The sequence below is a fragment of the Prochlorococcus sp. G5PB11 genome, assembly GCF_059772425.1.
Genome location: NZ_CM186287.1, coordinates 709,912 through 825,254 on the forward strand (window position 1 = coordinate 709,912; position 115,343 = coordinate 825,254).

Sequence of the window (115,343 nt, forward strand, 5' to 3'; positions counted from 1 at the left end):
AAGTTGCCAGTCTTTTTAACTATTAAAAACGAAGATAAATAGCCATTGATTAATAATCAAACATCATTTTATACAAATCAATAAGATAATCTTAACAATGAAAGAAAAGTACTTGTTATTACAGAGCAAGAAAAATATTAAAAGAAATGTTCTACGTTAACAGTTAGATAAACTTTTCTTAACTGTTAATTTTTTCTTATATTTAACAGGAAGAGTGCAAGCACTCTTCCTGTGCTGATAGAGAAAGAACTTCGACTTCAATTCCCTACAACATAGAAGTCATAACAAAAAACATCTAAGAGCGTGGGTAACTTACAAATCATTTTTTACATCCAAAACAAAATGAAAAGACAGCACTTTTAAAAAGCCAGAACAAATAACCCCTTACAGGGATAAGCGAATTTTATTAGTATGTTATGAATTATCTTAAAGCGCCATAGACAAACATATCGATCAAATTGATCTTGAACGAATTATTGAAATGGCTTGGGAAGATAGAACACCTTTCGAGGCGATCAATTTTCAATTTAATTTAAAAGAAAAGGATGTAATTCAACTAATGAGATCCAATTTAAAAAGATCTTCATTCAACAACTGGAGGAAGAGAGTCTCAGGAAGGAAATTAAAACACGGATTCCCTGAGTTCAAGACAAAATTCAAATCGCCTAATCAAAAGTGAAAATAAAATTGACGAAAAATTGTCCAAAGTGTAAAAAGGATTTCGAATGGAGAAAAAAATGGTCCAAAGACTGGGAGAACGTTGTCTATTGTTCTGAAAGATGCAGACGAAGAAAAAATCAAGTAGGGGATACTTATAAATTCACGTTTAATAAAGAATATAGTTAATGTTTTTTTATAACTATTACAAAAATGAAAAAAATATTTTTAATTTTTCCAAATCAATTATTCAAAATAGAAAATCAATTTTCTGAGATAAGAAATATTGCTCTCATAGAAGATTCTTTATTTTTTGGTTGCGATTCGGAGTGGAATCAAAAGTTTCATAAACAAAAAATTATATTTCACAAAGCCGCAATTCAAGCTTATCAAGAAAATCTTGAAGATAAAGGTTTTAGTGTATTAAAAATAGATCACAAAAGAAATATTAGAACAGAAGATATCCTTAACTATATAGTTAGAAAAGGCTTTAATCATTTCATCACGTATGAAGTATTTGATTGGTCACTAAACAAAAGAATAAAAGATTTCTGTAAAAAGAATAAAATCATAATAGAAATTAAAAAAGATAGTATGTTTTTAACTAAAGAGAGCTTGGTAGATGAATTAATAAAACAAAAAAAAATTTACGGCATGCAAACATTCTATAAAAAGCAAAGAGCAAGCCTGAAACTTTTAATTGAAAAAGATGGTTCTCCAACAGGGGGAGATTGGAGTTTTGACAAACTTAATAGGAAAAAAATTCCAAAAATAATTAACATACCAAATATACCTGCTTTAACAACAAATAAATTTATAGAGCAAGCAAAAAGTGATGTTTCTAAGAATTATGAAGACTATTTTGGTAATACTAAAAACTTTAATTACCCAGTTACGCATAAAGATGCAGAAGAATGGCTAGATGTATTTCTGGTTGAAAGATTCAATCTATTTGGAGACTATGAAGATGCAATTAGTTCAGAGCACAGAGTTCTTTGGCATAGTGTCCTCTCTCCATTGTTAAATACTGGATTACTTACTCCTAAACAAATAATTGATAAAGCCAATAATTATTTTAGATCAAATGAAATAGCACTCAATTCATACGAAGGTTTCATCAGACAAATTATTGGATGGAGAGAGTTTATGTTAATAATCTACAAGCGTAACAGTTTAGAACTCAGAAATGGAAACTTCTGGGGCTTTGAGGATAAATCAATACCATCATGTTTCTACACCGGACAAACAGGTATTAAGCCAATTGATGATTCAATAAATAACATTTTAGAAACAGGTTATGCTCACCACATTGAAAGGTTAATGATCATTGGAAATTTTATGCTTTTATGTAGATTTCATCCAAATCAGGTTTATAAATGGTTTATGGAGCTATTTGTTGATGCTTATGATTGGGTTATGGTCCCAAATGTATATGGAATGAGTCAATTTTCAAATGGGGGATTATTTACTACTAAACCATATATATCCGGATCCAATTACATAAGAAAAATGTCTAATTATAAACCAGGTAAATGGTCTGAAATCTGGGATGGTCTTTTTTGGACATTCATAAATGATTATGAAGACGTGTTTAAAAGTCAATTTAGGTTTTCAATGATTGTAAAAAATCTTGAAAGAATGGATATTAATAAAAAAAACTTTCATCGAGAGATAGCACAAAATTTCATATCAAATCTTATTTAAAATAAGGTCTTGTGCTTACTCCATTCTGAAACTCTCGGAAAACACAAAAATACCTATAATTGAATTTTACCTATTAAAGTGAATTTGAAAGTTGGTGATAAAATTCCATCATTCTCTCTGAAAGATCAATATGGCAATATAAGGTCTCCAGCGCAAATACAAAAACCGTTAGTTTTATTTTTCTATCCTAAAGACGACACTCCTGGTTGCACAATTGAAGCTTGTGGATTTCGAGACAAATACGACCTCTTCAAAATTCTCGGAGCCGAAGTTTGGGGGATAAGCAATGGCAACAGCACAAGTCATCTTATTTTTGCTAATAAAAATAATCTTCAATACCCATTACTCTGCGATATAAATAACAATCTTAGGAAAAAATTTGGTGTTCCAAAAGCACTTGGGTTTATTCATGGAAGGGTAACTTACATAATAAATTCAGAAAGAATAATTACTCACATATACGAAGACCTTTTAAATGGGCCAGCCCATATAAAAGAGGCAATTCGTGCATTGAAAGAACTTCAAGTGTAAAAAATAATATTTAAAATGAATATTTTTGAAGAAGCTAATAATTGTCTAGAATACTTCATTAAAAATAACCTTAATAGATACCATGAGTTAAGGAATTATGATTACGGAATTGGCAACCACTCTAAAGTATCACAAATTTCTAAATATATATCTCATAGGATTCTTTACGAATATGATATCCTTGAAAAATTAAAAACAGTTGACAAGAAAAGAAAATTTACTGATGAACTTTTATGGAGATTGTATTGGAAAGGTTACCTAGAAAATCACCACTCAATTTGGATAAAGTACAAAAATTTGAACGGGGTATCATACGACTCAAATCTTCTTAAGATCGCACAAAATGGAAATACAGGTATAGATTTTTTTGATAGCTGGGTAGAAGAACTTAGAGACAACAACTATTTGCATAATCACTCAAGAATGTGGTTTGCAAGTATATGGACATTCACATTAAAACTACCATGGGAATTAGGTTCTAGGTTTTTCATGAAACATCTTCTAGATGGTGATGCCGCATCAAATACTCTTAGTTGGAGATGGGTGGCGGGACTACATACAAATAAAAAACCCTATTTAGCATCGAAAGAAAATATAAACAAATTCACCAATAATAGGTTTAATAATATTTATATTAAACTCGCTAACAGAGTAAGTCCAATCAATGAAGGTGTGCACCTATCAAATAAACTACCAATTAGGAAAATATCCAATAATAATCATCTAGTTATGTTTGATAACGATTTAAATATTAATAACAGATCTAGCTTATTTAACTCATATTCAAAAGTTTACATATTGCAAAATGATTTGATAGAAGATAATTCACGACAAAGTAATAAAGTATGCTACTTTAAACAAACCCTACTTGAAAAAGTTAACAAACTAATCCCAAACTCAGAGATATCAAATTCAAATGATGTTGCTTTAATCCTGAAAGATTTAAAATCTATCGATATTGTCTATCCTGGGGTAGGAAATAATCTAGATTTAATAAATCATTACTCAAAAATAAATGGAATCAATATCAATTACATATATAGAGATAAAGATCTGCTCAATTGGAAATTTGCAAAATCTGGTTTTTATAAATTTAAAAAATCATTTATTAATACCAATAATTATTAAAACTTTGATTTTTAGTTAAGCAAAAACAAAAAATCTAAAACTCACATTCATAGAATTTTTAACTATGATTGTTAAAAACTTTAGATCAATGAAAGTTAAATTAAGCAAAATAACATCGCAAAAGAAAAAAATATTCTTAATAACTGGAGCCAATAGTGGACTTGGCTATGAGACATCTAAATTCCTCCTGGAGAAGGGTGCGACTATAATCATGTGTTGTAGAGACTTAATCAAAGGTGAAAAAGCTAAGCAAGAACTTTCAAAGTATAATTACACTGGTGACATTGAACTTGTTAAATTAGATTTATCTGATCTAATTAATGTAAAAAATGCATCAAATAAGATTAAAAATAAATTTAATCACATAGATGTAATTATAAATAATGCCGGTATAATGGCTCCGCCTTTTACTCTTAGCAAGCAAGGATTAGAAATACAATTCGCCGTTAATCACCTTGCTCACATGTCATTAACACTTGAATTATTACCTTTACTGAAACATGCCAGGGATGCCAGAGTTGTAACCGTCACCTCAGGGGTTCAATATTTGGGAGATATTTATTGGGATGACTTGCAAGGAAAACTTAAATATGATCGTTGGTCTTCATATGCACAAAGTAAACTTGCCAACGTAATGTTTGGTCTGGAACTTAATTTAAAACTTGAGATGAGCGACTCAAAAGTTCTTTCTTTATTGGCTCATCCTGGAATAGCTCGTACAAACTTACAGCTAAAATCTATTGAAGCGAATCAATCATGGCAAGAAAAAACTGCGTATAAATTAATGGATCCAATATTTCAAAGCGCCAAAATGGGCGCACTTCCTCAAATAGCGGCAGCGACCTTGCCTGGGGTGAGGGGAGGCCAACAGTATGGTCCAAGATTTAACTTCAGAGGTGCCCCAAAGGTATGTAGAAATGCCCCAAAAGCTCTAAATCATCTTTCAAGAAAAAGATTATGGGATGTCAGTAAAGATCTAATTAACGATACTTAACTACTATTAGATGGATGCAAGTAGTTTTTCTCCTTTTTCACATATTTCCTGCTGCGAAGGACAATTAAATTTTCCAGTCCAATCAATTAAACCTTTTCTAATTGGACAATTACATTTGTTGTCACTAGCTAAATCATTAAGTTCTTTACCTGTCCAAGGATCAGGTTGTTCATTAAGCATCACTTCCCTCAATCGTTCAGTCGGGAAATAATCTACTTGAACATAATTTACTAGATGATTGAAAAAGTCATCAAAGGCTTGATTTTTATCAACAAAGTTTCTTTTTTTAACTTCTTTATCAAATAGACCTTTCATGAACTTTGTACAGTTAGCTGCCTCTGGGTTGGTAAATGGCTTGAGTTTTTGACTTAAGTATTCACGATTACTAACTATTGATTCAATGCTCAACAACCTTTGTTCTAAAGCTTTAATCCTTTTATTGTAAAAATCTTCTGATTTTGGAAAATCATTTTCTGATAACGATTTAGTTACTAAATCAGTAATATGTTCGGTTAAGCTTTTTCCAGACATCATTGCCTGTTTCTTGATTCTGCTTAACAAGTCTTTTGAGATCTTTATATTAAACTGACTTTTGTCCATTTAATCTCAACTTTATTGGCCAATTATAGTCATTTCTTATCTGTCTACAAGCATCATTATACAAAAAATTTAAGACCTAAAAAAAAAATACTCTATTTTTAATCTATAAATACTAGATAATATAGTAATTTTAACGCTAAGCTATTAGCCCTAGGGCGGGCAAGTGCCCCTAGTAATAATAGAAACAATAGTTATTTGTCCGCGTAGTTTTTCAGTAGCTTAAGATCAAAAAATTGAGAAATAATGATTTGCTTTAATAAATATCAAAATAAAACATTAATGAAAGATATAATTCCAATCAAAACTTTATATCTAGGTGAAAACTTTTTGACATGCGTAGCTAGATGAAATCTGACTAAATTCCAATTCAGTTTCTGAAAATCTTTAGCATAGCCCACCTACTATATTTTGAAGACAACTACTTAGTATCAATTCATATCATCTACAACCGAAAATCAAAATTAGATAAAATAAAGTTTGTTCATCAGAGAAAAATCTTGGAATCCGACTAAGACCTAATAATGGAGATAATATCTAAATTAAAGTTTTTAACCATAGGAGAAATTACAAATTAGTCTATGAAATGCTTAATATTTGTTGCCCATAAGACAAAGATCAGCTAGAAAAAGTATCAACAACTACTATTATGGCTTCGACCCATGATCAACGAAAACCTTGTAGAGATCCTTCTCGCTGCAATTCTTGTTTCAAATACCTATGACAAGGGTCAGCCTGTAATCAAATGGGGAGGAATAGTAATAGCCGTAGCTGGCGTAGCCTCAGCTTTATTTGGTTAAAAATAAAAACCATTTAATTCCAGAGTCATTAACATTAATCAAAACTAGTACTCAAAGCTGCAAATAATTTGCAGCTTTTTTATGTTTGCAACAAAAAATAGGCTTAGACCAAAACGCTAAAAAGCTAGACTAGATTAAAATTAACGATTTAATCAAAAGTCAAAGAGACTCGGAAGAAGATAACGCTCTAATCAGGATGAAACTTTTTGTACAACTGATTTTCTGATAATTCAATCCCAAAACAAACAACATTATCAAAGCAACCATTGCTATGCATAATAGACATGTGATCTTTGATTTGTGTATCATCTAAGTTTAATCCAAACGATCTACAATAGTTAGACAATATATTCATTGCTTCTTCGTGATCAGTAAGAAACTTCTCACATAGCTCTGAAAGATTTTCTTCATTCAAATTATTAATCATTGTTTGAAAATCATTAAAACCGCTCATTTGATTTTCTAAGAAGTCGAAGTAATTTATAAATAGCTTTTTTCCATAATTTCTTCACAGCAAATTTTGCTCTAGCAAGTAATTAAATATTCACCATGGCGTAACTTTGGTTTAATCGCAGTGTAAATAACTATCAAAATCTCTTCTAAAAGGAAAAAAGTGCAATAAAAAGATTGGCAACAAGACGAGCCATCTTTTATAAAAACACCTAAAAAATGTAGGAAAGATTCTATCGATAAGACTAATAACCTTTGTCAATTAATGTAAAACGTCTACAATCAAAAAAATAAAAAAAATTATACTAGCAATAAAAATTGCTGAGAACCCATGCTACGACTATACGCTTATACATTGAATAAAAACTCCATAACGTCCAGTCATATAAACTGATCACAGCTGAAAAACAGGGTTAGACGTAAGTCAGAAGAGTAGAACGAAGTTAGAGCAGAGCCAGACTGAATCTGGAAACCATGCAAGCCTTGAATTAGAATCCATTGTTTAAAGAATTGATTTAACCTACGAAAATCAAAAATATGGGTTTCTAACCTTTTACCTCCTTTAAATTAATCGATGCAACAAGACTTCAAAAGGTAAACACTATCTACATGAGCTAGGTTGACTAGTAAAGTGGGCAAGAATAAAAAATGAAATTTAAAGATTATTCAATGAAATTGAAAGAATACCTTTCGAAAAAGAATATTTTAATTGGCTTAATTGCCTTATTATCAATAGGTGTACTAAACAATTTATATAAAGAGCGTATTAATCCAGAAAAATCTACAGCATATAAAAGAGCAAAGAAAAAACTTGATCCAGATTTATATCTAACTTATAGATTGACTGACAGAATACTAGAGTCAAATGAAATAAAAAGACCCATAAGAGTAGCTGTTAGGAAAGGGGCTTTTTGTGATATGAATGATCAAGCTTGTCAGGCTTTACAATTACTTCCAGACATAGATAAGTCAACTAATTTTGATATATGGGCAAGACAAGTTGTCAACACAATGGCTGGGAGTCCAAATGCATTTGCTTACAGCAATAGCGGAACACTGTTTTTAAATATTCCCCTAATGAAAGATTTTATGGGGAAGCCAACTCAATTAGCTTGTGTGATCTCTCATGAATTAGCTCACATAACACAAAATCATTCTGAGGAAGAACAAAAAGAACAGTTAAAATATGATTTAGAAGCGTCTAAACAAATATCCAGTAGGGTAAAACAATTACATGATAACCAAACTGGTGCTTATGTAATGGCAGCTATATTTGGAGGAATGGCATCTGCTTACTCTGGCGACAATAGTTCAATAAATCAAGTCTCAACTCAAATACAATTTGATAGATTAGCAGCTCAAATGGCTGCACCAGAAATTGGTAAAATAGCACTTAATTATTCGCCAGTTATAGGTAAATCTATCAATGAAACGAAGGGATTAGCACCTGAATACTTAAAGAAAGCTTTTAAAAGCATTGATAGCTACCTAAGAGATAGCAGCTTAAAGTTATTAGCATTTAGTCGAGGTCAAGAATACGAGGCTGACTTATTAGGACTTAAATATGTCGCTAGAGCGGGATTCAACCCAGAAGAATGTATAAAAGTAGCATCAGAGACTATGCCTCATGATCAAGATAAAATCATTGCTCGTTTACTTCCTGAAGGCACTAATGATCCAGGGAAAGAGGATGTCCCTATTTTCATAAATAAGGAAGAAAAAGATATCTCAAAAGATAAGTGTGACAAAATAGGTTTAAAAGGAAAAGAGAAATTTGATTGTTTAAAGAAAGATAGGAGAGCAAGATACTGTGACCCTATTTACGACGACTGTGACGAATTTAAAAGTACAAAAAAAAGAAAGACAGAAAAGGTACCTGAAGCTGTTATGGAAATGTTAAGTACTCACCCAAGTTGGGAAAGAAGAGTGAAGGCAATTAAATTAGAACTTAAAAATAAAAAGTTATTTAATAATCTAAAAAGAGAAGGAAAGATTGCAAGGGAAAATAAAAAAATGAGAGACTGGAAATATGATGAAGATAGTAATAGTGTTGTTATTTCTAGCATTCTAAAATCTCCAAAAGATGTAGGCAGAGAAAATACTGGAACCACTGGAATTGACGTAGATAAATTTCTTGATTAACTAAAAAAATTTATTCTTAATTATGTATTTCTTATTAATCACCTCTCTAGTTTTTCTTACATCAGTTCCATCAGGTATTGTTCTCGCTCATTCAACTCATCATAGCGCAATAAGTAACAAGACTATTTTTCATGCTTGGTGGGATGAAGAAGATGAAGATTGCATTATACGATTTCTGCCCAAAACCTCTTCAACAGAGGCATCTTTTCAAGTTAACGATGGGATTCCAATTTCTAAAGACCAAATCCTAGAAATTTATAAAGAGAAAAAATATCGAGGAGCATTTCGTTCAAAAGCCTATATCTATCATTTGACATACAAAGATGAAAAATCAAAAGTTTCGACCTCAAAAATTATTTTTATAGATAAAAATACAAGTATTAAATTTGAGAAAGCATTAGAAAAATTCGGCATCTAAAAAGTTAGGCAAGGCTTTTTTGAGAATACTAAGACCCCCTGCTATGACTCGACGCTTATACGTTAAATAAAAACTCCATAACGTCTCCTTCATTCACAACATATTCTTTACCTTCACTTCTTAACCAACCTTTGTTTCTAGCTTCCGCTAAAGATCCTGCTTCTAACAATTTTTCATATGAAATCGTTTGAGCTCGAATAAAACCCTTCTCAAAATCCGTGTGAATTACCCCAGCAGCCTGAGGGGCTGTCATTCCATCAGAAATAGTCCAAGCCTTTGTTTCTTTTTCACCCGTAGTAAAATAAGTGCTTAAACCAAGCAATCGATATGTAGCCTTAATAAGGCTAATTAAACCTCCTTCCTTTACACCTAATCCATTCAAGTAATCATCTCTTTCCTCCGCACCTAATTCAATTAACTCGGCTTCAACCTGCGCTGAAATCTTCACACATTCAGAACCTTCTTTCGTTGACATTGTATCAACTTCATCTGAAAAGGAATTACCATTCGCAAGTTCATCTTCTCCAAGATTCGTTGCATAAATAATTGGTTTTTCCGTTAGCAAGCCTAATGGTTTAATTAATATTTTTTCTTCATCAGTTAACGAAACACTTCTAACTGCTTTCTCATTTTCCAGGGCTTCGCTTAATTTTTCTAATACCTCATCCTCTAACTTTGCTTCCTTATTAGTACTTACTTGTTTTTTTAATCTAGTTCTACGTTTTTCGATCTGATTTAGATCAGATAATGCTAATTCTAAATTTATTATCTCAATATCTCTAGATGGGTCTACTGATCCAGAAACATGAACAACATCATCATCGCTAAAACACCTAATCACATGAACTATTGCATCAACCTCCCTTATATTTGCTAAAAATTTATTACCCAGTCCCTCCCCTTTACTTGCTCCCTTAACAAGACCAGCAATATCAACAAACTCCATCCTAGTTGGAATAATTTGCTTACTGTTACTCAGTTCGCCAAGCAAATTCAAACGTTCATCCGGTACTGAAACAGAACCAACATTGGGTTCAATCGTGCAAAAAGGGAAGTTTGCTGCTTGAGCTTTTGCATTAGCAACAAGAGCATTAAACAAAGTGGACTTTCCAACATTTGGGAGTCCTACAATTCCGGCCTTGAGCATTGAAATGGGTCTTTGAAAAGACGCCAGCTGATTAATTTGCCTAAATTAAACCCAATAGTGCCCCTTAACAGCGAAAATATAGTTATAAATCTCCAAAGGAAAGTTTTTAAGCTTTTCTTTCATCACTCAGCTTCTACAAGTCTTGAGAACTTGGTTATTACAAAATGAATTGGAAAACCTTCAAAAAGAAAAAATTTTTAGCCTTAATCGCGCTTTCAATATTAAGTGCTGGTGGAATTAGTTTTAAACTTAAACAAGGAGATGGATCGAACAAAGACATAAGCGAATTTACAATTGCAGCTGAAAGCGGGAGCTTACCTGGTTTGATAACAGCAAGTGGTGAACTAAAAGCAAATAAAAGCGTAAATGTTAGCCCAAAAAGACAGGGGATACTTTCTGAAATTTACGTGGAGGAAGGGGACCAAGTTAAGAAAGGTGATCTGATTGCAAAAATGGATTTTGGAGACTTGGAATTTAGAATTGACGAAATAAAAGCTAATTATGAGACTCAAAAAGCGAGTTACACAAGAAGGAAGATGCTTTTCAACGAAGGTGCCATAAGTGCCGAAGAGTATGAAGAATATAAAAATAGATTTTTAAGAAGCGAATCTAAATTTAAGCAAATAGAGGTTGAAGAGAATGAGACAAGCATAAGAGCACCCTTTAAAGGTGTAATAACAAGCAGATACGCAGTCCCTGGAGCATTCGTAACTCCTACGACCTCTGCTTCTTCATCAAGAGAAGGAGGATCTACAAGCTCATCAATAGTCAAACTCTCACAAGGTCTTGAAATAGTTGCGAAAGTTCCTGAGAGCGATATTGGAAGAATAAAAACCGCTCAAGAAGCGACGATTAGAGTAGATGCTTTTCCTGATAAGCGTTTTAAAGCAGTTGTTTCCAAAATCTCTCCAAGTGCAATCAAAAACAACAACGTAACATCATTTGAAGTTACGTTGTTGTTAAGCAATAGGCCTGAAGATCTACGTCTAGGAATGACATCTGACATCAATTTTCAAACCGGCGCAACAAAGATTAGTACACTTATTCCAACTGTTGCAATTGTCACGGAAGAAGGAAAAGCAGGAGTGCTTGTAGTTGGAAATAACAATCAACCAACATTTAAAAAAGTTGAGTTAGGTACAAGTAGTGGTAGTAAAACTGCAATAATATCTGGATTAGAACCAGGAGAGAAAGTTTTTATTAATCTTCCTCCTTGGGCCAAAAAAAGAGAAAATTAATAAATTTATTAATTAATCTCATTATTAATGTTTCATGGAAGAAATAAAAAAGCCAACCTTATTATTAGTTGATGGCCATTCTTTAGCTTTCAGAAGTTTTTATGCTTTTAGCAAGGGGGGGGAAGGAGGACTTGCCACAAAGGACGGATTTCCTACAAGTGTTACTTATGGTTTTTTAAAAAGTCTTTTAGACAATTGCAAAACTATTAAGCCCAAAGGAATCACAATTGCTTTTGATACTGCTGAGCCAACATTTCGCCATAAGGAAGATCCAAACTACAAAGCCAATCGAGATGTAGCACCAGACATATTTTTTCAAGATTTAAACAAGCTTGAAAAAATTCTCAAAGAAAGTCTCAATCTTTCAATATGCAAAGCTCCTGGATATGAAGCAGATGATGTCTTAGGAACACTTGCCAATGATGCTGCTGAAAAAGGTTGGAGTGTCAGAATACTCTCTGGAGATAGAGACTTATTCCAATTAGTAGATGATGCAAGAGATATAGCTGTCTTGTACATGGGAGGTGGTCCTTACGCAAAAAGCGGAAATCCTAATCTGATTAACGAAGAAGGAGTCAGGGAGAAACTAGGAGTGAATCCAAATAAAGTAATAGATTTGAAAGCCCTAACTGGTGATAGCTCAGATAATATTCCAGGAGTCAAAGGAGTTGGTCCAAAAACAGCAATAAATCTTTTAAACGAAAATAATGATCTTGATGGAGTCTATAAAACACTCCAAGAGCTCGAGAAAGAAGGCGATAAAGCGAAACGTGGAGCCATAAAAGGAGCAGTTAGATTAAAACTAAAAGCAGATAAAGATAATGCGTATCTCTCAAAAAAACTTGCAGAAATTTTAATTAAAATCCCTATAAATCGAAACATAGATCATAACTTAGAGGGTATTAATGAATCAAAGTTAGCTGAAAACCTTGAAAAACTTGAGTTACATAGTTTATTAAAACAAGTTTCAACTTTTAAAGCTCTATTTTCTAATGAAGGATTATCAGAACAAGACACTAATCTCTCATCTAAAGAAAGTAAACCAGTTAATAATAAGAGTGAGAATAATGAAATAGAAAAGATTCCTCAGATAGAACCTAAAATTATAGACAACTTGGAAGAACTTAATAATTTTGTTTCACAAATAATGAAGCATACAGATGAGAAGAAACCAATAGCAATTGATACAGAAACAACGAGTTTGAACCCTTTTAAAGCTGAACTTGTTGGCCTAGGCTTTTGTTATGGTGAATCATTGAAAGATATAGTTTATATACCAATAGGACATCGCAATAAAGAAGAAGATTTAATAGAAAAGAATCATATCAATCAATTAAAGATTGAAGAAGTTATCTATGCACTTCAGGATTGGTTCTCTAGCAAGGAAAATCCTAAAACCCTACAGAATGCAAAATACGATAGACTGATATTACTAAGACATGGAGTTATATTAAATGGCGTTGTAATTGATACTTTACTTGCTGACTATATATGTGATGCAACTCTTAAGCATAGTTTAGATGAAATTGCCTATAGAGAATTTGGCTTTAAGCCCAAAAGTTTTTCTGATGTTGTCAAAAAAGGAGAAGACTTTTCTTCTGTGGACATTAAGTCTGCAAGTATATACTGCGGAATGGATGTTTATTTAACAAGAAAATTAGCAATCATCTATATTGAAAGGTTAAAAAGTACAAGTAAGAAATTAATAAAGTTACTCAAAGAAGTTGAACAACCACTTGAGCAGGTTTTAGCGGAAATTGAATCTACAGGTATTATTATTGATACACCTTATCTAAAAGATTTATCCTTAGAGCTAACAAACACATTAAGAAGTATTGAGGAGGAAGTTTATAAGATTGCAGGAAATGAGTTTAACCTTTCATCACCTAAACAATTAGGTGAACTGCTTTTTGAGAAGCTTGATTTAGATAGGAAAAAATCAAGAAAAACAAAAACAGGATGGAGTACAGATGCAGGTGTGTTGGAAAAGCTGGAATCAGACCATTCAATAATAAAAATGATTATTGAACATCGCACTATAAGTAAGTTGCTTAATACTTATGTAGATGCTTTGCCTCAGCTTATTGAAAAAGAAACGGGAAGAGTACATACTGATTTCAATCAAGCCGTAACCGCTACTGGAAGGTTAAGTAGCAGCAATCCAAATCTCCAAAATATCCCTGTTAGAACTGAATTTAGCAGACGAATAAGAAAAGCTTTTCTTCCGCAAAAAGATTGGAAACTTCTAAGCGCAGACTATTCACAAATTGAACTTCGTATACTTACACATCTTTCAGGTGAAGAAGTACTAAAAAATGCTTATTTAAAAAATGAGGATGTCCACTCTTTAACAGCAAAAATTTTATTTGAAAAAGAGGCTATCGAAGCCGATGAAAGAAGAATAGGAAAAACTATAAATTTTGGGGTTATTTATGGTATGGGGGCTCAAAGGTTTGCAAGATCAACGGGCGTTTCATTAATAGAAGCAAAATATTTTTTAAGTAAATTCAAAGAACGTTATCCAGCCGTTTTTAAATTTTTAGAATATCAAGAAAGACTTGCCCTAAGCCAAGGGTTTGTTGAAACATTACTAGGGAGAAGACGTTATTTTCATTTCAATAAAAATGGGCTTGGAAGACTTCTGGGAACTCCACCAAATGAAATTGATTTAACTACGGCCAGAAGAGCTGGTATGGAAGCACAACAATTAAGAGCAGCAGCAAACGCACCGATTCAAGGCTCAAGTGCAGACATAATTAAGCTAGCAATGATTCAATTGCATTCAGCTTTAAGAAACACTGGATTGGCAGCAAAAATTCTACTTCAAGTGCATGATGAACTCGTGCTAGAAGTTGATCCCAAAGATTTGGAGGAAACAACACTCCTTGTTCGAAACACTATGGAAAATGCTGTAAAACTTAGCGTCCCTCTTATAGTTGAAACTGGCGTTGGAGTAAATTGGATGGAGGCAAAATAGTTGCTGATAAATTCAATAATTTCTCACATTTTTATCTAAGAAATTGTCCCTAAAATTCACAAACACCTTATCCAATAAGAAAGAGGATTTTATTTCTATAAATCCTAATCAAGTTAAAATATATTGTTGTGGTGTAACTGTTTATGATCTTTGTCATCTTGGTCATGCAAGAAGTTATCTTAATTGGGATGTATTAAGACGGTTTTTAATTTGGAAAGGATTTGAAGTTAAATTTGTACAAAACTTCACTGATATTGATGACAAAATTATTAATCGAGCAAATAAAGAAGGATGTTCTACTGATGAATTAAGTGAAAGAAATATTGATGATTTTCATAAAGATATGGATACTCTTTCCATACTTAGACCAAGTAGCATGCCAAGAGCAACAAAATGCCTCCATCAAATTATTAATTTCATAGAAGAATTAGAGCAAAAAAAAGTAGCTTACTCATCAAATGGTGATGTTTATTTTTCAGTAGATAAACATAAAAATTATGGGAAACTTAGTGGAAGAGAAATTGAGAATCAGATAAATAATGCAGCAGGTAGATTAAAAACAAATCAAAAAGAAAGTAAAAAGAACTCGCTTGATTTTGCTCTCTGGAAAAAGTCCAAATCAGGTGAGGTTAGTTACTCTTCGCCTTGGGGAAACGGCAGACCAGGTTGGCATATTGAGTGTTCAGCAATGGTTAAACAAGAATTAGGGGAAAGTATTGATATTCACCTTGGTGGATCAGACCTTATATTTCCTCATCATGAGAATGAAATAGCTCAATCTGAAGCCTGTAATGGGAAAGAGTTAGCAAAATACTGGCTTCACAATGGAATGGTTAATGTGGGAGGTGAAAAGATGAGTAAATCACTAGGGAATTTTACAACCATTAGATCTTTATTAGATGAAGGAATTTCACCTATGACTTTGAGATTTTTTGTATTACAAACTAATTATCGAAAGCCTCTAGATTTTACTGAAGAAGCGCTAAAAGCAGCTTCAAAAGGTTGGGAAAGATTAAATAATTGCCTGTCTTTTGGTTATATTTATAAGATTAAAGATCAAGCCAAAAACGAAATCAACCTAGATAAACCGATAAAAAGATCTGCCAACAGTAAACTTGATAAAGACTCATTTAAATTATTATCAGACTTTGAAAAATATATGGATGACGACCTAAATACATCTGGAGCTTTATCTATACTTTTTGAATTGTCTCAACCTATTAGAAAGTGCCTAAATTTATTAAAAGAAAAAGATATCAATGAAGTTGACGAAGATATTTTAAATCAAGTTTTTAATAAATGGGAACTACTCTGCGAGCTAGCAGGAGTTCTGGGCCTAAAAGTAAATTTAAATCAAGAAGAAACAATAAACGATACTGAACTTGACACTAATAAAATTGAAGAACTTATCAAGAATAGAGCCCTAGCAAAAGCTAATAAAGACTTTTTACTCGCTGACAAAATAAGAGCTGATTTGAAAAATATTGGAATTGATTTAATTGATAAACCAAAAGGGGTTACTGAATGGAAACAAATTTCAGATTAAGCAAACGTTTCTATTGTAGATAAGACTGTTAAATAAAGTCCTATAGCAATAACTGGTGGAGACACCCAGCGCAGCATAAACTTTAAATACCTTCTAACTCTCAAATTAGCATTAGAATTTGCAAGATCTTCATCATAACGATTTGGAACTATCCAACCCAAAAGAATTGAAATTAGAAGACCGCCTAATATCAAGAGTGTATTACAGATAGCATCGGACTTGCCTAAAAAGTCTATAGAAGTAGCAGACGGTATTCCAATCAAGAAAATCAATAATGTTGAAGTCCAAACGGCCTTTTTCCTACTCCAATTCAATCTGTCCATTAAAGAAGATACTGGTACTTCCATTAATGAAATAGAAGAAGTAATAGCAGCTATAAATGCCAATCCAAAGAAAACGGCAGCAATCAATCTCCCAAGAAATCCAAGATTCGCAAATCCAGTTGGGAGAGCAATAAATAAAGTCCCAACAGTTGATTCACTGATAACATCTTTCAAACCAAAACTCATAACGACAGGGAATGTAATCAAACCGGCAAGTAAACCAACAGCAGTATCCAAAGTTGCAACTCTCAAAGCTTCTTTAGGAAGATGATTTTTACGGTTTAGATATGAAGAATAGGCAACCATAATTCCAATACCCAAACTTAAAGAAAAGAAAGCTTGTTTAAATGCATTACTTATGGTGTTTTTATCAAAAAGTTGAGATGAATCCCATTTAAGTAAAAATGATGTATATCCTTCCCATGCCCCAGATAAAGTTGCAGCCCATATAGCTAACAACAAAAGGAGTCCAAATAAAAATGGCATTGCCCATTTTGTTAGTTTTTCTATGCCTCCACGAACGCCAGCAACAACAACAAAAGCAGTTAATAATAAGCTGATTATTTGACCTACAAATACACTATTACCACTGCTAATTTTACCAAAAAATTCTCCCGCCTCCGTCATATCTGAGGGTAGGCCGACGAACAAGGCATGGAAAAAAGTATCAATGGTCCATCCCATTATCACTGCGTAATAAGAAAGAATTCCACAAGAAGCTATTGCAAACAACCAACCTAGAGGCTTCCAATTCTCTCCAGCAACTTTAATGGGAGCAAGGAAAGGACTACTTGCAGTGCTCCTCCCCAAGACCATCTCTGCAACTAAGACAGGTAGGCAAACAACTAAAACAACCAATACATAAAGGATAAGAAAAGCAAGTCCACCGCCTTGAGATGACCTATAAGCAAAACCCCAAAGATTTCCAAGGCCTACAGCACTACCGGCCGCGGCAAGTGCGAATCCCAGTCCTGATCTCCATTGTTCCCTTTCTTGCATAATAAATCTCTATTAAAATCCAGAAGAAACTGGTAAATATATAACTGGGTTATACCTTTAAATGGGAGACTGGTAATACTTGACTTCACAATGTGAAAGCCATAAGCGTTTTAGGCTCAACTGGATCTATTGGGACTCAAACCCTTCAAATTGCAGAAGAGTTTCCTGATCAATTCAAAATTGTTGCGCTAACAGCAGGAAAGAATCTTGATTTAGTAATCAAACAAATTGAAACTCATCAACCTGAAGTCGTTTCACTAGCCGATGAGTCTCTTTTGCCAGAACTGTCTAGGCGAATAAATAATCTTACTGAAGATTCAAGAATATACAAGAAACCCTTATTGATGGCTGGAGCCGAAGGACTTAATACTGCAGCAGCTTGGGGAAGTGCAGATCTTGTTGTAACTGGAATAGTTGGCTGTGCTGGCCTCCTGCCAACACTTGCAGCTATTGAAGCAGGGAAGGACCTAGCTCTAGCAAATAAAGAAACTTTGATTGCAGCAGGACCAGTTGTCATTCCTGCTTTAAAAAAAAGTGGAAGTAGGCTCTTGCCTGCAGATTCTGAACACTCAGCGATATTTCAATGTCTCCAAGGAACGCCATGGGCTGACAATGCAAGACTCTCAACTGGGGTGCCTACTCCAGGATTTAAATCCATACAATTAACTGCATCAGGAGGAGCATTTAGAGATTGGGAAGCTGAAGATTTAGCTAAAGCAACTGTCGAGGATGCGACTAGCCATCCTAATTGGAGCATGGGAAAGAAAATAACTGTAGATTCTGCAACCCTTATGAATAAGGGACTCGAAGTCATTGAAGCGCATTATCTTTTCGGCCTTTCATATGATCAAATCGAAATCATTATCCATCCACAAAGCATCATTCACTCGATGGTTGAATTGGATGATTCATCAGTTTTAGCTCAATTGGGATGGCCAGATATGAAGCTCCCTATTTTGTATTGTTTAAGTTGGCCTAGTCGACTTAAAACACCTTGGCCCAGATTAAACCTTACTGAAATAGGCAATTTAACTTTTAAAGAACCAGATACTAAAAAATATCCATGCATGGAACTTGCTTACGGCGCAGGAAAAATAGGAGGCACAATGCCAGCAGTGCTTAATGCCGCTAATGAAAAAGCAGTAGGGCTATTTCTAGAAGAAAGGTTTAAATTTATCGATATTCCAAAAGTAATTGAGGCGATTTGCGAGAAACATAAATGCGACCTAAATCTAAATCCAAGCCTCAATGAAATTCTTGAAGTTGACAGCTGGGCCAGAGAAGAAGTCTTAAATTATTCAGAAAAAAATATTACAAAAATGCAGTTTTAGATTAAATAGTTTTCAAAGATAAAAACCATTTAGAAACGACTTGATCCCCCCAACAACCTTGAACCCCATGAAATCCATTGTGTCCTCCTTTTTCAGTAAAAATAAATTTATTAAAATTTTGATCTTTAGAAAATTTCATTTTTTCCATTAGTCTTTCAGCAGCTAAATAAGGAACCCAAGGATCATCTTTAGATTGAATAAATAATGTTTTAGGAATAGGTTTTTCATTATTAATAAGAGAGAAAAATGGAGATGCTTTCGCATAATATTCATCGACATTTTCATATCCCCACCTCGGAGCAGTTATAAAATTATCAAAGGATCTAATATCATTTATTTTTCTTTTTTTATCTTTTTTATTTATTACTAACGCATCCTTTTCAGTTTCTTCTATCCCAAAAGGATCTTCTAAAGTTTGCCTAATTAAACGATTTAACAACCATTTCTGATAAATAAAATTTCTGGGTCTTTCAATAGATGAACTACACTCACTCAAATCCAAAGGACTACTAATACATACCAATCCATCTAATAAAAACTCATCACTCATACAAGCATTTAAAAGAATAGTTCCACCCAAAGAAATCCCAGCGCCAAAAAGAGGAATGTTTTTTGAACAGTTATAGTCATTAGTTAATTGGTATGAAATCTCTCTAGCACGCTTTAATACAGGAACCAAATCACTATTGCACTCAGCGGCATAGGTACCATCAACATAATTTCTACAAGGATCTGAACCTCTCAGATTGAGTTTCAAAACGGCGAAGTTTGATTGCACCAAAGCACTAGCCATTCTAGTCAACCCTCTTCTACGAGTAGAACCACCAAGTCCATGCAGAAGTAGAACTAAACCATTGATGCGCAAGGAACTTGATGGTTTATCCAAGTACGCAACTAATGAACCTCCTCCTTTTTTTCTACTTTTTAGTGGTGGAACATTGATACGAATCTCTGATGAGTTGACATCAGGTAATTCATCGGAAGCGAATGTATCTCTTAGGGTCTGAAGGTCAGGACCAATCCAGGGGATACGCTCTTTAAAAGGGCTTATTCCTAAATCTGAGAGTAAACCTTGTCTTTTAAAATTATCCTTTACTGCCAACTCCAAGCTCCTTTAATTCCAACAAAAGATCTCCAAGAACTTTTTTTGCATCTCCAAAGACCATAGAAGTATTTTGCAAATCAAAAAGATCATTTTTTATACCTGAATATCCAGCACTCATTCCTCTCTTAACAACAAATACTGTTCTAGCTTCTTGAACATCTAAAACTGGCATACCATAAAGTGGTGAAGTCTGATCATTCTTGGCCTGAGGATTAACCACATCATTCGCTCCTAGAACTAATACAACATCCGTAGCAGGAAATTCAGGATTAATTACATCCATTTCTTTTAATTGCTCATATGGAACATCTGCTTCTGCCAAAAGAACGTTCATATGACCAGGCATTCTTCCTGCAACAGGATGTATGGCATACGTGACTTCAATGTCGGCACTCTCTAATACTCTGGTGACCTCTCTTAGGGTGTGCTGAGCCTGGGCCACGGCAAGACCATAACCTGGAACAATCACAACTCTCTCTGCAGCTTCGAGCGTGAGTGCACATTCTTCCGGACTGCAACTAGTTATATTTGTATACTCTCCTCCTCCTACTGAGGCGACTGAGCTAGCACCAAGTGCACCTCCAAACAAAACAGAAACTAAAGATCTGTTCATGCCATCGCACATGACTTGTGTAAGGATCAGTCCAGCAGCTCCAACCATTGCACCGGCGACAATCAAAAGTTGACTACCAACAACAAAACCTGCCGCTGCTGCTGCAACTCCTGAGTAGCTATTTAGCAATGATATAACTACTGGCATATCTGCTCCGCCAATAGGAAGAGTAACTCCAATACCAAGCAAAGATGAAGCAAATACAATAAGGAAAAGACCATTTTTCCCATCTATTAAAAGATAGATCCCGCCAATCAAAGTAAGAGCAGCACACAATATATTAAAGAAATGCCTAGCTTTACTTTGGGTCCACGAAGGTGTAGACAGCCAACCCTGAAGCTTTGCCATTGCAACTATTGATCCAGAGAAAGTAATCGCTCCCACAAAGAGTGAAACTACTATTGAAAAATTCCTGACAAGCTGACTTGCCACTCCATCAGAGCCCTCTGAAGATGGGAATAATGCAACACCAAGTGCAACCAAAAGTGATGACATTCCTCCACAACCATTAAACAAAGCCACTATTTCTGGCATTGCAGTCATTGGAACTTTTTTAGCTGTAATGGCTCCTAAAAGCCCACCAATCAAGGTTCCACTAATTATCCAAACCAAAGAGTCAGTAGAAATCCCAATAGTGCCTTGAGAGTTCATCAAAACCCCAAAAGCAGCCAATAACATTGCAATAGCGGCAAGCCTGTTTGCTTCCCTTGCTGATCTAACTTTTGACAGGCCTTTAATGCCCAAAGCAAGTAATAAAACCGCTAGTAGATCAATAGCAAACTTAATTGGACCAATAAAAGTCATAAGAAATAATCCTATTTACGAGTTTTTTTACGGCTAAACATTGCAAGCATTCTGTCTGTAACAAGAAAGCCACCAATTACATTGAATAAGGCGAAACCAAGAGATATTGAGCCAATTATTAGTAAAGGTAAATTGTCTCCTGATTTGATTATCAATGTTAAAGCTGCAAGCATGGTGATGCCTGAGATTGCATTAGCTCCACTCATTAATGGAGTGTGCAAGGTTGGCGGAACCTTGCCTATAAGCTCTAGTCCCAAAAGACTTCCAAGAAGAAGCACCCAAAGAGCTTCACTAAAAAAACTCATTACTTAATTCCTCCATTCTCAATGATTTCTGATTTAAGGATTACTCCATCCTTACTAATCAAAGAACCACTAATAAGCTCATCATCGTTATCAATTAAAAACTTACCCTCTTTAAACATCGGTTTTAGAAGAGACAATAAATTTCTGGAATATAAAAAACTTGCGTGATTTGGAATTGAACAAGGCAGATCAGATGCACCAACAATCTTGACACCTTTTCTAATAATAGTTTCTCCTGGTTTTGAGCATGCACAATTACCACCACTAAGAACAGCAAGATCAATCACTACCGAACCAGGACGCATATCATCCAACATATTTTCATCAATAAGTTTTGGAGCTCTTTTACCAGGAACCTGCGCAGTACAAATCGCTACGTCAGCTTCAGATAATTGAGTTGCCAATTCTTTTCTTTGTGCAATGAGAAATTCATCCGAAACTTGTTTTGCATATCCTCCAGATTCTGAAGGGGTTTCGTCAATCTTTGGAAGCTCAATAAATCTTGCGCCTAGTGATTCAACTTGCTCTTTCACAGCCTCTCGTATATCACTCACATAGACAACAGCACCAAGTCTTTTTGCTGTTGCAATAGCTTGCAATCCTGCGACTCCAGCGCCTAAAACAACAACTTTTGAAGGCTGAATTGTTCCAGCAGCAGTCATTAACATCGGGAAATATCTATCAAGAGCACTAGCTGCTAAAAGTACGGATTTATATCCAGCTATATTTGCTTGAGAAGATAACGCATCTGATGATTGTGCTCGGCTAATTCTCGGAAGCAACTCCAAAGATATTGCAGAAATTTTTTGAGATTTTAATATTTCGGCTAATAATTTGTTCCCGTAAGGATTCAATAATCCCACAAGAAAACAGCCCGGTTTTAATTGTGAAAGAAATTTTTCATCCGGAGGCTGAACGCAGAGAACTATATCAACAATCTTTATTACCTCATTATTTTCCTTTTCAATTAATTCAGCGCCAGCATCCACATAAGAATTATCTAAAAAACCGGCAGCCTGTCCTGCACCTTTTTGAAAAAATACTTTACAACCCAGGTCCAAAAACTTTTTAACAGTCTCTGGAGTAGCTGAAACGCGAGTTTCCTCAAAAGCTGATTCGAAAGGAATTAAGAGACTAACCAAAAGTAAAAAAATTGATCCTCCTTAAGATTAGGAGAGGAAACGTTTGAATACCACCATTTTTAGTTAAGAAAGGTTTTCCTAATAGTTTTTCTTGGCTATGAAGGAAATGAGAAAATGTTATCGATCAAAAAAAAATGAGCCTCACCGCGATCGAATGTCCTGATGGTGTATGTCATAGCCATCACGGTGGGCATGCTGTTCCAAGAACAGCCATGCAAAAAAATCTTCAAAGTCACGGCAAAGAGTGGTGTGAGCGACTAGCAGAACGAATTTATGAAATGTCTGTAGACACTTTTTCTCAGACAGTAATGCCTAGTCTTCATGCTTCCGGATGGCAAAGAAAACATCTTGATTGGGAATTCAAACTTGCAAATAAAGAATCTGAACCAGATGAAGCCTTGGTTGAAGGCATCATCAATGCAACCGAAAGTTTTTTAAGAAGTAGTGAAGTTCACCGGTTATTTATACAAGAACTTGTGCAAGGAACATTTGCTGAAGCAAAAGATGACAGATTGCCATCTAAAGCTGTTAGAAAAGTAATAGAAAATGAAATAATAGTAATGATTGAAGGAAGAAAAGAAGAGTTAACTAATAAGATTGCAAAGGCATTGGAAGAGGAAGCCAACGGTGATTATGAGTTAGCCAAAAATGCAGCAGTTGAAGGTATAAAAGATGTTGAAAAATTATTAATCAACCATACAGAAGCCGTATAGTATGACTAGGATTAATTACAAAATAAAAGCTTGAATCAATAATCAATAAAATAAAGGAACAATAGAAATATTCTTATCATTGCAAATATAAAGAAAATCTAAAATCTTAAGTGATAATTTCGTTTTCCCGACAAAACGCAAATTTGTACCAAAAAACACAAGTTAATCTCCCATTGGCATGTCAAGGTACGTTTGTTGGGGATTAATTATGAATGCTTCTTTCAACAAGAGAATAAGTATCGCAAGCTGTTGGGCCGCAAGCAGAATAGCTTTACTTGATAGCGTGGAAAGATATGAAGATAGCTACGCTATCAGCCAGGAATTTTGCGAATGGATTACTTGTATAAATACTTATCCAGAGGGATTAAAAGCTTCAACCTTAAAAGTGCCTCACTTTCAAAAAGAAAATTTTGACGCCGACGAACTTCTTGAACTTTGATTTTTAATCATTAATGGTTTAAAAGTAATCCACTTTTTTAGGCTTTAGATACACTTTCAAGATTTTTTCTTATATCGTATAAGTCAGTCTAAATTGGTATGGTATGGCAGCTGAAAGTAAAGAATTAAAAAATGAAAATTTAGTAATCGTAGGTTCAGGACCAGCTGGATACACTGCAGCAATTTACGCTGCAAGAGCGAATCTGCAACCATTGCTGATTACTGGTTTTGAACAAGGTGGAATCCCCGGAGGACAATTAATGACCACCACATTTGTAGAGAATTTCCCCGGTTTTCCTAATGGGGTTCAGGGACCAGAATTGATGGATTTAATAAAAGCTCAAGCTGTTAGATGGGGAACAAAGTTAATCGAAGAAGATGCAATATCAATTGATTTAAGTAAAAGACCCTTTACTATTCTAACGAATACTCAGAAAATCAAATCACACTCTTTAATTATTTCAACAGGAGCAAGTGCCAATCGTCTGGGTCTTAAGAACGAAAAATCTTTTTGGAGTAAAGGTATAAGCGCCTGTGCAATCTGTGACGGTGCAACTCCTCAATTCAGGAATGAAGAGCTTGCAGTAGTTGGAGGGGGAGACTCAGCTTGCGAAGAAGCTGAATATCTAACTAAATACGGAAGCCATGTACATTTGTTAGTTAGATCAAACAAGTTAAAGGCCTCTGCAGCAATGGCCGATCGAGTAACCGCAAACTCTAACGTTACTATTCATTGGGAGACTGAGCTTTTAGATGTTTCAGGTAACGAATGGCTGGAGAAATTAAAAGTCAAACGGACAAATACAAACCAGCAAGATGAGATTTTTGCCAAGGGTCTTTTTTATGCAATAGGGCATACTCCAAACACCTCTTTATTCACCAATCAATTAGATACAGATGCAAAAGGGTATTTATTAACAGAACCTGGAAGGCCCGAAACTTCTTTGGAAGGTGTTTATGCAGCAGGAGATGTCGCTGATTCGGAATGGCGTCAAGGCGTTACTGCTGCTGGAAGTGGTTGCAAAGCAGCTCTAGCCGCTGAAAGATGGCTATCAAAAAATAATCTGGCAACTCTTATTCAACGAGATGATTTAGAGCCCTCAATGGCTGAGACGACAAAAACTTTAGAAGTTAGTAACAAGGAAAATTTTGACCCTGACAAGACATGGCAAAAGGGAAGTTATGCATTGAGAAAGTTGTACCATGAGACAGTGAAACCTCTTTTCGTTATTTATACATCCACCAGCTGTGGCCCTTGTCACATACTCAAGCCACAACTACAAAGAGTCCTTAAAGAATCACAAGGAAAAGCTATAGGGGTTGAAATTGATATAGAAAGCGATCAAGAAATTGCAAAGCAAGCTGATGTGAGTGGAACACCCACGGTTCATCTTTTCAAAAATAAAGAATTAAAAAAACAATGGAAAGGTGTCAAAGCAAGAAGTGAATATAAATCTGCATTAGAGTCACTAGTTGATTAGCTATTAAAGCCTTATCTTTTTCTTGGCCCACCTGGCCTATTCCCCCCTTGTCTTCCGCCACCGGGGCCTACATTTCGCTCCCTGTATGTGATTCGACCACGTGTCAGATCATAAGGACTGATTTCAACAAGGACTTTGTCTCCTGCAAGCAATTTTATTCTAAATTTTGTTAGTTTTCCTGCGGCCCTACACAAGCATTGATGTCCAGCGGGCTGCTCAAGAGTTACAAGATAGAAACCATTACCTTGCTCTTTTTCAATAACGCCGGATGTTTCAATCATGTGTTTTTTTTTGCATCACTAATTAACTAAATAATTGTATTCTAAAAAGTCTTTGATTACCCAATAAATGTATATTTAACTAAAAATCTCTTGCAACTCTCTAGCAGTTTGGAATTGTCCATAATAATAATTTGCAGAAGCTCTTATACCTGCATCATCTAAACCATCAAAAGCCTCAAAACCAATACTTTTCCATAACTCATTACCACATAATTTATCTAACTCTGAAGAGGCTTCTTTAGATAGATTTTCCAATCTTCTATTAAGGTTTTTGATTTGACTAATGGACATTACAAATAAAAGTTTTCCCAATAGTACATATTAACTATATTTTTGCAACAGCTTAAATGGGGAATTTCTTTTTCTCTTCAATATCAAGGTCAACCCCAATATCTTTAAGTCTTTTCAAAATAACTCCGTAATACTCTTTTATGTACCCCTCCATTGTTGTTGAATCGGCTTGATCAAGACCAAAAGCAGTGTAAGTATCATCCATAGGAGCATCTAATTTCCCTCCATTGCCACTCAATTCAGAGAAAGATAACCTTTCAGCAACATTTAAGGTCGATTCAAAAAACGATACAACTGATTGAGCAATAGATATTATGGTTGGAGAAACTTTTAATACTCTCGCTTTTTTTTCACTGAACTTTTCACATAAACCAACCAATTCTTTTGCACTCCATGCTTTAGGACCAACTATGGGAAATCTTCCTTTTATGGTTTGAGGCCTATCTAACGCCGCAACAGCAAATCGAGCTATGTCCTGCGTATTCATGTAAGCAATTTCAGTTGGATTTCCACTTATCCAAACTGGTTCATTATTCAATATTGGAATAGCAAATTGACCTATTACCCCTTGCATGAAAGCTACACCTTGCAAGATTGTGTAATCCAAAGATGAACTAACTAATAATTCTTCAGTACAATATTTGATGTCCATTAATGGGATTTGCCTGTATTTTTCTGCTCCTAATAAAGATAGGAATACTACTCTTTTTACATTTTTTTCTTCACAAGCGTTATATAGATTTAATTTTCCATCCCAATCTATTTCATAAACGCTGCGTGGATCATCTGGTCGGCTAGTGGCTGCATCAATAACAGCGTCTACACCATCAAGGGCATACTCAATATCTTCTTTATTTATTAAATTACCACGGGTTAACTCACAGCCCCACTCTTGAAGAAATGAAGCTGCTTTTGGTTTCCTAACCATGCAACGCACTTTATGCCCTGCATCTATGGCATTTTTGGCTATTTGGCGACCAAGAGTTCCTGTGCCACCAATCACCAGAACTTGCATAGTTGAATTCATTACAAGAATGGAGCTTAAATGGACAAACTATGGATTGTGGAAATCAATCACCTTGAAGTTTCAAAAGAAGAACTCCTCCTAAAAGCCCAACGGGAATTAAAACCCAAAAGACTGCAGCGATTCCAAAAATTTCTGATGCCATTCAGATAATTTAACTCATCTTCTATTAAAACCTAAAGCCCTGACATTCAGACAGCAATAGAAAAGCATAAGCAAATTTTTAAAATAAACTTAAAATCAAATAAAAATTATAAAACTCAAATTCAAATTAGGTTTTCAACTAAATGCAGCAAAAAATTTTTAAAAGAAAGCCTTTCATAGGATCCCCTGATTGGGGTGAGTCTAAGTATTGGAACTATAAAAATAATAGGGTTCACTTCAGGGTTACTGGAGAGGAATCAAATCCCCCAATTATTCTAATTCATGGGTTTGGAGCCAGCAGTGATCACTGGAGAAACAATGCAGAAATATTTGCATCAGAAGGTTATAGGGTATTCGGTATAGATTTGTTAGGTTTTGGGAAATCAGAGCAAAAACTTAAAAGCAAAATAAAATATCTAGACAATCAAATTTGGGCAGCACAATTAGCTTCTTTTCTTGATGAAATTGTTGATATTCAAAAGAATAGAGAGGTTATTTTGATTGGAAATTCATTAGGAGCTTTAACTGCACTCACAACTCTCTCTGAAAGGCCAGCGCAGATAAAAACAGTAATCGCAGCGCCACTACCAGAGCCAATTTTTATAAATCCAATTAAATTTTCATTTCCGAGTTGGTTGGAAAAACTCAGAAGTTTTCTTATAAAACTTTTTTTTAATTTATTTCCTCTTAGAATTTTAGTAAATTTAATATCTAGAAAAAAATTAATTACTTTTGCGCTTCAAAGTGCATATTTTCGCTCAATTTCAAATGACATTCCATTAAGAAGAATAGTTACAGTCCCTGCAAGGAGGGCAAATGCTTCAGATGCTCTTAGAGCCATGTGCATTGGAATGAGCAATAGACCAATCTCTGCGAAAGGTCCATCTATCATTGAACAAATTGAAACCCTTCCAACTCGACCTCCAATTTTATTGATTTGGGGTAAGCAAGATAAATTGATACCTATATTTTTAGCAAAAAAACTTATAAAGCTCCATCCTTGGCTTAAATTAACTGTGATTAATGAAGCTGGCCATTGTCTACACGATGAATTACCTAAACATTTCAATCAGATTGTTCTGAAATGGCTGAGGAACTTAAAAACTTCTAAGTAAAAAATATGAAGCACACACTTTCAGTTTTAGTTGAAGATGAGTCTGGAGCATTAAGCAGGATTGCAGGCCTTTTTGCAAGAAGAGGATTTAACATTGATAGCTTGGCTGTCGGCCCTGCAGAGGCAAAAGGAATATCAAGATTAACAATGGTCGTTCAAGGGGACGAATCAACACTTCAACAAATGACAAAACAGCTAAACAAATTAATAAATGTTTTAGAAGTTCTTGATTTAACAACATTGCCAGCAGTAGAAAGAGAGTTAATGCTCTTGAAGGTTTCAGCATCATCAGAAAACAGAGGAAAAATTTTAGACCTTGTTCAAGTTTTTAGAGCAAAAGTTGTAGATGTTTCTGATAATGCGATGACACTTGAAGTCGTTGGAGATCCAGGCAAACTTGTAGCTCTAGAGAACCTATTGAAACAATATGGAATTTTAGAAATTGCCAGGACGGGAAAAGTTGCTCTTAAAAGGGCATCAGGAGTAAACACAGAAATGTTAAAAGCTAAAAAATAATATTTTTATTCAGGAATCGACTCTTTTTGCTTCAATTATAAAATCTTCTTCCTCTATTAAATCAATTATATTCATACCTCTAATCACTTTCCCAAAGACAGAATATCTTCCATCTAGTTCTGGTAAAGATTTTAATAATATATAAAACTGAGAACTTGCTGAATTAAGATTTTTAGATCTCGCCATGGATAAATATGATCTCTTGTGCTTAAGTTCAATATTATTTATTTGACTAGAATCGTATATTTCTCTCCCGTATATTGGTAAATTTCTTGTTCTTAGTTTTATCTCTAAAGGAATATATCTTTTTTTCCCTGTTTTAACATCTATAAACTTATTTTTATTTTCTTTTAAAATATTTTCTCCCCCTCTAATTATAAAAGGGTAGGGCTTTTTAATAACCCTATTAAAGACAGTTTTATTGTACGCACCTTTTTCTACAAAATCAAGAAAGTTTCCTACAGTTATTGGAGCTGATTGGCCATAAAGCTCTATTTTTATCTTTCCTCTATTTGTAATCAACAAAACATATACATTTGAATTCTGGCAGGGAAGTGTTGTAGTAGAACATATATTTATTTCTTCTTTTTTCTTTAAATTTGAACATCCAGATATTAAAATAGAATTAAGAATTAAAAAGACAAAAACTGGTTGAAGAAATTTATAAGTGAAAGTTTTATTATTTAAAATATTTGTGCTTTTATTATCCTTTTTAAATTCCTTCAAGATTAACCTCTAAAAACCTTGCAATTTCAGCACCTTCATTCTCTAAATCCAATAGTGGTTTTGGAGATCCAACTCTAGATATTGGCAAATCCTTTCTACCTTTAATTCTCAAAGATACTCTTCTAAGTGGATTAAAACCTTCTCTTACCTCTAATTTCACAGCCTTAATCTCATCAATTGGAATTTCTATTTCTATATTTTTCAACAAACCTCTCCTAGATAAAGATAAAACTCCTTTGTTTTTATCAAATCTATTAACTCCAGACCCATAATCGATGCTTATTAGTCTCCAAAAATAAAGAGCTAGTAAAAAAGCCGCTACTCCATATAGACCCATCACCAAGCCTTGAGGAACAAAAATTAGCGTTGAAGGGTTTCCAAGTGGCAAAAAGTCTCTTCCAAAATAACTAGAGAATGAAGCCAACAAAAAACCAACACCTCCAATGCTAAGCATCGAAGCAACTAGGTAATTCGAAACCTTACGAGAACCTTTAATTTTCTGTTCTAGAACCAAATCAGATAACTCTTTATCTGATTTGCTTAGCTTTGATTCAGATGACATAAGCTCATTAGATTGGGAAGCACATCCCTTTCAAAACATTATAGAGACTAAGTTTTTGACTTTTAATAAGAAGAAATAAAAAACTTTGCTTTTATCTCAATTCAATACAAGGGATTTCATCAAGTTAAAGATTTACCCACAAACCCCGCCATCGTTGTTAAAGTCCTCGACGTATACAAAAGCTCAGCAACGCTCCTCCCATGACGATCGCTGTTGGAAGCGCAACAGAACGAGGTTGGTTTGACGCCCTCGATGACTGGTTAAAGCGCGACCGATTCGTATTTGTTGGTTGGTCTGGACTACTTCTCTTCCCTACAGCTTTCTTGGCTATTGGTGGATGGTTTACAGGTACAACCTTCGTTTCTTCCTGGTACACCCATGGTGTAGCCAGTTCTTACCTTGAGGGATGTAACTTCCTCACAGCCGCTGTTAGTACTCCTGGCGATGCCATGGGTCATAGTCTTCTATTCCTTTGGGGACCAGAAGCTCAGGGCGATTTAACACGCTGGTTCCAGCTTGGTGGCCTTTGGAATTTCGTTGCTCTTCACGGCGCGTTTAGTCTTATCGGCTTCATGCTTCGTCAATTCGAAATTGCAAGACTAGTTGGTATCCGTCCATATAACGCACTTGCTTTCTCAGCAGTTATTGCAGTATTTACTGCTTGCTTCCTAATTTATCCTCTAGGACAGCACAGTTGGTTCTTCGCTCCTTCCTTTGGAGTTGCAGCAATATTCCGTTTCATTCTCTTCATTCAAGGTTTCCACAACATTACTCTTAATCCATTCCACATGATGGGAGTAGCAGGAATTCTTGGTGGTGCATTACTTTGTGCTATTCACGGTGCAACAGTTCAGAACACCCTTTACGAAGATTCAAGTCAGTATTCTGACGGTAAAACTCAAAGTTCTACTTTCAGAGGTTTCGATCCAGTACAAGAAGAAGAAACTTACTCATTTATTACTGCAAACCGTTTCTGGAGTCAGATTTTCGGTATTGCTTTCTCAAATAAGCGTTTCCTTCATTTCTTAATGCTCTTTGTACCAGTAACAGGTATGTGGGCCGCATCTATTGGAATCGTTGGACTAGCTCTAAACCTTCGTGCTTACGACTTCGTTAGCCAAGAAATCAGAGCTGCTGAAGATCCTGAATTTGAAACTTTCTACACTAAAAACATCCTTCTTAATGAAGGTATGCGTGCATGGATGTCTTCTGTAGACCAACCACACGAAAACTTTGTATTCCCTGAGGAGGTACTCCCACGTGGAAACGCCCTTTAATAGTTTACTCAAAGCTCCTAATCAAAGTCTTGAAGAGACTGGTTACGCCTGGTATGTAGGAAATGCAAGGCTAATCAATCTTTCTGGAAGATTATTAGGTGCTCACATTGCACACGCTGGACTAATTGTTTTCTGGGCCGGCGCGATGATGCTTTTCGAAGTAAGTCACTTCACCATGGATAAACCCATGTGGGAGCAAGGCTTAATTTGTATGCCTCACGTAGCCATGTTTGGATACGGTATTGGTCCTGGTGGAGAAGTTACAGATGTTTGGCCTTTCTTCATTGCAGGGGTTATTCACCTTGTTGCATCTGGAATACTTGGCTTTGGGGGTGTTTTCCACTCTCTTGCTGGTCCAGAAAAATTAGAGGAAGATTTCCCATTCTTCTCAACTGACTGGAGAGATAAAAACCAAATGACCAATATTCTTGGTTTTCATTTGGTTGTTCTTGGAGTTGGTTCGCTTCTATGGTCCATCAATTGGATGTACATAGGGGGTGCGTATGACACCTGGGCTCCTGGTGGAGGAGAAGTTCATCTAATTAATCCAACACTTGATCCAAGAATTATTTTTGGATATCTGCTATCAACACCTTGGGGTGGCGGTGGTTGGATGGTTGGAGTTAACTCAATGGAAGATATTGTCGGAGGACATGTTTACCTGGGTGTAATTGAAATAATTGGTGGTCTTTTCCACATCTTCACCCAACCATACGGATGGGCAAGAAGAGCTTTCATCTGGAACGGTGAAGGACTTTTAAGTTATGCATTAGGTGGAATCTGTGTTGCAAGTTTTGTTGCTTCCTGTTTCATCTGGTTTAACAACACTGCATATCCATCTGAGTTTTACGGTCCAACAAACGCCGAAGCCTCTCAGGCACAGAGTTTTACATTCCTTGTTCGCGACCAACGCATTGGAGCGAATGTAGGATCAACAATGGGCCCAACTGGTTTAGGTAAATACTTAATGAGATCACCTACTGGTGAAATCATCTTTGGTGGAGAAACCATGCGTTTCTGGGATTTCAGAGGTCCATGGCTTGAACCACTAAGAGGTCCAAACGGATTAAGTTTAGACAAAATTCAAAATGACATTCAGCCCTGGCAAGTTCGTCGTGCTGCTGAATACATGACTCATGCTCCTAACGCTTCAATCAACTCTGTTGGTGGAATCATTACCGAGCCAAATGCGGTTAACTTTGTTAATTTGCGTCAGTGGCTTGCAGGTGCTCAGTTCTTCCTTGGTTGGTTTACTTTTGTAGGTCACCTTTGGCATGCTGGCCGTGCGAGAGCTGCTGCTGCAGGATTTGAAAAAGGTATCAGTCGTTCACAAGAGCCTGCTCTTTCAATGCCTGATCTAGATTAGATCCCAAAATAAATAAAAAAAGTCCTCCTAACAGAGGACTTTTTTTATGCTTAAAATATCTAACTGAATTTTTATACCTATATAAGCAAATCAGATAAGCCTAATTTTTCTAGATTATTTTTTAACCACGGCAAGCTAAGTCCAATAACATTGCTAAAACATCCATCTATTTTCTTTATAAATATTCCTCCATAACCCTCGATCGCAAAACCCCCTGCGCAATTATATGGTTCAGAAGTTGAAGAATATTTCAAGATCTCAATATTTGATAAACACATAAATTCAATTTTGGTGCTCACAATTCCCTCAGAACAATTATTTGCTGAAACACTTTTCATATCTGATTTGAAATTATCTAGTGAAATCAAATAATGCCCTGTATGCAAAAATCCAGATTTACCAGACATCCTTTGCCATCTAGATATCAATTGCTCTTTATTAATTGGCTTTTCGAAAATTTCCCCCTCAAACTCAAACAAAGAATCACAACCTAATAAAGCTTGAAAAGTATTTAAGGCTTTATTTTCCTTGATCAACTTTTTCAATGCACTTTCAGCCTTACCTTTAGCTAATAATTTGACCTTTAAGATTGGATCTGACTCTTGAAGCTGTGTCTCATCAAAATCACTTACAATAACTTTGTGTTTCAAGGCTATTTGATCAAGTAATTTTTGACGTGCTTTGGATGCAGAGGCAAGCACAAACATAGAAAACTAAATTTTTTAATCATTATTAGTATCATTATTGATCTTCTATTAAAAATAAATCCATTTAATTAAATGTTGCTGATTGACAAAAAAATCTTTAGAAGAGCAAAGAAAGGGATAAAAAACTGTCCCTTTAACTTTTTTCTTTTTCAATGTCTTCAAAAAGAGAGCCTGAGTGCCCAAAATGTTTTTGAGAATAAATCAAAATATTTGAACCAAGAATTTATGTTTATCAATAGTTCTTTATTCATAGAGAATGAATTTCTTAAATTAATTAAAATAGGGGTTTTGAGAAGAGAAGTTGATGGCCAAGGTCTTACATCAAAAGTTCGTATTACGCCGATAGGCAGAAAAGTCCTAGAGGTCGATTCTGATTTATTTACTAAAAAAATATCACTTATAAAAAAATTAATTACATGCTTAAAATACCAATTATCACCAAGATGACTAAAGAAATAAAACGAACTCCTTTAATGGTTTTAGGAACATCAAGCGGTGCGGGTAAATCACTCATAGTTACTGCTATTTGTCGATATTTAAAAAGGAAAGGGGAACAGCCAATACCTTTTAAGGGGCAAAATATGAGTAATAACGCTTGGGTAGATACGAAGGGAAGAGAAATGGCATATTCTCAAGCCCTTCAATCTTGGTCTGCAGGATTAGAGCCATGTGCTGAAATGAACCCTGTACTTCTAAAACCAAAGGGGGATTGTACAAGTGAAGTAATTCATCTAGGCAAAAGCGTCGGCACTAGTAAAGCCATAAATTATTACAAAGACTGGTTCGATCAAGGGTGGGAAGCTATCAAAAAAGGGCTAGCAATATTATTAAAAAAAGACGGAAGGCTAATTCTTGAGGGAGCTGGAAGTCCTGTAGAGGTGAATTTGCAACATAAAGATCTTACAAATTTGAAATTAGCAAAATTTTTAAATGCAAATTGCATTTTAGTTGCAGATATTGAAAGAGGGGGAGTTTTTGCTCAAATTATTGGAACAATTGCATTGATGAAACCAGATGAAAAAAGATTAATTAAAGGAATAATTATTAATAGGTTCAGAGGCGATAAAACCTTATTTGAATCAGGAGTTACATGGATAGAGAAAGAAACAGGGATACCAGTTTTAGGAATATTGCCTTGGCTAAAAGAAATATTTCCACCTGAAGATTCTCTTGACCTACTTGAAAGGAAACAAATAAATAAAAGTGCAGAAATAGAGATAGCAATCATAAAATTACCCAGAATTAGCAATTTTTCTGATCTAGACCCTTTCTTTAGTGATTCAAGTATTCAAATGAGATGGGTAGAACCTGGTCAAGAGCTTGGGGAACCAGATATGTTAATCATTCCTGGAAGCAAACAAACTATTAAAGATTTAAAGATTTTAAATAAAAGTGGATTGAGCAATCAAATAAAAGAGTATGCCAAAAATGGGGGAAATGTTTTTGGCATATGTGGAGGATTACAAATGCTAGGAAAATCATTAGAAGACCCACATCAGCAGGAAAGTATTAATGAACTAAGTGCATTTTTAAATACTGGAATGAACATTCTTCCTATAAAAACAACTTTTGGAGAAATAAAGCACACCTCGCAAAGAAAAGAAAGAGTTTCATGGCCAGATTCACATTACATAAAAGGATTTGAGATGCATTACGGGGAAAGTAAGTTGATCAATAATAAAGATCCATATATTATTTCTCTATTTAAAAACAGTAATTTAGGATGGGTAATTGAAAAAGAAGATAAAAGCTTTATTGGAGGAACTTATTTACATGGAATTTTTGAAAATGATGAATGGCGCAGGCAATGGATAAATAAAATCAGACAGAGCAAAGGATTAAAGAAAGTAAATGCTCACGAAGAAAAGAATCATGATAAAAGAGAGAAGTTATTAGATTTACTAACTGACGCATTCGAAGAAAATATAAATATGAATATTCTAATTAAATAATTTAAATAATGAAAACTGTAAAAATAAATTGGCCTAATAAGAAATCAAGCAATTGCACTCCAGGCGCTGAATGGTTAAAAGCTGCATATGACGCAAATATCGAGATCCCTACTGGGTGTCTTGGAGGCAGCTGCGGTGCTTGCGAAATAGAAGTAGATGGAGAAGTCATTCGTGCTTGCATCAACTCAGTACCGGAAAAAAAAGAACTTACTGTTGAATTCTTTAGTGATCCTTATTGGTGATAATAAATAATAAAGTTATTTGATAATTAATAATATTTCTCTGCTCTTCGAATGGCTTTGATAGAGCCTTTATAGTCTCCGCTTTTATACTTTGATTCACTTATTAACTCCAATTTCTTTATAATTTCCTCTTTTCTTTTCTTACTTATTACTTTTTTATAATCTGCAATTAAATCATATTTACTTTTTCGTATTTTTGAAACTTGAATCAATGCAAAATATTTAGGTTCTAAATCTTTTTTTACAAAAGTGCCTAGTAAAATATTTCTATAGTCAATTTTGATATTATTGTATTCCTGGGATTTATCAGTTTCTAATTTTTTTATATTTATTGCTTTTATTTTATCCTCTATTGCGCCTTTATAATCTCCATGTTTATATCTAGAGTTACTTCTCCCACTATATGAAATGTCTTTAGACCTTTGATTGATAATATTTAATTTGGCTTCAAAATAAATTGACTTTGAAAAGTCATCTATAGCAGAAAGATTATCTCCCAATTTATCATTCAAAAAGCCACAAATTAAATACGCTAAAGCAATATCATCTTGGTTCTCAAGACAATTAATACCGTTTCTAATAGATTTAATAGCACTCTCATAATCATCTAAATCAACAAATTTAATTGCTTCATCGTAAAAAGATGACGACTTATCGATTTTTTTCAAATCATTTTTTTATCTTATTTATTTTAAACACATTGAAGACAATCAGTTTAAAAGTTTTAAGAACTCATATAAGCGGAAAGCAACTTTTATCAATGCGGAGAGGGTGGGATTCGAACCCACGGATAGTTTTAGCTATCAAACGATTTCGAGTCGTTCGCTTTCGACCACTCAGCCACCTCTCCTTTGAAATAAGTTTAAACCAATCTTATGTTTCTACTGAAAAACAAACAGAATTAAAAATTTATTAATTATTTAATCCCAACCTGCCTGCCTCATAAGCTTGATTGCTTTTTTATTATTGTCTCCTAATTGATCAATAGTCACATCATCAGGAGTAAATCCTCCAAATTGAGTAACCTCGTCCGTTTTATTAAAACCGATTAATGGATGTTCAAATGTTGGGCCAGCCAACCCTTTACTACCCGTAGGAGAAGCAAGATACTCAAGGAGTTGAATGGCTTCTTCTTTATTTTCAGCATATTTAGCAATTCCACCTGCACTTACATTCACATGAGCAGGGTTAGGAGTAAGAACCTTTACTTTTTTAGCCAACCTTTTGTCTTTACTACCATTGACACCTGCAAGCATTCTTGAAACATAGTAGTGATTTACGATGCCTACTCCACACTTACCCTGAGCTACAGCTCTTATAACTCCTATATCACCAGGGAAAAAAGGCTGAGAAATATTTGAGATCATACCTTTTAACCATTCTTTAGTTTTAGCTTCTCCTTTATTTACAATTTGATTGGCTACTAAAGATTGATTATATGGGCTACTCCTTTTTCTAACACAAACAAGGCCATCCAAAGCAGGATTAGCAAGATCTGAATAATCTTTAATTGAATTCACATCAACTTTTTTAGGATTTGCGACCATAACTCTCACCCTTCTAGTAAGGCCATACCATCTTGCTTGAGGATCTCTATATTCCAATGGAACATTTTTATCTAATTCATCAGATCTATATGACTGAAGAAGTCCACTTTTTGCTGCATTACTAATTCGAGCAGCATCAACAAGAAGAATCACATCTGCTTTAGAATTTGCTCCTTCCCTTTTCAATCTTTCAACTAGAGATATACCTGTAGCCTCAATTAATCGGATTTTTATACCGGTCTCTTCGGCAAATTTCTTATATATCTGCTTATCAGTGTTGTAATGCCTACCTGAATAAATCCTTACTTCTCTATCAGAGGCCTTTACTTGACTAAAGCCTGAAGAGAGTAATAGTGAACCTGCTATTGCAGAAGAAAAAAGACGCTTAATTAAATTCATCAATCAATCTAGGGAAGGGATTAATTTCTTCGTATAGACTAGACAAGAAGATATAGCTAAAAATATATTCGCAACATTGATACGTATTAAAGTATAAATTGATATCTTATTTATACTTTAGGATAGTAATTAAATCTAGATATTTAGCATGGAATACTTAACTCATTCTCTAATCGATCAATCAGAAGCTCTTCAAATAATTCAAAAGCTAAAAGCCGAAAAATCTTCATGGCAAGATGGCAAAAAGACTGCAGGAAGTCATGCTGCAAAAATAAAATCAAATTTTCAATTAGATAAAAATTCAAACTTATCAATTGAACTTAAAGATATTATTGTTAATAAGATCATCTCAAACCCTCTTTTAAAAAGTTATACATTACCTAGTCTTATCCATGGAGTCATGTTTACTCGATCCCTAGCTGGAAATGGTTATGGCACACATATTGATAATCCTTATATGCCCTCAGGAAGAAGCGATCTATCTTTCACTTTATTTTTAAATCAGCCAGAAGAATATAAAGGAGGTGAATTATGTATACAGACGATCAATAAAACTGAAGAAATAAAATTATCTGCTGGAGAAATGATAATTTATCCCAGCACTCAACTACATTCTGTTGCTGAAGTTAAAGATGGTGAAAGGTATGTATGCGTAGGCTGGATTCAAAGCTATGTACAAAGTAACGAACATCGGAATTTCTTATTTGGTCTTGATGCTGGAGCAAAAGGATTACTATCAAAACATGGAAGATCTGATGAATTAGATTTAATTTTTCAGGCATATAGCAATCTTCTGAGAAGCCTAGGAGATTAAGAGATTTTCTTTATACTAAACAAAGTAAAAAATGAACTTTCATTGATAGACTAAAGATATCAAAATATTATTAAACTTAATTACATATGCCTAAAAAAAGTCCTATAGGAATTTTCCTAGCAGCAACAGCGGCATTAGCTACAACCGCAATTATTCCAGATCATTCAATCGCTGGAGAAAAACATGGTGGCATAGGTGGTACAAAGGAATGGACCACTGATCAAGATGTAGACGAAGATGGAAAGCTTGACGAAGCTGCTCAAAAAGCTGCCGATAAAGCAAAAAAAGCTGATGTTTGTATTCCTATCGGCGAAGGAGAAAATTGCTGGTAAGTTTTAATTAGGTGAAAGCCCCTTCTATAGGGGCTTTTTTTATGCAAAAAAAAAACGCCCCCTGAGGGGCGATTTTTTTTGTTTTAAAAAGGAATTTAGAATTTAAACTCTGTTAAAACAACTGCACCGTTGACGTCTTTGCCATCAGCTTCAACATCAGATCCACCAAATATTGCAGGAGTGACGGTTACACCATCATTAACCTTGAATGAGTAATAAGCTTCCCAAACAGTGTTGTCTTCTGCAGGATCAGAACCAGCTCCATTGTAAGAAGTTGCAGCTTGTCTTGAACCGAATGCTACTCCAGCTCTGTTGCCATCAATAAATAGATCAGTCCAACCTAGACCTACCATCCAAGCAGACATCTCATCTGGATCACCAACAGCAGCATCATCAACAGAAGCTACGTCGTAACCAACTTGAACTTGAGGAATAGAACCTGAAGTTTCAGGCTTCCAATAAGCTCTTAGACCAATAGAAGTTAGGTCTTTGCTGTAAGTTTCACCAGCTTTAGTGTGGTAGTAACCATCATAAGCTTCACCATTTGTTTTACTGGTGAATGCTGCTGATACTTGCCACTGAGGTGTGCCGTACTCAACCTTAGTCAAGAACATTTCCTTGGCATCGTCATCAAGGATTCCAGATTTTGCATCATCTGCACCCTTTCCGGTGTAGTTAACACTAACTGCAAACCTACCTGCAGATGGATCATCAACCTGCTGAGTATAAGCAGCACCAAAACCTGGGCTTGTGCTTGAACCATAAGTAGAAGCGTTACCACCAAGAGCAAACTGCTTGGTAACTGGCTTATAAATTGATGGAGCACTAGCTAGCATGTAGTAGTTCTCAATCGCTGGTCCAACCCAAACTTGAAGGCTGTCACCAACAGGGAACTGATACCAAATCTTGTCAACTTTGAGTGCGTTAGCCGAACCATCTTTAGTAGCAGAAAGGTAAGTACCATTCCCTTTATCTGCGAAACGACCACCTTTGTCAAAGTTACCAGTCTTAATTCTTGTATAAAGAAGATCTTCACCAGTAAAACTAGAGTTCATGTTCAACTGGTACATGTAGTTGAAGGTGATTTTGTCAGAGTCAGTCTCTGTATCATCATCAACATAACCAGTTACGAACGCTGCCTTACCACTCATTGTTGTGGTTGAAGAGAAAGCACCAGCTTGGATTTCTTCTAGCTGAGCTTCTACACCATCAACACGAGCTTCAATAACTTCAGATTCGTTTGATACAGAAGTGATATCTGCATTTGCAGCCATTGGTGCCATTAGGCCCAAAGCAGCAGGAGCTACCAGCAAACGCTGAAAAAGCTTCATTGTGTCCTCACACAAATATGACCCGCACATAATAATGTATTCATTGAGACATTCCAGAGCGCTTACGGCTGAAAGTATCTTTTTATACACTAACTTGGAATATTAGATATATTTTTTGTCAAAAAATACTAATAGGAGCATTAGGAATCATCACGAATCCAAGCGAAGAGGAAACCCAAGAGTCTCTCTTTCCTGTAGCCAAGCTTCTGCGACCTTACGAGCCAAAGATCGAATTCTTGCAATAATCTTCGTTCTCTCTGTAACAGATACAACTCCTCTGGCCTCCAATAAATTAAATGTATGACTACATTTGAGAACATAGTCAAGACAAGGTGCAGGAAGCTTTTTAACTATTAATTGATGAGCCTCTTCTTCATAAATTTCAAAAAGTTTTCTTAAATTATCAGAGTTAGATTCTTCAAAATTGTACTTGCATTGCCCTTTTTCAAAAGGAAGCCAGATATCACCATATTTATTACTTTTGTTCCACGAAAGATCCCAGATGCTCTCAACATCTTGCAAATACATTGCTAATCTCTCCAATCCATAAGTGATCTCAATCGAGACAGGCTTACAATCAAGACCACCGCATTGCTGAAAATAAGTAAATTGGGTAACTTCCATCCCATCAAGCCAGACCTCCCATCCCACTCCCCAAGCGCCCAAAGTTGGAGATTCCCAGTTGTCTTCAACAAATCTAATATCATGATCTTTGGCTGAAATACCCAGGCAATCAAGAGAAGACAAATAAATTTCTTGAATACCATCTAAAGAGGGCTTTATTAAAACTTGGTACTGAAAATAATGTTGAGCTCTATTTGGGTTGTCTCCATATCTTCCATCAGTTGGCCTGCGGCAGGGCTCTGGATAAGCTACAGCCCAAGGTTCGGGACCTATAGCTCTGAGGAAAGAATGAGGACTCATTGTTCCTGCACCTTTCTCCAAGTCGTAAGGCTGAAGTAGCAAGCAACCTTGCTGACTCCAAAAGTTATTAAGACTGGAAATTATGTCCTGAAAATACATTAGTTTGATATGACAAGAATTAATGGTGATTGACTTAACCTGGTGGGTCTAAAATCAAGAAGTACTTCCAATACCTCTATTTTTCAAATAGCCATACCGAGATAATTAATTAAATTCTAAGTCAACTTAAGATCATTTAAAGCTGAGTATTTAGATGAGGACAAAGAGTAAAACATGCAAGTATTTACACCTAGTGCTCCCATTGCAACACTTACCATAAACATGCTTTTTAGAATAAAAGGAAGTATTTATGCCTATTTTTACTTTTTTTAAATTATTTTTTTGTCTAAATAAATAATTTTATATCATCTGATTGTTTTAATGACATTGAACTGACCTCAATTAGCATTTTTTTTTAGTTAACTTAGCTCTTAAAATAGCTTTATTGCTCTAAATATATACAAAAAATAAAAATACTATTTCAAAAACTCAAAATGACTGTTAACAAAAAAGTCAAATCCTAGTACATCAGTATCCATTGTTCCGATTCGTCACAAGGCTTATATTAAGCATGTACTTAGCTGGAACTATGGAATTATCGCCTACAGAGGTGGTCGACTTAGCCAGTATCCCGCTCAATAGCGAGGTTACTAAGGGGCTCGTGCCAGCCCAGGTGGAGTACGTTAAAGAATCGGTCGTTGAAATCAACGATGAGTTGAACTGCGTCGGCCAGTCGCTAAGGGCTGTCGCGGCGAACCTTTCCGACATAAAGAGCAACATCAAGCCTGGGAACTGGAGAGCCTTTCTCAAGTCTGGAGCAATTAATTGCTCGGAAAGATTTGCTGTTGACCTTGTAAGCGCGTACACTAACTGGCTAGGCGGTTCAGATATAGATGACAACTTGCTTGCTTCGCTAACCCCTAGGTCACTAGCCCTAATGGGAAGTAAAGGGGTAACCGACAAGGAGAGACAAAAAGTGTTTGAGGCGGTGGAGAATGGCGAAAGGATGACAGAGGCGACTGTAAGGGGCTTAGTGAAAGGGAATAAGAAAAAGGCAAATAAAACCGCTCAGAAGACTGAAAGCCAGAAAATTAAATCTCTTAAAGAGAAAATTGAGACTTATAAAAAAATAATAAGCAATCTTCAAGATGAAAACAAGAAACTTAGCAAATTACTGTCAAATCGAGAAAAAATTGATTCGCTTGTTTAAACCTTAATCCTAAAATGTTTCTCACTATTATTACTTAAAATGAACATCACCAACTTAAACGCTAGAAGTTCTAGGCAATTAAAATTGGAACCTAAGGATGCCAGTATCAGAGAGCAGGGGATCACGAGGAGATTACTAGAGAAATATAAGCCAAAGCATCGTTCTAATGTGGAGAGTATTAGCGACAAAAGCAATAAAAAGAGAGTGGCTTAAGATCATGAATAAGGTTTCAAAATCTAGAAATAGATTATTCCATTTATACAACCCGAAGGAAGAGGGATTGGGGTCCTATGACGTACACTATATAAATGCTTATAAAAAAGATAAAAGATTAAAAAACGAACTAAATAAAAACGATAAAGGGAGGTATGCAGCATGATTCCATTCATTAGAAGTCTTTCAGAATTAATGGCTATCACAGAGTCAAGGGAGATCCAAAATGATCTCTCTCAAAACAATGAGAGCTATAACTCGATAATGGATAGTGGGCAAAGAAAACGATATACAAGATCTCTCGATAACAAAGACGTCGATCTCCCTAGCCTACCTAAAAAGTTAAGGCGTAATTGGATAACTAGAAAAGAAAAGTTATCAAGATTTGTTGATGAATTAGACTATAACAATCAAATCCAATCATCTTATGATCTGACCTTGTTAGAAACACAAAACAAAAGAAATAGTCAGGATGTTGCCTAGTCATGAAAAAAATTAAACTCAATCATGCCATAGAATATCTTTCTTCGGCATTAGTTCTCTCATATTTTTTTATTCATAATATTTTTTTAGTTCTGATTGGGATTACCTTTTCATTGTATTTGATGAATATTAATTTTATAAATAGAATTATTAAATCTATTTATAAAACAATAGTGAATAGCGAAGAATATATAGAGTTAAATGCAAAAGATACGAAAATAGAAACTAAACCTATTGATAAAAAATCAACCAAGGAGGATACCAATCTTACATTAGTTGAAACCATCGAAGAGCTAGGATTTATTCCATCATTAGACAATAATGATGAAACTAATGTTGCATAGTTCATTTTTAATATATAAATAACTTTACTAAATCTTACTTCAAGCAAAGCTATTTGTCTCTGGACAAGTGTATCAATAAAAGGTAGTATAAAATAGATAAAATAAGTAAATGCAAGAGGAACAAAAAACGATAGAAGATATATTAATAAAGGGTCTATCGCATATTTTAAAAAGAACAGTAGAGGTCTGCCCAGGAGATCAATTAGCTATTGCCCAAGAGTATAAAGAGTGGATAAATTGTATATCGGCTAGCGATTTTTCAAAGCAGGAGATACTAGTTATAGATAAGTTTACATTTAATTAATAATACATACATTATTAGATAATATTATTTCTAATTTATTTTCTTTCTATTGATTTCTTGATTTATTAAAAATTAATTTATGCATTATATTATAGAAATAAGAGAATTTATAGGTTTTAATTAATAACAATTTTTCTATATTATTAAATTACTTTAATAGAATAAATATCTTTACTAAATATCCAGGAAATAAAATAATTGACACTTGGTAATACTGATGTACTATGGAGAGGCGTTGCGATCGTATTGAAGACTCTCAATTTTTTGTACCCACTCTAAAAAAATTCATTTAATTTGCAAAGCACGGTCAATGAAATAGTCAACAGAGCAGGGAAGTTTTCGCGTATTTTTTCAACCAATCAACTGGAGTATCTAATGGAATCTTCAAGCACTTCAAGCTGGAAATCAACAAAGAGTCTAAAGCTTTCAAGCGGACTAGGAATAGGCAGAGAAACTCTCATAACAAGCTCCACAAGAGAGTTAGTTGAATTTTATTGGACAAATCGAAAGCGGTTTTCAGGTGGCTACATAGGCTTCCCATCCAAGACAAGTAGGGATCAGGGTAAATAAAGACTTAACTTAAAATTTCTTATTTTTGTTTGTCTGGTCTAAACAGAGAATTAATTTTTAAGTCTTTTGAAATACAATAATTAATTATCGTTGTTCTTTATCATTTATTACTTGATATGAATTCGGAGCAAGTATTAAAAATAATACCCACCAGACAAAAACAAAAATGCCTACAATTGAAGTAAATAAAATGTTGTTAAATAGTTTCCAACTAATAATTAAAACTAAAACTCCAAAGCTAATAATTGACCAAGGTTGACACCAGTAAGGCTTTGAATCCCAAAAACTTTTTTTTGAATTTGTATCCATTAAAGAAATTTGAGAAATGATTATAGCTTTCCAAGCTTAACCATTTACTCAGGCTTTTCTTCTTCGACAGGCTTTTCTTCTTCGATAGGCTTTTCTTCTTCGATAGGCTGATCCTCCTCAACAGGCTTTTCCTCTTCGATAGGCTGATCCTCCTCAACAGGCTTTTCCTCTTCGATAGGCTGATCCTCCTCAACAGGCTTTTCTTCCTCAACAGGCTTTTCTTCTTCGACAGGCTTTTCTTCTTCGATAGGCTTTTCTTCTTCGATAGGCTGATCCTCCTCAACAGGCTTTTCTTCTTCGATAGGCTGATCCTCCTCAACAGGCTTTTCTTCTTCGATAGGCCTAATTTCAACTATATTGTCAATTGAAGAAGAGGTCTCACTGTTAGTAAAAATCTTAGAAACCTCCTCAACAGAATCAGACGCTGAGCCCTTAAGTAAAAATTTCAGAACATATCCAAGAGAGACAAACAAAGCTATTGGGAGGACAAGTCCTAAAAGTAATTTATAGAGAATTATTCCTATTCCAAGTACAGCAATAGAAATAAGAATGTTCTTCCTGTTCATATGAGCTAAATGAATAGACACTAAATCTAGGCTATTTCTGAGTTATCTTGATGACATAGCTTAAACGCGATGTTTATTTAAATAATCTAAATTGTAATTATCAACGCAAAATTCAATGCTCATCAAAGAGAAAGAATTAAAAAAATTCTTTAATCTATCTTATGGAGAGAAAGCTCCATCTAGGGAAGAATGGGAATCTTTGTACAATCAACAAGTTAAATTCATTGATCCTACTCAAGAAAAAAATGGAATTGATGCATATATCAAAGCTCAAGATGGATTAATCAAAAGATGTGATGATATTTATTTAAAATCACATTCAATTGCAATCAATAAGAATATTGCTTTTGTTGAATGGACAATGGGTTTAAAAATAAAAGGTATCGAATTTGTATACGATGGGGCATCACGATTAATATTTGATGAAGTAGGGAAGGTAAAAGAACATAGAGATTATTTTGATTTTTGTTCAGGAACATTTGGTAATATTCCAATTATAGGAGCATTTTTTAGATGGTTATACGCAAGATTTGTTGACTAAATTATTTATAATAAAAAAAAAAGAACTAGTAAACTTGCTTAATCGCAAACCAAGCGAAAAATAATATTTACTTATTTTCTAAATTTTATTTGTTTATTTGGTTCAATACGTAATTAAAATTTTTTAGCTATAACTATATTAGTGCTGGAGGAATCAAATGGGAAAATTAGTTGAATTAATCAAGGAAACCTACGACCATAAAGCATGTTTAGAGATTGCGAGTAGTGGTTGTTCTGATGGTGCATGCACAAGACATAACTATCAAGCTGATACTCTCTTACTCTATATGAGTTACTCAGATGAGATCATCCAATACACCTCAGAAAGACTCGGATACTCTTTTCTTTCTAATCTTGCAAGAGATTTTGGATCACCACTAAAAGACAATAAAGATCAAGATAATTTCTCATGGCAGGAAGTAGTATCGGCTTGTCCAAATAAGGACGATTATAAACATGCCCTTGTATGGAAATTTATAGAATTAGTAGCCAAAGAGAAAAGTTTAGATCACTAATAATAAGGAAATTAATTCTCTAGTAATTGAATATTTATCCTACAGATAATTTAATTTTCGAAAAAAGATCAAATATTGGACTCATCCAATGAGGTTGAAAAATAAAATAAATCACACAAAAAAAGAATATTGCACCTATTATTCCATAAATTTGAACCTCTATTTCTTCCCAAATGTCTTCGACCCAAATAAAAAAAGATTTGTTTTTACTTTCTCTTTTCATTAAGAAATAGATTTAGAAAAGTACTATAAACTAATATTAACTATTTTTAAATACTATTTATAAAAATATCTAAGATTTATAAGCAATTATATTCGATTGATAAATTGAATATAAAATTATGCCCCAAAAGACTCGTCAGAGAGAATTTTTAATTAGATTATTCAACTAAGATCTAAACCAAATTGAAGAATAACCCTTCTATTGAAGAAATAATTTCAGTCACACTTAGCCTTACCTTAATTAGGATGACTGAAATAAATAGAATAGACAGATCCGTTCTTTATCAAGAATTTAAAGAATGGATAGTAAACTCTGGAGAAAATGAAGAGAGTCAAGAAATTTTATGCCTGAGATATTTAAAAGATGATAGGAAGATTAATTAGATTAACTTATGATTACTATTTAATTATCTTGCAGAAAAAGAATTTTGAAATCCTCGTTCAAGGACAAAAACCAATAAGATAAAGTAAATCTAAAGATATGTTCACTTCTTTATTTTCTCTGTTTTTCTCAACTTTACTTTGGGTTCAAGTACCTCAGTGGAGTAATAATTGGTCAAAATGTGCCGTGGATGTACCCGATACTGCTTGCCATTGGTACATAGTTTCTCCAGACAACACTTTTGGTAAAGGATTCGATTGGGCAACAGCCCCATGGTTTGATGCAAACGGTTTGAACGATGTTGCAAAAATTTCTTCTGAAACAGTTGTAGAAAAACTACAATCAAAAGAAATTTCTAGAAAATTAATATCTTGATTATTTATTGGGACTTACTTTAGAAAACAAAGGAATCAAATTTTTAACCACAAATAATTAATTTCTTATCTCACCTAATACTCTTAATGCTTCATTAACATGAGCAGGACCATTTAAAAGGTCGTTGAAAATATGTCTTATAACACCTTTCGAGTCAATGATATATGTCACACGACCATCTAATAAACCAAGAACTTTTGGAACACCAAAAGCTTTTCTCAAAGAATTGTCCGTATCACACAATAATGGGAAAGGAAGTTTATTTTTGTCAGCAAAAGACCTATGGCTTGCTTCATCATCACCACTCACTCCCCACACTTCAGCACCGAATAGTTTAAAAAGATCATATTTATCTCTAAAGCCGCAATTTTCAGCTGTACAACCAGGGGTATCATCTTTCGGATAAAAAAATAGAACTAGTGGCCTACCTTTAGCTTGCTTATTCGTCCTAGCAACTCCTAGCTGATCAGAGAGTGAGAAATCAGGTATTTGATCGCCTAACTTTAAAGGCATTTGAATCCTAAAATTTGTATATTCATTATATAAAAAATTAAGTCATATCGGAGGAGGAAGAGTTGAGAAAATAGTATTAACTCTAAATTTATAGATCAACACCTAGTAAATATAGTTTGTAAATTCTAAATTTATTAAGTTAACAAAAATAGGATTTTGAATTTTAGTATATTGGTGTTAATTAAATAAAAATCATTGAGTGGTTTCGGGAAAAAGAAAAAAGAGAAAAAAGGCTCTTCTAGAAAACTCAGAAACCTTTCAGAAAAGGATCTGAAAGCACAATCAATCGGTCATCATCTTAAAGGTAATTTAGATGAAGCAGAAAAAGGATACATAACTTTTTTAAAAAATGGGTACTCTGATGCAGACATAATTTCAAATTATGCACTTATATGTGAAGACAAAAATCAAAATGATAAAGCTATTAAACTATATGAAAGATGTATCAATAGCTATCCAAATCATATTTTCTCAAAATTAAATTTATCTTTTTTATATTATAAGATAAATAATTTAGAAAAAGCAGAAATAATAATTGAAGATGCCATTAAATTAAAGCCGAGTCTTCCAAATAGCTATTGTATTAAAGGATTAATTCTGAAAAGTCTAAATAAATATAATGAGGCTGAATTATCACTTGAAAAAGCAATCAAACTAGATAATAATTATTTTGATGCTTACATAAATTTAGGATTACTAAATAAAGATTCTAATAAATATGATGAGGCAGAAAAATATTATTTAAAAGCGTTGGAAATAAATAATAAATCTGCTATAGCTCATTTAAACCTAGGCGCATGCTACAAAGAAAAACAAGAACTAGAAAAGGCAATATTACATACAGAGAAGGCAATAGAGATAGATAAAAAACTAAAAAATTGTTATTTAAACCTAGCTACGATATATAACCAAATGGGTGATTATAAAAAGTCACTCTCACTTACAAAAAAAGAAATCTTATTGAATAAAAATAGTGATTTAAGTTTTCAACTAATAAGTGAATTAATCAGAAAAGGAGAATTATTAAATACATCAAAGAAAGATAATAGAGAATTACTTAATAATATATTAAATAGGAAAGATATTTCTCATAGAGAACTATTTGGCAATATAAACAGCCTGATCTCCAAAGAAGTATTAGAAAAATTATCGATTTTAGAATCGGAATTATATGAGAATAATGAATTTAATATTCTTATTAAAGACAAAGAATTAGTAAAAGCACTTTCATTACTCATATTTTGCTCTCCATTGTGGGAAAAAGTTTTAAGAAACGTACGCAAGAATATTCTGATGTGCTATTCAGATAAAGATAAAATAAGTAATAATATTTTAAATTTCACTATAGGTCTGGGATCACAATGTTTCTTAAATGAGTATGTATATTACATCTCCATAGAAGAAGAGGATAAACTAAAAGAACTTAAGAAAACCATCAATAATAATATAAATCAAAATTATAAACTAGCAATAATCTCCTGCTACCAATCTCTATCTTCAATAAACAATGTGATCATTAATTTGAATGATTATGTATCAAACAATAAAGAATTCAATAATCTCATTGATTTACAAATCAAGGAATTAAATGATGAAAAAAAGATTTCAAAAGGAATTAAAAAGGTGGGAGATATAAAAGATTTTATATCTAAGGAAGTTAAAAATCAGTACGAATTAAACCCATATCCTAGATGGAGGTATAATTCATATGTTAAAGATAAAAAATTAAATTTCTTATCGGTTATTAATTCTGAAATTTATCCAAATACAGTTAAATCTAATTCAGATCAATTAAAAAATAAAAAAATAAATATACTCATAGCTGGTTGTGGAACAGGGATTCAAATACTTGAAGCATCCCGATATAGTAATTGTGAAATAACAGCAATCGATTTAAGCAATTCAAGCATCTCATATGCAAAGAGAAAGGTCGATGAATATGGATTGAAAAATGTCGATTTTATAGAAATGGATTTACTTGAATTAAAATCAATAAATAAAAGATTTGATTTAATAGAATGTTCAGGTGTTCTTCACCATATGAATGATCCTACTAAGGGATTATCAAATCTATATGATGTATTAGAAGCAAAAGGTTTTTTAAAGTTAGGTTTCTACAGCAAATATGCAAGAAAAGAAATACTAAAAGCAAGAGAACTAATCAAAGAAAAAGATCTTAAACCAAGCATTAATGAAATAAGAAGCTTCCGAAATGAGATTCTTAATGGTGAAATAAAGAAGTTAAATGAAATAACTAATTGGTCAGATTTTTACTCAACCTCAATGTGTAGAGATCTCTGCTTTCATAGTCACGAAAACTGTTACTCGTTAATTGAAATTAAAAAGATGCTAAAAGTATCTAATCTAGAATTCCTAGGTTTTACTCTTTCAAAAGATATAAAAGATAAATATCAGATAGACAATAGAGATATAGAATCTTTAAAAGATTTAGAATTATGGGATAAATTTGAAACATTAAATCCTAATTCTTTTAGAGAAATGTATCAATTCTGGGCTAGAAAATCAATTAAATAGTTGTTCTTCCAATCCTGGAATAAACAATTTACATAAGGAGAAAATAAAGAGTATTGCTAAAACATTTCCTAGCATTGCTATTGCAAAGCGAATTCTCAGATCCTTAGCAAATGGTAATAGGTTTTCCCAAAGTTGTAATAATGGTCCGCCTGCCATTGGATATTAATGTTTAATTACCAATAGCTTACATTGGGACAACCTTATTGGCTACATCAAAACAAGATTTAAAGTAAAAAGATTCTATTATTATCTTCTAATTTAATTTGCTTCTCATAACAAATAGAATTGTCAAACCTATCAATATTAGGGCTATCGGGTAAAGGAATAAAAATAAAAGATCTATTAAATTTTCTGGTCTATTAAAAATAACTAAGCCTATTAAAAAAATTACTATTGGCAAAAGAATCAGTGATTTTATTAATAGGCCTTCATTCCATCTTTTAGTCTCATTATCTACATCTAATAAAGTTTCCAATTTCTCACCTAAAACTTTATTATTAAAATCAGACTGATCACCCATAAGATCTATATAATAAAATATGAATCCATGTTAAAACTAAATACTTATTTTTGCATTGCTATATAGTTTTGACGCGTATTTATCCCTAAAAAATAATGAGCGAATTTAATTATATAGATTTATTTGGTTTTTCAGCAGCATTGCTCACTACAATTGCTTTTATACCCCAATTATATAAAACATGGAAAACGAAATCAGCAGAGGATGTATCATTAATTATGTTGATTTTATTTATAACAGGTCTAATTTGTTGGATTATTTACGGTTTAAACATCCATTCGATTCCGATTTTAGTTGCAAATATAATTACCTTTATTTTTAATTTTTCAATTTTAGTTTTAAAGCTTAGTTATAGAAATAATAATCAATAGAAAAATTCTTTTATATATATTAAATTATTTTTCTTCAGCTCCTTTAGAAGCTATAGTCTAGATAGAGAATTAAATTTATCAAATGTCAGGGGAAGAACTACAACTAATTGGAAGATCATTGGCTCTGCATCCTCCTGTAATGATAATCACACTTGGGTTATTCATGTACATCAGAGGAAAATCTATTGCAAGCAGCAACCCAACAAAAAAAGTTACACCTTTTTTCCCTTTTAGGAACGTATAAAAATAAAATTAATTATTGACTACTTTCCCTAAAAAGTAATTTATTTATTTAGCTATCACCCAAAAGGGTTAGTTCCCATAAGTGGTCCTACGAATAGAAATTCCATAACTGCTCCTGTTATCGCAACTGGGAAAACCCAAATAGACATAAATCTAATCCCCATAAATTTCATTCCGCCTTTTCCTGCAAAAGCGTCTTTAGTCATTGTATAGACGGTTTCGGTATCACTTACTGAGTATGAATTTTCTCCAGGACTAGAGTAAGGCTGGGCAAAATTCATATTATTAATTAAATTTCTGACTTTGTTATGCAGAACTATTGGCCAAACCCATAAGAAAAATATACGACTAGCAAACGCAAAAGTATCTGATTGAGGAATTCCTAATTGCTGATTTGCTTTATCTTTTGGGAAAGCATCCTCTATAATCTCTGAAATAAGATTTTGATCTGTTGGAAATACCTCTTTTTTATTACTGATGTTTGATTGATTAACTGAAGAGACAATTTCGGTTTCAGTATTTTCTAGAACAGCTGTAGGGCTATTATTTTCAATAAGATTTGATTCTTGACTTTCCATAACAAAATTTTTTCTATCAGCATTATAAGCGGTCTAAGTTGTTTTTTATTAAAGAAAAAAATAATTTAAAAATATTCTATAGAAATTTTAATTATTTATTTTTAGTCAAAAAAAGGCTTACCCCTTGATAAGCCTCTTATTATTTTTATTTTTATTTTTTTAATTATGCGTTTATCACACCACGGCGAATAAATTGCATTGCGAAAATCGCACCAAGGAAAAATACTGTTGGAATACCCAATGCATTCACCGCCAAAGTTCTAACAGTGAAAACTGGGTAGCCCCCTGCAGGTCTTCCTTTATCAGCAACAATTGCAGTATCTTCCCAAACTTGCTCATTTTTAATGGTTGGGCCATTATCCCAGACAAATACTCCCCACCTACGCAACCAATAATCGGCAAATGCAAGAGTAAAAATAACTGGTGATAGGACCAGCAATAATTTAAGTGTGTTCATCCATCTAGGATATTTATGTGCTAAATCCTGGCATATGAGAGCCAAAAAGGCAGATCAAGAAGAAGACCCTAAGGATTCTGTAACAAATTGGGCCGAATTTAGAAGCTTTAATAACTCTCTAAGTTGACTCGCATTACTTCTGATATGGTGTAATCATTGCCTCTAGAAAGGCGTAAATTAATTGGTTTGATTTATGGAATTCGGTTTTAAAGAAATTCTTTTCGGATTAGCTGGAGTAAGCATGGTTGCTTGGGCTGGTGTAATCGGCCTCTGGCATACATATATGTTCCCCAGATTTTTCAAAGAAGATTCCAGTCGAATTAATAGTTCTTCTCCCGCAACTTCCGTCGCTCAATCAGTTACTGAAAGCAACAGCACCAAAAAGCCCTGGTTCCTCGATGACGAGGGTGATTCACTTACACCTCAAACAGCTCTAGGCGCAATAGGGCTTGCTGACAGAGGGAAATACAGCAAAAAATCTTTTGTAGTTGCTGATTTCAATCCTGTTGAAGCTGGTTATGGAGTCAATAGGCTCTACACATCTGTTTTAATTGGCTTAGCTATCAGTACTTTTGTCATAATCTCCTTTGGTCTTCAAAGTGGTTTTGGCATGATGGGACCAAGCTTATAAATCGACAAAATTTAAACGAAAAGGGTATATCCATTACTCAAAATTAAATCTCCAAATAACTGAAAGGCTTTACAAACACAAAATTAAGACAGCGTTTCGTTTTAGAACAAAGGCTTTCAACTAGCCAATACAAATGTTTTCAGATAAAGATCTTTAAAAATATCTTGTTTAATGATTTTCCAATTTTTTTGCAAGTTAATCTCAAATAGATAGTAATCAATTTTTTTCTTCCATCTTTTTTTGAAGTTTTTTCTCTGAGAACCCCTCTTAAAACTAGATTTAAGAATAGTAATTCCAACGAAACCCAATATTAGAAATTAGTTACCTAAAAAGCAAAGGAGTAAATATTGACTTTTTTATGTATCAAAAATCAATATTTAATAGACAAGAAAATTTAAAAAAAGCCAAATTCACTCTAAATGTGCAAAGCTGCTTTAAAATATCTTTGATTTTAAATTGCTCCATGACTGTAGGAATCTACTTCGCTACAACAACAGGTAAAACCGAAGATATAGCTGAACGGCTGCACGGCTTACTTGACTCTGCTGAAGGTCCAAAGGATATTTCAGATGTCGATGACCTTAGTGAATTAGCTGGACATGATGGGGTTATTTGTGGAATCCCTACATGGAATACCGGTGCTGACTCTGAAAGATCAGGAACTGCTTGGGATTCAATCCTTGAAGACATCGGAGAACTAGACCTTAGTGGCAAGAAGGTTGCAATTTTCGGCTTAGGTGATTCTTCTACTTACACAGAAAACTACTGTGATGCAATGGAAGAGCTTCATAGGTACTTCCAACAAGCAGGGGCTTCAATGGTTGGTTACACTGCCAAATCTGATTACACGTTTGACGAATCAAAAAGTGTAGTTGGAGAAGAATTTTGTGGATTACCTCTCGATGAAGATAGTGAGTCAGACATGACTGATGAAAGGCTTTCAGGGTGGGCTGAGAAACTAAAAGGTGAGATGTTTTAAGGCTTAAACAAAATTGGTAAATCTTCCTAAGTCATTACTTAGGAAGATTTTTTTTGTCCATTTTTAAGTGAAATGAAAAATTCAAAAAGAATTAAACTAAAAAAAATTCCAAAAAAGTCATTTTCTGAAGCTATTTAATAAATCACCCCAAACAACCCCAAGATATCTTAATATTTTCTTTATGAACTCAGATCATAGCTCAGATCAAAACGTTTATGTAAACGTAAATCTCTCTTTAAAAGATGAGACTTTGCGTATGTTGATTGAGATGTCAAATGATATGGGAGCAAGTCTTGAGGATGTAATAAGTTCAATAACTGAAGACTCGGTAATAGATTTGCAGAGGCTACAAGACGATTTAGGCATTGTTATAATTCCTGAGAAATGCAGCAAGCAAGATTTAATAAATTCACTTCAATAGAAATTGATCGTTTTTTAATCTTTACCTTTTAGTACTTTTAATCAGAGATAAAAAGCTTTGATTTAATAATATGGCTCTTATTTTCGAGCAGATTTCTTATAACTTTTAATTTAATCAAATATAAAATTACTGAAATGATTTCTTTAAACTTTTAAATTAATCTTAAAAGTCTTCAGAGATATTTTTTATTTAAACCTTTATAAAGCCAATTTTGAACACGTTCTGCAAAGACTTTGTTAGTTGCTTTTTTTTCAAACCAATCCCTACAATTTTTTCTTTTAATCTCTGAAATTGATTTTACTGCATTTATCAATCCCTCAATATCATCTGGTTTCACCAAAAAACCATTAAAACCATCTTCAATTAATTCCCCAGGTCCTCCAAGATCATATGCAATCACTGGGACACCGCAAGCCATAGCTTCAACAATTACGTTGCCGTAGGCTTCATTCCACTTAGGAGTATTTATCAAAGCTCTACATTGGCCCAATTGGTCTTGAAATTCATTCGTTGGAAGGAACCCTTTCCATTCAATACTTTCTTTTGTAAAAGTATTTTCAATCTTTGAAGCATATTCTTTGTCTTCAATAAGTCCCCAAACCAATAATTTTTCACCTAGATCTTTTGCAACTTTTACTGCATCTTCTAAACCTTTTTCTGGTGCAATTCTTCCAGCCCAACCTAATGGACCCTTATCTTTTTCATTAAATGAATAATTTTCCATATCAAAACCATTACCAACAATAATTGGATCTGTTTTCAAACAATAATCTTCTGATTGTCTTTTGGTATGAAAAGCTAATTGATATGGAAATAGTTGACTTATTTCACTAATAATTTCTTTCATTACAAGTGATTCAGCACCCATACTAATTAAATGAAAGATTTTAATTCCTTGAGTTTTTGTTAACCATAAAGGAAGCCAATCATAGGCAAAATTAATAACTGCATCGGAATGATTTGCTAAATCAATAGCCGTTTCCCATAACTTCGGTAAAACACTATTTAATGGAATTAATACAGGGTCTGTTTCCTTCTGATGTTGCCAACTAGGTTGATCAATGCCATCGATTAATCTTAATTCAAGCAATTCACTTTCAAAAGGTATTTTTGAACCTTTTGGTGCAATTAAAATAATTTTATGACCTAATGAAATTAATCCTTTTATCAGAGAAATAATAGTAAGTTCAACCCCTCCTCCTTTCCCACTGCCTAGATAACCTATAGGTGTGCTTACTAGAATAAGTTTTAATTGTTTATTTTTCATTTACTTTAACCCTCTTCTAGTAATTGTTTATTAGTTTTATCCCCCCAGAATCTTCTCCTTTGACTTACAAATAATACTGATATTAAAACCAAAACTACTCCAATCCACTGAAGGATGAAGAGTCTTTCTCCCAACCAAATCCCACCAGTAATCAAAGCAAAAACTGGTGTTAAAAATGCAAGGGTACTAAAGCTTGTTAATTCTTTACGGCTTGCAAACCAAAAAAATAAGCCATAGGCCAGTGCGCTGCCAAACAAACTTGAATAAGACATTAAAGTCCATTCAAAAGAAGACCAATCTGGAAATAATGGCCAATTTTTATCAAAAACATGCCAAACGAGAAGAGGTATACTCCCAAGAACCATGTGCCATCCTGTTACGGCAACAGGATCACTGTTTTTGCAAGCGTATCTAATAAGAACTGTTCCTAAAGCCATAGATGTTGCTGCGCATATCATCCAAACTTCTCCATGGCTTAAGAAATTACTTCCTGATTCAAATTTGCCAAGTAAAAACCAATTTCCTAGCAGCTCAGTAGGGACTCCAAGACAAATTATTCCAACCAATCCAAGAACCAACCCAATCCATCCAATTGGATTTATTGCATCTCCAAACAAAATTCTTGCTAATAGAGCAACCATCAAAGGTTGGGAATCGATAAGTACGGAACCCAATCCCGCGCCTGTTTCCATTAAACCTTTCGCCAAAAAAATCTGAAAAAGTGTGGCGTCAATCAAAGTAAATACTAAAAACCACACCAAATCATCTTTTGAAATATTCCAACTCCTCTTCAAAAAAGGTACGGAAGCTAAAACCACTAGACCAGCTGGCAAAAGCCTTAGTGAGGCAACAATCTCAGGCCCTGCAGCTTTTACTAATGGTGCCATAGCCGCCATTGAGGTCCCCCAAAGAGCGAACGGCAAAATCATCAAAAACCAATTCCAAATGACAAACATAAGGTCAGAAAGCAATCTCCTTTTTAAGATCAATAAAGTTATGCATAATTTGAATGATTTGGCCCTTGAGACGCAAATCCAAAAAAAAGATGGCACGAATCTGTATTGAAGGTCCTATCAATGCAGAAACTCGAAAAAATGTCCTAAAAGCATTAAAGCAAATTGAAGATAGAGAGTTCCCAGCCCTATTACTTCGCATTGATAGCCCAGGAGGAACAGTTGGTGACAGCCAAGAAATTCATAGTGCTCTCTTGAGACTAAGAGAAAAAGGTTGTCATGTTGTGGCTAGTTTTGGCAATATCTCGGCCTCTGGAGGGGTTTATATAGGAGTTGGTGCTGAAAAAATCGTTGCCAATCCAGGAACAATAACAGGCTCCATTGGAGTGATTTTAAGAGGGAACAACCTCTCTAAGTTATTAGAAAAGGTTGGTATTAAATTTGAAACTGTAAAAAGTGGGCTTTACAAAGACATCCTTTCTCCTGATCGCCCTTTATCACCTGAAGAGAGACAATTGCTTCAATCTCTGATTGATAGTAGTTATGAACAATTTGTCTTGGCAGTTTCAAAAGGAAGAAACTTAACAACGGAAGTTGTTAAGAGTTTTGCAGATGGAAGAGTTTTCACTGGAGAGCAAGCCAAAAAATTTGGACTTGTGGATGAAATTGGCGATGAAAATGATGCAAAATTGCTTGCAATAAAAATCGCAAACCTAGATGAAAAAACAAAGCCAATTACCTTTGGTAAAACCAAAAAGAAATTATTAGGGTTTCTGCCGGGGGGAAAATTAATTCATAACGTCTTCAATGCGTTAAATCTAGAGTTGGAGGGGCATGGGCAAATTCTTTGGCTATACAAGCCATAAGCTATGAATTTTCAAAATAAACTTAATCTATGTGCATTAAGGGGTGCCACAACTTCTGAACACAACTCTGTGGAATCAATTGCGTCTGCAGTGGATGAATTACTAGTTGAATTAGTATCCAGAAATAATTTGATCCCCGATCAAATTATTTCTGTTACTTTCTCTGTAACCAAAGATTTAGATGCTTGTTTCCCCGCTTCTATTGCTAGAAGAAGAGAAGGTTGGGGGAAAATTGCCCTTTTAGACTGTCAACAAATGTTTGTTAAAAACGACTTGGCTAAATGTATTCGTCTACTTGCTTACGTTTCTTTACCAAATGAGCAAACACCTCAAAACATTTACCTAGGTAAAGCAAAAAATTTAAGGCCAGACCGTTAAAGCCAGTTTTTTTCCCAACAACAGCCTATATTCAGTTGGGTTTACTTTAATGCACTTGAAAAATATTTAAGTGCCATATCTATCAACCAAAATAAGTCATGTTCAAAAATCATTCTCTACCAATCGTAAAAAAAATTTTTTTTATTGGATTCTCTGCATTTTTGTTAAGTGCAGGAGCTTTTAACTTAGCCCCGAAATCATCTGCATCTCCGGGTTTTTTTGAGTACCAATGGTACCCAGAGGAAGGTTATAAAAAACTTCGATACCTTCAATCTTCCTCTGAAAGACTTGAAAGAGCAACTTATTACTTTTTTCTTAGGGGTAAAGAAAGAAAATCAGATATCAGCAAATTGACTCTCAGAGTACCTGATTATTTTGAAGCAAAAATTAAGCCTGAAAAACTAAGTTTATGCAAAGTAAACATTGGTTCTTATACATCAAGAACCCGTTGCTTAGAGAATGTTCCATCCGATATAAAAATCAATGAGAACCAAACTAAAATTGTTATATCCCCAGAAAAACCAATTCCGTTAAACAAAGATTCTTACGCAGTGGTAATGAAAATTTTCAATCCCAGAAAAAGAGGTATGTTTCAATTCCAGGCTTTTTCTCAAAAGGTTGGAGAAATCGACATCTCAACATATTTAGGAACTTGGAACATAGACGTACAGTGAACTGATAAATTAATCACATATATCTAATCCAATACGAGCATAAATAAAAATGACAAAAAGGACCTTTGGTGGAACTAGTAGAAAAAGGAAAAGAGTCTCTGGATTCAGAGTGAGGATGAGATCTCACACTGGAAGGAGAGTTTTAAGAACTCGTAGAAAACGTGGAAGAGCTCGTTTAACTGTCTAAATTTATCTTCACCTAACAAGGATACTTGTAATAAAAGTTTCTTCTTATGGTTTTGCCAAAACACATGAGACTCAAAGGTCATAAATGTTTTGACTTTATTTACAAGAAGGGAACTAGGTTCTACAGCTCTTCAATGGTTCTAAGAGTTACAAATGCAAACACAAAACTATATTTCAAAAAGAACACCTCCAAATTCAAGCCCCTTATCAAATGTGCAATATCCATAAGCAACAAAGTAAGCAAAAAATCAGTTACAAGAAATAAGCTTCGACGGTTATTCCACCAACATTTAGCTCAAAGACTTTCTAATATGAAATCTGAAAAAGAAGTTTGGGCTTTTATTTCTCTAAAACCTTCCTGCATGAAAAATTCTGATAGCAATCTTCTGAAAGAATGTGACAAACTGCTCATCAAGGCTGGGATAACAAAATGACAATCAGTCCAAACGAAGACATTTTTTACGAGGGAGGACCTGCCAGCGGGGACCTCATAATAAATTTAATGGCTGGAATTACGCTGATCGGTCTACCTTTCACTTTTGGAGCTTTAGTAAGAGCTTTATGGGTGAGATACAAGATAACTACTCGTAGAATATCTGTCACTGGTGGTTGGCTTGGTAGGGATAAAACTCAAGTTGTATATAGTCAAATTGCTGAGATCAGAGCAATTCCAAGAGGTTTAGGATCTTACGGTGATATGGTTTTAGTCCTAAAAGATGGAGCCCGACTTGAGATGAGATCACTCCCAAACTTTCGAGAGACAGAATCTTACATACTTGAAAAAATAGAAAAATCACCTATAAATAAATCCGTCAAAGATGTTCAAGGCTTTTCAAACTAATGAGTCCTTACAAAATTGTGAGACAAGAACACATCCTCTAAGGCAAACTGGCCTAACAACTTCAACCTTTCTTCCTTAAAAACCGTGATCGGGTACATCTCAGACAATCTACTTATCCCGATCCTAGATTTTTTCTACGGATTAGTTCCAAGTTACGGACTAGCGATTGTCGCATTAACCATAGTTATTCGCTTAGCACTTTTCCCTCTTAGCGCAGGCTCAATCAGAAGCGCGAGAAGGATGAAGATAGCTCAACCTGTTATGCAAAAAAGACAGGCTGAAATCAAAAGCCGCTATGCAAGCAATCCTCAAAAGCAACAGGAAGAATTAGGAAAATTAATGGGTGAATTCGGAAGTCCGTTAGCAGGTTGCCTGCCACTCTTAGTTCAAATGCCAATATTATTTGCCTTATTCGCAACTTTAAGAGGCTCACCTTTTGCTGATGTTCCTTATTTGGTAAACATCAAAGTTCTGCCATCGGACCAAATTGCTGCAGTGGAACCAAAGCCTTTCAAGACAGCGAAGCACTCAATATTCATAACTGAAAAGAACCATTTTCCTGTAGTAGCTTCTCTTCCGGGTGGAACGAAAATCGGTTCAGGTGATTCAGTTAAAATTAATTTACAAACTTTGAATGGAGATTCATACGTTAACGAATTAAAGAAATATGAAACTGGTTCAAAATTTTCTCCTTCTTGGAAAGTCACAAAAGGAGAAGACATTGTAAAAGTTTCTTCAGATGGGACTGTAAATGCACTCAATCCCGGCGATGCAACTGTTGAAGCAAAAATCCCTGGTTTAGCTGCTAAAAGCGGTTTCTTATTTATAAAAGCTCTAGGAAATGTTGGCTTTTATGTAGATGGTGCTATTCACTGGGATATTGCAATTCTAGTAGCAGGGTTTGGATTAACTCTCGTTATCTCTCAGGTACTTTCTGGGAGAGGAATGCCTGTAAACAAACAACAATCAACTGCAAATAAAATCACACCGGTAATGATTACCGGAATGTTTTTATTCTTCCCTTTGCCCGCTGGTGTATTGCTTTATATGGTTATTGCAAATATTTTTCAAGGCTTACAAACATTTCTGCTAAGCAGGGAATCCTTACCAGACAATTTACAAAAAATACTAGATGATCAACTTAAGCAACAAGATAAACCGGCAGTCTCTGTAACTTCTGAAGTTATATCTGATTCAGGTAGATTACCTTTTGAGCCAAAAAGTAATAAATAGCATTAAGTACAACTTATTATAAAAATCAAGCCTCATATAGAACCACATCCATAACTGATGTCTAATTGGGACGAACAACTTGATCTCCTAATTCGAGCGAGAACTCCCATTATTTGGATAAGGAGTAATGAAGAAGAAAGGGTTGAAACTCTTATCAAAAATTCTACTAAAAGACTTTCTCCTCGAAGACTTGCAACTTGGGATTATATAGATGGAATTAGCAATGTTCTTAATTCTAATAATCTTGGTTCTAGGCAGCCAATGGCAGTACTTGAATGGCTTAAAAAATTGGATGGAAGTTCTCCAACCATACTTTTGTTAAAAGATTTTCACCATTTCTGTGAAGATCCAGGAATTCTTAGAATGCTAAAAAATTTAACTATTGATCTTCGCTCAAAGCCCCATTCAATAATTATCAGTTCTGGATTATGGAGCCCCTCAAATGATCTAGAAGAAGACCTAACTATTCTTGATCTACCCTTACCCAAAGAAAATGAAATTAAAACACTTTTATCAAATATTGCTGAAGCTAGTAATTCTCAATTAGACGAAAATGTCCTTAAAGAACTAACAAATGCATGTGGGGGACTGAGTGAATCAAGGATCCGTAAAGTGGCTGCTAGAGCACTTGCGCAAAGAGGTCAAATTGGCAAAGAAGATTTGCTAGAAGTATTGGAAGAGAAACGCCAATCTATTGCTCGTAGCGAAGTTCTGGAATATTGCAAAACAAATAAATCGCCAAACGATGTTGGTGGCTTACAAATATTGAAAGATTGGTTAAGACAAAGGAAGCAAGCCTTCTCAGAAGAGGCAAAAGATTTTGGATTGCCCTTACCTAAAGGGGTTTTGCTAGTTGGTCCTCAAGGGACAGGCAAAACGCTAGTAGCTAAAGCAATAGCAAATAGCTGGTCTATGCCTTTATTAAGACTTGATGTGGGTAGGTTGTTTGCTGGCTTAGTTGGAGCGAGTGAAGCAAGGACAAGAGAGACCATTCAGCGAGCTGAAGCTATGGCACCTTGCATTTTATGGATTGACGAAATTGATAAAGCTTTTGGCGGTGATGGAAGAAGTGATGGAGGAACAAGTCAAAGAGTACTTGCAAATATTCTCACTTGGATGTCAGAGAAAACTTCTTCTGTTTTTCTTGTAGCCACTGCAAATGGAATAGATAAGCTACCTGCTGAGCTCTTGAGGAAAGGAAGATTTGATGAAATTTTCATGCTTGAGTTACCCTCTAGAAATGAAAGACATAGCATTCTTGAACTTCATCTTCAGAAAAGAAGACCTAATTTAAAAGTTGATTTAAATGCTACTGTCGATAGAACAGAAGGATTCTCTGGTGCAGAATTAGAACAAGCCGTTATTGAGGCAATGTATTTTGCATTTGCAGAGAAAAGAGAACTTGTAGAAGGTGATTTAATTCTCGCCTCAAGTCAACTAGTTCCTCTCTCTAGAACAGCAAGAGAGCAACTTGAGTCTCTTAGAGAGTGGGCCTCTAGCGGAAGAGCGAGAGCATCATCTCCAAAACTTTTTTAGATTTTTCTTTTTATTGTCTTAATTAATCAAAAAAAGTTCTTAAATTTAGAAGAAATTAATACTCGTGATTATTTTAGGAACAATTAACGATTAGGCTAAAAGAACTTCAATATTTATATAGTGATAGACAATAGACTACTAAGAGAAAATCCAAATTTAATTGCAGAGGGACTTAAATCAAGAGGAATGGATATTGATCTAGGGGAACTTCAAAAATCATGCAAAGATCTTAAAGAACTTGAAGAAAAAAGAAATTCACTGCAAGCAGAGGGAAATTTAATTGGGAAAGAGGTTGGACAAAAAATAAAACAAGGCCTTTCTCAAGATTCTGAAGAGATTTCAAGTCTTCGCATCAAGGGCAATAAAATCAAACAACAAGTTGGAATTATTGAAGAGGAAGAAAAATCGATTTCAACTCAATTAAATGAACGAATTCTTTGCTTACCTAACCTTCCAGAAAAGGATTCTCTCATAGGGAAAGACGAAAAAGATAACAAGGAAATCAGAAGATGGGGTGAGCCTATTTCAGGAAATAATTTCAAAGAACATTGGGAAATTGCTAGTCAATTAAACCTTTGGGATAGCGAGAGATCCTCAGTAATAGCAAAAAGTAGATTTGTCACCCTTTTCAACCAAGCTGCAAAACTTGAAAGATCACTTATAAATTTCATGCTTGATTTACATGTTAAGAAAGGATATTTAGAAGTACTTCCACCAGCTCTTGTAAACACTGCTAGTCTTACTGGATCTGGGCAATTACCAAAATTTGCAGAAGAAAGTTTTCGTTGTGCTGATGATGATTTATGGCTAACTCCCACAGCTGAAGTGCCGATAACGTCTCTCCATCGTGGTGAGATCATTCCTCAAGATATGCTTCCATTAAAATACGTAGCATATAGCCCCTGTTTTAGAAGAGAAGCTGGAAGTTATGGTAGAGATACCAGAGGTCTAATCAGACTTCACCAATTCAATAAAGTTGAATTATATTGGTTTTCTTCACCAGAAAAATCTAAAGAAGCTTTAGAACAAATCACATCTGATGCAGAATTTATATTGCAGCAACTTGAACTGCCTTATCGAGTAATTCAACTTTGTACAGGAGACTTAGGTTTCTCAGCAAAAAAAACTTATGATTTGGAGGTTTGGCTTCCTGGTGCTAATACGTTTAGAGAAATATCTAGTTGCAGCAACTGTGGAGATTTTCAAGCTAGACGTTCCTCAATACGAACAAAAGATAACAATAAAAAAAATATACTTTTGCATACTTTGAATGGAAGTGGATTGGCCATAGGGCGCACTATGGCTGCGATTTTGGAGAATGGTCAACAACCTGATGGAAGTATCAATTTACCAAAAGCCTTAATACCTTACTTCGGTTCGAACAAATTACAGCCAGAATAACTCAATCAAAATCTAATTAATGAACGTTCTTTTATCTATAGCTGTATTAGGCCTTCTGATTTTTTTTCACGAGTCTGGTCATTTTTTAGCAGCAGTGCTTCAAAAAATCAAAGTAAGTGGTTTTTCAATTGGTTTTGGACCAGCTCTTTTGAAAAAGGAAATAAATGGAATCACCTATTCACTTAGATCACTTCCTTTAGGGGGATTCGTATCATTTCCTGATGAAGAAACAGATTCATTAGTTCAATCCAATGACCCCGATTTATTAAAGAACAGACCAATTTACCAAAGAGCAATAGTTATTTCAGCGGGTGTAGTGGCAAATTTATTACTCGCTTGGATAGTACTAATTGGTCAAGCAAGCGTAATAGGTATTCCTAATCAACCTGAACCAGGGGTAATAATCATGGGAATTCAGCCAGATGAGCCTGCATTCAATTCAGGATTAGTAGCTGGAGATCAAATAATGAGCGTAAACGGTCGAGCATTAGGCAGCGGCAAAGATGGAATTATGGATTTAGTCAATATCATTCAGACATCATCTGGCGAAGAATTACTTTTTGAGAGAGTCAATGATGGAGAAAGCGAGACAATTTCTATAATTCCAGCTGAAAATGAAGGGAATGGAAGGATAGGAGCCCAATTGCAGCCAAATCTTCCAAATAAAGTATCCAAAGCAAATAATATTGGTGAAATATTTAATAGCTCTAATTCACAATTTTATGAATTACTTAGTCGAACTGTTATTGGCTACAAAAGTTTGATTACTAATTTCTCTTCAACTGCTCAGCAGCTAAGTGGACCAGTCAAAATTGTTGAAATTGGTGCCCAGCTTTCTGAACAAGGTGGCTCAGGTCTTGTACTTTTTTCTGCTTTGGTTTCAATAAATCTTGCAGTTCTGAACTCATTACCTTTACCTCTTCTAGACGGAGGACAATTAGTTCTTCTAATTCTAGAGAGTATTCGCGGAAAACCAGTTCCTGAAAAAATTCAATTGGCTTTTATGCAATCTGGATTTGTCTTACTTGTAGGCTTAAGTGTTGTTTTGATAATCCGAGATACGACACAGCTATCTTTAGTTCAGCAGTTTGTGCACAGGTAAGAAAATTAAATTTTAGATAATTATTAATTTGAAAAAGTATTTTGAGAATAATTTTACTCCAATTACTAAAAACAATCAGGCAAGGAGTTAAAATGATTTCTAAATAAGCTGAATAAGCCCATTAATGGCAAAAAAGTCAATGATAGCGCGTGACGTAAAGCGCAAAAAACTTGTAGAAAGATACGCAGCAAAGCGTAAAACTCTAATTGATGCTTTCAAATCAGCAAAAGATCCCATGGAAAGACTAGAAATCCATAGAAAGATTCAAGCTTTGCCAAGAAATTGTGCACCTAATAGAATTAGAAATCGTTGTTGGGCGACGGGTAAGCCAAGAGGAGTTTATAGAGATTTTGGACTATGCAGAAATCAACTTAGATCAAGAGCTCACAACGGGGAATTACCAGGAGTAGTAAAATCAAGTTGGTAAAAACGAAAAGTAAATTGATTTACAGCAAGAAGTGGGAAAGATTATATCTCCCGCTTCTTTTTTAGTTTTATAGTTTCAGTAATTGTGGTAAATGTTTCCTCTAGGAAACAAATCTATCGAGTTTTTTACTCAATTAGTCCCATTAAGTGTAAGAATGTCATAAGACAAAAAGCTATAAACGCACGTGCAAGGTCAGACAAAATCCGTTTCCTTCGATGGTAGAGAGATAAAGCTCACTACAGGGAGATTTGCTCCACAGGCTGGTGGTTCAGTAATGATTGAGTGTGGTGACACCTCCGTTCTAGTAACAGCAACAAAATCAACAGGGCGAGAGGGAGTTGATTTCCTACCTTTAATGTGTGAGTACGAAGAAAGGTTATACGCAGCGGGGAGGATTCCAGGAAGTTTTATGCGTCGTGAAGGACGTCCCCCTGAAAGAGCAACTTTAATTTCAAGACTTATTGATCGTCCAATGAGACCTCTTTTCCCTGATTGGATGAGAGATGACATACAAATCGTTGCAACATGTCTTTCCTTAGATGAAAGAGTTCCAGCAGATGTGTTAGCTGTAACTGGTGCTTCAATGGCAACATTAATGGCAGGTATTCCTTTCCAGGGACCTATGGCTGCTGTTCGCGTTGGCCTCTTAGGAGATGACTTTGTTCTCAATCCAAGTTATAGAGAAATTGAAAGAGGTGATCTCGATCTAGTAGTTGCCGGGACTCCAGATGGTGTAGTAATGGTGGAAGCAGGAGCAAATCAACTATCAGAACAAGATGTTATTGAAGCAATTGATTTTGGCTATGAAGCCATAACTGAATTAATCAATGCGCAAAAGGAAGTTTTGAAAGAAACAGGAATCAAGCAAGAGATTCCTGAACCCCCTGAAGTTGATGACACAATTTCAAACTATTTAGAAAAAAATTGTACAAAATCAATTAGTGAAGTTCTGAAAGACTTTGATCAAACAAAAGAGGAGAGAGACAATAAGATTGAAGAAATAAAGATCAATGTTTCATCAAAAATAGAAGGACTAAAAGATGATAATGCTGTTAAAAAATCTCTTTCATCAAATAACAAACTCTTAGATAATAGTTATAAAGCTTTAACCAAAAGGTTAATGAGAGAACAGATAATTAAGGAAGGGAAAAGGGTCGATGGTAGAGAATTAAATGAAGTAAGATCAATAGAAGCAGACGCCGCAGTATTACCCAATAGAGTCCATGGATCAGCCCTGTTTCAAAGAGGTTTAACACAAGTTCTCTCTACAGCAACATTGGGTACACCAAGCGATGCTCAAGAGATGGACGATCTAAACCCTAATACTGATAAGACCTACATACACCATTACAATTTTCCACCTTACTCAGTTGGAGAAACTCGACCAATGAGAACTCCAGGCAGAAGAGAAATTGGTCATGGGGCTCTAGCAGAAAGAGCCTTAATTCCTGTACTTCCAGCAAAAGATACTTTCCCATATGTATTAAGAGTAGTAAGCGAAGTCTTGAGTTCAAATGGCTCTACTTCAATGGCTTCAGTATGCGGAAGCACCTTAGCTCTTATGGATGCAGGAGTTCCTCTTAAAGCTCCAGTAGGTGGAGCAGCGATGGGACTAATAAAAGAAGGGAAAGAAGTACGAATATTAACTGACATACAAGGAATTGAAGACTTTCTCGGAGATATGGATTTCAAAGTTGCAGGCACAGAGAAAGGGATTACAGCTTTACAAATGGATATGAAAATAACTGGTCTTCCAATAGAAACGATTGGAGAAGCAATCAACCAAGCGCTTCCTGCAAGGACTCATATATTAGGAAAAATGCTTGAGGCAATTGAGACTCCAAAAGAAAATCTTTCTCCCCACGCTCCAAGACTTTTAAGTTTCAGAATTGACCCTGAACTAATTGGAACAGTAATAGGTCCAGGCGGTAGAACTATAAAAGGTATTACAGAAAGAACTAATACAAAAATTGATATCGAAGATGGTGGAATTGTCACTATCGCCTCCCATGATGGAGCTGCCGCAGAAGAAGCTCAGAGAATTATTGAAGGTTTAACAAGAAAAGTTCATGAAGGAGAAATCTTCTCTGGTTCCATTACTAGGATTATTCCCATTGGAGCCTTTGTGGAAATTCTTCCCGGGAAAGAAGGAATGATTCACATTTCACAACTATCGGAAGCAAGAGTAGAAAAAGTTGAAGATGTTGTAAAGGTAGGTGATCAAGTGACTGTAAGGGTAAGAGAAATAGATAATCGTGGACGTATCAATCTGACTTTGAGAGGAGTACCTCAACATGGCGGGATGAATTATCCTGAGCCAACTCCAACCCCAGTAGCACCTCTTACTTAATTTTTAGATAGTATATTCTGGCTCTTCTTGATAGAAAAAATCCATAGCTTTTTGACAAATCTGTAGGTGGGATTTTCCATGGCTTGCTATTAAACAGCCTGATTGAGAAAGATCAGATGTTTGGTAAATCAAATTTGATCCGTCTGCATGAGAAATTTTTCCACCGGCCGCCTCAATAAGTGCATGAGGAGCAGCCATATCCCAATCCTTTGGCGAGGTTTTTCCTGATAAAGATATGTAAACATCTGATTCTCCTCGTAAAATCGATGCGACTTTGCAGCCAACACTCCCTATCTTTTTTGTCTTAGCAAAGCATAAACTAGAACAAAGATTCAGAAGTTTTGTTTGTTGATGGTTTTTGCTTGAAACAAGAATCAAATCTGATATTTTGCTTCTCTCGCTAAAAGAGACAAGATTTTTCTGACCGGCACGATTTTCATACCATGCGCCACTTCCAATAATTCCAAACCAAAGCTCATTCATTTCCGGGATCAAAACTATCCCGAGTTTTGGTTTTTTTTTATAGGCCAAAGCTATATGAACTGCATAGTTTTCAGATCCTTGAAGAAAATCTTTTGTCCCATCAAGTGGATCGATAATCCAACACCAATCTTTTTTGTAATTAAATTCTTGAAAAGTTTTTTCTTTGGATCCTTCTTCACTTAAAACATCCCATTCCTTAAAAGTGAAGTTATTATTCAAACCAGCTATTAATAATTCATTAACCGCCATATCAGCAGCAGATACAGGTCCATCGCCACCCTCTTCTACAGTTAAACATTTTGGGAACCCATATGGAGGTTCTTGTCCTCGAGCATATGCAATCAAGACATCAGCCGCCGCCCAGCTAAGCTTTCTAAGTTCATCTAATAAAGTTTCTAAATCCACCTCTTCTGGCACAACAAGATCTATTGGCATAATGGATTTAATCAATGATTACCAGCCTAAAAAAGAAAGCTCAGAACCCTACCCAGGGACTCTTTACATTGTTGGTACACCCATAGGGAACTTAGGCGATTTATCCCCAAGAGCAAAATTCATCCTAAAGCGAGTATCAATAATAGCCTGTGAAGATACCCGAAGGAGTGGACAACTATTGAAAGCAATAGAATCTAATGTACCAATGCTTAGTTATCACAAACACAATATCAAAAGTCGGCAATCCCAATTATTAAAAATATTGAAAGAGAATCAAAGTATTGCCTTAATTAGTGATGCTGGATTACCAGGTATAAATGATCCAGGAGAAGAGCTTGTTCATTCTGCAAAAAAAAATAATTACAAAGTGATTTGCATCCCTGGTCCGTGTGCCGCAACAGCAGCATTAGTAATAAGTGGATTACCGTCAGAAAGATTTTGCTTTGAGGGGTTTCTTCCTAATAAGAAAAGTCTTAGGAAAAAACGTTTAGAGGATATCTCTCAAGAGAGTCGAACAACTGTAATCTATGAGTCACCACATCGATTAATAAAACTATTAAAAGATTTGTCTATTTTATGCGGAAAAGATCGTCCTATTCAAATTGCTAGAGAACTTACCAAAAGATATGAAGAGTCAATTGGTAATACCATAAATGAGGCACTAGAATATTTTGTGTCCAATACCCCAAAGGGAGAATTCACAATAGTTCTAGGAGGATTCAATAATGTGCAAGAAAAAAAAACAAGTGAAGAAGAAGCTTTAAATAGACTTACTAGATTGATAAAGGAAGGGGAAAAATCTAATTTTGCGGCACGAAGAGTATCGGAAGAAACAGGCTATAAAAAAAAATGGCTTTATTCCAAATTACATAAGAGACTTGACAAATAAACTTTTTGGCTAAAAGCTAATTAAAGCTCTATTTCACATAAGTCTTGTTTAAATGTTTTTTAAATTACAACTTTTAATTCTAAATTTGACCTTTGCTACATTGTTATTATTCTTTCTTTGCCTTGGATCTCAAAATCTAAGTAAAAAACATACTTTAAATTTTATAATAAATAAAAGCGTTCCTTTACCAATTGGATTTATAGTTGGAAACTTCTTTACTTTTGGATTGATCTCTGGAGGGTTAACTTCAGTATTAACGATAAATAATAAAGTTGAAGAGTAAAATTATTAACATAGAAAATACTAAGCATCCAAAGCTATTATCGAATCCTCAAATATTAATCTAGTAACACCCTTATTAATCAAATAAGTTTTAGAAATCTGCAAAACTTCTTTATTAGGTATCTTAATAACTCTTTGGTTTCTTGAACAAATTCTTTTAGCAGTCCTCTGGTTCGAAAACAACAGAATTGCTTTTCTATTTAATTCTTTCTCAGGCAAAAAGCTCCACTCAGATAAATCAGAAATCGATATAATTTCAAGCTCAACTTTTTTTTCAACTATCATATATAAACTTTCAGGAAGAATTTCTTGATTATGTAGTTCGAAATTTACTTCTTTCTTCTCAAAATCAAGACTAGAAACCAAAGGTTCTATTTCCTCCCATTTATTCTCAGGATCTTGATTTATATTTTCAGTATCAGAGTTCTCATTATTTAAACTTTCAGAAAGAGAAAGATCTCCAATAGGGAAAAATGCTATTTCATTGAAACCTTGATTACAAATTTTATTATCATTTTTTACAGGTACTTGCTCATCTGCATTGACAATTGAATTGCCATCGTTAAAAGATCTTTGATTTTTAAGATCTTCTTGATTACTATCTATATTTTTACCATTAACTGGTTCAAATTTCTTATTGCTACTTTTTATTCTTTTTTCCTTTAGCAATTTATATTCAGAATTGGATAGTAGAGTTTTAACCGTTCTATTAATAGTATTTGGACTACAATTATATTCTTCAGCAAGAATATTAGTGTTGACTCCACCTCTATAGGCTTGGACAATTTCATCTTTTTGAATCTTTGTTAGCCTTCTCGACATAATATTGATTACCTTTTTATATCCAAGATAAGACCAAATGATCAGAATTAGTAAAAAATATTACCAGATAACTAACAATTTATTAGTCCCTTAGGCTAGTGGGATAGGGAAATGCTTTCCAAGCTGTACTAAGAAATTGGTAGCAGAAGGCTATCTAGACATAAACAGCCTTGACAAGCAAAAGTCAGTAGCGGAATTCACAAAAAATTTTTAATACATTTTTTTGAATTTCAGTTTAATCCACTGCCATTTTGCCTTTTAAATATCTTTCGCTCTGAGGTTTATAGAAGGAATTAAGAATAATCCTGGACGAATCGTCCAAAATCAAAATACCACAACATTAAGTAGTTGATCTATATCTTCTAGGTAAGATGATTTTGTTCAAGTTTGATGTTTGATGATGCTAACAAAATTAAATTTATTTAGCTCCCAGACAATTATGGAATTAAGCGATAAAAGCAAATTAAAAAGCAACTTAAACGAAAGCAGGTCGAAGAAATAGAAATTAAAGCGAAAATAAATGAAACAAACGCTGAAATTGAGAAAGCAGGTAAATCTATTCTTCAAATAGCCAAATTGTTATCACAAATAAAGAATTTAATTAAGAATAAAAATTGGGTTGATTTTACTGAAAAAGACTATATAGCCTTGCCTGGAAGGGTAGCCAGAGATTTAGCATCGGCCTATGAAAGCTGGTTGGGAAAAAGTTCCATTCCAGAAGGAGCCTTAACTCAAGTTTCAGCAAGAACATTGGCAAAGATTGGAAAAGTTGAACTATCCATAAGAAATGAAATTGAAGGCCACATTAAAAAAGGAGAAAACTAACAGAAAGTGAACTATCTTTATTTATTAGAAAAACTTCAAACAACAAACCCATTGAAAAACTAATCAAACAAGTGCAACTATCTGCTCAGGAGATGACTGCAGAAGAAAAGATTGAAAGATTTAACAAACTTTTTGTTGAAAATATTCAGCTCAAGAAAAAAGTTAAAGTTTTAGAAGGAAAACTATTCGAGTACAAGCTTCAATTAGATAAATTTTCATGACGTCTAAACAATTTATTGATTATGATGATAAGTCTTGTTGGTCTGCTTAATTCTGCTTGTGGTTCGCCACATGACTATGTAATGTTAGATAGTTGATTTTTTAATATTAGATTTTCTCTAGGAAACGTTCTCAGAGCAACAATCTAAAAATCGCTCTGCTCCCTTAGCTCAGCTGGATAGAGCAACTGCCTTCTAAGCAGTGGGCCGCTGGTTCGAATCCAGCAGGGAGCGTTAAAAAAAGTTAGTAATATCAATAGACTTCATATGTTCTGATAAATGCCTTAATAGCAAATCACCAACAAAATATCAAGATTGAATATGTAGAATTTTATAGCTAGTTACTTACCAGATAGCAAAACAAAAGTCTAGAGCAGACTCTCAAAAGGATCCTGATCCAAAATTCCAATAAGCTTTTACAATCCAAACAAATTACCTCTTAAACAAAAAAGGGAACATTTAATAAAGGAAAAAATTAAAGACCTAATAACCAAAAACACGAAGATAAAACTCTTCTATTCAAAGCATCTAAATACAAAATTAAAGCCAAAAGATCTGTGCAATCTGGAATGGTTAATTTAAGAAGTAAAAAATAAATTAACATTTTATTAATTGACTAATTTTTTAAAAATTTTTTTCTATAAGTACAATAAGAATTAGAGAATTCGAATATAAGTAATAACTTATGAAAAATTACATAACTGTTTCACTTAACGAATGGAAAGGATGATAAAAATATTGATATATTAAATAATAATAAAACTATTTTCTATAAATTTTAAAATATTGACTATCTAAAAAATACAAACTTATGATAATATTTATCCATCCGGTTTAATTATATTCTCTAGCAAAAAATACCTTACTGTAATTTAAAAAATTATTGAATTCATAAACAAGTTTTAATTGATCTCCTTCTTTTTTTATAACATAAAAACCACCTTCCTCTAGCCTTAGTTCACAAGGCCAAAGATTTGAGAATAGAGAGCAATGAGCAACTGAGTTATGGGCTGATATTATAGTATTAGTACCAGGCTTTATTGATGTAGACAAAATATATTCTCTTAGCCAATTATTTCTTAGATTCATATTCTCATAATAAGGACCTTTGTGGACTAAGTTTCTTTCAAGTTCATCATAACCACCAAAAGCTATATCTGCTGTTTGCCTAGAACGGCAACTTGGACTGGAGATTACTTTACCAATAGGCAATCCACTAAATTTAATTATCTCTCCCATTGCTTTGGCTTGAACTTTACCCCTTGAATTTAAGCAAACAGCCTTTTCAAAGTAATCTTTTTCTGCAAATCTAGTTCCATTTTTACCATTATCATGCAGATCAGACTCAATTGAATCATACATCTCCACATCAATCCATTTTTCTCTTTCCGCGTGCCTAAATAATAGAATATAACCACCTTTTAAAATCTTATTTGCCCATTTTTTATCATTCTCTTTGCTAATTTCTGGTTTATATCCAAAATAGTTTTGTTTAATTAACTCCAAGATAGATAAATGATCTTTTGGTTGCTCTCTAAGGCTTTGCGCAAGATAATTTAAGGAAGCAAGACCAGATAGAGTCAATGTGATAGCAAAAAAAGCTTTAGTTAATACTTTCATGAATAATCTTTAACTGCAAAGCTAACAAAAAATTAGCGTTCAGACAAATATAGTAGGCAACGGTACTGTTAGCAATCATAGATTAATCTAATGTTAAATGATGAAATCTATTCTCTATTGAAAATCTAATAATTGGGTTTAAAGTCGAGAAATTATTTTCAAAAAATTCATTAAAAATATAGAAATGATATCATTCTCCTAATTTTGAGAAGGTCATGTTATTCTGAAAAAAAGTTAGATTCATTCTATGAAAAATTATGGAGATTTATTTATTAAAGATGGAAAATATATTGGAGAATTTGAAGAAATGTATAAAACTTTTGATGACCCATGGGACCAATTAAAGGAGGGAAGTTTCAATAATATATCCAGATACAGTGTCGCTCATTTTCTAAAGACCTATAAAATAAAAAGCAATGTTGAATTTGGCTGCGGCTTGGGTAAAACAATGGATTTTATAAACTCACTTACAAACATAAATATAATTGGAGTAGATATCTCAGAAACTTGTATAAAAAAAGCAAAAATACTATTCCCAAAAATGAATTTCATTGTTGATACTGTAGAAAACATAACTGATTATTCAAACTATGAATGCTTTTTCTTTAGTGAGATTGCTTGGATGCTATTGGAAAATAATATGATAGATGGTATTTTCAAAAAAATGTCAACTCATCTTAAAGGTAAGTATTTTATAAATAATCTGAATTTTTATAAAGGTGAACAAAGATATGGGCTAAATTATTTTTCAAACTTAAATGAATTTATCAATTTTTGTCCTTTTGAATTACTAAATAAAGTTGAAGTTGATAACCCAAAGTATATAGAGACATCATCGATTTATAAGATTAAATGACTGATTCAATCTAAAGAAAATTTACTCTCAACATTTATAATTTTTATAAAGAGATAAAGCCTCAGAATCTTTATAGAATTAATTGAAATCTATATTTAAAAGTATTTATTGGAGTACAAACTAACATCAAAACAATATTTAGTAAAGCAGTATTAAGAAAACATGTTAAAATCCATTTAAATATCTTGGAATTTGTTAAATGACTGAATTGTTTAATAATGAGATGAAATGTAAATTTGAAAAAGAAAGTGTCATATTAATAAAGTCTTTAATAAATAAGAAGCAATGCGCAAATACTCTTAGCTGGCTTGAATCAAATGAGCAAGATATAATTAAGAAATTTAAAGAGTATGAGCGAGGTTTGGTCTGTGAGTCATATAAAGGTAAAGAGTGTATAAAATATTTTGAGTACCCATTATTTGCAGAGCCTGATGTATTCACGCCTTTTATGAACAGCAGTGTTTTTAGACTGGCATCCTCACTCTTAGGCACTGAAGTTAATTTTAAAAGTTTAGAGATTCATTCAAGATTTCCAGGTTCTGAATTAATTCCGCTTCATCAAGACAATGGATACTATGGACTAAGTGATGGGAAAGCCTTAACTTTTTATGTAGCTCTTAACAAGCAATCCTCCAAAATGGGTGGGTTAACATATCTTTCAATAGACAATAAAAAAGAAATTTATAGCCATAAACCCTCTAATTCATCGGGCTTTTCTTTACAAATCAGTGAAGCAGATAAATGTTTTGATGAACATAAGATAATTCAATATGAATATTCAGCTGGAGACGCATCTATACATCATTCTAAAAGCATTCATTATGCTGAGGAAGTCCCTGTCTCCTCTCAAAGATGTTGGGTTGTAAGATATTCATTCTTCGCTTCCGATGAAACAAAAAAAACTAATCATGAAGAATGGTATAGATCAATGGTAGCTATGAATAGAGCATTTAATAACCAATAACTTATTATAAGTAAGTATCAATCAATTAAATAAATAATCATGACCGGATTCGAAGTTTTTGATCATGAAGAAAAAGAAGCTGTTATTAAAGTTTTTGAAGAAGGCTCGATATTATTTGCACATGGATTTGATAATTTAAGGAAAAGATATCATGTTAGAGAGTTTGAAAAGGATCTAAAAAATCATTTTAAATCAAATTACTCTACTGTAGTAAGCTCGGGAACAGCCGCATTAAAATGTGCACTAAAAGCTGTAGGTGTAAAAGCTGGTGATGAAGTAATTACACAGCCGTTTAATTTTGTAGGGACAATAGAAGCAATAATTGATTGTGGAGCTATTCCTAGAATATGTAGAATCAACAAAGATCTTCATATTGATTGTGAAAGTATTTCTCAACTTATAAATCATAAAACGAAAGCAATAATTCCAGTAAATATGCTTGGAATGTTAGGCAATATAGATGATTTAGTTAAGCTTAGAAAGACTTGCAATATTCCCTTTATAGAAGATAATTGTGAATCAGTAGGAGCAAAATATAAAGATAAATTCGCGGGAAATTTCTACGACGTAGGAGTACTTAGCTTTGATCATGGAAAAATGATAGCTTGCGGAGAAGGTGGGGCAATAATTACTGATTCTGATGAAATAAATACTTTTGTCAGAAGATATTCAGATCATGGGCATAAATTAGAGAATGGCGTCCCTAGAGGGGATGACAAGGGAGTCATGCCAGGTTTTAACTATAGAATGACAGAATTGCAGGCGGCAGTAGGTAAAGTACAACTCAAAAAGTTGAATAAAATAATAGATAAAAACAAAATAAGATATGAAATAATAAATAAATCTCTATCGAAAAAATATTATATAAGAAAACCACAAGAATATTCCACAGGTTCTTATGACACTTTTATGTTTGCAACAAATGAAAATTCTCAAAGAAAAGATATTATTAATATTTTAAATAAAAATGGGATTGGAACAAAGAATGTCCCAGATGCACTTAGATGGCATTGTTCATACTATTGGCAACATCTAATTACTGATTTAGATAGCAATAATTCAAAAGATTGCTTGGAAAAATTACTTAATTATATAGCTATTCCTGTATCTCTTAGAATTAGTGAAGAAATTTACGATAAAGTATCTAATGAAATTTCAGAATACTTGTAAATTTATTTTATTTTTTAACTAACAAAAAACTAAAAAGGGGTTCCATATGTTTTAAATAATGCCTCAATTAGTTGAAAATCCTCTTTATTATCGATTTCTAAAGAAGAAAATAAATCAGAGATAAATGTGAATGTATTATCTGAGAAAAATGAATTATGTTTTCGAAAAGACGATGCTCTTGCTACGTAAAAAGAACCATCTGAAAAATATGTAGATTTAAGATCTTGTCTTCTTGTTGCTTTTTTTGAATAATCATTAAATTCCAAAGGTAATAACTTACTCTCTGAATCTAATTCATATTGATAAGAATATGAAGAAGAGCTAGCAGAATAGACAGAAACGATCATTTCTGCATTTTTTTCATTTATTAAAGATGATATAGTTTTTATATATTTAAGTCTTCTATAGGGAGAGGTTGGTTCTAAAAGAATAATAAAAGTATCATCCTCTATTTCACAGCGATCTAAAGCATCTATGATTACAGAGCTTGAAGATGCCTCGTCTGTTGAAAGGGATTTATCTCTTATGTAAGGAATCTCAGCGCCACATTTTTTAGCAATATTAATTATATCAAGATCATCAGTAGATACAATGCATCTAGAAAATATTTTTGCTTTCTGTGCAAATTCAATGGACCAATTTATAAGTGGCTTATTATAAAAATGTAGAATATTTTTCCTAGGCAAGCCTTTTGAGCCTCCCCGTGCAGGTATGATTGCTACAAATTTATTATTCATAATACAAAAAATGATAAGTCTTATTATATAATCTTTTATCAACCAAACTTATTTGCATATATTTTGTCAATATCCTTCAATTTTTTAAATATCACCTGCTATCAAATCTACTTTAATTAAAATAAATTATGACTTTATTAATTACTGGTGCTGCAGGTTTCATAGGTTTTCACCTCTCAAAAGCTTTGTTAGCTCAAGGAAATAATATTGTTTGCATTGATAACCTAAACACTTATTATGATCCGGCACTTAAAAAAGCTAGATTGGATTATTTAGAGAAACTAGCTAAAGAATCCTCATCAGATTATTATTTCATTAAGCAAGATATTTCAGAAAAAAATCAACTTAGCAAAATTTTTATAAAATATAAACCTAGCGTTGTTATTAATTTAGCTGCTCAGGCAGGAGTTAGGTACTCGATTGAGAATCCTTCGGCTTATATAAATTCAAATATTGTTGGGTTCTCCAATATCCTTGAATGCTGTCGAGATTGCAAAATAAATCATCTTATTTTTGCAAGTAGTAGTTCAGTTTATGGAGGAAATAAATCTCTTCCATTTTCTGAATCGGTAGGGGTAGATCATCCTGTTAGTCTTTATGCAGCAAGCAAGAAATGTAATGAAATATTAGCTCATAGTTATAGTCATCTTTATGGAATACCATCAACTGGGCTTAGATTCTTCACTGTTTATGGGCCATGGGGAAGGCCAGATATGGCACTATTTAAATTTACAAGTTTGATACTTAAAGGTAAACCAATAGATGTATATAATAATGGTGATATGACAAGAGATTTCACATATATTGATGATGTAATTGATAGCATAATAAGACTAATTGACAAGCCTCCAAAGGCGAATCCAAGCTTTAATAAAATCTCACCAGACCCTTCAAAGAGTTGGGCACCTTATCAATTATTCAATATTGGAAACTCCAATCCAACCAAATTAAATGTCTTCATACAAGCTCTTGAAAAAGAATTAGGAATGGAAGCAAAAAAGAATCTTCTACCAATGCAAGCAGGAGATGTTAGTACAACCTCGGCTGACACAAAAGCAATAGAAAAATATACAGGATTTAAACCCGGTACGCCTATAAGTTATGGAGTTAAAAAGTTTGTTGAATGGTATAAAACATATTATAAAAATAATATCTAGATAAATAAATCCAATGATCTTACCAAATAATCATCATTGTAAAGTTTCAATCATTGGATTAGGCTATGTAGGCTTACCACTAGCAATTGCAATTGCTAATAATACACATTGCTTAATAACAAAAAAAAAGACAAAAAGAATAGTAATTGGTTATGATATTAATAAAGATCGAATAGACGAGTTAAACAAAGGTTATGACAAAACTAACGAAATTCTGAATAATGATCTTAGAAAGCAAGAAAATATTTTATTCACTTCAGATGAAAAACTTATCATACAATCAGACATATTCATTATTACTGTTCCAACCCCTGTAGATTCCCTAAATAAACCAGATTTATCATATGTAGAGAATGCCTCAAAACTAGTAGGCCGTGCAATAAAACAGAGAGATAACATTAAAAATTCTGCAATAGTCATTTATGAAAGCACATTCTTCCCTGGTGCAACAGAAGAGGTATGTATTCCCATAATTGAAAGGGAATCTAATTTAACTCTTAATTCGACAAAATCAAGTAAAGGTTTTTTTTGTGGATATAGTCCAGAAAGAATAAACCCTGGAGACAAAAAGCACTGTTTAATTAATATAAAAAAAGTAACCAGTGGAAGTAATAAGGAAGCAGCAATTTGGATAAATAATTTTTATTCTTCTTTTATAAAAGCAGGAACACATTTAGCCCCGAATATTAAAGTTGCTGAGGCTGCTAAAATAATAGAAAATACTCAAAGAGATATAAATATTGCTCTAATTAATGAGTTAGCAATTATATTTAAAATGATGAATATAGACACCCTTGATGTTTTAAAGGCCGCATCAACAAAATGGAACTTTCATACATACGAGCCAGGCTTAGTTGGTGGACATTGTATTGGTGTAGATCCTTATTACTTAACATATAAAGCTGAGTCTCTGGGTTATTCTCCTGAAATGGTTTTAGCTGGTAGAAAAATAAACGATAATATGGCTAGATGGGTCGCTGAGCAATTGATACTTGAAATGACTAAAAAAGGCCTAGAAATAAAAGGAAAAGATGTATTAGTTCTAGGAATAACATTCAAAGAAAATTGTCCTGATATAAGAAATACAAAAGTAATTAGTTTAATAAATTCTCTTTCAAGTTTTAATTTAAATCCTATAATTGTAGATCCATGTGCTGATCAGAAAAAAGTTCTTAAAGAATATAATATAAAACTATATAAAGATATACCTAACCAAAAGTATTCAGCGATCATAATCGCAGTAGGCCATAAAGAGTTTTTTGAATTAAGCATAAATGATTGGGAAAAATATACAAATAATGATACATTAATATTAGATATAAAAGGAATAGTGCCTAGATCTATGAATCCAATTAGAATTTAACTATAAAGAAAACCATGAGAAATAAAAAACAAATAAGTCAGCTATTAATGTTTCAGGTATGGAAAAGTTTATCAAAAAAAAGGCATACACAAATTTATCTATTATTTTTATTAATGTTTGCGAGTGCTCTTTCAGAAGTAGTCTCATTGTCTTGTGTTATACCATTTTTAGCTGTTATTAGCAATCCAGAAGGATTTTATGAGAAAGGTTTTATTAGCGAAATAGGAACTTATATTGGTATATCATCTGCTAAAGAATTAATTTTTCCGATAACATTTTTATTTGTTTTTTTAGCAATACTATCTGCCTCTCTAAGGCTAATTAATATATGGTTTTATTGTCGTTTAGCTGCTGCAATAGGCAGTGATCTAAGTTGCAAAGTATATAGTAATATACTTCATCAACCATATGAATTCCACCTAAAAAATAATAGTAGTTCTATAATAAACGTAAATATTAGACATATAAATGATACTGTAACTGCGATAAAACTTTCATTAGAATTTATCACTTCAGCAATTATCTCAATAAGTATATTTTCAACTATAATCTGGATCGATGGGAGAATAGCTTTTATAGCGGCTTTGGTTTTTGGGGGTAGTTATTTTATCATTGCATTAAAAATAAAAGCAAAGCTTGCTAAAAATAGCTTCCAAGTTGCAGAAAGAAGCAAGTATCAATTAAAAGCGTTGCAGGAAGGTTTGGGAGCGATAAGAGAAGTTATGTTGGATTGTTCTCAAGATACTTATATGAAAATTTATCGCAAATCTGATGTACCATTAAGAGAAACAGAAGCTAACACAAGTTTTTTATCAATTGTCCCACGTTTTTCACTTGAAGCTATTGGAATAACATTAATTTCAACTATCACCACATTTCTATACTGGAAAAATGGAAATATTTCATATATTCTTCCTATATTAGGTACTATTGCGCTCGGTTCTCAAAGATTATTGCCTGCTCTTCAGCAAATGTATTCTGCATGGGTTGGAATAAATGGCTGTTCAACAGGTATAAAGGAAGTAATAAATATGCTATCAATGCATCCAGAATATGTTAAAATAAGTAATCCTATTAATAACTTTAATCTGAATAAAATTATTGAAGTCAAAGATTTATCTTACAAATACAATTCAAAATCAAAAATAATTTTAAATAATTTACATCTTACAATTTCCAAAGGAGAAAAATTAGGAATTATAGGGAGAACTGGTAGCGGAAAGAGTACATTAATTGATATAATAATAGGCCTTTTAAAACCATCATCCGGAAAAATACTGATAGATGATGTTGATATTTATAAAAAAGAAAATTCAAATATGCTATTTAATTGGCGTTCAAGTATATCACATGTACCACAATGTATATATCTTTCAGATAGCACATTAGAAGAAAATATTGCATTTGGGATACCTAAAGAGGATATAGACACTGAAAAAGTGAAATTATCGGCAAAAAAAGCTCTTATAAATGAATTCATCGAAAGTCTTCCAAGAAAGTATCAAACTACAGTAGGAGAAAGGGGTGTTCGACTCAGTGGTGGCCAGAGACAAAGAATAGCTATAGCTAGGGCCTTTTATAAAGATACTAAGATATTAATTTTAGACGAAGCCACTAGTGCTTTAGATAATCTGACTGAAACAAAGCTCATGGAATCATTAAGCAAACAAATTGATGATCTAACATTAATCATTGTAGCTCACAGATTGACTACTCTAAGTGTTTGCGATCGAATAATAGAGGTCACAAATGGTAATATTATCTATAAGAATATTTGAGATTTTGTAGTTTGAATATGAAAGTTTATTTAGAATCAAGATACTGAAGAAAAATGAATTTTAATATTTTACTTATTGGATCAGGAAATCTTGGAAGAAGATATCTTGAGGGTTTAGATAAAGTTAGATTACCTTTAAATATTAATATTATAGATACTTGTACAGATTCTTTGAATTTAGCTAAAAAAACAGGAAGTATGTTTTCAAACAAAATTCATAATCTAAATTATTACAAATCATTAGAAGAACTAACACATATTGAGATGGATTTATGTATAGTCTCAACAACAGCAAATTCAAGATGCAAAGTAATTAAAACAATCGTAGATAAGTTCAGAGTTAAGAATTGGATTGTAGAAAAGCTAATTGAACAATCAAAAAATAATATTTTATTAATCAATAAATTAATTAATAACCCAGCAAATAGCTGGGTAAATACACCAAGAAGAATTATGAAATGGCATAAAGATATTAAAAATGCTTTATCAATCGATTTAACAAATGAAAATGGATTAGAGGTAAACATAAATGGTGGAAATTGGGGCATGGCATGCAATTCAATTCATATGATAGATTTAGTGAGCTGGTGGACTGGATTAGATATTTCTTATATAGATTCAAGCAATATTAAATATTGGAATCAAAGCAAAAGGGAAGGCTTTATGGAAGCATATGGATCTATAAAGGTTCAATATAATAAAGGAACAAAATTAAATATCTCATGTAATGAAAACGATGAACCTTTCACGATAAAAGTCTCAACTAATTATGGAATCTGGGATATTTATGAGTCAATGGGATCTGCAAAAGGACCTAATGGTAAAGATATAAAAGGAAGAATCCTTTACCAAAGTGAGATCACGTCTTTTCTTGTTGAAGAGATTTTAATTAGTAATCAATGTGATCTACCAAATCTATTTGAATCATCCTTAATGCATATAAATTTAGTAAGCTCGTTATTGCTTAGTTGGAATAAGCACATGGGAACTAAAAATAATTATTTACCTGTTACTTAAAAATGGAAACCAATAAAATACTGTTAATAGGAACAGGACCTATGGCTCAGGAATATGCCAAAGTACTTAAAGGGCAATCTAAAGATTTTGAAGTAATTGGGAGGGGAAAGAAATCAGCAAAAGAATTTGAAAGCAAAACAAAAGTCAAAGTTAATTTCAATGATTTAGATAAGTATCTGAAAAAAAATATAGAAATTGAATTTGCGATTGTTGCAGTCAACACTGTTAATCTTACAAAAGTTAGTCTTAGCTTAATTCGTTCAGGAGTTAAAAATATTTTAATAGAGAAACCAGGTGCCTTAAGTTTACTGGATATTAATCATCTGAAGAATGCAGCAGAGAAAGCGAAATCAAAAGCCTGGATTGCCTACAATAGAAGACATTATACCTCTGTTATAAAACTAAAAAAATTAGCTAAAGAGGAGGGTGGCATAAAAAGTTTATTCTTTGAATTTACTGAATTAACAGAAACAATTGATTTAATACAAAAATCTAATCAAGAACTAAGTAAATGGTTCCTTGCTAATTCAACACATGTTATTGATTTAGCTTTTCATTTGATTGGTTTTCCAAAAGAAAAAGAATGGAACTATTTCCATCAAGGGAAACTAAAATGGCATAACTCTTCCTCAAGATTTGCTGGGGCGGGAATAAGCCATAAGAACATTCCTTTTTCATATCATGCAGATTGGGAGTCCCCTGGAAGATGGTGTATTGAAGCAATGACTCTAAAAAATCGATATATACTCAAACCAATGGAAATGTTGCAAGTCATTCGACATGGTTCATTTAAAGTCAATTCAATAGATTTAGATAACAGTAAAGATATAGACTATAAAGCAGGACTTTTTAAGCAATGTCAGGCGTTTTTAGAAGGAAATACAAAAGATTTATGCTCAATAAATTCTCAAGCCAAAGCATTCAATTATTACTATTCAATAGCAGGATATAAAAAATGAAAGATATAGAAAAATTATTTATATCCCAATCAATTTCAGCAATTGATGCAATTAGAGTAATTGATGAAGGTTCCGCACAAATTGCTTTAGTGGTTGATAAAAAGAAACGACTAATAGGAACAATTACTGATGGTGATATAAGAAGAGGTTTATTAAAAGGAAAAGGATTATCAGAACCAGTAGAAAGTTTAATGAATAAAGATTTTAAGTATATTACGATTCAAGATGATGAAAAAGAAGCTATTGAAAAGATGAGAAGTTGTACCTTAAGGCAGATACCAGTATTAGATAATCAAGGTAAAGCAATAAGAATTCTCCTTCTACAAGAATTACTAAAAAAAGAAATCCTACCTAATTCAATAGTTATAATGGCTGGAGGAGAAGGGAAAAGATTACGTCCAAGAACAGAAAATTGTCCAAAACCAATGATAAAAATTGGAGACAAACCTATGCTAGAAATTATTATAGAAGAATGTATAAAAAGTGGAATAAATAACTTCTATATTTCAGTTAATTATTTAAAAGATAGTATTATAAATTACTTTGGTGATGGATCAAAGTTAGGTATAAAAATTCAATATTTAGAAGAAAAATCGCCCTTAGGAACAGCTGGTTCACTTAGTCTTATCCCAGATAAACTTAAAAATCCTCTTATTGTTATAAATGGAGATGTTCTAACGAAGGCAAACATAAAAAAATTAGCTCAGTTTCATCAAGACTTAAATGCAGATGCAACCTTATGTGTACAAGAATATGAATTCAATTTCCCTTATGGAGTTGTTAAGGTTGATGGCATAAAATTAGAATCATTTGCAGAGAAGCCTTCATACAATGAACTCATTAATACAGGTTTGTATGTAATTAATCCTAAATTAATAGATCTTATTCCTCCGGATACTTATATGGATATGCCTTCTCTATTAATATCAGCGAAAAACAAATTAGATTCAAATGTTATTGTTTATCCAATTCACGAGTATTGGATTGATATAGGTTTACCAGAAAGTCTTAGAAAAGCTAATAATGACTGGAAATAAAAATCATTTATTTTTCAATAGTTTGTTAACACAAACTTATCATTTCGAATATTGTAAGACTTACATTTGAATTTTTGCTAAAATAAAAGAAATTTTCATTTAAAGGAATTAATAAATGAACTTCAATTTTTTTGAGATGACTTAAAGTGAATAATAAAGTTCTAGTTACGGGGGCTGATGGATTCATAGGTTCACATCTTGTAGAAAAACTTGTTAAAGAAAACTATTCTGTAAAGGCTTTTTGTCTTTACAATTCATATGGTCATTATGGCTGGCTAGATACTATTCCAAAAAATATTAGAAATGAAGTTGAAATTATCCTAGGAGACATAAGAGATCCTTTATGTGTTCGCGAAGCTTTACTTAATTGTAATCAAGTTTTTCATCTTGCAGCATTAATAGCCATTCCATATAGCTATATTGCTCCAACTAGTTATATTGAAACCAATATTAATGGAACATTAAATGTTATTCAGGCAGCAAGAGATCTCAATCTAGATAGAGTTATTCATACTTCTACATCCGAGACATATGGAACAGCTCAATTTGTACCAATCAATGAAGATCATCCTCTAAATGCACAATCACCATACGCAGCCACAAAAATTGGAGCTGACCAACTTGCTATGAGCTACTGGAAAAGCTTTCAAACACCTATATCAATTCTTAGGCCCTTCAATACATATGGACCAAGGCAAAGCAATAGAGCAGTTATTCCCACAATTATCACACAAATAGCCTCAGGGAAAAAAGTGATTAATCTTGGAGCACTATCTCCTACAAGAGACTTCAACTTTGTAGAAGATACAGCTTCTGCTTTTATCAAAGTCTCAGAAGAAATATCAACTGTAGGGAAAGTTATAAATTGTGCCAGTAATTTTGAGATTTCTATTGGTAGAACTGCATTATTAATTTCAGAGATTATGGGCCATAAAGTAACTATACAATCTGAAGAGAAAAGAATGCGTCCAAAAGATTCAGAAGTTAATAGGCTTTTTGGAGATAATAGTCTTTTAAAAAAATTAACCAGGTGGACTCCTGAATATTCTGGGAAAGATGGATTTAAAAAGGGTCTTAAAAAAACCATCACATGGTTTGAGAACCCACAAAATCTTAAATTTTATAGACCTGAGGAGTACACAATTTGAGCTACTCTTCCATTTCTAATGAAATAATAAAATGTATAAGAGATGTGGTCAATTCAGATCTTAATAATAAAGAAATTACACTACATGAACCTTATTTTAGCGAGACAAATGCATTGAAATATGTCAAAGATTGTATAGATAGTGGTTGGGTAAGTACATCGGGAAGATGGATTCAAGAATTTGAAGAACAAATTTGTAATTACACTGGTGCCAAATATGCAATTGCCTTAAGCAATGGAACAGTTGCCCTAAGATTAGCCTTACGTTTAATTGGCTTAAAGAATAACGAAGAAGTTATAATTCCACCCATAAGTTTTATAGCTACAGCAAATGCAGTCTCACACTTAGGTGGTATCCCTCATTTTGTAGATATAGAAAAAGAAACTCTTGGCTTATGTCCCTTAGCTCTCACTCAAAGGCTCGAGGAGTGTGCTGAATATAAAAATGATCAGTTAATTAATAAATTCACTAATAGAAGAATTGCCGCGATAGTTCCTGTACATGTATTTGGACATCCAGCCAATTGTCCATTGCTGAAAAACATTGCTGACAAATGGAATATCCCATTAATTGAAGATACAGCAGAGGCGCTAGGCAGCTGGAGAACTACAAAAAGCAAGAAGATTCACTGTGGACTTTTTGGCGATATTGGTACATTAAGTTTTAATGGTAATAAACTAATTACGACTGGAGGAGGAGGAGCACTAATTACAAATAATGAAAAGTTGGCTAATTTAGCTAGGCATTTATCAACTACAGCAAGAAGAAAGCATGAATGGGAGATAGAACATGATTTTGTTGGATGGAATGACCGGCTTCCAAGCATAAATGCAGCTCTAGGAGTTTCTCAAATGGAAGTATTAACAAAAAGACTTAAGAAAAAAAACAAATTAGCAATCAAATATAGTAATATTTTTAAAGGTAAAAACTTTGTAGAAATAATTAAGTCACCAGATAATTGTGAAAGTAATTATTGGTTGAATAGTATCAGATTAAAATTTGAAGATAAAGAAAAACTATTTAATCAAAGAAACAATTTACTTAGACTATCTCATAATAACAAAATCCTACTAAGACCATTATGGAGACTTTTGAGTAAACAAACAATTTACAAAGAATGTCCTAGAGGCTCTCTAAATAATGCAGAAAATGAGGAATTTCGAATAATAAGTTTACCAAGTAGTCCCCAATTAATAAGGTAATGAAAAAACAAAATTTCAATATTTTACTTCTGGGTGGAGGGAAAAGAGTTGGATTAGCAAGATGTTTTAAAGATGCTGCAAGAACTTATAAACTAATGCCAAATATATATTCTTATGAAATAACTGAAAATGAACCAATAAAAATTGAAGCTAAAATCATAAAAGGTTTAAAATGGGATGATCAAAATATAAAAAAAGACTTAATTTATTATATTAATAAATTAAATATTAATTTATTAATCTCAAATGTTGATCCAGCGCTTCTTTTACATAGTGAAATTTCTGAATTACATACATCTTGTCGCTATGTAACTGAGAAAAAAATTGTAGAAAATTGTCATTTTAAAAACAAATTTCAAGATTTATGTATCAAAAATAATTTAAATATTATTCCAGAATGGGATAGAAAAATATTTCCTATGTTTATAAAACCAATCAACGGTTCCAGCTCAAATGGGGCAGAAAAAATATATTCAAAAGAACATTTAAAAAGTATTGTAAAGGACAATGAAGAAGACTTTATACTGCAACAATACATTCATGGAATCGAGTATACAGTTGATGCTTATGTTGATCAAAAGAATATTATTTGTGCTATTTCTCCAAGGGAAAGAATAAAAACTGCTGGAGGTGAAGTTATTGTTACTAAAACAATCCAAGATCAAGATATTAAGAATTTCTCAGAAAAAGTAATAAAGATTCTTAATCTTAAAGGTCCTTTATCAATTCAGTTTATTCGAGATATGAAGACCAATCGATTATGGTTAATGGAAGTTAATCCAAGACTAGCAGGAGGTGTTCTTGCTTCGATAGAAGCAGGTTTTAATATCTGCGAAATGATGATAAAAGAATCATTAGGATATCAAGCAACCAAAATAACCCAAGGACGTACAATAACCATGAGACGTTATTTTTGCGAGGTCTTTAGTGAAGGTAGTTATTGATCTAGACGGTACCATCTGTACCGAAGAGAAACAATTCAGTCGAGCCATGGCAAAGTTACAACCTTTAGCCAAAGAATCAATTGAGAAATTAAAAGAAAAAGGATATATAATCATTATTTATTCAGCTAGGACTTGGGCCGAATATGAATTAACAATTGACTGGTTAAAAAACAACAAGGTACCTTTTGATCAATTGATTTTGGGTAAGCCCCAAGGAGATTTCTGGATAGATGATAGAGCGATAAGATTCAAAAATTGGGAATCAGTTACCAAAGAAATATTATGAAAACAACTATAATTGCTGAAGCGGGAGTGAACCACAATAATGATTTAGAAACTGCTTACAAACTTATTGACTCTGCAAAACAAATTGGTGCAGATGTAGTTAAGTTTCAAGCCGCACTCCCCAATGAAGTAGTAACATCTAATGGTGAAATGGCTGAGTATCAAATAAACAATTTGGGAGGCAAAATGACTCAACTTGAAATGACAAAAAATATACATTTAAGTCTAGATAAATATGCACAACTAGCTAAATACGCAAAAAAAATAGGAATAGATTTCTGCTCAACAAGCTTTGGTCCATCAGCTACTAAATGCTTAGCAAAAATAGATATGCCATTTTGGAAAATCCCTTCAGGTGAAATTACTAACGTACCTTACATTAGAGAAATATGTGGTTTCAAAAAACCAATTATTCTCTCAACTGGAATGGCAACATTAGGAGAGATTGAATATGCATTAAGGATAATGACAGATAAAGGAATAAACAAAGAATCTATAACTATTCTTCATTGCACAACAGATTATCCTGCTAATAAAAAAACTATAAATCTTAATGCAATAAAAACAATGAGAAGTACATTTAATGTGAATGTTGGATACTCTGATCATACAGAAGGAACAGAGATGTCGATAGCAGCAGTTGCTATTGGAGCTAGGGTAATCGAAAAACATCTAACACTAGATAAGGAGCAGATTGGTCCAGATCATAGGGCTAGTCTTGAACCTAAAGAATTTCAATATATGGTTTCATCGATTAGAAACCTCGAAGACGCCTTAGGAGACGGAGTAAAACGACCTACGACAAATGAATTGAAAATAATAAAAAATGTTAGAAGATCTATTGTTGCTATTAAAGAAATAAAAGTTGGTGAACAATTAACAAATGAAAATATCGGCGTCAAAAGGCCCGCAGATGGTATTCCTCCGAAATTTTGGGATGAATTTATTAATACAAAGTCAAAATACAACTACAGAATAGATGATAAAATAAAGTGGCAATGAATAATAATAAAAAGGTTTGTGTAATTACTGGTTCAAGAGCCGAGTATGGACTTTTAAAAGTTTTAATTAGCCAAATAAAGCATTCAAATAAATTAGATCTTCAATTAGTAGCAACTGGTAGCCATCTTTCCCCTGAATTCGGTCATACTATTGATGAAATAAAAACTGATGGAAATCACATAGATAAGAAAGTTGACATGCTAATAAGCTCTAGGGCAACTTCAGCTATTGGGAAATCTATAGGCTTAGCAATAATAGGTTTTAGTGATGCTTTAGAGGATCTAAAGCCCGATATAATAGTGGTTCTAGGTGATAGATTTGAGATATTAGCAGCGTGCATATCTGCTATGGTTTTAAGAATACCAATAGCACATATTTCAGGTGGGGAAAAGACAGAAGGAGCAATTGATGAGTCAATAAGGCATAGTATTACTAAGATGTCTCATTTTCATTTTGTTGGTGCTGAAGAATACAAAGATAGAGTAATTCAACTGGGAGAGAGTCCTGAAAATGTTTATAATTTTGGGGGATTAGGTGTTGATAACATAAAAAGGATTAGATTAATAGAAAAAAAGGAATTAGAGAAGATTTTAGGATTAAGTTTTGGTAAGAAAAGTATTATAATTACATTCCATCCTGTAACTCTAGAAAAATTTACAAGTCAAAAACAGATAAAGGAACTTCTTAAAGCTCTAGATAGTTTCAAAGATATAACATATATTTTTACTATGCCAAACCCAGACCATGATAGCAGAGTAATTTATAACGAGATTCAACAATTCTGCAAAATCAATAAGAATGCAAATTGTTATAAATCACTAGGTCATATTAAATATATTTCATGCTTAAATTATGTAGATGGGGTGGTTGGCAACTCTTCTAGCGGAATAGCAGAAGTTCCTAGTTTTAGGAAAGGCACAATCAATATTGGAGACAGGCAAAAGGGTAGAATAAAAGCAATTAGCGTCATAGATTGTGATCCAGAATGTGAAAGTATAAAAAGAGCTATTTTGAAATTATATGAAAAAGATTTTAAAAAAAAATTGTCTAAAACACTTAATCCATATGGAGAAGGTGGAGCATGTGAAAAAATAATAGAAATTCTTGAAACAAAAAGCTTTGATGTATTAAAAAAGAAATTTCATGACATAGACTTAAGTAAATATAACAACGATGTATAATTAAAAATAAAAATTTTAATATGGGTATTAGTTACAAGCTGAGCAATAATTTTCCAAAAGTTCACTCATGCTTATCAACTATCATACAATTATTTTTAGCTCCTAAAATAAAGAGTAATTGGAAAAATGATTTACATAGAAAACTAAAAGAAAATAATCGCATAAAAAATAGGTTTTTAATTTTAGGAAGTGGTGAAAGCATAAACAATCTAAATGATGAGTTTTGGGAATTCGCAATAAATAATTTTACGACAATTGGTATTGGGAACTGGATATATCATGATTTTGTTCCTGATATTACTTCCGTAGAATTAGATAGCGAGGATACAAGTAATTACGAGGAATGGATGAGTCGAATCAAAGAAAAGAAAATTGCATATGCAGAAAATATTTTTGTAGTCAAAGTTTTAAATAGGCAGATTGAAGAAAGTGTTGCAAGAAAAGTAGATTTAGGACCTTTAAGAAATTCATTTATCTTCCCAAGTTGGTTTAAAGCGCCATCAGGTTCAGTAAAAACATTTGATTTTTTTTGCTCAACAATTTATAAATGTCTAAACAAATTAGGTATAAAATCTATTCCATCATCAAGATCAAATGTTGTGTTTTCAGTTTTTTTAGCAAAAGAACTGGGAGCAAAAGAAGTAGTCTTAGCTGGGGTAGATGGATATGGTGGTTATTTTTATAATAAATATCTATCAAATGATGTTTTAGCTAAAAGGCCAGAGTTAACTAGAAAGATACAAAGAGGAAGTGATCAATCTCATGGGATACCAACAATACCGCAAATAATGAAAAGTATAGACAGTTATATTATTCCAATTAGATTTATAGGAAATTCTCTTCTTAAAGATTACTTGGAGGAGTTCAAAGAGTATTTAAATGAATAAAAAAATCAACCTTAATAAATCCTTTCTCTACTTTTTTATAGCTTTTATAATATGCGATTTAGATATAATTTTTAATTTTGATTATTTGATTCTGGGAGACAGAGTAAACTATTTAGAACACGTAAGTCTTGGATTCACAACAAATTTCAACTCAATATTTTCCATTTTTAATTTAGAAGTTGGATGGAATTATTTATTAAACATTATAAAGTTAATAACGTCCACAGAAAATGATAATTTTGTACTTAGAATAATTACTTTTATATCTAGTTATCTATTTCTAATTGCTTTTAACAAAAGAACCAATTCGCTGATAATACCAATTTTTTTAATATTTTTACCAAGTGTCTTTGATTTTTACATTGTAAAGCTTAGGCATGGTCTTGCACTATCAATATTTGCATATACTATAAGTATGGAATATTCTAAATTTAGAAGCTTCTTATATCTAATAATTCTATCAATCCACAATAGTTTCTTAATAACAATACCAATATATTTATCAGGAATTCAATTAATTAAAAGGAATTTTAAAAAAAATTTAAAAGCATTAGTAAATTTCATTTATCTTATTTTAGGCTGTTCAACAGGATATATCATACTTGGACTAATGGAGATAATTGGAATAAGACAATTTGAATATTTATCAAAAGCAGTAGAAATAAATTCACAAGGTGAAGGGACTGGATTATATAAACTTGCTATATTAGTTTTCATAGTATGTTTATGCATCATCAAAACAACTTCATATGATTCAGATGCAATACTTTACTCAAGTAGTTATTTTTTAGGAATCTCATTTACATCGCCTTTAGGCGGTCGACTTCTAACTTCACTGCTACCATTTTTAGTAGCAGAGTTACTTACAAGTCAATCAAAAATAAACAAAAATATTTTTTGGTTTATTAGAGTTTTAATCTCAATAATCTTTATACTTGGCTGGTTGATTAGAATAAAACAACCTGCGCTTGGTCTGGCAACATAGTAAACAAGAATAAACCTAAGAAAAAAAGCCTCTAATACTAAACTAAAAACTAGTATAATATTAATTAATTTAATACTAATTTCATGGGGTTAAAGGGATTAAGTATTTTAAACCAAAAATCAAAGATAATTTATATTCTTGTCGAAGTATATAAAAGAGAGTTCCTTTCAAGAGCAAGAATAAAAAATGAACTAGAAAAAAAAGGTTATATCGTAGTTTTAGGGCATAAAAACACTATACTAGATGGACTATGGTTAGGAATCCTTCCCCCGGGAATAATATTAGATAAATGTGCGCAAATTACAAACTTAAATAAAGGTAAAATAATCTCAAAAAAAGGGAGTATCTTTTGCATTTTAGATGAAGAAGGTATTCACACATTTCCAAGAGAGGTAAAAGCTAGAATGGGAGACCCAAGAAGAGTGAAACTGATATTATTCAATAATTTATTTCAGAAATTACTAACAAAAAAAATATATAAAGATATGAATATAGAGATACCATATAATTTCATAACAGGTAATCCTAGAATATCTAATTTAGGCTCTTTGAAAGAAAATGAAATCAATCAGAAAAAAACTAGAAACATTAAGACCATATTATTAATAGGTAATTATTATAATTTTAAAAAAGAAAATGAATTTATTGATCATGATAAAAAGGCCTACGAAATCATAACATCATTTATAAAATATTGGAATAAATCAGACTTATCTAAGAAATTCAGATTAATTTATAGACCACATCCTGCAGAGAAAATTGATTTGGTATCTACTTGTAAAAAATTTAATGTCGAAGTAGATCATAGCAATTCGATACAACCACAATTAGAAAATGCTTCGATAATAATAACAAGTAGATGCACTGCTTCAATAGAATCTATATTAAGAAATAAAATAGTTTTTTCTTTACTATCTAATGATTCAAGAAATGTTTTTACAAGAGCAGGAACTTTTAGGTTTACTAGTTTAAATGATATAATTAACTACATTAATAAATATGATAAAGATATCTTAATCCATAGCAAAAAGCAAAAAAAAGAGCAAGCTAGAATTAAACAATTATTTTCATCGCCCTACAATTCAACAGAGAAAATATCAAATGCATTAATTAGTCTAAGCGATCAAGTAGAATATCAAAACAATATTTTGACTTTCTCAAGGATATTAATAACTGCAATTTTAGGTCTATTCACTAATAACATACTTGAATCAAGAAGGCTAGAAGCCTATAAACATAATAAGAATTCTATTAGTATTGCTATTATTGAGGGATATATCAAAAAATCATTTTGGTTTTTATTCTTATAAAATGAGAAAATCAAATTTAATATCTGGCTTAATCAAAAATCTTACAATTAGATTCTTCAATAAAATAGAGCCTTTAAATGGTTTGTTAAAAAAGAGAGGTTATGTAATCTACAAAAATAAACTAAATATCTCTAAATATGAATCTATTGATTACGATTTGGTTTCACAACTGGTTTCAGCAGTATTAAATGACTATGATATACAAAAAACAATAGCCGATTATATTTCTTTTCCAAGGTTAGACCAGATAAGAATATTGCAATCTCCTATGGTTCGATACACTTCGCAAAGTGAATGGCATCATGATTCAGTTGGACACCGATTAAAGATTTATATTGGTTTAGATAAGTTTTTAAAAGAAAATGTATATACTGAAATAGTAGAATCAACGAATTTTAATTCATATTTTGATTATAATCTTACCAGATTAGTACTTACAGAAGAAGAGAGTTCGTATAATAAAGTAAAATGCAAAATAAAGTTAGGTGATGTATTTATATTTGATACAAATATGGTTCATAGAGGTGTCTACTCCAAAGATGAAGTAAGGAATGTAATCGAATTAGAGTTCTCATCATTTTTTAGGGGGAAAATTATCCCAGGTAAAATTGGATACAAAAGTAATAGAGAAAATAATTTACTTGACAAAAAAGAACTGAAGGAAAAAATCATTCTAGGTAAACAATCAGAAAATTACTTTAAGTATTATTTCTTTTTCTAAAGAAATAATTTAAATCTATGGTTAAAATATTTATAAATTACTAAATAATAATGAAATCTGTTGTTATCACAGGCAGTGAGGGATTAATCGGCACTGCTCTTTGCAGAGAATTAGTTGATATGTCCATACCAATATATCCAATTGATCTTAGTAAAAATAATAATAATAATAATAAACAAAGATACTTATCTATAGACCTCAGTGATTCAGAAGATACATCAGTTCAAATCTCAAGCTATATAAAAGGAATTGAAAAACCGTTTACACTGATTCATTCAGCAGGTATAGATTTTAAGTGTCCAAAAAATTCAAACAACGAAATAGATCCATTTCAGATTATGCCAGAAGACCCTGAAACTTTTAAAGACATAATCTCGAAAAATATATCTATGACTTACAACGTTATTTATCCTGTAATAAAAAAAATGTTATCAGTAAAAGGCGGTACTATACTTTTATTAGGTTCTATATATGGAGAAATCGCTTCAAATCCTAATCTATACAAAAATAAAGACGGTTCATTCTTTATGAATAAACCTTTTTCATATTCAATTTCTAAATCAACATTTTCTATGTTTGCTAAGCTTATTGCCTCAAGATATGCAAGTAAAAATATAAATGCGATAAATATTGCACCTCACGCAATAATTAACAATGCTAATAAAGAATTTTCAGAAAACTTTAAAGAATTTTCACCATCGAAAACTTTTTGTGAATTAGCAGATTTAACCGACCTTTTAATATATCATTCACAAAGGCCATTCTCATATCTAAATGGTTCTACAATTATCATGGATGGTGGTTGGTCTGCTATATGAATAACTTCATTGTTTCACAAAAATGTGATTGGATAATACAAAATAATGCCTCTATAGAAGAAGCTGTAATTGCATTTGACAAAACCAAGGGATTACCTCTTGCTGTTGTTAGGAAAGACAATACTCTTTTGGGGACATTTAGTCAGGGTGACCTTAGAAAGTATCTACAAAAAGAAAAACCAAGTCTTAAAGCAAAAGTTTCAGAGGCTTGTAATAAAAACCCTCGTTTTGCTCTTGATAGTGATAGTGATAGAACTATATCTGAGATGCTTTCAGGAAATATTCAGATGATCCCACTAGTAGATCATTTAGGGGTAATTAAAATTATTGCCTATAAAGGTACCCCTAAGTTTCAAATTAAAAATCATATTCTTTCAAAAGATAATAACAACTTTTTATTTATTTCAGAAATTGGAGTAAATCACAATGGTTCATATGATCTTGCTAAGAAACTAATAGATGAATCATTTAAAGCAGGCGCACATGGAGTAAAGTTTCAATTTAGGAGTGATGAAACCTATGGGCAAATAGATGTATCAGGAAGGGACCTATCAACTGAATACATAACTACTCAACTTCAGAAATGCAAATTAAGTAACTCCGATGAAGAAAGACTAATTAAATACGCACAAAGCCTTAGCTTAATTGTTGTCGTGACACCTTTTGATATAAAGTCTCTACAAAGAGCTATAAAACTTGATATTGATTGTATAAAAATAGCATCTTGTGATTTAACTAACGAGCCTCTAATTTTAAGTGCTGCAAGTAAAAATAAGCCATTAATAATTTCTACTGGAATGTCTTATGAGAATGAAATAATAAGTACTTGTGAAATAATTAAACGTATAAATTCAAATGTAGCATTTCTGCATACAAACTCTACATATCCCTGTCCTAGAGAGGATCTTAATCTCTCTTATATAAATAGGTTATCAGATATGACAAGAAAAGTTTGTGGTTATTCATCTCATGATGGATCCATTGAACCTTTATATGTAGCTCTTGGATGCGGGGCTAAAATAATAGAGGCTCACATAACACTAGATAAATCATTTGAAGGCACTGATCACAGAGCATCATTATCACCCAAAGAAATAAAAGGCTTTCTTCTTAACGCAAAGACACTAATTCACTCCATAGGAAAAGATGAGCCTAGATGTCCATCAGCTGCTGAACTTCTTAATTATGAATCGCTAGGGAAAAGTATTCATTATTCAAAAGAAATAAAGACTGGTATAATAATTTCAGAAAAAGATTTATTTTTAGCTAGTCCAGCATCAGGTATAAAATGGAAAGATAGGTTTAAGATTATTGGGAAAAAAATTCTTGAAGATGTAAAAAAAGGTCAGATAACTAGGAATAGTCACTTCGAGATAGATAAATCTAATAATGAAAAGTTTGCGAGGAAAGAATCATTAGATAAACAATTTCCATCAAAATGGGGTTTACCAGTAAGATATAGAGATTTTAAGAAAATAAGATCAATATTTAATGCGCCTTTATATGAGTTTCATATGTCAAGTAAAGATCTGGAAATTGATCCAAGAGATTATCTAGAAGGAATTTATAATGCTGAATTAGTTATTCATGCCGTTGAACAATATCATGATGGTTTTATTATTGACCTTGCATCTGATAAATTAGATATAATTAATGAAAGTCAACAAAGAATTAAACTTTTAATAAAACATGTAGAAAAATTAACTTCTTATTTTAATTTTAGTCAAAAACCAAGAATAATATTAAATTGTGGAGGATTCAGCTACAATAAACCAATAGAAGAAAGTAAAGTATTGGAGAAAAGTGATATATTAATTGAAAACTTAATAGAAATATCTCAAAGCATAAAGGATATAGAAATCATTCCTCAAACCATGCCACCAATGCCATGGCTCCAGGGTGGAACAGCATTTCATAACTTGCTAGTTAAACCATATTCAATCATAAATATACTAAAAGCATCAAACCTAAAATGTTGTCTTGACACCTCACACACATACATGGCCTCAAATAAATATCAATTTGATTACGAGGCATTTATAAATAAGTTAATAGAGGATAATCTTATCAGTCACATACATATTTCCGATGCAAAAGGGTATACCGAAGAAGGACTTATGCCTGGTGAGGGTGAAATGGATTTCAAAAGTATCATAAATGATTTAAAGAAACATGAAATAACATTCATACCTGAGATTTGGCAAGGGCACTCGAAAGATTTCTATGGTTTCAAAAGAAGTCTTGAATTAATATTGGAGCAAATAGATTGAAGATATATATAAAAGGATGTGGCTCTGCAGGTCAGAGATATATATACTTACTAAATGAAATTAATCCCAATTTTGAAATAGTGGGAATAAGATCTGAAAAAAGAAACCCTCTAGCGAATTCAAATTACTTAAACAAATTACCAAAAAATACAAAATATTCATCACTTAAGGATATAAGAAGATTAAATGATGATGATCATATAATAATTAGCAGTCCAAGCAGATATCATTTTGATGATTATATGCATTTTAGAAATATGAATATAAACTCAAAGATTCTTATAGAAAAACCAATTGGTTCAAATTATGAAGAATGTGATTTGCTCTCTAAATTAAAAGATAAAAGAACATATGTGAGCTTTCAATATAGGTATGCATCTTCAATAAGAATTCTTAAAGAAATACTACCACAAATTATAGCCAGCTCAAATGGAATTTATTGCAGTATTTATCATTCTGATGATGTAAGAAATTGGCACCCATGGGAAAATCATTTAAATAGTTATAGTACTAACAAAAGTTTAGGAGGTGGATGTACAAATACATTAAATCATTGCTTAGATATAGCTAACTATCTTTTTGGTGATGAGGAGAATATGATAAGAATGCAGGGAAGTTCCTCATCGGAGACGATTGATTGTGATGACTGGCAATCAACAATGATGCAATATAGAAAGAATAAGAGTCAAACATTTACAGTTATATCAAATAGTAATTACTTTAGCAAAAAGGCAATATTTAAGATTGAATTGATAGGTTTTGATCTTTCAGTTAAAATAAATCTTCTTTTAGATACGATAGAGGTTGTAAATAGTTCTCCATTACTAGCTTTCTCAAATTTAAATAAAAAAATATTTGAAAAAGGAAAAAAGGATTTAGCTTTAAAAAATAGAGAAAAATTATTTAAAAATATGTTAATCGACTTTTTATCAAAAGAACCATCTAATAAGCTTGCCAAACTAAACCTATCTGCAAAATATCATGGTAGAGTTTTATCAAAAATAACAAGATGAAAATACATGCTTTAATTCCTGCTCGTTCTGGTAGTAAGGGTATAAAAGATAAGAATATTAGAATCTATAGATGCAAGCCTCTATTAGCATGGTCGATAATGCATGGTCTTGAATGTAACAATATAGATGACGTATTTATAACTACGAATTCTAGTGATTATGAAAGTATTGCAATCAAATATGGTGCGAAATCGTTAGGCCTAAGACCTAATAATATATCTACTAATAGATCAAGAGACATTAAGTTTTTACAGCACCATATAAGACAAATAGAAAAAAGAGAACTAGAAATGCCACTAGGAATTGTCTTATTAAGGCCAACATCACCAATAAGAAACACGAAAGAGATAGAAATTGCAATTGAAACTTTTAAGAAAAATATAAATAAAATTGATTCGATAAGATCAGTCACAATCTCAAAGCATATTCCTTACAAATCCTGGGTAAAGGAAAACTCAACTGGGTTACTGAAACCCTTTGTTGGTGATTTTAAGGATGAATACTTTAATACCCCTAGGCAAGAACTTCCAGTAATATATTGGCAGAATGGATGTTTTGACATTGTCTCAACAGAATGTATAAAAAAAGGGCAAGCAATAGGAACTAAAATAATGCCATGGATACAAGAAGACTTTGGATTAGATATAGATCATGAAAGGGATATAAATTAAGTGGACAAAATAATTAACAAAATACTATTTTATATTATTTTCTTTGTAAAGATTTTTATCTACTCTATTCCAATAAAATATAGTCAAAGAAAAAAGTATTTTGGAAGACATGGGGCAATGGATAATATTGAATATTGTAGAAAGATATTTGATAAGCATGTATCTAGTTTGATAGATATTAAAAATACAAATAGTCCGAAAAGAGTTTTAGAAATAGGCCCTGGAGACTCATGCTTTTCGGCTATAAGAGCATTAGAACTAGAAATAGATGAAATTGTATTAATAGACAAAGATTTATCATCAATAAATAACTCTATGGATAAATTAATTAATCTAGGTATATTAGTCGAAAAATATAATACAACTAAAGAAAATAATCAACATTTCAAACAATATATCTTGAAAGATAGTAATCATAAAAATAAATCAATTAAATTAAAACTTATCGAAAATAATTTTTCAAAAGATGATATTAATATCAAAGGAAAATTTGATGTAATCTTTTCAAATGCTGTTCTACAGCATTTAACAGAGCAGCAATTAGAAAACTTAATTAAATTATCTCTCAGATGTACAAAGGAAGAAACGATTCATTCACATCAAGTAAGATTTACCGATCACATCAGTGGTAAAAATCAAAAGTTCGATCATCACTCAGTACCAAAGTTAATATGGAATAATGACTTAATTAAAAGATTGCCGTTTTGGACTAATAGATTAGAAAAAAATGATTATATAGATTTATTTTATAAATATGGAATGAGAATAAAAAATCATAAAGAAGAGTCTAAAGAAATAAGAGCTGTAAACCAACATTTTATTCTAATTATATGATTATGAGGAAGAAAATTGTAATTTCAACTGATCTTGAAGGGCCTTTCGGGATGCACCCTTTCATAAAAACAAAGAAAGATCTTGAAAAGTACAAATTCCTAGATAATGCCATAAATTTCCTAATTGATTATCATTCCTTTAACAAAATACCTATATCAATAGCGATACTTGGAATAACAGGGTTAAAGACGCCGCTAGATTTAGCAATTCTACTTAACAGTATTGAATTAGAATACCCAGAAAATAGTTTAATTAATAAATTAAAATTTGATAAAAACTTTTTTTCATTATTTCTAGATAATGACAAGTTATTTCTTAAAGGTAAGTTAATTGAAAAAAATAAACTAAAACAATCGAAATATATAAAATTAGCATGCCATAGTCTTAGCCATCTTCATATCCTCGAAGATAATGTATCAACAGAAATTATTAAATTTGAGCTAGAAAAATCTATAAATATTATCAAACAATTTTCTTTAAAAGAAAATCCAATAGATAGCTATGTTTCACCTAGAAATCAAATTAATCAAAAACTTTATAAGATTTTAATATCAATGGGGATTACTAAAATTAGATCATCATCAAAGATTCCACTATATTCTGAGAATCACGAGATGAATACTTTTAATACATTAAAATATAAACTGTTAAGAAAGTATGACAGATTTAATCTTCCTTTAAGCAAATATATTGATCGAACACCAAAGGAAAAGAATAATATTTCAAGTTTAAAATCAATTGATTCAGGTTATTTTCTAGAATTTCCAACACATAAATTTCTAATTAAAAGATATCATGAGTCTTTTAAAAGGTATGTACATAATCAAGTCAAAAACAATCAAGATATAGGTATTTGGTTTCATCCACATAATATGACTGATAATTTTATATTAGCAAAAGAATACTATAAAATGTCACTAAAAACTCTAACTAATCTAAATAGATTAGACTATGAGATAGTAAAAATATAATGAAAGTTCTAATAATAATAACTTGTCTTTATCCTCATGGTGCAGAGTATAGCTGTCTAAGACATATATTAAATTCTAAAAAGAAATATAAAACTGAATTCACTGTAATTTCTATTCTTGGAGGTAGCCTTGAAAAAGAAGTCCGAAATAATAATATTCCATGTTTTATCTTATCTAAAAGTTTTTCAATTAAGAGTCTCTATAAACTATTTAAATTTTTTAAAGAAGGAAAATTTGACATAATTCATTCATGGATGTACCACAGCAATATATTAGGGAACATAATTGGTATAATAAAGAAAAAACCATTAATTACATCAATAAGACAAGCTTTACCAAAATATAAATCCCTAAGGTTAAGAACAATAATAATTGCATTTTTAGACTCACTACTGTCAAGATATCAGGCAAAATTTATTACATTTAACAGTCTTTCAGGCCTTAATGACCATAACAAAAAATTACTATATTGTAAGAGAAAGTCTATATACATTCCAAATCAGCCTTATATAATTCCTTTCAAACAGATAAACGAAAAAGTCTCTTCAAAAGATTTAATTAAAAAAGAAACAATAAAAATTCTAAGTCTTGCAAGAGATGATATATCAAAGAACCTTAATTATATGATTTTGTTAATCAAAGAGACTGCAAAAGATTTAAAAGAATCAAATAAAAACTTAATTCTTAATGTATATGGTGATGGGATGTCCAGAAATCACCTAAAGATAAAGTATGCTTCTATTTTACCTAAAAATCTAGTTATCAACTTTCATGAGAAGTCAAGTAAAATATCAGATATTTTATTAAACCATGATATTTATATCAGCACCTCGCTTTGGGAAGGATATCCAAACTCATTAATAACTGCTACAACATCTGGGTGTATTCCGGTATGTACCGATGCAGGTGACTCTTGGAAATTACTAGGTGATTTTAGCTACAAGTTATCTAAAAACATAGATCAAGATAAACATATCCTTTCCAAGGCAATCTTCAAATCAAAAGAAATATATAGAAAAGATCTGTCAAAAGCTTATATTGATTTTCTTAATAAATTTTATTATAATTTAAACACTTATAATGATCTCTATAAAAGAGCTGCATAAAGTCAAAGGTGAATATAATTAAGAAGAAACTGTTACTAGTTGGTTCTACTGGATTAGTTGGGGGAAAAGTAAAGGAGACTTTGCTAGATAATCTCGATAAAACTAATACACTAATAACAGCTAATAGAAGCGGAATTAAATCGTACTCAATTAATAACACATTAAAATGTAAGCACATACATATTCATTTAGATGCCTCAAAAGAATCAGATTGGGAATATATACTTAATAAATTTAATCCAAACACGATTATTCTTGTCTCTAATTGTAGACATTTTCATCAATTAAATAAAGCCTTATCAAGAACAAATATAGATGCGAAAGGGATAAGGTTAATAATAATTGGTACTACAGGTATTTTTTCACCAGATCCAAAGTATTCATCAGTTTATAAAGAAATAGAGCTACTGCTAAATAGATCTAATTTTAGTGATTTTGTCTTACTTAGACCTTCACTTATATTTGGCACTTCTAGTGATAAGAATATCCATAAAGTAATTAATTTCATAAAATACTTTAAATTCATTCCATTACTTCCTTATGGTAACGGAAGAATTCAACCTGTTTATTATCTAGACCTAGTAAAAGCAATTATAAACTCTATTAAAAACACAGAACTTAGAGGTTCTTATAATATAACTGGCAAATATTGCATGACATACAAAGAGATGTATCAAATCATTTTCTCAGCAATGGGATTAAAGCCTAGGTTCATAAAATTTCCAAGAAATATTACTTTTTTGTTGGCTATTGTTTCAGAGTTTATTTTTAAAGAGAAGGCAATCCTTACAGTAGAAAGAATAAATAGATTACTTGAAAACAAGTGTTTCTCAAACAAAGAATCAGTTTCATTAGGACTTTATAATCCTACTTCATTTATTTCAGGAATAAAATCAGAGGTGAAATCTATGAAAATTAATTTAAAATAAAATTATGAAAATTATTCAATTCTCAAGTGTTGAGTTTACTTTTGATAAATTTATACTCCCATTAGCATTAGAATTGAGAAGTAAAGGGAATGTAGTATATGTTTCATACAATGCAGAGAAAAAGAATAATACACTTGCTAATCAAAAAGGGTTTCGATTTATAAATAGCCCAATAAAAAGATCAAAGTCAATTTTAAATATTATTATTTCTACAATAAGCCTTATTAGAAAATGCTATCAATTAGAAATTGATATTATACATTGTCACACTCCTGTAGCATCAGTTGTTGCAAGATTAGCAGGATTATTTTTATTTAAATGTAAAATAATTTGCACAGTACATGGATTTTACTTTCATGATAAAATGGTATTCCATAAGTATTTTTTATATTCTTCTTTGGAATATGTTCTTGCAAAAATTACAGATGAGATGTTTTTTGTATCTTATGAAGACTATAAATATGCATTAAAATATAATTACAAAAAATCTGAATCACTTCATTTTATATCTAATGGAGTAGATAAAGAAAAATTCATGAGAAATAATACCGCCAATAAAAAACAATTAGAGCAGGGCATTAAATCAGACAAAGAATCGATATCAATTGGAATCGCAGCAAGGTTTGTAGAGGAAAAAGGGTATAAAGAATTACTCCAAGCTTTTTTTGTACTTTCGCCTAAATATCCCGAAATAAAGCTTGTAATTTGTGGTTCAAGATTAGAAAGCGAGTACAATTCTGATGTTAGTAGCTTAATTTATAATCTTAAAAAGATTTTTGGTGGAAAGATTGATATTCTAGGTGAACTGCCATCCTCAGAAATGTCAATATTCTATCAATCTATAGATATATTTGTTCTGCCATCATGGAGAGAAGGTTTACCTATGACAATTCTAGAAGCAATGATGAGTGGATTACCAATAGTTGCATCCAACATAAGAGGTTGTAGAGAGTCAGTAATAAACAAATATAATGGACTATTATTTGAACCTCAAAAAACAAAAGAATTAATTAATTGCTTAGAAATACTTATAGTAAATAAGAAAAAAAGGTATACTTATGGATTAAATTCTAAAGCAAGAGCACAAAAACTATATTTACTAAGTGATAATATACAAAGACAAATTAAAATCTATGATAATATCATTAGTTAGTATGCAAATTCAGTTTTTATCTAGCATAGTTCTTTCATTTTTTATTACCAAATTGAGCATTCCGATATTAAGGATGAAAATAATTAATAACCCAAATAATAGAGACTCACATAAAAAGCCAACTCCCAGTGGTGCAGGCATTATTTTTGTGATTTTAAGTATTATTTATGGAATAATAAATAACTATTTTATACCTTTATTATGTTTTCCATTAGCCTTTATAGGATTGCTTGATGATAAATCCAAAATCCCAGCATTGCCTAGATTTATTGTCCAAGTTACTACTGTTTCTATCTTACTAAAAACAAGTAATTTATATAAAGCTACTTTAGGTGAGGATATTAATATAATATCTATATTAATATGTTTGATTATAATAATTATTGGATGTGCGATTATAAACTTTACTAATTTCATGGATGGTATAGATGGGATAATCGCAGGTTCAATGATTGTAATATTGGGCACTTCAGCCTATTTATCTAATAATCTTCTCTGGCCGTTAATAGGTGGACTTATTGGTTTCTTATATTGGAATTGGTCTCCTGCAAAAGTATTTATGGGTGATGCTGGAAGTACATTCCTAGGAGCTATATTAGTCAGTGAAATATTTAATGCCAATATGGTAAAAAATGCTACTGGAATATTACTTATATCAATGCCTTTATTACTTGATTCTTTAATTATTTTGCTTAGAAGATTAATTTCTAAGCAGCCAATATTTAAGGCTCATCGTTTACATTTATATCAACGCTTGCATCAATCAGGTTGGAGTCATAAAAAAGTGGCAACTTTATATATTACAACAAGCTCATTAATTGCTCTTGTTCATATTATAATTGGCATTGAATGGGCTATCTTAATGATTATTCCAGTTATAGCTATTGGGTTTTATTTAGATAGAAATATTGCAATACCATTTAGTCGTTAGTTTTATGAGAAAGATTGGGACAAAGGATTTTATCAAAAACATATTAAATACTGCTCTTACTCTTAATAATAAGACTAGAAGATCAATCCTAATATTTATTGATTCATTTTTAATTGGTTTTTCATTTTGGTTCTCATGTTTTTTAATAGAAAATAGTAATATAACAGAGTCAAAAGAATCAAGCTTAATTATTACTTTAGGAATAATTATAGGAATCCCAATTTACATATTAACTAACCATTATACGGGCGTTACACGATATGTAGGTAGTTCATCTCTATATAAATTATCAGGAAGAAATTTTTTATTAATAACAATTGTTTTCTGCTTATGTAATTTATTTAAATTAAAGGCTGCTAATATATATTATTTTTTGATTTCATGGTTAATATTAACATATACAACTGGGTCTCTACGATTTATTTTTAGAGATATTTTTAATAGAATCTCTAGGTTAGATAAAGTAGCTAAAAAAACTAGAATTGCAATTTATGGGGCTAACAAAAGAAGTTCTGAAATTGCAGAAGCATTAATTTTTAATGGACAATATGAAATAATCACATTTATCGATGATACGAAAAATTTAATTGGTCTTACAATTAAAGGGATAAGAATAGTAAGCTCTGATGATTTAATATCTATGAAAGAAAAATTTGATAAAGTATTGCTCTCAACAGAAGATATAAGTAAAAAACAGACGATTAAATTTATCAACAATTTGAAAAAAAATAATATAATGGTAATGAAAATTCCATCTATTGAAGATATTCTCTCAGGTAAATCTCGTGTTGATGAACTTAAGCCAATAAAGATTTCTGAATTACTTTCTCGCCATTCAGCTTTTTTCCATAAAAATATTGTCTCTAAAGTAACTGAATCTTCTGTGTTAATAACTGGTGCTGGAGGCTCTATAGGCAGTGAAATATGTAGACAAGTAATTGAAGCAAAGCCAAGAAAAATTGTGGTTTTAGATCAAAGTGAATTTAATCTTTATAAACTAGAAATGGAGCTCAAGGAGATTCTAGAAGAAGACTCAGAAATTATTGCTATATTAGGAGATTCTGCAAATTATAATCTAATAAATAACACTATTAAAGAAAACAATATAAATACAATTTTTCATGCAGCTGCATATAAGCATGTTCCATTAGTAGAAAAAAATATCTTAATAAGTATCTATAATAATGTGTTTTCGACCTACACTATTTGCTCTGCAGCAAGAAATAATAACGTTGACAAATTAATATTAATTTCTACTGACAAAGCCGTGAGGCCAACAAATGTTATGGGGGCTTCGAAGCGATTATCAGAATTAATAGTACAGGCATTTGCAGAGGAAGAGGAAATAAAAAAAGATAGAGGGCAAGCAAACACTAATTATGCAATGGTTCGTTTTGGGAATGTTCTAAATTCATCTGGTTCAGTTATACCTTTGTTTAGAGATCAAATTATGAAAGGAGGTCCAATTACTATTACTCACAGGGATATCACAAGGTTTTTCATGACAATAAAAGAAGCAGCATCACTTGTAATTGAAGCGACTGAATTAGCGAACGGTGGTGATGTTTTCATCCTAGATATGTCTAAGCCAATAAAAATTAAAAACCTAGCAGAAAAAATGATAACTCAAAGTGGTTTGACCGTTAAAGATTCTAATAATCCTTATGGCGATATAGAAATCAGAGAGATAGGTTTACGACCTGGAGAAAAACTTTATGAAGAGCTTTTAATTGGTGAAGAATCTCTTCCTACAAAAAATAAGTTAATATTTAGAGCAAAAGAAAAATTTATCCAAGCTTCATTGCTATGGCCAAAAATAAATGAATTAAAGTTAATGATTGACAATTCTGATCTAAAAGGAGCTATAAAATTAATTTCATTTTTAATACCAGAATGGAATATTTCCGATACAATCAAAAGACAATTAAATGAATAATTGAAAATTCATTATATAATATTATAAGATAATAAATCTAAATAAATAATAACAAATGAAGGCTGTCATACTTGCGGGAGGTCTTGGGACAAGATTAAGTGAAGAAACTCACCTGCGTCCAAAGCCTATGGTTGAGATAAGCGGCAAACCAATTTTATGGCACATAATGAAAATATATAGTTTCTATGGAATTAATGAATTCATTATATGTTGTGGATATAAAGGTTATATAATCAAAGAGTTTTTCACAAATTATTTTCTTCATACATGCGATATAACAATAAATATGAAAAACAATCATATTGATTTTCATGAGAATGATATTGAACCATGGAAAGTAACAATTGTGGACACTGGAGAGAAATGTCAAACAGCTGGTAGGCTAAAAAGAGTTAGCAAATATATCAAAGATGAAAGTTTTTGTTTTACTTATGGCGATGGATTATCTGACATAAACATACAAGATCTTATAAATAATCATAAAACTATGGGCCTAAATGCAACATTAACTGCTGTTCAACCACCAGGTAGATTTGGAGCTCTAAATATAGATAGAAACGTTGTAAAGAAATTCCAAGAGAAGCCTGTAGGAGATAATGCTTGGATAAACGGAGGTTTTTTTGTGCTAAATCCAGATGTTTTAGAAATGATAAAAGGTGATCAATCTAGTTGGGAAATAGATATTCTGCCTAAATTAGCAGAGCAATCTCAATTGAATTGTTTTCGCCACAAAGGTTTCTGGCAACCAATGGATACCTTAAGAGATAAACATTATCTGGAAAAATTGTGGAATAATAAACAAGCTCCTTGGAAGCTTTGGTGAAGCTTAATTTTTTTTCAAAAAATGTTAACAAGCTTTTGGTCAGGGAAAAAAGTACTAGTTACAGGACATACCGGCTTCAAAGGGAGCTGGCTATCGCTATGGCTGCTTAGTAAAGGGGCTTGTGTATACGGATATTCACTAAGTCCTACTGATGAAAAATCACTTTTTGATTCACTAAATCTTAAAGAATATGCTCGTAATGAAAATCTTACATTTAATGATTTCCGAGGTGATATAAGAGATAGAAGTCTATTGCAGAAAACAATTGAAACTATTAAACCAGATTTAGTTTTTCATTTAGCAGCTCAACCTCTTGTAAGAGAGAGTTATAAAGCTCCAATATATACTTGGGAAACCAATGTAATAGGAACTTTAAATTTACTTAATTCCTTATCTATCTCTGAAAAAAAATGTGCGCTTCTAATCATAAGCACAGATAAGGTTTATGAGAACAAAGAATGGAAATATGGATATAGGGAAATTGATACTCTGGGTGGTCATGATCCATATAGTGCTAGTAAGGCTGCTATGGAAATAGCAGTTGAAAGCTGGAAAAAAAGTTTTTGCGGAAACAAAGCTCATCAGAATATGTTCTTATCAATAGCAACTGCAAGAGCTGGGAATGTTATTGGTGGGGGAGATTGGGCTACAGATAGAATCATACCTGACATAATTAGAGGTTATATGAATAACAAAAATATCCACATTAGAAATCCAAAGTCAACACGACCTTGGCAACATGTGCTTGATCCGCTTAATGGATACCTAATTTTGGCAGAGAAACTATACAAGCATAATGATATTTCTAAAGAAGAAATAGCATCTTCCTTTAATTTCGGACCATCAATAAATTCAAATATTAGCGTTGAAGTATTGGTTGAGAATATAAAAAAACATATACAGATAAATTCATACTTGTTAAATGCAAATCAAGAAGAACATGAATCAAACTTCTTATACCTTTCTAGTGAAAAAGCTAGACATCTATTAGGATGGAAATCAATGCTAAATTTACAGCAAGCCTTAGCCATTACAATTAATTGGTATAAAATATATTTAGAGAAAGATAATGCTATCGAATGTTGCCTAAAAGACATTGCCTATTTCGAAGGGATTACCAATGGTTAACAAAAATATTGAAGAAAAAACAATTAAGGGTGTATATGAAATAACTATTTATCCTCATGAAGACAGTCGTGGTTCATTTCTAAATATTTTTAGAAAAAACAACCAAATATTTAAATCCGGATGGGAAGACAGAACTATTTCTCAAATAAATATAAGTAAAACAACTAAAAAGGGAACTATAAGAGGTTTACATTATCAGGCATCACCACATTCGGAATGTAAAATTATTCGTTGTATTAAAGGATTAGTATTTGATGTTGTTGTAGATCTCCGAAAAGAATCATTAACATACGGTCATTGGATATCAATAAATCTTAGTAATACAAATAACAAAGCAATTTTAATCCCTGAAGGATGTGCTCATGGCTTTCAGGTTCTTCAAGAAAATAGTGAACTTATTTATATTCATTCGGGGAATTGGGAACCAATTTCTGAGACTGGAATAAGATGGAATGATCCAACGATAAATATAAAATGGCCCTTACCAATAGAGGAAATCAGCAAAAGAGATCAAGAACTTCCCTTTCTAAAAATGAAATGACTTACTCATGCAGACATTGCAAATCTGCTTTGGAGAATGTAGTTATTGATTTAGGGCATCAACCTCCCAGTAATGCTTATTTAAAGAATGAAGATCTTAATAAAGCTGAAATAACTTATCCATTAAAAGTATATGTTTGTAATAAATGTTGGCTAGTTCAATTACCTGAACATGCCAGTTCGAAAGAGCTATTTACTAAAGATTATGCTTACTTTTCAAGTACCTCCTCAAGCTGGTGTAATCATGCAAAAGTTTATGTAGAAGAGTCAATTAAAAAACTACAACTAACAAAAGAAAGCTTTGTTTTAGAGATCGCAAGTAATGATGGTTACTTATTAAAGTATGTAAAAGAGAAAGAAATACCATGTGTAGGGGTAGAACCAACAGAAGCAACAGCCAAAGCAAGTGAAAGAAAAGGTATCACTACTATTAAAGATTTTTTTGGTTCATTATTAGCCGAAGAGATACGAAATAAATATACTCCTAATAAGGATGGCGCTGATTTAATAATAGCTAATAATGTTGTAGCTCATGTTCCAGATATTAATGATTTTATGATTGGTATATCAAAAGTCCTAAAAGATAATGGACAGGTATCAGTAGAATTTCCACATCTTTTAAAACTTATACAAGGGAATCAATTTGATACAATTTATCATGAGCATTATAGTTATTTTAGTTTATATACATTTAATAAAATCATAAAAAAGGCAAATCTAAAAATAGTTGATGTAGAAGAACTAAGTACACACGGAGGTAGTTTGCGAGTTTGGCTAAGTCACGATTTCAACGAATTATTAAAAGAAAAAGAGAAAGTATCCAAAATCATCACCTCAGAAATAAATGCAGGTTTGAACTCTGAAAAAATATTTAAAGACTTTCAAAGAAAAGCGGAAACAGTTAAATTAGAGTTATTACAATTACTAATTAAATTAAAATCAAACAATAAAAAAATAATTGGGTACGGAGCGGCAGCAAAAGGTAACACTTTACTTAACTATATGGGGGTATCAAGTGATTTGCTGTCTGCGGTAATAGATAATGCAGAAAGCAAACAAGGAAAGTTTATGCCAGGTAGTCACATACCAATAATTAAGCCTAATCAATTAGAAAAAATTAAACCTGATTATATTTTGGTTCTACCTTGGAATATTCTTCATGAAATAAAAGACGATTTAACAAATTATAAATTGATTACAGCAATACCCAATGTTTTAAATCATTTTTAATTATATTGATTTAAAATTTATAATAAAAATATTTTTCTAAAATGAGTATTTTTAAATTTAATACAAATAAAATTAAGTTATTAGAGGAATTCGAAAAAGGTTTTAATTGTTCCTCTTATGAATGGGATAAAGAATTCAAAAATTCTAATGTTTCAAATATTGTAGAAAAGGGCCATAAGATTTTAAAAAGTGAGCAATTTGTCAAAATTTACATAAATTTAATTGAAACAGTCCAAGAAATAATTGGCCAAGAATTAGTTTGTCAAAAAAGGCCAACATTTAGACTTCAAAGACAAAGTAAAAAATCTGTAGATTTTCATACAGATGAAATCCTATCTGGTCATCCTCCAAAAATGTTGAATGTCTGGATACCCCTAAGCAAAACATATACATCTAATGGCTTATGGATAGTCGATGAAGAAAACTCAAAAAAACTCATATCTGATTTCAGAACCAATCAATGGAGTCTAGAAAAATTAAATCAAGAATGTATAAAAGTAGGGAAGCCGCAAATAATGAAATATGGAGACATACTAACTTTTAATAATAAAAATCTGCATGGAACAATACCAAGCAAAGAAGAAAAAGTAAGATACTCAGTAGATTTTAGATTACTACCTAAAAGTGAAATAAATAATATGGGTAAAAAGAGATTTGGATTAGATTATGTTACCCTAGAAAGCTTAAAACGAAAAGAAAATAACTATTCGAAAACACTTGGCGTATCAGTTTTGTATTCCAAGCATAAGGCTAAAATTTATACTCACCAAGTTCAAAGAGCAATGGTTCAAGAGTTCGCCTCAGCAAATTCAATTGTAATAGAAAGAGAAGTTGCGGAGTGGCAAGTAAATCATTATCCACAGATAAATGCCCTTTTAGAAGAACATCCAAATCATCAGATAATATTTGCAACCAAACAGTCTTTTAATGAAGATAGTGAAAAATTCAAACAATTACTTGAAAAGCTTAAAAAACATAAATCTTCTGTATATTTTGCATTAGAAGATGAAAAATTGATTTGAACATATACTTTTTAAATCTTGCTTCGTTTTAAAAAATTTCTTTTATGTCTATAAGATTTGAATAAAAAATTAATAGAAAAGAAAGATTGAATGATTAAGAATTTCAATGAATTAATCTTTTGCATGTCAAATTACATGTAATATACACAATTATAGACCATATTAATGTCAATACATGTCTTAGGATCGAAAGGCTGGATTGGCAGTCAATTAGTAAGATATTTATCTAATTTAGGTCATGATGTTCATAGCATACATAGGGAAAATATGATGGATTGGTTGCTTAATAAAAACTCAAAAGATTTAGTAATTTATACCATTGGAATTACTGGTGATTTCAGAAGCAGACCATATGAAACCTATCAGTCAAATGCAGGGTTATTAAATAAAATTTTAAGTACTCAGCAAGATAATATAAAAAAATTTCTATATTTATCATCCTCTAGAGTCTACATGAGAAATCAATCAACATTAGAAAATGAACCTATTAAATGTATATCAAATGAGCCCTCTGACTTGTATAATATCTCAAAGTTAATGGGGGAGTCTATTGTCTTATCAAATAAAAATGATAATTATAAAGTAGTTAGAATAAGCAATGTCGTAGGAGCTGATCAACCAAATGAAACATTTATAGGTCAATTAATAAATGAATTCAGAACAAAAGGGGAGTCAAAAATACTACAATCTCCAAATTCAGAAAAGGATTATATATCTATGAAAGATGTTATTTACTATATAAGGAAAATAGCTTTGAATAGCAATAATCGAATATATAATATTGCATCTGGTTATAATACTACGCATATGGAAGTTGCAAATTGGCTAAATTCTAAAGGCTATAAAATAACATTTGAATCATTGAATAATGAAGTATTCAAAAACGAACCGATCAATATATCTAGACTATTAAAAGAATATCGAAAGCCTGGTAATCCATTTATAAACTAAAAAGATAATATTTATGTTTATTTAAAATTATTAATTCTAATTTGTACTATTGAATAAATTAAATTTATTATTTTCAGAAAAACCAATTAAAAAAGTTTCCTCACAGATTTAAAATAATCAGAACAGTGGTTTATGTTTTTAAGATAATTAAATAAAAAAATTAAATGAGCTAGAAATTATATATATTTATAATATAATACTAGAAATAATTACTTTCCTGAGCAACCAAATAATGAGAAAATTTACTTTTGATGAAGAGAATTCACAAATAACTCTCTCTGACGGCACAACAATTTCATTGAATACGCCAGAAGCTTTTAAAATCATATCTGACGCTTGGCTAAGAGTAGGTTGGGACACTAAATATGTCTACGGGTTTAGTTGGTTTGGAAGACCAATAATACAATTACCAGAAGATATTATTAGAATACAAGAGTTAGTTTATGAGTTAAGGCCTGATTATATTATAGAAACCGGCGTTGCACATGGAGGTTCATTGATATTTTATGCAAGTTTATTAAAAGCATTAGGCAAAGGTAAAGTAATTGGGATAGATGTAGATATTAGAAAACACAACAGAGAAGCCATAGAAAAACATGAATTAAAAAATCTAATAAAGCTAGTCGAAGGAGATTCAACTTCAAGGGAAGTAATAGATGAAATTGAATCTGCTTTATCTAAAAATAAAAAAGTTTTAGTAATTCTTGATAGTAATCATAGTAAAGAACATGTACTTAAAGAGCTCAAATTATATAGTAATTTTATTAGCGAAGGAAGTTATATAGTAGCTTGCGATGGAATCATGAAACAAGTAGTTGGAGCTCCTAGATCTAAAGAAGATTGGGAATGGAATAATCCACTTACAGCTATAGAGGAGTTCTTGGAATATGATAAAAGTTTTAACTTGTCTGAGCCTGAATGGCCTTTTAATGAAGGATCTGTTAAAGAAAGAGTGACGTATTGGCCTAATGCATACTTAAAAAAAGGAAAAATTATAAACTAAAGTCATGCTAAATAAAATAATAAAAAAATTATGCACGCATCCCAAAAGAGTACATTTTCGTTTAGAGAATAAGGAAACATGAAGAAACATATACTTATTGCCGGAGGCGGCAACTTTGGATCTTGGTGGGCTTCTAGTTGTTCACTATTAGGTGAAAAAGTAATCATTACAGTTTTTGATCCATATAAAAACAACTTGAAGCTTATCAAGGAAAGATTTTCTGAACTAAATAAAAGCCTCTCAATAATGTCAACAGTAAGCTATATTAATAGACTGGAAGATATTCAAGAACAAGTTGATATATGTATCGTAGCCTGTAATTCATCAGAAAGACCTAAATTGATCTATGATTTATCTCTGTTAATAAACCCATGTTATTGGATACTTGAAAAAATTATTGCATGCTCACCTGATTTGCTTAAGGGAATAAATGAACTTTTAAAAAATGAAAAAGTTTTAGTAAGTCATTCCAGAAGAATGCAACCACTTTGGCAAATAGCTAAATTAGAAATTAATAATACTCATCAAATCACAGAAATAAATCAACATATCGGTAAGTGGGAATTACTAAGTAATTCGTTTCATTTTGCAGATATTATTAGTTGGTGTTTTAATACATCTATTTCCAAGGTAGTGACTAATGAACTAAATAACTGGAGAAAGAGTAAAGTTAGGGAAGGATACTCTGAAGCTGAGGGTAAGATATCTATAATATACAAAAATAATATTAAACACAATATTGTAACCACAAAAAAACCAGAAAATAATTTTATTTTCTTTGAGGAAATAATACCTAATGAAAAAGTTTCATCTTTTGAACTAGATGAAATAAATGGTATAATAACTAAATCGAATAAAGTCATTGGCACTTGCAAGCTTTATAATTGGAGTAATCTTTGTCATTACTTTATGAGTGAACTTCTAAAAGGGAATATACTTCTACCAACTCTCGATGAGGTTTACACAAATCACTATAAGTTAATAGATTCTTACAATTCAAAATGGCTAAGTTTATCCAACAAAAATAGTGATATACGAATAAGCTAATATCAAAATATTCTAATGAATCTAACTATAATTATACCAACTTATGAAAGACAAGAACTTTTATCTAATTTAATAAAATACTGGAAAGGTACTGAATTTAAAATATTAATTCTTGATGGATCTTCTTCTAAATGGCCTAAATATGGAAATGAAATAACAAGCAATATCGAATACTTTTATTTCGAACCTTCTGATGAAGACAAAGAATGTCCTCAGGGCTCATACTTAAGAAGATTAAAGTTTGGTTATGATCAAGTCGCAACCGAATATGTTCTTTTAAGCTCAGATGATGATTTATTTAATAGGAATAGTCTTAATCTTTGTATTAATAAACTAAAAGATAATTCTTCTTACAGTTCTTGTATGGGGTTACCGTATCAATATATAGTTGAAGGGAATAAAATAAAGTTAAAAAGAAATTATACGCAAATATCAACAATTCTAGATGAAATAATTGAACCTAATATAAGAGCAATTACATATTTTTCTGAATACAACCCAAGGAATATATATGCTATTTGTCGAGCAGAAATAGTTAGAAAAATATTTGAAGTGTTTTATAAGCATAGATCTTTGGAGATTTTTGCTTGGATAGAGATTTTCTATGAGATCTCTATGACATTAATGGGTAGCTCTAAAGTAATAAATAATCCATACTGGATAAGAGGAAAAAAATCTAAAGTGCCAAGAGAAAAATCTGTCATAACAATACAAAATTATATATGTAATAGAAAGGGTTTAGATAACATATCAAAACTCATTTTTGATCTTAGTAATTTACTCTCAAATTATTGCGATCATTCTCCCAAAACCATCGATAATTATTTTAAGTTATGCTTATATACTTATATAAATAATTTACCAGACAAAAAAGATATTAGCTTAATTCAAAGATTCATTGAAAAATCATCGTACATTAAAAATAAATATAAAAGCAAGTATATTTCTAAAAGACAGGATAATTTTCTCCAAGAACTTAACACCATTCAGATAGATAACCTATTTAATAATTTAGAATGCAAGAT

The 115,343-nt window shown here is 32.4% G+C and carries 128 protein-coding genes and 2 tRNA genes (1 of these 130 running past the window's edge); 96 read left to right on the forward strand and 34 right to left on the reverse strand.

Annotated elements, in window-relative coordinates; translation table 11 throughout:
• Positions 1–448 precede the first annotated feature (448 nt).
• The 6 genes from AC6EI0_RS04455 to AC6EI0_RS04480 all read left to right on the forward strand — a co-directional run bounded on the left by AC6EI0_RS04455 (position 449) and on the right by AC6EI0_RS04480 (position 5,014).
• A complete protein-coding gene (locus tag AC6EI0_RS04455) occupies positions 449–679 on the forward strand; it encodes a TIGR03643 family protein (protein ID WP_498523497.1) in 231 nt (76 codons plus the stop codon).
• Complete coding sequence (locus AC6EI0_RS04460) at positions 676–846, forward strand: DUF2256 domain-containing protein (RefSeq protein WP_498523239.1); 171 nt, start codon at positions 676–678, stop codon at positions 844–846. Before AC6EI0_RS04455 ends, AC6EI0_RS04460 begins: the two co-directional genes overlap by 4 nt.
• 24 nt (positions 847–870) lie before the next feature.
• Positions 871–2,361: a cryptochrome/photolyase family protein gene (locus AC6EI0_RS04465; RefSeq protein WP_498523240.1), complete on the forward strand. Its 1,491-nt coding sequence runs from the start codon at positions 871–873 to the stop codon at positions 2,359–2,361.
• Positions 2,362–2,445: 84 nt separating this feature from the next.
• Complete coding sequence (locus AC6EI0_RS04470; RefSeq protein WP_498523499.1) at positions 2,446–2,892, forward strand: peroxiredoxin; 447 nt, start codon at positions 2,446–2,448, stop codon at positions 2,890–2,892.
• A gap of 15 nt (positions 2,893–2,907) precedes the next feature.
• A complete protein-coding gene (locus AC6EI0_RS04475; RefSeq protein ID WP_498523241.1) occupies positions 2,908–4,020 on the forward strand; it encodes an FAD-binding domain-containing protein in 1,113 nt (370 codons plus the stop codon).
• 88 nt (positions 4,021–4,108) lie between these two features.
• Entirely contained in the window at positions 4,109–5,014 is a 906-nt protein-coding gene (locus AC6EI0_RS04480; protein ID WP_498523242.1) for an oxidoreductase, read from the forward strand.
• Positions 5,015–5,020: 6 nt separating this feature from the next.
• Here AC6EI0_RS04480 and AC6EI0_RS04485 read toward each other — a convergent pair whose 3' ends face one another.
• Positions 5,021–5,614 (reverse strand): hypothetical protein, encoded by a 594-nt coding sequence (locus tag AC6EI0_RS04485; RefSeq protein WP_498523243.1) that lies wholly within the window; start codon positions 5,612–5,614, stop codon positions 5,021–5,023.
• Positions 5,615–6,273: 659 nt separating this feature from the next.
• On the opposite strand from AC6EI0_RS04485, the gene AC6EI0_RS04490 reads away from it, so the two are divergent.
• Positions 6,274–6,411 carry a hypothetical protein gene (locus AC6EI0_RS04490; RefSeq protein WP_498492520.1) on the forward strand — a complete coding sequence of 46 codons (138 nt, stop codon included), beginning with the start codon at positions 6,274–6,276 and terminating at the stop codon, positions 6,409–6,411.
• 187 nt (positions 6,412–6,598) lie between these two features.
• On the opposite strand, the gene AC6EI0_RS04495 is transcribed toward AC6EI0_RS04490, so the two are convergent.
• Positions 6,599–6,865 (reverse strand): hypothetical protein, encoded by a 267-nt coding sequence (locus AC6EI0_RS04495; protein WP_498523244.1) that lies wholly within the window; start codon positions 6,863–6,865, stop codon positions 6,599–6,601.
• A 644-nt stretch (positions 6,866–7,509) separates the two neighbouring features.
• On the opposite strand from AC6EI0_RS04495, the gene AC6EI0_RS04500 reads away from it, so the two are divergent.
• Positions 7,510–9,003 (forward strand): M48 family metalloprotease, encoded by a 1,494-nt coding sequence (locus tag AC6EI0_RS04500; protein ID WP_498523245.1) that lies wholly within the window; start codon positions 7,510–7,512, stop codon positions 9,001–9,003.
• A gap of 22 nt (positions 9,004–9,025) precedes the next feature.
• On the forward strand, positions 9,026–9,421 hold the full coding sequence (locus AC6EI0_RS04505; protein ID WP_498523246.1) for a hypothetical protein: 396 nt from the start codon (positions 9,026–9,028) through the stop codon (positions 9,419–9,421).
• A gap of 55 nt (positions 9,422–9,476) precedes the next feature.
• Here AC6EI0_RS04505 and ychF read toward each other — a convergent pair whose 3' ends face one another.
• Entirely contained in the window at positions 9,477–10,568 is a 1,092-nt protein-coding gene (gene ychF / locus AC6EI0_RS04510; protein ID WP_498523247.1) for a redox-regulated ATPase YchF, read from the reverse strand.
• A gap of 164 nt (positions 10,569–10,732) precedes the next feature.
• Here ychF and AC6EI0_RS04515 point away from each other — a divergent pair, with 164 nt between their 5' ends.
• Genes AC6EI0_RS04515 through cysS form a run of 3 tightly spaced genes read left to right on the forward strand, consistent with a single transcriptional unit; the run spans position 10,733 to position 16,329 of the window.
• The gene (locus AC6EI0_RS04515) at positions 10,733–11,806 is read left to right on the forward strand and encodes an efflux RND transporter periplasmic adaptor subunit (RefSeq protein WP_498523248.1); all 1,074 of its coding nucleotides are present in this window, start codon (positions 10,733–10,735) and stop codon (positions 11,804–11,806) included.
• A gap of 34 nt (positions 11,807–11,840) precedes the next feature.
• Entirely contained in the window at positions 11,841–14,783 is a 2,943-nt protein-coding gene (gene polA / locus AC6EI0_RS04520; protein ID WP_498523249.1) for a DNA polymerase I, read from the forward strand.
• A gap of 43 nt (positions 14,784–14,826) precedes the next feature.
• Complete coding sequence (cysS, locus tag AC6EI0_RS04525) at positions 14,827–16,329, forward strand: cysteine--tRNA ligase (protein WP_498523250.1); 1,503 nt, start codon at positions 14,827–14,829, stop codon at positions 16,327–16,329.
• Here the strand turns inward: cysS and AC6EI0_RS04530 are convergent.
• Positions 16,326–17,651: a sodium-dependent transporter gene (locus AC6EI0_RS04530; RefSeq protein WP_498523251.1), complete on the reverse strand. Its 1,326-nt coding sequence runs from the start codon at positions 17,649–17,651 to the stop codon at positions 16,326–16,328. The genes cysS and AC6EI0_RS04530 overlap by 4 nt on opposite strands.
• A 92-nt stretch (positions 17,652–17,743) precedes the next feature.
• Between AC6EI0_RS04530 and AC6EI0_RS04535 the strand changes: the two genes are divergently transcribed.
• On the forward strand, positions 17,744–18,982 hold the full coding sequence (locus tag AC6EI0_RS04535; protein ID WP_498523252.1) for a 1-deoxy-D-xylulose-5-phosphate reductoisomerase: 1,239 nt from the start codon (positions 17,744–17,746) through the stop codon (positions 18,980–18,982).
• A gap of 1 nt (position 18,983) precedes the next feature.
• Here the strand turns inward: AC6EI0_RS04535 and AC6EI0_RS04540 are convergent, their stop codons facing one another.
• From AC6EI0_RS04540 to AC6EI0_RS04555, 4 genes are read right to left on the reverse strand one after another with little or no spacing between them, the layout of a single operon-like run.
• Entirely contained in the window at positions 18,984–20,084 is a 1,101-nt protein-coding gene (locus tag AC6EI0_RS04540; protein WP_498523253.1) for a serine aminopeptidase domain-containing protein, read from the reverse strand.
• The gene (locus AC6EI0_RS04545; protein ID WP_498523254.1) at positions 20,068–21,504 is read right to left on the reverse strand and encodes an NAD(P)(+) transhydrogenase (Re/Si-specific) subunit beta; all 1,437 of its coding nucleotides are present in this window, start codon (positions 21,502–21,504) and stop codon (positions 20,068–20,070) included. Before AC6EI0_RS04545 ends, AC6EI0_RS04540 begins: the two co-directional genes overlap by 17 nt.
• A gap of 11 nt (positions 21,505–21,515) precedes the next feature.
• Positions 21,516–21,809: an NAD(P) transhydrogenase subunit alpha part 2 gene (locus AC6EI0_RS04550; RefSeq protein WP_011294842.1), complete on the reverse strand. Its 294-nt coding sequence runs from the start codon at positions 21,807–21,809 to the stop codon at positions 21,516–21,518.
• Positions 21,809–22,951 (reverse strand): Re/Si-specific NAD(P)(+) transhydrogenase subunit alpha, encoded by a 1,143-nt coding sequence (locus AC6EI0_RS04555; protein ID WP_498523255.1) that lies wholly within the window; start codon positions 22,949–22,951, stop codon positions 21,809–21,811. The genes AC6EI0_RS04550 and AC6EI0_RS04555 overlap by 1 nt, the downstream gene beginning before the upstream one ends.
• Positions 22,952–23,085: 134 nt before the next feature.
• Between AC6EI0_RS04555 and AC6EI0_RS04560 the strand changes: the two genes are divergently transcribed.
• The 3 genes from AC6EI0_RS04560 to trxB all read left to right on the forward strand — a co-directional run bounded on the left by AC6EI0_RS04560 (position 23,086) and on the right by trxB (position 25,583).
• The gene (locus AC6EI0_RS04560) at positions 23,086–23,664 is read left to right on the forward strand and encodes an EF-1 guanine nucleotide exchange domain-containing protein (protein ID WP_498523256.1); all 579 of its coding nucleotides are present in this window, start codon (positions 23,086–23,088) and stop codon (positions 23,662–23,664) included.
• Between the two features lie 208 nt (positions 23,665–23,872).
• The gene (locus AC6EI0_RS04565) at positions 23,873–24,103 is read left to right on the forward strand and encodes a DUF8673 family protein (protein WP_498507832.1); all 231 of its coding nucleotides are present in this window, start codon (positions 23,873–23,875) and stop codon (positions 24,101–24,103) included.
• A gap of 103 nt (positions 24,104–24,206) precedes the next feature.
• Positions 24,207–25,583: a thioredoxin-disulfide reductase gene (gene trxB / locus AC6EI0_RS04570; RefSeq protein WP_498523257.1), complete on the forward strand. Its 1,377-nt coding sequence runs from the start codon at positions 24,207–24,209 to the stop codon at positions 25,581–25,583.
• An 11-nt stretch (positions 25,584–25,594) separates the two neighbouring features.
• Here the strand turns inward: trxB and infA are convergent, their stop codons facing one another.
• From infA to petM, 4 genes are all read right to left on the reverse strand, one after another.
• Complete coding sequence (infA, locus tag AC6EI0_RS04575) at positions 25,595–25,864, reverse strand: translation initiation factor IF-1 (RefSeq protein WP_011294847.1); 270 nt, start codon at positions 25,862–25,864, stop codon at positions 25,595–25,597.
• Positions 25,865–25,939: 75 nt separating this feature from the next.
• A complete protein-coding gene (locus AC6EI0_RS04580) occupies positions 25,940–26,155 on the reverse strand; it encodes a DUF8669 family protein (protein ID WP_498507835.1) in 216 nt (71 codons plus the stop codon).
• Positions 26,156–26,207: 52 nt separating this feature from the next.
• Positions 26,208–27,170: an NAD(P)H-binding protein gene (locus AC6EI0_RS04585; RefSeq protein ID WP_498523500.1), complete on the reverse strand. Its 963-nt coding sequence runs from the start codon at positions 27,168–27,170 to the stop codon at positions 26,208–26,210.
• A gap of 55 nt (positions 27,171–27,225) precedes the next feature.
• Positions 27,226–27,324 (reverse strand): cytochrome b6-f complex subunit PetM, encoded by a 99-nt coding sequence (petM, locus tag AC6EI0_RS04590; RefSeq protein WP_011294850.1) that lies wholly within the window; start codon positions 27,322–27,324, stop codon positions 27,226–27,228.
• A gap of 142 nt (positions 27,325–27,466) precedes the next feature.
• Here petM and AC6EI0_RS04595 point away from each other — a divergent pair, with 142 nt between their 5' ends.
• Entirely contained in the window at positions 27,467–28,438 is a 972-nt protein-coding gene (locus AC6EI0_RS04595) for an alpha/beta fold hydrolase (protein ID WP_498523258.1), read from the forward strand.
• A gap of 5 nt (positions 28,439–28,443) precedes the next feature.
• A complete protein-coding gene (ilvN, locus tag AC6EI0_RS04600) occupies positions 28,444–28,953 on the forward strand; it encodes an acetolactate synthase small subunit (RefSeq protein ID WP_498523259.1) in 510 nt (169 codons plus the stop codon).
• A gap of 9 nt (positions 28,954–28,962) precedes the next feature.
• On the opposite strand, the gene AC6EI0_RS04605 is transcribed toward ilvN, so the two are convergent.
• Together AC6EI0_RS04605 and AC6EI0_RS04610 are read right to left on the reverse strand one after the other, a co-directional pair.
• Complete coding sequence (locus AC6EI0_RS04605; RefSeq protein ID WP_498523260.1) at positions 28,963–29,679, reverse strand: peptidylprolyl isomerase; 717 nt, start codon at positions 29,677–29,679, stop codon at positions 28,963–28,965.
• Positions 29,666–30,241: a photosystem I assembly protein Ycf4 gene (locus tag AC6EI0_RS04610; RefSeq protein WP_498523261.1), complete on the reverse strand. Its 576-nt coding sequence runs from the start codon at positions 30,239–30,241 to the stop codon at positions 29,666–29,668. Before AC6EI0_RS04610 ends, AC6EI0_RS04605 begins: the two co-directional genes overlap by 14 nt.
• Positions 30,242–30,441: 200 nt before the next feature.
• Between AC6EI0_RS04610 and psbD the strand changes: the two genes are divergently transcribed.
• Positions 30,442–31,518 (forward strand): photosystem II D2 protein (photosystem q(a) protein), encoded by a 1,077-nt coding sequence (gene psbD, locus AC6EI0_RS04615; RefSeq protein ID WP_498463213.1) that lies wholly within the window; start codon positions 30,442–30,444, stop codon positions 31,516–31,518.
• The gene (gene psbC, locus AC6EI0_RS04620; RefSeq protein ID WP_498523262.1) at positions 31,502–32,884 is read left to right on the forward strand and encodes a photosystem II reaction center protein CP43; all 1,383 of its coding nucleotides are present in this window, start codon (positions 31,502–31,504) and stop codon (positions 32,882–32,884) included. Before psbD ends, psbC begins: the two co-directional genes overlap by 17 nt.
• A gap of 77 nt (positions 32,885–32,961) precedes the next feature.
• Here psbC and AC6EI0_RS04625 read toward each other — a convergent pair whose 3' ends face one another.
• Positions 32,962–33,591: a nucleoside triphosphate pyrophosphatase gene (locus AC6EI0_RS04625; RefSeq protein WP_498523263.1), complete on the reverse strand. Its 630-nt coding sequence runs from the start codon at positions 33,589–33,591 to the stop codon at positions 32,962–32,964.
• A gap of 72 nt (positions 33,592–33,663) precedes the next feature.
• Between AC6EI0_RS04625 and AC6EI0_RS04630 the strand changes: the two genes are divergently transcribed.
• From AC6EI0_RS04630 to AC6EI0_RS04640, 3 genes are read left to right on the forward strand one after another with little or no spacing between them, the layout of a single operon-like run.
• Positions 33,664–34,038, forward strand: coding sequence for an Npun_F0494 family protein (locus tag AC6EI0_RS04630; RefSeq protein WP_498523264.1), 375 nt, complete (start codon positions 33,664–33,666; stop codon positions 34,036–34,038).
• Positions 34,035–35,543: a cobyric acid synthase gene (locus tag AC6EI0_RS04635; protein ID WP_498523265.1), complete on the forward strand. Its 1,509-nt coding sequence runs from the start codon at positions 34,035–34,037 to the stop codon at positions 35,541–35,543. The genes AC6EI0_RS04630 and AC6EI0_RS04635 overlap by 4 nt, the downstream gene beginning before the upstream one ends.
• An 8-nt stretch (positions 35,544–35,551) precedes the next feature.
• Positions 35,552–35,785 (forward strand): 2Fe-2S iron-sulfur cluster binding domain-containing protein, encoded by a 234-nt coding sequence (locus AC6EI0_RS04640; RefSeq protein ID WP_498523266.1) that lies wholly within the window; start codon positions 35,552–35,554, stop codon positions 35,783–35,785.
• A 26-nt stretch (positions 35,786–35,811) separates the two neighbouring features.
• Here the strand turns inward: AC6EI0_RS04640 and AC6EI0_RS04645 are convergent, their stop codons facing one another.
• From AC6EI0_RS04645 to AC6EI0_RS04655, 3 genes are all read right to left on the reverse strand, one after another.
• Positions 35,812–36,453 (reverse strand): tetratricopeptide repeat protein, encoded by a 642-nt coding sequence (locus tag AC6EI0_RS04645; RefSeq protein WP_498523267.1) that lies wholly within the window; start codon positions 36,451–36,453, stop codon positions 35,812–35,814.
• Between the two features lie 95 nt (positions 36,454–36,548).
• Positions 36,549–36,635: transfer RNA gene (locus AC6EI0_RS04650), tRNA-Ser, on the reverse strand.
• 70 nt (positions 36,636–36,705) lie between these two features.
• Positions 36,706–37,731 carry an extracellular solute-binding protein gene (locus AC6EI0_RS04655; RefSeq protein ID WP_498523268.1) on the reverse strand — a complete coding sequence of 342 codons (1,026 nt, stop codon included), beginning with the start codon at positions 37,729–37,731 and terminating at the stop codon, positions 36,706–36,708.
• A gap of 148 nt (positions 37,732–37,879) precedes the next feature.
• Between AC6EI0_RS04655 and AC6EI0_RS04660 the strand changes: the two genes are divergently transcribed.
• Positions 37,880–38,545 (forward strand): Fe2+-dependent dioxygenase, encoded by a 666-nt coding sequence (locus AC6EI0_RS04660; RefSeq protein ID WP_498523269.1) that lies wholly within the window; start codon positions 37,880–37,882, stop codon positions 38,543–38,545.
• Positions 38,546–38,631: 86 nt separating this feature from the next.
• A complete protein-coding gene (locus tag AC6EI0_RS04665) occupies positions 38,632–38,877 on the forward strand; it encodes a hypothetical protein (RefSeq protein ID WP_498523270.1) in 246 nt (81 codons plus the stop codon).
• A gap of 95 nt (positions 38,878–38,972) precedes the next feature.
• On the opposite strand, the gene AC6EI0_RS04670 is transcribed toward AC6EI0_RS04665, so the two are convergent.
• Positions 38,973–40,208, reverse strand: coding sequence for an iron uptake porin (locus AC6EI0_RS04670; protein ID WP_498523271.1), 1,236 nt, complete (start codon positions 40,206–40,208; stop codon positions 38,973–38,975).
• Between the two features lie 150 nt (positions 40,209–40,358).
• Positions 40,359–41,231, reverse strand: a complete 873-nt coding sequence (gene glyQ / locus AC6EI0_RS04675; RefSeq protein ID WP_498523272.1) for a glycine--tRNA ligase subunit alpha — start codon at positions 41,229–41,231, stop codon at positions 40,359–40,361.
• A 601-nt stretch (positions 41,232–41,832) separates the two neighbouring features.
• Here glyQ and AC6EI0_RS04680 point away from each other — a divergent pair.
• The 6 genes from AC6EI0_RS04680 (at position 41,833) to AC6EI0_RS04705 (ending at position 44,295) form a co-directional block, all read left to right on the forward strand.
• Positions 41,833–42,381, forward strand: coding sequence for a hypothetical protein (locus AC6EI0_RS04680; protein WP_498523273.1), 549 nt, complete (start codon positions 41,833–41,835; stop codon positions 42,379–42,381).
• A gap of 217 nt (positions 42,382–42,598) precedes the next feature.
• Complete coding sequence (locus AC6EI0_RS04685; protein ID WP_498523274.1) at positions 42,599–42,760, forward strand: hypothetical protein; 162 nt, start codon at positions 42,599–42,601, stop codon at positions 42,758–42,760.
• Positions 42,757–43,077, forward strand: coding sequence for a hypothetical protein (locus tag AC6EI0_RS04690; protein ID WP_498523275.1), 321 nt, complete (start codon positions 42,757–42,759; stop codon positions 43,075–43,077). The genes AC6EI0_RS04685 and AC6EI0_RS04690 overlap by 4 nt, the downstream gene beginning before the upstream one ends.
• A gap of 173 nt (positions 43,078–43,250) precedes the next feature.
• Complete coding sequence (locus AC6EI0_RS04695; RefSeq protein ID WP_498523276.1) at positions 43,251–43,421, forward strand: hypothetical protein; 171 nt, start codon at positions 43,251–43,253, stop codon at positions 43,419–43,421.
• A gap of 109 nt (positions 43,422–43,530) precedes the next feature.
• Positions 43,531–43,725 (forward strand): hypothetical protein, encoded by a 195-nt coding sequence (locus AC6EI0_RS04700; protein ID WP_498523277.1) that lies wholly within the window; start codon positions 43,531–43,533, stop codon positions 43,723–43,725.
• A gap of 375 nt (positions 43,726–44,100) precedes the next feature.
• Entirely contained in the window at positions 44,101–44,295 is a 195-nt protein-coding gene (locus AC6EI0_RS04705; RefSeq protein WP_498523278.1) for a hypothetical protein, read from the forward strand.
• Between the two features lie 84 nt (positions 44,296–44,379).
• Here the strand turns inward: AC6EI0_RS04705 and AC6EI0_RS04710 are convergent, their stop codons facing one another.
• A complete protein-coding gene (locus AC6EI0_RS04710) occupies positions 44,380–44,604 on the reverse strand; it encodes a DUF6737 family protein (protein WP_498523279.1) in 225 nt (74 codons plus the stop codon).
• A 44-nt stretch (positions 44,605–44,648) separates the two neighbouring features.
• Complete coding sequence (locus tag AC6EI0_RS04715; RefSeq protein WP_498523280.1) at positions 44,649–45,170, reverse strand: hypothetical protein; 522 nt, start codon at positions 45,168–45,170, stop codon at positions 44,649–44,651.
• Between the two features lie 115 nt (positions 45,171–45,285).
• On the opposite strand from AC6EI0_RS04715, the gene AC6EI0_RS04720 reads away from it, so the two are divergent.
• Entirely contained in the window at positions 45,286–45,711 is a 426-nt protein-coding gene (locus AC6EI0_RS04720) for a nuclear transport factor 2 family protein (protein ID WP_498523281.1), read from the forward strand.
• A 157-nt stretch (positions 45,712–45,868) separates the two neighbouring features.
• A complete protein-coding gene (locus tag AC6EI0_RS04725) occupies positions 45,869–46,225 on the forward strand; it encodes a hypothetical protein (protein WP_498523282.1) in 357 nt (118 codons plus the stop codon).
• Between the two features lie 34 nt (positions 46,226–46,259).
• On the opposite strand, the gene AC6EI0_RS04730 is transcribed toward AC6EI0_RS04725, so the two are convergent.
• Positions 46,260–46,448, reverse strand: coding sequence for a hypothetical protein (locus AC6EI0_RS04730; RefSeq protein WP_498523283.1), 189 nt, complete (start codon positions 46,446–46,448; stop codon positions 46,260–46,262).
• A gap of 182 nt (positions 46,449–46,630) precedes the next feature.
• On the opposite strand from AC6EI0_RS04730, the gene AC6EI0_RS04735 reads away from it, so the two are divergent.
• Both AC6EI0_RS04735 and AC6EI0_RS04740 read left to right on the forward strand, forming a co-directional pair.
• Positions 46,631–46,831: a hypothetical protein gene (locus AC6EI0_RS04735; protein ID WP_498523284.1), complete on the forward strand. Its 201-nt coding sequence runs from the start codon at positions 46,631–46,633 to the stop codon at positions 46,829–46,831.
• A 97-nt stretch (positions 46,832–46,928) separates the two neighbouring features.
• Positions 46,929–47,204: a DUF8643 family protein gene (locus tag AC6EI0_RS04740; protein ID WP_498523285.1), complete on the forward strand. Its 276-nt coding sequence runs from the start codon at positions 46,929–46,931 to the stop codon at positions 47,202–47,204.
• 57 nt (positions 47,205–47,261) lie between these two features.
• Here the strand turns inward: AC6EI0_RS04740 and AC6EI0_RS04745 are convergent, their stop codons facing one another.
• The gene (locus AC6EI0_RS04745) at positions 47,262–47,717 is read right to left on the reverse strand and encodes a peroxiredoxin (RefSeq protein ID WP_498523286.1); all 456 of its coding nucleotides are present in this window, start codon (positions 47,715–47,717) and stop codon (positions 47,262–47,264) included.
• 195 nt (positions 47,718–47,912) lie between these two features.
• Between AC6EI0_RS04745 and AC6EI0_RS04750 the strand changes: the two genes are divergently transcribed.
• Positions 47,913–50,252, forward strand: coding sequence for a tetratricopeptide repeat protein (locus AC6EI0_RS04750; protein WP_498523287.1), 2,340 nt, complete (start codon positions 47,913–47,915; stop codon positions 50,250–50,252).
• On the opposite strand, the gene AC6EI0_RS04755 is transcribed toward AC6EI0_RS04750, so the two are convergent.
• Both AC6EI0_RS04755 and AC6EI0_RS04760 read right to left on the reverse strand, forming a co-directional pair.
• Entirely contained in the window at positions 50,241–50,408 is a 168-nt protein-coding gene (locus tag AC6EI0_RS04755) for a hypothetical protein (protein ID WP_269611017.1), read from the reverse strand. The two genes, AC6EI0_RS04750 and AC6EI0_RS04755, sit on opposite strands and share 12 nt — an antisense overlap.
• 97 nt (positions 50,409–50,505) lie before the next feature.
• Complete coding sequence (locus AC6EI0_RS04760) at positions 50,506–50,772, reverse strand: hypothetical protein (protein ID WP_498523288.1); 267 nt, start codon at positions 50,770–50,772, stop codon at positions 50,506–50,508.
• A gap of 95 nt (positions 50,773–50,867) precedes the next feature.
• On the opposite strand from AC6EI0_RS04760, the gene AC6EI0_RS04765 reads away from it, so the two are divergent.
• Positions 50,868–51,143 carry a SemiSWEET family sugar transporter gene (locus AC6EI0_RS04765; protein ID WP_498523289.1) on the forward strand — a complete coding sequence of 92 codons (276 nt, stop codon included), beginning with the start codon at positions 50,868–50,870 and terminating at the stop codon, positions 51,141–51,143.
• 82 nt (positions 51,144–51,225) lie between these two features.
• The gene (locus tag AC6EI0_RS04770; RefSeq protein WP_498463288.1) at positions 51,226–51,387 is read left to right on the forward strand and encodes a hypothetical protein; all 162 of its coding nucleotides are present in this window, start codon (positions 51,226–51,228) and stop codon (positions 51,385–51,387) included.
• Between the two features lie 55 nt (positions 51,388–51,442).
• Here AC6EI0_RS04770 and AC6EI0_RS04775 read toward each other — a convergent pair whose 3' ends face one another.
• Complete coding sequence (locus tag AC6EI0_RS04775) at positions 51,443–51,964, reverse strand: hypothetical protein (RefSeq protein ID WP_498523290.1); 522 nt, start codon at positions 51,962–51,964, stop codon at positions 51,443–51,445.
• A gap of 163 nt (positions 51,965–52,127) precedes the next feature.
• Positions 52,128–52,421: a cytochrome b559 subunit beta, long form gene (gene psbF, locus AC6EI0_RS04780; RefSeq protein WP_269606448.1), complete on the reverse strand. Its 294-nt coding sequence runs from the start codon at positions 52,419–52,421 to the stop codon at positions 52,128–52,130.
• Positions 52,422–52,614: 193 nt separating this feature from the next.
• Here psbF and AC6EI0_RS04785 point away from each other — a divergent pair, with 193 nt between their 5' ends.
• The 3 genes from AC6EI0_RS04785 to AC6EI0_RS04795 all read left to right on the forward strand — a co-directional run bounded on the left by AC6EI0_RS04785 (position 52,615) and on the right by AC6EI0_RS04795 (position 54,452).
• The gene (locus AC6EI0_RS04785; protein WP_498523291.1) at positions 52,615–53,052 is read left to right on the forward strand and encodes a hypothetical protein; all 438 of its coding nucleotides are present in this window, start codon (positions 52,615–52,617) and stop codon (positions 53,050–53,052) included.
• 463 nt (positions 53,053–53,515) lie between these two features.
• Positions 53,516–54,031 carry a flavodoxin FldA gene (gene fldA, locus AC6EI0_RS04790; RefSeq protein ID WP_498507893.1) on the forward strand — a complete coding sequence of 172 codons (516 nt, stop codon included), beginning with the start codon at positions 53,516–53,518 and terminating at the stop codon, positions 54,029–54,031.
• Between the two features lie 181 nt (positions 54,032–54,212).
• Positions 54,213–54,452: a CopG family transcriptional regulator gene (locus AC6EI0_RS04795; protein ID WP_498523292.1), complete on the forward strand. Its 240-nt coding sequence runs from the start codon at positions 54,213–54,215 to the stop codon at positions 54,450–54,452.
• Positions 54,453–54,624: 172 nt separating this feature from the next.
• Here AC6EI0_RS04795 and AC6EI0_RS04800 read toward each other — a convergent pair whose 3' ends face one another.
• Together AC6EI0_RS04800 and AC6EI0_RS04805 are read right to left on the reverse strand one after the other, a co-directional pair.
• Positions 54,625–55,719 carry a glycosyltransferase family 4 protein gene (locus AC6EI0_RS04800; protein ID WP_498523293.1) on the reverse strand — a complete coding sequence of 365 codons (1,095 nt, stop codon included), beginning with the start codon at positions 55,717–55,719 and terminating at the stop codon, positions 54,625–54,627.
• A 5-nt stretch (positions 55,720–55,724) separates the two neighbouring features.
• A complete protein-coding gene (locus AC6EI0_RS04805; RefSeq protein WP_498523501.1) occupies positions 55,725–56,675 on the reverse strand; it encodes a DMT family transporter in 951 nt (316 codons plus the stop codon).
• Between the two features lie 53 nt (positions 56,676–56,728).
• On the opposite strand from AC6EI0_RS04805, the gene sppA reads away from it, so the two are divergent.
• The 12 genes from sppA (at position 56,729) to AC6EI0_RS04865 (ending at position 67,666) form a co-directional block, all read left to right on the forward strand.
• On the forward strand, positions 56,729–57,538 hold the full coding sequence (gene sppA, locus AC6EI0_RS04810; protein WP_498523294.1) for a signal peptide peptidase SppA: 810 nt from the start codon (positions 56,729–56,731) through the stop codon (positions 57,536–57,538).
• A 3-nt stretch (positions 57,539–57,541) separates the two neighbouring features.
• Positions 57,542–57,916, forward strand: a complete 375-nt coding sequence (gene aroH, locus AC6EI0_RS04815) for a chorismate mutase (RefSeq protein WP_498523295.1) — start codon at positions 57,542–57,544, stop codon at positions 57,914–57,916.
• A 98-nt stretch (positions 57,917–58,014) separates the two neighbouring features.
• A complete protein-coding gene (locus AC6EI0_RS04820; RefSeq protein ID WP_498523296.1) occupies positions 58,015–58,590 on the forward strand; it encodes a DUF2808 domain-containing protein in 576 nt (191 codons plus the stop codon).
• Positions 58,591–58,639: 49 nt separating this feature from the next.
• Positions 58,640–58,777 (forward strand): 50S ribosomal protein L34, encoded by a 138-nt coding sequence (rpmH, locus tag AC6EI0_RS04825; RefSeq protein ID WP_413678338.1) that lies wholly within the window; start codon positions 58,640–58,642, stop codon positions 58,775–58,777.
• 46 nt (positions 58,778–58,823) lie between these two features.
• Positions 58,824–59,210 (forward strand): ribonuclease P protein component, encoded by a 387-nt coding sequence (rnpA, locus tag AC6EI0_RS04830; protein ID WP_498523297.1) that lies wholly within the window; start codon positions 58,824–58,826, stop codon positions 59,208–59,210.
• Positions 59,207–59,617: a PH domain-containing protein gene (locus tag AC6EI0_RS04835; RefSeq protein WP_498523298.1), complete on the forward strand. Its 411-nt coding sequence runs from the start codon at positions 59,207–59,209 to the stop codon at positions 59,615–59,617. The genes rnpA and AC6EI0_RS04835 overlap by 4 nt, the downstream gene beginning before the upstream one ends.
• 84 nt (positions 59,618–59,701) lie before the next feature.
• Positions 59,702–60,850 (forward strand): membrane protein insertase YidC, encoded by a 1,149-nt coding sequence (gene yidC, locus AC6EI0_RS04840; protein ID WP_498523299.1) that lies wholly within the window; start codon positions 59,702–59,704, stop codon positions 60,848–60,850.
• A 57-nt stretch (positions 60,851–60,907) separates the two neighbouring features.
• On the forward strand, positions 60,908–62,386 hold the full coding sequence (locus tag AC6EI0_RS04845) for a Ycf46 family AAA ATPase (protein WP_498523300.1): 1,479 nt from the start codon (positions 60,908–60,910) through the stop codon (positions 62,384–62,386).
• A 120-nt stretch (positions 62,387–62,506) separates the two neighbouring features.
• Positions 62,507–63,787 carry a serine--tRNA ligase gene (gene serS, locus AC6EI0_RS04850; protein ID WP_498523301.1) on the forward strand — a complete coding sequence of 427 codons (1,281 nt, stop codon included), beginning with the start codon at positions 62,507–62,509 and terminating at the stop codon, positions 63,785–63,787.
• Between the two features lie 19 nt (positions 63,788–63,806).
• Positions 63,807–64,889, forward strand: a complete 1,083-nt coding sequence (rseP, locus tag AC6EI0_RS04855; RefSeq protein ID WP_498523302.1) for an RIP metalloprotease RseP — start codon at positions 63,807–63,809, stop codon at positions 64,887–64,889.
• 124 nt (positions 64,890–65,013) lie between these two features.
• On the forward strand, positions 65,014–65,316 hold the full coding sequence (gene rpsN / locus AC6EI0_RS04860) for a 30S ribosomal protein S14 (protein ID WP_269606477.1): 303 nt from the start codon (positions 65,014–65,016) through the stop codon (positions 65,314–65,316).
• A gap of 184 nt (positions 65,317–65,500) precedes the next feature.
• The gene (locus AC6EI0_RS04865; protein WP_498523303.1) at positions 65,501–67,666 is read left to right on the forward strand and encodes a polyribonucleotide nucleotidyltransferase; all 2,166 of its coding nucleotides are present in this window, start codon (positions 65,501–65,503) and stop codon (positions 67,664–67,666) included.
• A 3-nt stretch (positions 67,667–67,669) separates the two neighbouring features.
• Here the strand turns inward: AC6EI0_RS04865 and AC6EI0_RS04870 are convergent, their stop codons facing one another.
• The gene (locus tag AC6EI0_RS04870; RefSeq protein WP_498523502.1) at positions 67,670–68,584 is read right to left on the reverse strand and encodes a 3'(2'),5'-bisphosphate nucleotidase CysQ family protein; all 915 of its coding nucleotides are present in this window, start codon (positions 68,582–68,584) and stop codon (positions 67,670–67,672) included.
• Between the two features lies 1 nt (position 68,585).
• Between AC6EI0_RS04870 and rsmI the strand changes: the two genes are divergently transcribed.
• Positions 68,586–69,473 carry a 16S rRNA (cytidine(1402)-2'-O)-methyltransferase gene (gene rsmI / locus AC6EI0_RS04875; RefSeq protein WP_498523304.1) on the forward strand — a complete coding sequence of 296 codons (888 nt, stop codon included), beginning with the start codon at positions 68,586–68,588 and terminating at the stop codon, positions 69,471–69,473.
• 303 nt (positions 69,474–69,776) lie between these two features.
• On the opposite strand, the gene AC6EI0_RS04880 is transcribed toward rsmI, so the two are convergent.
• On the reverse strand, positions 69,777–70,577 hold the full coding sequence (locus AC6EI0_RS04880) for a hypothetical protein (protein WP_498523305.1): 801 nt from the start codon (positions 70,575–70,577) through the stop codon (positions 69,777–69,779).
• A gap of 576 nt (positions 70,578–71,153) precedes the next feature.
• On the opposite strand from AC6EI0_RS04880, the gene AC6EI0_RS04885 reads away from it, so the two are divergent.
• The 3 genes from AC6EI0_RS04885 (at position 71,154) to AC6EI0_RS04895 (ending at position 71,854) form a co-directional block, all read left to right on the forward strand.
• Complete coding sequence (locus AC6EI0_RS04885) at positions 71,154–71,402, forward strand: hypothetical protein (RefSeq protein ID WP_498523306.1); 249 nt, start codon at positions 71,154–71,156, stop codon at positions 71,400–71,402.
• A gap of 71 nt (positions 71,403–71,473) precedes the next feature.
• Positions 71,474–71,623, forward strand: a complete 150-nt coding sequence (locus AC6EI0_RS04890) for a hypothetical protein (RefSeq protein WP_498523307.1) — start codon at positions 71,474–71,476, stop codon at positions 71,621–71,623.
• Positions 71,624–71,780: 157 nt separating this feature from the next.
• A tRNA-Arg gene (locus AC6EI0_RS04895) sits at positions 71,781–71,854 on the forward strand.
• Positions 71,855–72,454: 600 nt separating this feature from the next.
• Here AC6EI0_RS04895 and AC6EI0_RS04900 read toward each other — a convergent pair.
• Positions 72,455–73,240 carry a histidine phosphatase family protein gene (locus AC6EI0_RS04900; RefSeq protein ID WP_498523308.1) on the reverse strand — a complete coding sequence of 262 codons (786 nt, stop codon included), beginning with the start codon at positions 73,238–73,240 and terminating at the stop codon, positions 72,455–72,457.
• 247 nt (positions 73,241–73,487) lie between these two features.
• On the opposite strand from AC6EI0_RS04900, the gene AC6EI0_RS04905 reads away from it, so the two are divergent.
• The 3 genes from AC6EI0_RS04905 (at position 73,488) to AC6EI0_RS04915 (ending at position 76,230) form a co-directional block, all read left to right on the forward strand.
• Positions 73,488–74,096 carry a class I SAM-dependent methyltransferase gene (locus AC6EI0_RS04905; RefSeq protein WP_498523309.1) on the forward strand — a complete coding sequence of 203 codons (609 nt, stop codon included), beginning with the start codon at positions 73,488–73,490 and terminating at the stop codon, positions 74,094–74,096.
• Between the two features lie 199 nt (positions 74,097–74,295).
• On the forward strand, positions 74,296–75,060 hold the full coding sequence (locus AC6EI0_RS04910; RefSeq protein WP_498523310.1) for a phytanoyl-CoA dioxygenase family protein: 765 nt from the start codon (positions 74,296–74,298) through the stop codon (positions 75,058–75,060).
• 39 nt (positions 75,061–75,099) lie between these two features.
• Complete coding sequence (locus tag AC6EI0_RS04915) at positions 75,100–76,230, forward strand: DegT/DnrJ/EryC1/StrS family aminotransferase (RefSeq protein ID WP_498523311.1); 1,131 nt, start codon at positions 75,100–75,102, stop codon at positions 76,228–76,230.
• Positions 76,231–76,259: 29 nt separating this feature from the next.
• On the opposite strand, the gene AC6EI0_RS04920 is transcribed toward AC6EI0_RS04915, so the two are convergent.
• Complete coding sequence (locus AC6EI0_RS04920) at positions 76,260–76,967, reverse strand: acylneuraminate cytidylyltransferase family protein (RefSeq protein WP_498523312.1); 708 nt, start codon at positions 76,965–76,967, stop codon at positions 76,260–76,262.
• Positions 76,968–77,095: 128 nt separating this feature from the next.
• Here AC6EI0_RS04920 and AC6EI0_RS04925 point away from each other — a divergent pair, with 128 nt between their 5' ends.
• The 36 genes from AC6EI0_RS04925 to AC6EI0_RS05100 form a co-directional block, all read left to right on the forward strand.
• Positions 77,096–78,124, forward strand: coding sequence for an NAD-dependent epimerase (locus tag AC6EI0_RS04925; RefSeq protein ID WP_498523313.1), 1,029 nt, complete (start codon positions 77,096–77,098; stop codon positions 78,122–78,124).
• A 13-nt stretch (positions 78,125–78,137) separates the two neighbouring features.
• A complete protein-coding gene (locus tag AC6EI0_RS04930; protein ID WP_498523314.1) occupies positions 78,138–79,487 on the forward strand; it encodes a nucleotide sugar dehydrogenase in 1,350 nt (449 codons plus the stop codon).
• A gap of 14 nt (positions 79,488–79,501) precedes the next feature.
• A complete protein-coding gene (locus AC6EI0_RS04935; RefSeq protein ID WP_498523315.1) occupies positions 79,502–81,265 on the forward strand; it encodes an ABC transporter ATP-binding protein in 1,764 nt (587 codons plus the stop codon).
• A 53-nt stretch (positions 81,266–81,318) separates the two neighbouring features.
• Positions 81,319–82,281 carry a hypothetical protein gene (locus AC6EI0_RS04940; RefSeq protein ID WP_498523316.1) on the forward strand — a complete coding sequence of 321 codons (963 nt, stop codon included), beginning with the start codon at positions 81,319–81,321 and terminating at the stop codon, positions 82,279–82,281.
• Between the two features lie 2 nt (positions 82,282–82,283).
• Positions 82,284–83,240 (forward strand): Gfo/Idh/MocA family protein, encoded by a 957-nt coding sequence (locus AC6EI0_RS04945; RefSeq protein WP_498523317.1) that lies wholly within the window; start codon positions 82,284–82,286, stop codon positions 83,238–83,240.
• On the forward strand, positions 83,237–84,277 hold the full coding sequence (locus tag AC6EI0_RS04950; protein WP_498523318.1) for a nucleotidyltransferase family protein: 1,041 nt from the start codon (positions 83,237–83,239) through the stop codon (positions 84,275–84,277). Before AC6EI0_RS04945 ends, AC6EI0_RS04950 begins: the two co-directional genes overlap by 4 nt.
• 146 nt (positions 84,278–84,423) lie before the next feature.
• Complete coding sequence (locus AC6EI0_RS04955) at positions 84,424–85,425, forward strand: NAD-dependent 4,6-dehydratase LegB (RefSeq protein ID WP_498523319.1); 1,002 nt, start codon at positions 84,424–84,426, stop codon at positions 85,423–85,425.
• The gene (locus AC6EI0_RS04960) at positions 85,422–86,627 is read left to right on the forward strand and encodes a LegC family aminotransferase (protein WP_498523320.1); all 1,206 of its coding nucleotides are present in this window, start codon (positions 85,422–85,424) and stop codon (positions 86,625–86,627) included. The genes AC6EI0_RS04955 and AC6EI0_RS04960 overlap by 4 nt, the downstream gene beginning before the upstream one ends.
• Positions 86,627–87,571 (forward strand): ATP-grasp domain-containing protein, encoded by a 945-nt coding sequence (locus AC6EI0_RS04965; protein ID WP_498523321.1) that lies wholly within the window; start codon positions 86,627–86,629, stop codon positions 87,569–87,571. Before AC6EI0_RS04960 ends, AC6EI0_RS04965 begins: the two co-directional genes overlap by 1 nt.
• Positions 87,555–87,857, forward strand: coding sequence for an LNS2 domain-containing protein (locus AC6EI0_RS04970; protein WP_498523322.1), 303 nt, complete (start codon positions 87,555–87,557; stop codon positions 87,855–87,857). The genes AC6EI0_RS04965 and AC6EI0_RS04970 overlap by 17 nt, the downstream gene beginning before the upstream one ends.
• Positions 87,854–88,858, forward strand: coding sequence for an N-acetylneuraminate synthase (gene neuB / locus AC6EI0_RS04975; RefSeq protein ID WP_498523323.1), 1,005 nt, complete (start codon positions 87,854–87,856; stop codon positions 88,856–88,858). The genes AC6EI0_RS04970 and neuB overlap by 4 nt, the downstream gene beginning before the upstream one ends.
• Positions 88,855–90,039 carry a UDP-N-acetylglucosamine 2-epimerase gene (gene neuC, locus AC6EI0_RS04980; RefSeq protein WP_498523324.1) on the forward strand — a complete coding sequence of 395 codons (1,185 nt, stop codon included), beginning with the start codon at positions 88,855–88,857 and terminating at the stop codon, positions 90,037–90,039. Before neuB ends, neuC begins: the two co-directional genes overlap by 4 nt.
• Positions 90,040–90,059: 20 nt before the next feature.
• Positions 90,060–90,926, forward strand: a complete 867-nt coding sequence (locus tag AC6EI0_RS04985) for a hypothetical protein (RefSeq protein WP_498523325.1) — start codon at positions 90,060–90,062, stop codon at positions 90,924–90,926.
• The gene (locus AC6EI0_RS04990; RefSeq protein WP_498523326.1) at positions 90,919–91,911 is read left to right on the forward strand and encodes an EpsG family protein; all 993 of its coding nucleotides are present in this window, start codon (positions 90,919–90,921) and stop codon (positions 91,909–91,911) included. Before AC6EI0_RS04985 ends, AC6EI0_RS04990 begins: the two co-directional genes overlap by 8 nt.
• A gap of 83 nt (positions 91,912–91,994) precedes the next feature.
• Positions 91,995–93,221: a glycosyltransferase family protein gene (locus AC6EI0_RS04995; protein WP_498523327.1), complete on the forward strand. Its 1,227-nt coding sequence runs from the start codon at positions 91,995–91,997 to the stop codon at positions 93,219–93,221.
• A gap of 1 nt (position 93,222) precedes the next feature.
• Entirely contained in the window at positions 93,223–93,942 is a 720-nt protein-coding gene (locus tag AC6EI0_RS05000; RefSeq protein ID WP_498523328.1) for a hypothetical protein, read from the forward strand.
• Between the two features lie 50 nt (positions 93,943–93,992).
• The gene (locus AC6EI0_RS05005; protein ID WP_498523329.1) at positions 93,993–94,760 is read left to right on the forward strand and encodes an SDR family NAD(P)-dependent oxidoreductase; all 768 of its coding nucleotides are present in this window, start codon (positions 93,993–93,995) and stop codon (positions 94,758–94,760) included.
• Positions 94,757–97,030 (forward strand): N-acetylneuraminate synthase family protein, encoded by a 2,274-nt coding sequence (locus AC6EI0_RS05010; RefSeq protein WP_498523330.1) that lies wholly within the window; start codon positions 94,757–94,759, stop codon positions 97,028–97,030. Before AC6EI0_RS05005 ends, AC6EI0_RS05010 begins: the two co-directional genes overlap by 4 nt.
• Entirely contained in the window at positions 97,027–98,043 is a 1,017-nt protein-coding gene (locus AC6EI0_RS05015) for a Gfo/Idh/MocA family protein (protein ID WP_498523331.1), read from the forward strand. The genes AC6EI0_RS05010 and AC6EI0_RS05015 overlap by 4 nt, the downstream gene beginning before the upstream one ends.
• On the forward strand, positions 98,040–98,714 hold the full coding sequence (locus AC6EI0_RS05020) for an acylneuraminate cytidylyltransferase family protein (protein WP_498523332.1): 675 nt from the start codon (positions 98,040–98,042) through the stop codon (positions 98,712–98,714). The genes AC6EI0_RS05015 and AC6EI0_RS05020 overlap by 4 nt, the downstream gene beginning before the upstream one ends.
• A 117-nt stretch (positions 98,715–98,831) precedes the next feature.
• Positions 98,832–99,548, forward strand: coding sequence for a hypothetical protein (locus AC6EI0_RS05025; protein ID WP_498523333.1), 717 nt, complete (start codon positions 98,832–98,834; stop codon positions 99,546–99,548).
• A 2-nt stretch (positions 99,549–99,550) separates the two neighbouring features.
• Positions 99,551–100,519 (forward strand): polysaccharide deacetylase family protein, encoded by a 969-nt coding sequence (locus AC6EI0_RS05030; RefSeq protein ID WP_498523334.1) that lies wholly within the window; start codon positions 99,551–99,553, stop codon positions 100,517–100,519.
• Positions 100,519–101,625 (forward strand): glycosyltransferase, encoded by a 1,107-nt coding sequence (locus AC6EI0_RS05035; protein WP_498523335.1) that lies wholly within the window; start codon positions 100,519–100,521, stop codon positions 101,623–101,625. Before AC6EI0_RS05030 ends, AC6EI0_RS05035 begins: the two co-directional genes overlap by 1 nt.
• Positions 101,626–101,633: 8 nt before the next feature.
• Positions 101,634–102,554 carry a Rossmann-fold NAD(P)-binding domain-containing protein gene (locus AC6EI0_RS05040; RefSeq protein ID WP_498523336.1) on the forward strand — a complete coding sequence of 307 codons (921 nt, stop codon included), beginning with the start codon at positions 101,634–101,636 and terminating at the stop codon, positions 102,552–102,554.
• 4 nt (positions 102,555–102,558) lie between these two features.
• A complete protein-coding gene (locus tag AC6EI0_RS05045) occupies positions 102,559–103,707 on the forward strand; it encodes a glycosyltransferase family 4 protein (protein ID WP_498523338.1) in 1,149 nt (382 codons plus the stop codon).
• A 73-nt stretch (positions 103,708–103,780) separates the two neighbouring features.
• Complete coding sequence (locus tag AC6EI0_RS05050; RefSeq protein ID WP_498523339.1) at positions 103,781–104,638, forward strand: MraY family glycosyltransferase; 858 nt, start codon at positions 103,781–103,783, stop codon at positions 104,636–104,638.
• 4 nt (positions 104,639–104,642) lie between these two features.
• Positions 104,643–106,574 (forward strand): polysaccharide biosynthesis protein, encoded by a 1,932-nt coding sequence (locus AC6EI0_RS05055; protein ID WP_498523340.1) that lies wholly within the window; start codon positions 104,643–104,645, stop codon positions 106,572–106,574.
• Between the two features lie 55 nt (positions 106,575–106,629).
• Positions 106,630–107,397 (forward strand): glucose-1-phosphate cytidylyltransferase, encoded by a 768-nt coding sequence (gene rfbF, locus AC6EI0_RS05060; protein ID WP_498523341.1) that lies wholly within the window; start codon positions 106,630–106,632, stop codon positions 107,395–107,397.
• A 21-nt stretch (positions 107,398–107,418) separates the two neighbouring features.
• Complete coding sequence (gene rfbG / locus AC6EI0_RS05065; RefSeq protein WP_498523342.1) at positions 107,419–108,525, forward strand: CDP-glucose 4,6-dehydratase; 1,107 nt, start codon at positions 107,419–107,421, stop codon at positions 108,523–108,525.
• Positions 108,518–109,066, forward strand: coding sequence for a dTDP-4-dehydrorhamnose 3,5-epimerase (rfbC, locus tag AC6EI0_RS05070; protein WP_498523343.1), 549 nt, complete (start codon positions 108,518–108,520; stop codon positions 109,064–109,066). The genes rfbG and rfbC overlap by 8 nt, the downstream gene beginning before the upstream one ends.
• Entirely contained in the window at positions 109,063–110,295 is a 1,233-nt protein-coding gene (locus AC6EI0_RS05075; protein WP_498523344.1) for a class I SAM-dependent methyltransferase, read from the forward strand. Before rfbC ends, AC6EI0_RS05075 begins: the two co-directional genes overlap by 4 nt.
• A gap of 41 nt (positions 110,296–110,336) precedes the next feature.
• Positions 110,337–111,317, forward strand: coding sequence for a hypothetical protein (locus AC6EI0_RS05080; RefSeq protein ID WP_498523345.1), 981 nt, complete (start codon positions 110,337–110,339; stop codon positions 111,315–111,317).
• A 165-nt stretch (positions 111,318–111,482) separates the two neighbouring features.
• Positions 111,483–112,268 carry an NAD-dependent epimerase/dehydratase family protein gene (locus AC6EI0_RS05085; RefSeq protein WP_498523346.1) on the forward strand — a complete coding sequence of 262 codons (786 nt, stop codon included), beginning with the start codon at positions 111,483–111,485 and terminating at the stop codon, positions 112,266–112,268.
• 232 nt (positions 112,269–112,500) lie between these two features.
• The gene (locus tag AC6EI0_RS05090) at positions 112,501–113,271 is read left to right on the forward strand and encodes a cephalosporin hydroxylase family protein (RefSeq protein ID WP_498523348.1); all 771 of its coding nucleotides are present in this window, start codon (positions 112,501–112,503) and stop codon (positions 113,269–113,271) included.
• A 78-nt stretch (positions 113,272–113,349) separates the two neighbouring features.
• Positions 113,350–114,318: a hypothetical protein gene (locus AC6EI0_RS05095; protein ID WP_498523349.1), complete on the forward strand. Its 969-nt coding sequence runs from the start codon at positions 113,350–113,352 to the stop codon at positions 114,316–114,318.
• Between the two features lie 15 nt (positions 114,319–114,333).
• Positions 114,334–115,343, forward strand: the 5' portion of a protein-coding gene (locus AC6EI0_RS05100) for a TIGR00180 family glycosyltransferase (protein ID WP_498523350.1). It continues 4 nt past the right edge of the window; 1,010 of the gene's 1,014 nt are visible here — the first part of the coding sequence; it begins with the start codon at positions 114,334–114,336; its stop codon lies off the right edge, out of view.

Bases quoted from the DNA above. Each gene is read 5' to 3' on its own strand.
- AC6EI0_RS04880 (WP_498523305.1), bottom strand. From the start codon at position 70,577: ATGTCGAGAAGGCTAACAAAGATTCAAAAAGATGAAATTGTCCAAGCC.
- AC6EI0_RS04625 (WP_498523263.1), bottom strand. From the start codon at position 33,591: ATGTTTGTGCTTGCCTCTGCATCCAAAGCACGTCAAAAATTACTTGAT.
- AC6EI0_RS05035 (WP_498523335.1), top strand. From the start codon at position 100,519: ATGAAAGTTCTAATAATAATAACTTGTCTTTATCCTCATGGTGCAGAG.
- AC6EI0_RS04760 (WP_498523288.1), bottom strand. From the start codon at position 50,772: ATGGGTGATCAGTCTGATTTTAATAATAAAGTTTTAGGTGAGAAATTG.
- neuC (WP_498523324.1), top strand. From the start codon at position 88,855: ATGAATAATAATAAAAAGGTTTGTGTAATTACTGGTTCAAGAGCCGAG.
- AC6EI0_RS04545 (WP_498523254.1), bottom strand. From the start codon at position 21,504: ATGACTTTTATTGGTCCAATTAAGTTTGCTATTGATCTACTAGCGGTT.
- AC6EI0_RS04495 (WP_498523244.1), bottom strand. From the start codon at position 6,865: ATGAGCGGTTTTAATGATTTTCAAACAATGATTAATAATTTGAATGAA.
- AC6EI0_RS04900 (WP_498523308.1), bottom strand. From the start codon at position 73,240: ATGAAAGTATTAACTAAAGCTTTTTTTGCTATCACATTGACTCTATCT.
- AC6EI0_RS04930 (WP_498523314.1), top strand. From the start codon at position 78,138: ATGATCTTACCAAATAATCATCATTGTAAAGTTTCAATCATTGGATTA.
- AC6EI0_RS04655 (WP_498523268.1), bottom strand. From the start codon at position 37,731: ATGAATTTAATTAAGCGTCTTTTTTCTTCTGCAATAGCAGGTTCACTA.
- AC6EI0_RS04715 (WP_498523280.1), bottom strand. From the start codon at position 45,170: ATGAACAGGAAGAACATTCTTATTTCTATTGCTGTACTTGGAATAGGA.
- AC6EI0_RS04465 (WP_498523240.1), top strand. From the start codon at position 871: ATGAAAAAAATATTTTTAATTTTTCCAAATCAATTATTCAAAATAGAA.
- AC6EI0_RS04700 (WP_498523277.1), top strand. From the start codon at position 43,531: ATGCAAGAGGAACAAAAAACGATAGAAGATATATTAATAAAGGGTCTA.
- rfbC (WP_498523343.1), top strand. From the start codon at position 108,518: ATGGTTAACAAAAATATTGAAGAAAAAACAATTAAGGGTGTATATGAA.
- AC6EI0_RS04730 (WP_498523283.1), bottom strand. From the start codon at position 46,448: ATGAAAAGAGAAAGTAAAAACAAATCTTTTTTTATTTGGGTCGAAGAC.
- AC6EI0_RS04670 (WP_498523271.1), bottom strand. From the start codon at position 40,208: ATGAAGCTTTTTCAGCGTTTGCTGGTAGCTCCTGCTGCTTTGGGCCTA.
- AC6EI0_RS05075 (WP_498523344.1), top strand. From the start codon at position 109,063: ATGACTTACTCATGCAGACATTGCAAATCTGCTTTGGAGAATGTAGTT.
- AC6EI0_RS04905 (WP_498523309.1), top strand. From the start codon at position 73,488: ATGAAAAATTATGGAGATTTATTTATTAAAGATGGAAAATATATTGGA.
- AC6EI0_RS05045 (WP_498523338.1), top strand. From the start codon at position 102,559: ATGAAAATTATTCAATTCTCAAGTGTTGAGTTTACTTTTGATAAATTT.
- AC6EI0_RS04475 (WP_498523241.1), top strand. From the start codon at position 2,908: ATGAATATTTTTGAAGAAGCTAATAATTGTCTAGAATACTTCATTAAA.
- AC6EI0_RS04480 (WP_498523242.1), top strand. From the start codon at position 4,109: ATGAAAGTTAAATTAAGCAAAATAACATCGCAAAAGAAAAAAATATTC.
- AC6EI0_RS04560 (WP_498523256.1), top strand. From the start codon at position 23,086: ATGAGCCTCACCGCGATCGAATGTCCTGATGGTGTATGTCATAGCCAT.
- AC6EI0_RS04485 (WP_498523243.1), bottom strand. From the start codon at position 5,614: ATGGACAAAAGTCAGTTTAATATAAAGATCTCAAAAGACTTGTTAAGC.
- rfbG (WP_498523342.1), top strand. From the start codon at position 107,419: ATGTTAACAAGCTTTTGGTCAGGGAAAAAAGTACTAGTTACAGGACAT.
- AC6EI0_RS04595 (WP_498523258.1), top strand. From the start codon at position 27,467: ATGCAGCAAAAAATTTTTAAAAGAAAGCCTTTCATAGGATCCCCTGAT.
- infA (WP_011294847.1), bottom strand. From the start codon at position 25,864: ATGATTGAAACATCCGGCGTTATTGAAAAAGAGCAAGGTAATGGTTTC.
- AC6EI0_RS04630 (WP_498523264.1), top strand. From the start codon at position 33,664: ATGTTGCTGATTGACAAAAAAATCTTTAGAAGAGCAAAGAAAGGGATA.
- AC6EI0_RS04925 (WP_498523313.1), top strand. From the start codon at position 77,096: ATGACTTTATTAATTACTGGTGCTGCAGGTTTCATAGGTTTTCACCTC.
- AC6EI0_RS04740 (WP_498523285.1), top strand. From the start codon at position 46,929: ATGTTCACTTCTTTATTTTCTCTGTTTTTCTCAACTTTACTTTGGGTT.
- AC6EI0_RS04690 (WP_498523275.1), top strand. From the start codon at position 42,757: ATGATTCCATTCATTAGAAGTCTTTCAGAATTAATGGCTATCACAGAG.
- psbF (WP_269606448.1), bottom strand. From the start codon at position 52,421: ATGAACACACTTAAATTATTGCTGGTCCTATCACCAGTTATTTTTACT.
- AC6EI0_RS04765 (WP_498523289.1), top strand. From the start codon at position 50,868: ATGAGCGAATTTAATTATATAGATTTATTTGGTTTTTCAGCAGCATTG.
- rfbF (WP_498523341.1), top strand. From the start codon at position 106,630: ATGAAGGCTGTCATACTTGCGGGAGGTCTTGGGACAAGATTAAGTGAA.
- ilvN (WP_498523259.1), top strand. From the start codon at position 28,444: ATGAAGCACACACTTTCAGTTTTAGTTGAAGATGAGTCTGGAGCATTA.
- rnpA (WP_498523297.1), top strand. From the start codon at position 58,824: ATGGTTTTGCCAAAACACATGAGACTCAAAGGTCATAAATGTTTTGAC.
- AC6EI0_RS04870 (WP_498523502.1), bottom strand. From the start codon at position 68,584: ATGCCAATAGATCTTGTTGTGCCAGAAGAGGTGGATTTAGAAACTTTA.
- AC6EI0_RS05095 (WP_498523349.1), top strand. From the start codon at position 113,350: ATGAAGAAACATATACTTATTGCCGGAGGCGGCAACTTTGGATCTTGG.
- AC6EI0_RS04800 (WP_498523293.1), bottom strand. From the start codon at position 55,719: ATGAAAAATAAACAATTAAAACTTATTCTAGTAAGCACACCTATAGGT.
- AC6EI0_RS04775 (WP_498523290.1), bottom strand. From the start codon at position 51,964: ATGGAAAGTCAAGAATCAAATCTTATTGAAAATAATAGCCCTACAGCT.
- AC6EI0_RS04505 (WP_498523246.1), top strand. From the start codon at position 9,026: ATGTATTTCTTATTAATCACCTCTCTAGTTTTTCTTACATCAGTTCCA.
- glyQ (WP_498523272.1), bottom strand. From the start codon at position 41,231: ATGTATTTTCAGGACATAATTTCCAGTCTTAATAACTTTTGGAGTCAG.
- AC6EI0_RS04950 (WP_498523318.1), top strand. From the start codon at position 83,237: ATGAAAGATATAGAAAAATTATTTATATCCCAATCAATTTCAGCAATT.
- ychF (WP_498523247.1), bottom strand. From the start codon at position 10,568: ATGCTCAAGGCCGGAATTGTAGGACTCCCAAATGTTGGAAAGTCCACT.
- AC6EI0_RS04710 (WP_498523279.1), bottom strand. From the start codon at position 44,604: ATGGATACAAATTCAAAAAAAAGTTTTTGGGATTCAAAGCCTTACTGG.
- AC6EI0_RS05090 (WP_498523348.1), top strand. From the start codon at position 112,501: ATGAGAAAATTTACTTTTGATGAAGAGAATTCACAAATAACTCTCTCT.
- AC6EI0_RS05055 (WP_498523340.1), top strand. From the start codon at position 104,643: ATGAGAAAGATTGGGACAAAGGATTTTATCAAAAACATATTAAATACT.
- AC6EI0_RS05025 (WP_498523333.1), top strand. From the start codon at position 98,832: ATGGATAATATTGAATATTGTAGAAAGATATTTGATAAGCATGTATCT.
- AC6EI0_RS04725 (WP_498523282.1), top strand. From the start codon at position 45,869: ATGGGAAAATTAGTTGAATTAATCAAGGAAACCTACGACCATAAAGCA.
- AC6EI0_RS04845 (WP_498523300.1), top strand. From the start codon at position 60,908: ATGTCTAATTGGGACGAACAACTTGATCTCCTAATTCGAGCGAGAACT.
- AC6EI0_RS04755 (WP_269611017.1), bottom strand. From the start codon at position 50,408: ATGGCAGGCGGACCATTATTACAACTTTGGGAAAACCTATTACCATTT.
- AC6EI0_RS04785 (WP_498523291.1), top strand. From the start codon at position 52,615: ATGGAATTCGGTTTTAAAGAAATTCTTTTCGGATTAGCTGGAGTAAGC.
- AC6EI0_RS04685 (WP_498523274.1), top strand. From the start codon at position 42,599: ATGAATAAGGTTTCAAAATCTAGAAATAGATTATTCCATTTATACAAC.
- AC6EI0_RS04835 (WP_498523298.1), top strand. From the start codon at position 59,207: ATGACAATCAGTCCAAACGAAGACATTTTTTACGAGGGAGGACCTGCC.
- AC6EI0_RS04770 (WP_498463288.1), top strand. From the start codon at position 51,226: ATGTCAGGGGAAGAACTACAACTAATTGGAAGATCATTGGCTCTGCAT.
- AC6EI0_RS04580 (WP_498507835.1), bottom strand. From the start codon at position 26,155: ATGTCCATTAGTCAAATCAAAAACCTTAATAGAAGATTGGAAAATCTA.
- AC6EI0_RS04585 (WP_498523500.1), bottom strand. From the start codon at position 27,170: ATGCAAGTTCTGGTGATTGGTGGCACAGGAACTCTTGGTCGCCAAATA.
- sppA (WP_498523294.1), top strand. From the start codon at position 56,729: ATGATTTGGCCCTTGAGACGCAAATCCAAAAAAAAGATGGCACGAATC.
- neuB (WP_498523323.1), top strand. From the start codon at position 87,854: ATGAAAACAACTATAATTGCTGAAGCGGGAGTGAACCACAATAATGAT.
- AC6EI0_RS05080 (WP_498523345.1), top strand. From the start codon at position 110,337: ATGAGTATTTTTAAATTTAATACAAATAAAATTAAGTTATTAGAGGAA.
- rseP (WP_498523302.1), top strand. From the start codon at position 63,807: ATGAACGTTCTTTTATCTATAGCTGTATTAGGCCTTCTGATTTTTTTT.
- aroH (WP_498523295.1), top strand. From the start codon at position 57,542: ATGAATTTTCAAAATAAACTTAATCTATGTGCATTAAGGGGTGCCACA.
- AC6EI0_RS04720 (WP_498523281.1), top strand. From the start codon at position 45,286: ATGCTCATCAAAGAGAAAGAATTAAAAAAATTCTTTAATCTATCTTAT.
- AC6EI0_RS04995 (WP_498523327.1), top strand. From the start codon at position 91,995: ATGGGGTTAAAGGGATTAAGTATTTTAAACCAAAAATCAAAGATAATT.
- AC6EI0_RS04490 (WP_498492520.1), top strand. From the start codon at position 6,274: ATGATCAACGAAAACCTTGTAGAGATCCTTCTCGCTGCAATTCTTGTT.
- rpmH (WP_413678338.1), top strand. From the start codon at position 58,640: ATGACAAAAAGGACCTTTGGTGGAACTAGTAGAAAAAGGAAAAGAGTC.
- AC6EI0_RS04500 (WP_498523245.1), top strand. From the start codon at position 7,510: ATGAAATTTAAAGATTATTCAATGAAATTGAAAGAATACCTTTCGAAA.
- AC6EI0_RS04530 (WP_498523251.1), bottom strand. From the start codon at position 17,651: ATGCAAGAAAGGGAACAATGGAGATCAGGACTGGGATTCGCACTTGCC.
- petM (WP_011294850.1), bottom strand. From the start codon at position 27,324: ATGGCATCAGAAATTTTTGGAATCGCTGCAGTCTTTTGGGTTTTAATT.
- AC6EI0_RS04635 (WP_498523265.1), top strand. From the start codon at position 34,035: ATGACTAAAGAAATAAAACGAACTCCTTTAATGGTTTTAGGAACATCA.
- AC6EI0_RS05085 (WP_498523346.1), top strand. From the start codon at position 111,483: ATGTCAATACATGTCTTAGGATCGAAAGGCTGGATTGGCAGTCAATTA.
- AC6EI0_RS04940 (WP_498523316.1), top strand. From the start codon at position 81,319: ATGAATTTTAATATTTTACTTATTGGATCAGGAAATCTTGGAAGAAGA.
- rsmI (WP_498523304.1), top strand. From the start codon at position 68,586: ATGGATTTAATCAATGATTACCAGCCTAAAAAAGAAAGCTCAGAACCC.
- AC6EI0_RS04795 (WP_498523292.1), top strand. From the start codon at position 54,213: ATGAACTCAGATCATAGCTCAGATCAAAACGTTTATGTAAACGTAAAT.
- AC6EI0_RS04935 (WP_498523315.1), top strand. From the start codon at position 79,502: ATGAGAAATAAAAAACAAATAAGTCAGCTATTAATGTTTCAGGTATGG.
- AC6EI0_RS05050 (WP_498523339.1), top strand. From the start codon at position 103,781: ATGAAAATAATTAATAACCCAAATAATAGAGACTCACATAAAAAGCCA.
- AC6EI0_RS05030 (WP_498523334.1), top strand. From the start codon at position 99,551: ATGAGGAAGAAAATTGTAATTTCAACTGATCTTGAAGGGCCTTTCGGG.
- AC6EI0_RS04665 (WP_498523270.1), top strand. From the start codon at position 38,632: ATGCCTAAAAAAAGTCCTATAGGAATTTTCCTAGCAGCAACAGCGGCA.
- AC6EI0_RS05010 (WP_498523330.1), top strand. From the start codon at position 94,757: ATGAATAACTTCATTGTTTCACAAAAATGTGATTGGATAATACAAAAT.
- AC6EI0_RS04660 (WP_498523269.1), top strand. From the start codon at position 37,880: ATGGAATACTTAACTCATTCTCTAATCGATCAATCAGAAGCTCTTCAA.
- AC6EI0_RS04705 (WP_498523278.1), top strand. From the start codon at position 44,101: ATGGAATCTTCAAGCACTTCAAGCTGGAAATCAACAAAGAGTCTAAAG.
- AC6EI0_RS04745 (WP_498523286.1), bottom strand. From the start codon at position 47,717: ATGCCTTTAAAGTTAGGCGATCAAATACCTGATTTCTCACTCTCTGAT.
- polA (WP_498523249.1), top strand. From the start codon at position 11,841: ATGGAAGAAATAAAAAAGCCAACCTTATTATTAGTTGATGGCCATTCT.
- rpsN (WP_269606477.1), top strand. From the start codon at position 65,014: ATGGCAAAAAAGTCAATGATAGCGCGTGACGTAAAGCGCAAAAAACTT.
- AC6EI0_RS04515 (WP_498523248.1), top strand. From the start codon at position 10,733: ATGAATTGGAAAACCTTCAAAAAGAAAAAATTTTTAGCCTTAATCGCG.
- AC6EI0_RS05020 (WP_498523332.1), top strand. From the start codon at position 98,040: ATGAAAATACATGCTTTAATTCCTGCTCGTTCTGGTAGTAAGGGTATA.
- AC6EI0_RS04920 (WP_498523312.1), bottom strand. From the start codon at position 76,967: ATGAATAATAAATTTGTAGCAATCATACCTGCACGGGGAGGCTCAAAA.
- trxB (WP_498523257.1), top strand. From the start codon at position 24,207: ATGGCAGCTGAAAGTAAAGAATTAAAAAATGAAAATTTAGTAATCGTA.
- AC6EI0_RS04985 (WP_498523325.1), top strand. From the start codon at position 90,060: ATGGGTATTAGTTACAAGCTGAGCAATAATTTTCCAAAAGTTCACTCA.
- AC6EI0_RS04915 (WP_498523311.1), top strand. From the start codon at position 75,100: ATGACCGGATTCGAAGTTTTTGATCATGAAGAAAAAGAAGCTGTTATT.
- AC6EI0_RS05005 (WP_498523329.1), top strand. From the start codon at position 93,993: ATGAAATCTGTTGTTATCACAGGCAGTGAGGGATTAATCGGCACTGCT.
- AC6EI0_RS04640 (WP_498523266.1), top strand. From the start codon at position 35,552: ATGAAAACTGTAAAAATAAATTGGCCTAATAAGAAATCAAGCAATTGC.
- AC6EI0_RS04565 (WP_498507832.1), top strand. From the start codon at position 23,873: ATGAATGCTTCTTTCAACAAGAGAATAAGTATCGCAAGCTGTTGGGCC.
- AC6EI0_RS04820 (WP_498523296.1), top strand. From the start codon at position 58,015: ATGTTCAAAAATCATTCTCTACCAATCGTAAAAAAAATTTTTTTTATT.
- AC6EI0_RS04805 (WP_498523501.1), bottom strand. From the start codon at position 56,675: ATGTTTGTCATTTGGAATTGGTTTTTGATGATTTTGCCGTTCGCTCTT.
- AC6EI0_RS05000 (WP_498523328.1), top strand. From the start codon at position 93,223: ATGAGAAAATCAAATTTAATATCTGGCTTAATCAAAAATCTTACAATT.
- fldA (WP_498507893.1), top strand. From the start codon at position 53,516: ATGACTGTAGGAATCTACTTCGCTACAACAACAGGTAAAACCGAAGAT.
- AC6EI0_RS04610 (WP_498523261.1), bottom strand. From the start codon at position 30,241: ATGTCATCTGAATCAAAGCTAAGCAAATCAGATAAAGAGTTATCTGAT.
- AC6EI0_RS04965 (WP_498523321.1), top strand. From the start codon at position 86,627: ATGAAAAAACAAAATTTCAATATTTTACTTCTGGGTGGAGGGAAAAGA.
- psbD (WP_498463213.1), top strand. From the start codon at position 30,442: ATGACGATCGCTGTTGGAAGCGCAACAGAACGAGGTTGGTTTGACGCC.
- AC6EI0_RS04945 (WP_498523317.1), top strand. From the start codon at position 82,284: ATGGAAACCAATAAAATACTGTTAATAGGAACAGGACCTATGGCTCAG.
- AC6EI0_RS04990 (WP_498523326.1), top strand. From the start codon at position 90,919: ATGAATAAAAAAATCAACCTTAATAAATCCTTTCTCTACTTTTTTATA.
- AC6EI0_RS04550 (WP_011294842.1), bottom strand. From the start codon at position 21,809: ATGAGTTTTTTTAGTGAAGCTCTTTGGGTGCTTCTTCTTGGAAGTCTT.
- AC6EI0_RS04910 (WP_498523310.1), top strand. From the start codon at position 74,296: ATGACTGAATTGTTTAATAATGAGATGAAATGTAAATTTGAAAAAGAA.